Consider the following 105,330-nt stretch of genomic DNA (forward strand, 5'->3'; position numbering starts at 1 on the left):
TGTTCAGCGGGTGACGCGCCGCTCGACGACCTTGGCGGTCTGGTCGCGGAAGCTGCCGCTGAGCCTGCCGAGGCCCTTCTCCTTCGCGGTGGGGGTGTGCCCGTCGGCGAAGGTGGCGTAGCTGAAGACGATGTAGCGGCCCCAGACCAGTCCCGACGCGTAGCCGCCCGCGATGTGCACGCGCTCGGCGCCGGTGCCGGCGGTTCCGCGCAGGGCGCGGAACCACAGGTTCTTGCCGAGGTCCTTGGCCTGGTCGACCTTGACGGCCGCCTCCCGGGTGGGCAGGACCGCGACACCCGTGGTGACTGCGTACCTCTTCTTCTTGTCGACGTAGGTGGCCCGGAGCACGCGGCGGCAGTCGCCGTCCTCCAGCGCGGTGGCGAAGGCGCCCGCCGCGGCCTTGCCGCACTCCTGGGCCAGATGGGTCTTGACCCGGGTGAACGTGGTCCCGGAGACCGTCACCTTCTTGGCGAAGGCCTCGGCCAGGGTCATCTTGCCCGGGTCGGTCAGCTCGGAGTTGAGCACGGTGGCGTCGACGAGCTCCTCGGTCGGGATGTCCACCGGACTCTCCGACGCCGGGACGCTGACCTCCGGCGCGGCCGAGGGCGGGGCCTCGTCGGTGCTGAGCGACCGGTACGCGAAGAAGGCTCCGGCGCCGATGCCGCCCACCACGGCCGCGACCGCGGCCGCCGCCAGGATGATCCTGCCGCGGCCGGGGGCCGCGGCGGCAGGAGCGGGCGCTTCGGTCGTCACGGCCGAGGGCGGCTCGAAGGGCCCCCGCTCCGCCACGGGGCCGGACGGGCGGGCGCCGGACGGGGCCGGAGGGAGCGGGAGCGGCGGGGGCACGACCGGGAACCCTCCCGGAGGGGTCGGCTGGTCGGCGGAGGGGAGCGCGGGCGGCCCCACCGGGAGGGCCGTCGGGAGGGCCGCCGGGGGAGGCGGAGGCGCGGAGGCGGCCGGGGCCGGGGCCGGGGCGGGCGCGGGGGGCTGGGGCGAAGGCAGGCCCGGGGCGGGCGGCTCTCCGGCCCCCTGGGGATGCCCGGCGACCGGGGCGGGCGCAGCGGCCGGTCCGGTCTCGCCCGGGTCCGGGTGCGGCTCCCGGACGGGGTCGTCCGCCCCGGCGGTGGCGCCGGTCACGGGTGCGGTGCCATCAGCCACGGGTGTGGCGCCGTGAGGCGGGGCGGGATGGAGGTCCGGGCGGTCGCCCGGGGCGGCGGGAGCGGATTCCAGCGGATCCGGTGCGGCGGGTACGGCGGAGAAGGACTCCTGCCGGTCCGGCGTGCCGGGGGCGGGGACACGGGTGTCGACGGTGTTCTCCTGGCTCTCGGGGGTGGTGACGTCGTTCTCCTGACTCCCGGGGGCGGGGGCGATGACGTCGGGCTGGCCGGGGCGGATCTCCTCGTCTGCGTCGGGCCAGGACAGCTCCTCCACGGGCTCGCCGGTGGCCGCGGGCCAGACGGGGACGCCGGAGGTGTCCGAGGCGGGGGACGGCCACACCTGTATGCCGGCGGCGGCGGCGGTGAAGGCCGGCGGGGGCTGCCACGCCGGGGCGCTCTGCTCGCCGGGGCCGTCCGGCGAGCCGGAACCGGTTGCGGGCGGCGCGACGGGAGCGGGGACGGCGGGGGTCTCCGGCGCGAGCAGGTCGTAGGGGTCCCGCGGGCCGTACGGCGCCTGCGCGTCGTGGGGGGCCTGCGGGTCGTGGGAGGCGGGGCCGCCGTCCGGAGCCCACGGCCCGGCCGAGGGCTCCTGCCACGCCGCGGGGGCGTGAGGTGGTCCGTCGTCGGTGGGCTCGCTCGCAGGCACGGGCGACGAAGGCACGGGCGACGAGGGGCGCCCGAAGCTCGGCGGCGGCGTCGCCGGTACGGCCGAACCGTCGGTTTCGCGCTCGTGCTCGGATCCGGATTCCTGGCCACGCATACGTCGCAGCGTAGCGACAGCCGGAGATCGGCACGTGGGGTATGGGTGTTCCTGGCCGGATCGCCCGCCGGATTCATGCCCGAAAACACATGAACGGGGTGCTTACTCAGGGGCGCTTGCCGGTCAGGGAACGTGACTCCAGAGCGGGCGTGACGGTCGCGTCGACGACTCCGAACGCGGCCGCGTTGAGCTTCTTCTTCTCGGACGCGTTCGGCATGTGGCCGTCCTTGTACTGGAACCAGACCAGCACGGCGTAGTGGCCGTGCCGCCATCCGCCGACGAACGCCTCGCCGGTGCCGAGGAACTTGGTGACCTTGTCCTTGCCGGGCAGGACCTTGAGGTACTCCTTCGATCCCTTCTTGCCGCCGACGGCCTTGACGACCTTGGCCGCGGCCGCGGACGTCTCCAGGTTGGCCACGCCCACGGTCCCGATGACCTTCCCGGAGGCGTCGCGGAAGCTGGCGCGCAGGAATTGGTTGCACCTGCCCTGGGTGAGGGCCTTCTGGAGAGTGGCGCCGACCGCGGCGTCCTTGCACTTCTTGTCGTGCCGCTGGACCGTCATCGCGTAGTCCTGCCCCTTGACCCGGACCTTCTTGCTCTTGAACAGCTCGTCCAGCGCCAGCTTGTGCGGGTCGGTCTTGCGGGCCTCCGCGAAGCCGAACACGCCCCCGGGGTTGGCGGGGATCGCCGGGTCCGCGGCGGCCGGAGCCGGGACGTCCCCTGCGCCGGGCGGAGAGTCGTCCCCGGAACCGGCGAAGACGGCCAGGCCGACGCCGCCGGCGATGAGCACGCCGACCACGCCGATCGCGACGAAGGTGGGGAGGAGGGCACGAGGCCCCTCCTCGTAGGGGCTCCACGGCTGTTTGGCGGGGCGCGGCGTCCTGTCCGCCTTCTTCGGGCGCCCTGCGCCCCTGGAGGCCCCCGCTTTCCCGGAGGCCCCTGCGCCCCCGGAGGCCCCCGCGCTTCCGGGGTCCTCGAAGGTCCCCGGGCGCCGCGCGGGCTCGCCGGGGTACGGCGGCTCCGGCTGCGGGGCCCGGCGGGGCGCGTCCGCCGGCCCGGGGTCCGGCTGCCGGGGGGCGTGGCCGGGGGAGGGCGCGCCGAACCAGCTCTCGCCCTGTCCGTCCGGCCGGTCGTCCGGCTGTCCGTCCGGCTGTCCGTCCGGTCGTCCGCCCCACGCGGGCGGCCGCTGCGGCGCGCCGGGCGCGAACGGAGGCCGTGAGGGGCCGTCGGGCTGGACGTACGGCTGGCGGCGGGGAGAATCACCGGGGAAACCCATGCGCTGAGACTAGCTCCGTATCAGGGCGGACCCGGTCAGGAGTATCCGAAATCCTGGGTCCACCAGGGGCCGCCGGGTCCGTCCACCACGCCGACCCCGGTGGCCTTCAGCGTGCAGTTGAGGATGTTGCGCCGGTGGCCGGGGTTGGCCATCCAGCCCTCGACGGCCTCCTTGGCCGAGGTGTAGCCGCGGCCGATGTTCTCGGCGCCTCCGTCGGGGTATCCGGCGGCCTCCATCCGCTCCCAGGGGGAGAGGCCTCCGGGGGAGTCGTGCGAGAAATCGTCGTGCAGGGCCATCTCGGCGGAGTGCGCCCGCGCGGACCGCACCAGCCGCTCGTCGATCCGCAGGGGCGGGCAGCCGGCCCTGCGGCGCTCGATGTCGGTGAGCCGGACGACCTCGGTCTCCATCGCGCTCAGCGACCGCGAGAAACCCTCGCCGCCGTCGCCCCGCAGGGGGTAGCGGGAGTCGCCGTCGGTGAAGCCGTCGATGATGTTGCGCGGGCCGCGGGAGGAACGGGGGGCGGGGCTCCGCTTCGGGGTGGCGGCGGGGGTGGCGGACGGGCGGATCACCCGGCGCAGCGGCGCCCGCTGCTCGACGGCCCGGCCCGCCCCTCTGGCCGTGCCGGGCGAGGGGATCGCGGGAGCGGCCTCGTTCAGATAGACCTGGTCGGGCACCTGCTCGTCGCGGGTCTCCCTGCCCAGGACGAATCCGATGAACAGGACGGCCGCCAGGCAGGCGGACAGTCCCACGCGGCGCAAGCCGGTCCGCCGGGTATGCCAGGGGTAAGGGGACTGCCACATACTGCTAGCAACGATAGAGATGTTGAGATAGTTGAAGAAGGGAATGTCGGGAACGAGTTGCAAACGTTCTGCCGACCGCCGTTCCCCGGCCGTCCGGGCATCCCCCCGCGCGCGATAAACTCGCCCGGGGCACCGGTGAGGGCGTTGTTTTGACCCCTGCTCCTCTCCGGATGTATCCTGCTGATTCGTTGTGTGCGAATGGGTCTCTTCTGTAGACCGATACGCGGCGCGTCCGGCGTCATCTCCTTTTGGGAGACGGAAGGTCCGGGCTGTCGTGTGCCCGCACCTACCGACCATGTTGCTGTCATCTCCGACAGCGCCGAAGACGCGAACAAAGAAGGCATACGACCGTGCGCACGTACACACCCAAGCCTGCTGAAGTCGAGCGTCAGTGGTATGTCATCGACGCCACCGATGTCGTGCTCGGCCGGCTGGCCAGCCACGTCGCGACGCTGCTTCGCGGTAAGCACAAGCCGGTCTTCGCGAACCACGTCGACACCGGTGACTTCGTCATCGTCATCAACGCCGACAAGGTCGCGCTGACGGGCAACAAGCTCGAGACGAAGAAGGCCTACCGGCACTCGGGCTACCCTGGCGGTCTGCGTTCCGTGACCTACGCCGAGCTCATGGACAAGCGCCCCGAGCGCGCCGTCGAGAAGGCCGTGAAGGGCATGCTGCCCAAGAACGCCCTCGGCCGGAAGATGATCAAGAAGCTCAAGGTCTACTCCGGCGCCGAGCACCCGCACCAGGCCCAGCAGCCGGTGCCGTTCGAGATCACCCAGATCGCCCAGTAGCCGTACGAGCTGCGCATCGCCAGCAGCGTTGGCCGACGGCCGGCGCCGAGTAGGAAAGTTTGAGGAGAACCGTGGCTGAGCCCACCGGTGTCGAGACGCCCATCGAGGGCGAGCTGGACGACTACAACGCGGAGGAGTTCCCCTCCGAGTACACCACCGAGTCCGCCGCCGGCGGCGAGGCCGTGCGCAAGCCCATCACCCTGGGCAACTCGTACGGCACCGGCCGCCGCAAGGAGGCCGTCGCCCGCGTGCGCATCGTGCCGGGCACCGGCAAGTGGACGATCAACGGCCGTCCGCTCGACGTCTACTTCCCGAACAAGGTCCACCAGCAGATCGTCAACGAGCCCTTCGTGACGCTCGGCGCCGAGGGCCAGTTCGACGTCATCGCCCGCATCGACGGCGGTGGCGTCACCGGCCAGGCCGGTGCCCTGCGCATGGGCCTGTCCCGCGCGCTGGCGATCCTGGACGTCGAGGTCAACCGCCCGCCGCTGAAGAAGGCCGGCTTCCTGACCCGCGACGCCCGCGCCACCGAGCGTAAGAAGTACGGCCTCAAGAAGGCCCGCAAGGCTCCGCAGTACAGCAAGCGTTAAGACCTTGGGGCGCCTTTTCGGCACCGACGGGGTGCGGGGGGTCGCGGGCCGCGACCTCACCGCCGAGCTCGCCATGGACCTGTCCGTGGCGGCGGCTCATGTCCTCGGCGACGCCGGAGCGTTCAGCGCCGACGACGGGCGGTCCGGTTCCTCGCCGGACCGCCCGGTCGCCGTTGTGGGCCGGGATCCCCGGGCTTCAGGTGAATTCCTGGAGGCCGCGGTGGTCGCCGGCCTCGCGTCGTCCGGCATGGACGTGCTCCGGCTCGGCGTGCTGCCGACCCCGGCGGTCGCTTATCTGACGACGGCTCTCAGAGCCGACATGGGCGTGATGATCTCCGCCTCCCACAACCCCGCTCCGGACAACGGGATCAAGTTCCTCACCCGCGGCGGCTTCAAGCTGCCCGACGCGGTGGAGAACGAGATCGAGCAGCGTCTCGGCGAGGAGTGGACCCGCCCGGTCGGCGCCGCGGTCGGCCGGGTGCGCGAGGCGCACGGCGAGACCGACCGCTACGTCTCCCATCTGCTGTCCACGCTCCCCGGCCGCCTCGACGGCCTGAGCGTCGTCATCGACTGCGCCCACGGCGCCGCCCACGAGGTGGCTCCAGAGGCGCTGGTCCGGGCCGGGGCGAAGGTCGAGACCATCGGGGCCCGCCCCGACGGGCTGAACATCAACGCCGGCGTCGGCTCCACCCACCTGGACAAGCTCCGGCAGGTCGTGGTCTCCCGCGGCGCGGACGTCGGGATCGCCTACGACGGCGACGCCGACCGCTGCCTGGCGGTCGCGCACACCGGAGAGGTGGTCGACGGCGACCAGATCATGGCCGTGCTGGCCCTGGCCATGCACGCCGAGGGCCGCCTGGCGGGTGACACCGTGGTCGCCACGGTCATGTCCAACCTGGGCTTCAAGCTGGCGATGCGCGAGGCCGGGATCAACGTGGTCGAGACCGCGGTGGGCGACCGTTACGTCCTGGAGGCCATGCGGGAGGGCGGCTACACCCTCGGCGGCGAGCAGTCCGGGCATGTGATCATGCTCGACCACGCCACCACCGGGGACGGCCTGCTGACCTCGCTCCACCTGCTGGCGGCCGTGGCCCACCAGGGCAGGCCGCTGGCGGAGCTCGCCTCGGTGATGACCCGGCTCCCGCAGGTCCTGGTCAACGTCAAGGGTGTGGACCGGGCGAAGGCCTCGGTGCCGGCGCTGGCCGAGGCCGTCGCGGAGGCGGAGCGCGAGCTGGGGGAGACCGGCCGGGTGCTGATCCGCCCCAGCGGCACCGAGCCGATGATCCGTGTCATGGTCGAGGCTGCCTCCCCGGAGCAGGCCGAGCGGCTCGCGGAGCGGCTGGCGGACGTCGTCCGTGCGGTCTGCGTGTGACCCTCGTCCGCACGGTCTGCGTGTGAGTCTCGTCTGAGCGGTCCGCGCGTGAACCTCGTCTGAGCGGGTCCGGCGCCTCCTGATGGAGGCGCCGGACCCGCTCCGGCGTCTCTCCTTCGAAAATGGCGTCCGGCCTGCGGTTGCGCACGGTGGAGCCCGTTCCGGCGGAGGCCTCCCGAGGGTCCCTCCGCGTGGAACCGCGTTGACGGGCTACCGGAAAGTTCGCCATATTTGCGGACATGTTCTCTTTACGTCCCTTCGCGGGAGTGGCCCTCGCGTCCGCTCTCCTGACCGGCTTCACCGCCGCCCCGGCCTCCGCCGCGACCCCCGCAGCCGCGACGGTCACCAAGGTCGAGGCCGCCGGCACGGTCGAGACCGCGGCGGCCCGTCCCCGTAACGGGAGGATCCTCTACGCCCGCCTCCTCGGCGGCCACGGCACCCTGTCGGTCAAGAACGGCGGCCGGACGGACGCCGTCGTCACCCTCGTCCGGGGCAAGAAGAAGGCGGTCAGCGTCTACGTCCGCGCCAGGTCGACCGCGAAGGTCACCGGCGTCCGGGACGGCACCTACAAGGTCTACTTCACCAGCGGCTACCGGTTCAGCGTCTCGAAGGGCCGGTTCGGCCGGAACGCCGTCTACCAGCGCTTCGACAACCAGCTCCGGTTCACGACGACCTCGACCAGCTCGACCATCTGGAAGCTGACCATCACCCCCGTCAAGGGCGGCAACGCGCGCGCCCGCGGCGTCAACCCGAACGACTTCCCGGCCTGACCCCGCCAGACCCGTACGGCCCGCGCCCGGTGCGCGGGCCGTACCCGTCTCCGGGGCGGGGTCTCACTCGTCGCCGGTCAGGGAGAAGCTCCGCAGGCGCAGTCCCGCCCACACGACGGCGCCCACCGTGACGACCAGCAGCGCCGGCACGGCGAAGCCGAGCGCGATCTCGGTGCGCAGGAAGACCGAGGAGGACACCTGGTCGGCCACCGTCTGGGCCCACTGCTGGATCGAGAAGCGGCGGGCGCCGGGCACGAAGTTGCCCACCACGCCCTCCCAGACCACCGCGTAGGCGATGCCGATCGTGACGGCGTGCCGGGTCAGGACGCCCAGCAGCATGAACACCGCCGCGTAGGCGATGCCCCCGGCCAGGGCGCCCAGGGCGAACCCGGCCGCCACCCCGGCCTCCGCGCCGACCAGCAGGTAGGCGGCGGCGAAGGTCGGCACGGCGGCGAAGACGGCCACGACCGAGGCGGCGACCAGGAACTTGGTCTGCGCGATCACCGGCCGGGAGATCGGCTTGGCCAGCAGATGGAGGACCGTCCCGTCGTCGATCTCCGGGGCGATCACGCCGGTGCCGGCGATCAGGCCGAGCAGCGGCAGCATGATGCCGATGGCGAAGGTCTGCAGGAGGACCACCGTGGCCCGCTCGCCGTCGGCGCCGATCACCCGGAGCAGGGCGGTCAGGCCGAGCAGCACCAGGGGGAGCAGGACGAGCAACCAGACCCTCCGGCGGCCGAGCAGCGCCCGGTAGGAGATGTCGGCGATGACGGCGTTCATGATCTGCCGCTCCTGTCGATCAGGTAGGAGAAGACGCTCTCCAGGTCTTCGTCGGCGGGGGAGACCTGCCAGACCCGCACCCCGGTCTCCCGCGCCAGGCGGGGCAGGAGCCGGGTGAAGCGCCGGAAGTCCAGGGCCTGCACCGCCAGGCCCGTCTCGGTGAGGGAGACCGAGCCGGAGGAGGCGTCGGCGATCAGGGCCGAGGCCAGGCGGCGGTCGTCGCTGGAGCGGATCCGGAACAGGTGCGGCCGGTCGGTCATCCGGCGGCGGATCTCGCGGAAGTCGCCGGAGGCGGCGTGCCGGCCGGCGACCAGGACCTCGATGTGCTGGGCGACGCGCTCCACCTCCTCCAGGATGTGCGAGCTGAACAGGATGGTCCTGCCCTCGGCTCCCATGGAGCGGATCAGGTCCATCAGGTGCAGGCGCTGGCGCGGGTCCATGCCGTTGAACGGCTCGTCCAGCAGCAGCACCGCGGGGTCGTGCACGAGCGCCGCGGCGACCTTGATCCGCTGGCGCATGCCCTTGGAGTAGGTCTCGATCCGCCGGTCGGCGGCGCTCTCCATCTCGACCAGGGCCAGCGCCTTGGCGGTGGCGCCCTCGGGGTCGGGCAGGCGGTGCAGCCGTGCGCCGGAGAGCACGAACCGCCGGCCGGTGAGGAAGCCGTAGACGGCCTCGCGCTCGGGGACCAGGCCGATCGAGCGGTAGATCTCGTGGTTGCGCCAGATGCGGGCGCCGTCGAGGGTCACGGTCCCGCCGGAGGGCGCCAGGAAGCCGGCCATCATGTGCAGCAGCGTGGACTTGCCCGCGCCGTTGGGGCCGAGCAGGCCGGTGACGCCGGGCCCGATGGTCATGGTGACGTCGTTGACGGCCACCACGTTCCCGTACCAGCGGGAGACCTGAGCCAGTTCGATCTTCATCGCGCGGCCGCCTTCCGGTAACGGGCGATCAGGGCGGTCACCGAGAGCGCGACCAGGGCGAGCATGATGGCGATCGCGCCCGCCACGCCGATCCCGGTCGGGTAGGAGCCGGGACCGGACGGTTCGGCGCCGAAGATCCCCACCTGGACGGCCGCGTCCACGAGGAAGAAGGGGTTGATCAGCCAGGCCCAGCCGGCGGCGGTGTAATCGTTGACCGACTCCAGCATCGCGGCCACGGCGGCCGAGACGCCCGAGGAGAGCAGGTAGAGCGCGATGACCGCGGCGACGCCCAGCCCGCGCCGGGGGGTGAACGAGGCGATCGCCACGCCGAGGCAGGACAGCAGCACCGCGTAGCCGGCCGAGCCCGCCATGCTCGTCAGGTACTCGCCGGTGCGCGCGGGCCACGGGGGACCGACGATCAGCTCTCCGGCGAGGAGCACGGTCAGCGGTACGGCCAGCAGCAGGAAGACCGCGGCCGCCATCGCCGCGAGCTTCGCCCCGACGTAGTCCCCGATCGTCACCGGGCGCGACAGGTAGAGCGGCAGCACCTTGAAGCGCAGGTCCGGCGCGACGGTGTACGGCGCCTGCGCGGCGAGGAAGATCGCCAGCACGGTCTGCATGACGACCGCGTACTCGGTGTAGCCCATGACCCGCTGCTGGGCCAAGGCCATGGCCGCGATGGAGACCACGGTGGGGAGCATCATGACTCCCGCGAGCGTGAAGGGGATGATCTTCGCGCGGGCCGTGCGGCCGAGGCCGAAGACACCGCGGAGGCTGTGCCAGGTCAGGGCGGCCGTCGCGTGCCGGCGGCCGAGGCGCGGCCCGTCGTAGTGGCGGTACCCGATGTCGTGGATGACGCCGGTGGCGGCGGTGCCCCCCGCGGAGGTCCCCGCGGAGGTCCCCGCAGGGCTCCCTGCGGGGGTCTCGGGGGTGCCGGCGGCGGAGGTCCCGTCACCGGTGGGGCCGGGGGTCCCGGCGGTGGGGATGGGGTCAGGCATCGGCGGGCTCCCTGAAGACGTCCTCGATGCGCCGGCGGCCCTGCTCCATGCGGATGAGACAGAGGTCGAGGTCGCAGACGGCGTCGCGGAGGGTGTCGTAGGTCTCGGGGGTCCGCACGTCGACCAGGAGCGTGCGGCCTTCGGTGGTGACGGTCTCACCCAGCTCGGCCAGGCGGGCGGCCAGCAGATCCCGGCCCTCCTCGACCTCGACCGTGACGGTCCGGGTCTCCTGGGTGAACTCGGAGATGGCCGAGGAGCGCAGCAGCGTGCCGCCGTCGATCACGATGACGTGGTCGCAGATCCGCTCCAGCTCGCCGAGGAGGTGGGAGGTGACCAGCACGCTGATGCCGAACTCGGTGCCGATCCGGCGGATCAGGGAGAGCATCTCGTCGCGGCCGGCCGGGTCGAGCCCGTTGGTGGGCTCGTCCAGGAAGACCAGCTTCGGGTCGTGGACCAGCGCCTGGGCCAGCTTCACCCGCTGCTTCATCCCGGTGGAGTAGCCGCCCATCGCGCGGTAGCGCTCCTCGTACAGGCCCACGTGGCGCAGCACGTCGGCGGCGCGCTCGCGGGCGGCGGTGCGCGGCAGCCCGGACATCCGGGCCATGTGCACGGTGAACTCGGTGGCGGACAGGTCGGGCGGGAGGCAGTCGTGCTCGGGCATGTAGCCCACGACCCGGCGGATCTCGGCTCCCCGGGTCGTCACGTCCATGCCGAGCACGTGCGCACCCCCGGCGGAGGGCTCGAGCAGGCCCAGCAGGATCTTGATCAACGTGGACTTGCCCGCGCCGTTGGCGCCGACCAGTCCGGTCACGCCGGGTCCGACGGCGACGGTGAGCCGGTCGAGCGCGGTCACCCGGGGAAAGCGCCTGGTGAGTCCCTCGGTGGCGAGGATGGTCATGATCGGACACTACCGGCCCGGAGGCGGGAGCGCCTCGGCCGTCCGGACGATCGGACCCTCGTCCGGAAGTCCGGGAGAACCCTGGGGACGCGGCCCGCGGACCAGGGCCGGGCGGGCGATCGGGCCGGGCGGGCGTGCGGTCGGTCGGGCCGGGCGGGCGTGCGGTCGGGCCGGGTCAGACGCGGCGCAGCCGTACCCGCCGGATCGCGTGGTCGGCGCCCTTGTGCAGCACGAGACCGGCCCGGCCCCGGGTGGGGGCGATGTTCTCGACGAGATTGCGCTCGTTGATGTCGCGCCAGACCTCCTTCGCGAACGCCGTGGCCTCCTCGTGGGACATCTCGGCCAGGTGCCGGAAGTAGGACTTGGGGTCCTCGAAGGCCGTGCGGCGGAGCTTGTGGAAGCGGTCCAGGTACCAGTCGCGGATGTGCTCGGTCTTGGCGTCCACGTAGATCGAGAAGTCGAAGTAGTCGTTGACCGCCAGCGCGGTCGGCGGCGCGGGCTGCAGGACGTTGAGGCCCTCGACGATGAGGATGTCGGGCCGGCGCACGGTCTGCACCGCGCCGGGCACGATGTCGTACTCCAGGTGGCTGTAGACCGGGGCGCTCACCTCCGGCTGCCCCGCCTTGACGGCGGCCACGAACCTGACCAGCGCCCGCCGGTCGTAGCTCTCCGGGAAGCCCTTGCGGTGCATGATGTTCCGCTCGGTGAGGACCCGGTTCGGGTGGAGGAAGCTGTCGGTGGTGATCAGCTCCACCCGGGGGTGCTCGGGCCAGCGGGCCAGCAGGGTGTTCAGCAGCCGCGCCGTGGTCGATTTGCCGACCGCGACGCTCCCGGCGATGCCCAGGATGTACGGGGCGGGCTCCCGGCTGGAGCCGAGGAAGGTGGTGACCGCGGCGCTGCGCTGCCGGGCCCCGGTGAAGTGCAGGTTGAGCAGGCGCGTCAGCGGCAGGTAGACGTCGGTGACCTCGGCCAGGTCGATCGGATCGTCGACTCCGCGCAGCTCCTCCAGTTCGTCCTCGGTGAGCGTGAGCGGCGTGTTCTTGCGGAGCTCGCTCCACTGCTCCCTGCTCAGCTCCACGTACGGCGTCGCCGTGTCCCACCCTGCCATGGCTCGCAAGCCTACTGATCGGTCACCGGGGGCCCCGGACGGGGCTCCCGGTACGGCTCCGCCCGCCGGCGGCCGAGGCGCCGGCCACGACGATCCTTCCCGTCGGAACTCCTTGAAGCGTGGAGACCCCTGCCTTCAGGCGCGGAGAGGAGATCAATCCCCCACCAGCCGGATGGCCGCCGCCGGGCAGACCGCCGCGGCCTCCCGCACCTGCTCGTGGAGCTCGGCGCCGGGCGTCTCGTCCAGCACGACCGCGACGCCGTCCTCGTCCCGCTGGTCGAAGACCTCCGGGGCGACCATGACGCACTGGCCCGCCGCCACGCACTTGGGCTCGTCGAGTTCTACACGCATGAGGTTTCCTCCTTGCTTCTTCGTCTCGGCGGGGGCACCGGTCACCAGGTGACGGGCAGGGAGCGCAGGCTGTAGGCGACGCCCTCGAACGCGAACTCGACCTCGTCGTCCGGGACGGCCAGGCGGAGCGTCGGGACGCGCCGGTAGAGCGTGCCGTAGACGACCTGGAGCTCCACCCGGGCCAGGGACTGGCCGAGGCACTGGTGCGGGCCGTACCCGAACGCCTGGTGCCGGCGGGCGGGCCGGGCCAGGTCGAGCCGCTCGGGCTCGGGGAAGGCGAGCTCGTCCCAGTTCGCGGCGGACAGGTCGAAGATGACGCCGTCCCCGGCGCGGATGACCTGGCCGCCGATCTCGATGTCCTCGGTGGCGATCCGGCGCACGCCGGTGTGCACGATCGTCAGATAGCGCAGGAGCTCCTCGACCGCGCCGGCGACGACCTTCGGGTCGCCGGTCCCGCGCAGCACGGCGAGCTGGCCGGGGTTGCGGAGCAGGGCGAGCGTGCCGAGGGGGATCATGCTCGCGCTGGTCTCGTGCCCGGCGATCAGCACGGCCACGCTCATGGTGACCGCCTCCTCGCCGGTCATCTCGCCGGCCCTCACCCGGGCGGCCAGCTCCGAGATCATGTCGTCGGCGGGCTCCGCCATCTTCTCGGCGAGCAGGCCGCCGAGGTGCACGGCCAGCGCGACGCTCGCCTCCCGGGCCTCCTCCCCCGACGACTCGTGGCTCAGCACGAGGTTGCTGTTGCGCTGGAAGAACCCGTGGTCCTCGTACGGCACGCCCAGCAGCTCGCAGATCACCAGTGTCGGCACCGGCAGGGCCAGGGCGGTGACGAGGTCGACCGGGTTCGGCCCGGCCAGCATGGCGTCGATCCGCTCATCGACGATCTTCTGGATCGCGGGCCGCATGGCCTCGATCCGCTTGACCATGAACGGGCCGTTGACCATCCGGCGGAGCCGGGTGTGCTCGGGCGCGTCGGTGTTGGTGATCAGCTTCGGGGTGGTCTTCGCGACCTCGGCCCGGCCCCGGGTCATGTGCGGGAAGCCGGGCAGCTTCTCGTCGATGCTGAGCCGGGGGTCGGTGAGCAGGGCCCGGTGGTCGGCGTGCCGGGTGACGAGCCAGGGCGTGCTGCCGTCCCAGATCCGCACCCGCGAGACGGGGGCCTCGGCGGTCAGCCGCCGCAGGGGCGCCGGGGGTGGAACGGGCAGCGGGCGTCCCGGGACATCGGATAGCCGGGGACGGGCGACGCCGCTCCGCCGGAGGCGTCGGCCGGCGTGTCGGTCATGTCTGTTCCTCGCTTCGATCTCGGGCCGGACGGCGGCTCGCCGCCTCGCCGATCAATTAGTCGATTACTAGCCGATCGGCAAGTAATTGGCGAGTGACTATGATGCAGGTCACTTGCCGTTCGGCAAGTTGACAGCCTGCCGATCGGCAGGCCGAGCTGCTGCCGCCTGTCCGGGCTGACGAGCTAAAATCAAGGACACCGGAGAAGCCCGGTGCCGTGAGAAGGAGCACATGTGGCCGCCAGAGCCGTCCAGCGAGCATCCAGCGAGACCCACACCCGGCAGCGCCTCGTCGAGGTCGCGGTCCGCCTGTTCTCCCGGCACAGTTTCGCGGGCACCTCGCTCCAGATGATCGCCGACGAGCTCGGGATCACGAAGGCGGCCGTCTACCACCACTTCCGCACCCGCGAGGAGCTGCTCACCGCGGTGGTCGAGCCGGTGCTGAGCCGGATGCGGGCCGTCGTCGAGACCGCCGAGGCGAAGCGCACCCCCCGGGCGCGGGCGGAGCACGTGCTCGCCGGATACGCCGATCTCGCCGTGGAGCACCGGGCCGTGGTCGGCTTCCTCGCCTGCGACGCGGGTGTGATCGAGATGCTGCGCGCCCGGCCCGAGACGTGTGACCTGATCGACCGCCAGCTGGACCTCCTCGCCGCCGTCGTCCCCGGCCCGGCCGGGCGCGTCAACGCCGCCATGGTGCTGGCGGGCATCGCCGCCGCGGTGGGCCCGGCCCGGATCGACCTCGGCGACGACGCGCTGCGCGAGCACCTCCTCGAGGCCGGCCGGCGCACCCTGGGGCTCCGGGCCCCGCGCCGCCCCGCCGTCCCGGCCCCGATGTGACGAACGGCCCTACGGCCTCAGGACGGCCTGCTCTGGCCGCGATCTCCCGCCGGAAGGCACTCTGGAGTCAGAAGACGACATCGGGTGACACCGGGGGATCACACACCATGTGCAACTACTGCGGCTGCCGCGACTTCCCGCTGATCGGACGGCTCTCCGAGGAGCACTGGGAGATCGAGGAGACCGCCGGGACGCTGCGCCGGGCCATCAACGAGGGCCGGTACGGCGACGCGGGCACGCTCCTCGACGAGCTGCTCGCCCAGTTGCTCCCGCACACCGCCACCGAGGAGAGCGGGCTCTTCGCCGAGCTGCGCGCCGAGGGCTCGCTGGCCGAGGAGGTCGACAAGCTCTGCGCCGAGCACGACGACATCCACGGGGTGTTCAGCGGGATCGACCGGGACGACCCCGACTGGCCCGCCGTGCTGGAGGCGATCCGCAAGCTGCACCACCACATCGACCACGAGGAGCACGGCCTCTTCCCCGCCTCGATCATCATGCTGCCGATCGCGGCCTGGGACCGCATCACCCCGGAACAGCCGGTGGGCGGCTGAGTCCTTCCCCGACGCGCTCGTGACGCGCCCGGCCGCCGGGAGGCGTACGGTCCCCGCCCCCGCGGACCGTGCGCCTCCCGGCGGCCGTGTCCGTGGTGTGTCCGTGGTGTGTCCGTGGTGTGTCCGTGGTGTGTCCGTGGCTGTGGCGTGATCGGTGATGACCGGGGCCGACCGGGGCTGACCTGGGGTGACCGGGGCGCCGCTCCGGCCGGGGCCGAAGGGCCCACGGGATCCGGGACCGAAGTCCCCTCCGGGAGTGACCTGCGCCGGTGCCCGCGCGCCGGCGCCGTACCTAGGGTCTGTGACATGACCGATGCGCGACCGCTCCGCCGCCTGGCCGGCTCGCGGTTCGCGGTGCCCATGACCGGCGTCCACGTCCGCCGCGTCTTCGACGAGCGTTGTCCCGCGGTCTGACGCCGCACCCTCCGGCGTCCGCCGCACCCGGGCGCCGGCCGGCCCCTCCCGGCCGGTCGGCGCCGCCTCTCACCGCGACCCCGCCGAGGACGCCCTCCCATGCTCGAAGACCTGCGCGCCGTCTGCCGGCGCGACCCCGCCCTGTACGGAGCACACATGATCGAGGTCGTGCTGTACCCGGGCCTGTGGGCGGTGTGGATCCACCGTCTCTCCCACCGCCTGCACCGCCGCGGCCTGCCCTTCGCGCCGCGCCTGATCTCGCAGCTCGCCCGGGCCCTGACCGGAGTCGAGATCCACCCCGGCGCGCGCATCGGCCGCCGCCTGGTCATCGACCACGGGGCGGGTGTCGTCATCGGCGAGACCGCCGTCATCGGCGACGACGTCACGCTCTACCACCGCGTCACCTTGGGCGGGCGCGGTTTCCGGTCCGACGGCAAGGGCGCCGCCCGCCACCCGGTCATCGGCGACCGGGTGACCGTCGGCGTGGGCGCCTCGATCCTCGGGCGCGTGCACGTCGGGGACGACGCGTCGGTCGGCGCCCACGCCCTCGTCCTGGAGGACGTGCCCGCCGGCGCCCGGGTCTCGGCGCCGCCCTCCACCGTCAGCGCCGCCAACGCTGGCAGCGCCGCCAACGCCGCCAGCGCCGCCGGTGCCGCCGGTGCCGCCGGTGCCGCCGGTGCCGTTCCCCGTCCCGCCCCGCTGCCGCGGGTGACCACCAGGAGATGATCCCCGTGACCGCGATCCACCCCGACGTCCTGTCCCTCATCGGCCGCACCCCGCTGGTACGGCTGGCGCGCTTCGGCGTGGACCTGCCCGGACGCCTCGTCGCCAAGCTGGAGTCCGCCAACCCGGGCGGGAGCGTCAAGGACCGCATCGCCCGGGCGATGATCGAGGCGGCCGAGGACGCCGGCCGTCTCGCCCCCGGAGACCACGTCGTCGAGCCGACCAGTGGCAACACCGGGATCGGCCTGGCCATGGTTGCCGCGGCGAAGGGCTACCGGCTGACGCTGACCATGCCGGAGAGCATGAGCCTCGAGCGCCGGGCCCTGCTGGCGGCCTACGGCGCCGACCTGGTGCTCACCCCGGCCGCCGCGGGCATGAGGGGCGCGGTGGCCGAGGCGTCCCGGCTCGCGGCCGAGCACGGCTGGTTCATGCCCCAGCAGTTCGCCAACCCGGCCAATCCCGACGTGCACCTGCGCACCACCGGGCAGGAGATCTGGGAGGACACCGCCGGCGAGGTCGACGCGCTGGTCGCCGGGGTCGGCACCGGAGGCACGGTCACCGGCGTGGGGCGCTTCCTGAAGGACAAGAAGCCGGGCGTGCGGGTGGTCGCCGTCGAGCCCGCCGAGTCCCCGGTGCTGTCCGGCGGGACGGCGGGCCCGCACGGGATCCAGGGGATCGGCGCCGGGTTCGTGCCCGAGGTGCTGGACACCGGGGTCTACGACGAGGTGCTCCGGGTCTCCGTGGAGGAGGCCCGGGACGACGCCCGCAGGCTCGCCCGCACCGAGGGCATCCTCGCCGGGGTGTCCGGCGGCGCGGCCCTGAGCGCGGCCACGGCCGTCGCCGCGCGCCCGGAGAACGAGGGCCGGCTGATCGTCGTGGTCCTCCCGGACACCGGTGAGCGCTACCTCAGCACCCCCCTGTTCACGGTGTAACGGTGTGGAGCAGTCCACGGTGTGGAGCAGTCCACGGTGTGGAGCAGTCCACGGTGTGGAGCAGTCCACGGTGCGGCGCGTCCGCCCTCACGCCCATCCCCACACCGTCCCCCACCATCCCCGTCCTCATCCCCGTCCTTCTTCCGGGCCTCCCGCCCGAGGGCCCGGGACACCTCCCGGAGCCCGCCCGCCCACCCGGCCCACCGGCCGCAGACGAGAGGAATCCCATGACAGCGCAGGAGACGGAGAACCCGCAGGCCGCCGTCCTGGCCACGATCCGCGCCCACCACGACAAGCTCGGCCGTACGGTGGCCGACCACGCGGTGACCATCGCCCGCTCGGTCGACCGGCTGATGCCGGTGCCCGCCCGGCAGGCGGCGCTGGTCGCCTACTGCACCGAGGAGGTGCTGCCGCACGCGATGGCGGAGGAGGAGACGCTGTACCGCGTGGCGGCGGACCTGCCCGAGACGGAGCTGCTCGCGCGCGCCATGAGCGCCGAGCACACCGTGCTGCGCGACCTCGTCGGGGAGCTGGAGAGGGCGGGCACCCCCGGCGAGGCGGTCAGCGCCGCCGCGGCGCTCAACGCCCTGTTCCAGGCGCACCTGGCGAAGGAGAACGACGTCCTGCTGCCCGCCCTCGCCGACACCGGCGTCGACCTCGCCGCCCTGCTCGACGGGATGCACGAGATCCTCGGGGAGCCCTCCTCCGCGCAGGGGTGCGGGTGCGGCGGCTGCGGCTGCGGCGTCGGAGAGGCCGGAACGCCGGGCCCGTACGTCGCCGGCGAGCTCGACGTGCGCCGCCTGGTCCCCGCCCGGCGACACGAGCAGATCTTCGCCACCTTCGGCGACCTGCCGCCGGGGACGGCGTTCGTGCTCGTCAACGACCACGACCCCAAGCCCCTCTATTACCAGTTCGCCGCCGAGCACCCGGGGGAGTTCACCTGGGAGTACGAGGAGGCCGGGCCGGCCGTGTGGCGGGTGCGCATCGGCCGCTCCTGAGCGCCGCGGCACGGCCGGGGATCCCGGCGCGCGGGCGGCCGTGCCGTGACCGCCCCGGCCGCCCGCGCGGGCCCCGTACCCTGGGGCGGTGATCGTGGGCATCGGTGTGGACGTCGTGGACGTGGCCAGGTTCGCCGCGACGCTGGAGCGCACGCCCGGGCTGCGGGCGCGGCTGTTCACCGAGCGGGAGCGCGGGCTGCGGACGGAGTCCCTGGCCGCGCGGTTCGCGGCCAAGGAGGCCGTCGCCAAGGCGCTCGGGGCCCCGCCCGGGCTGCTCCACGCCGAGGCCGAGGTGGTGACCGGTGAGCACGGCCGCCCGGAGTTGCGGGTGACCGGGCGGGCCGCCGAGGTCGCCGGAGCGCTGGGCGTGGCCCGCTGGCACATCTCACTGACACATGACGGGGGCGTCGCCGTCGCCTATGTGATCGCCGAGGGTTAGATTCGGCAGGGTGCGGACGGCATACACCTCTGACCAGATCAGGGCGGCCGAGGCGGCGCTGATGGCGACGCTGCCCGAGGGCGCGCTCATGGAACGTGCGGCCACCGGGCTCGCGGTGGTCTGCGCCCGGATGCTCGGCCGGGTGTACGGCTCCCGGGTCGTGCTGCTGGCCGGCGGCGGGGACAACGGTGGCGACGCCCTGTACGCCGGAGCCCGCCTGGCGGCCCGCGGGGCGCGGGTGGACGCGGTCCTGGCCGGGACGCGGGTGCACGCGGCAGGTCTGGCGGCACTGCGCCGGGCGGGCGGGCGGGTGCTGGACCTCCGGGACGCCCCGTCCCGGAACGCCCTCTCCTCGGACGTCCTTTCCCCGGGGGGGCCTTCCTCGGACGTCCCTTCCACGGAGGCCCGGTCCCGGAACGGCACGGTGGAAGGCGGGGCGGGCGGCGCGGTGGAAGGCACGGCGGGCGGCACGGCTCCCGCGGAGGGCCACCGGGCCCGTGCCGGGGTGCCCGCCGCGGTCGCCGGGCTGGTCGCCGCCGCCGACCTGGTCGTGGACGGGCTGGTCGGCATCGGCGGGTCGGGCGCCCTGCGCGAGCCGTACGCGGCGCTGGCCCGGATCGCCGGGGAGGCACCCTGCGCCGTCGTCGCGGTGGACGTGCCGAGCGGTGTGGACGCGAGCGACGGGCGGGTCGAGGGCGCGGCGGTCCGCGCGGACGTCACGGTCACCTTCGGGGCGCTCAAGACCGGGCTGCTGGTCGATCCGGGCGCGGAGCGCGCCGGCCGGGTGGAGTTCGTCGACATCGGGCTGGGGCCGTACCTGCCGGACCCCGACGTGGCCGCGCTGACGGACGAGGACGTCGCGCTGCGGCTGCCGCGGCCGGACGCCCGCTCCGACAAGTACCGCCGGGGGGTCGTCGGGATCGTGGCCGGGAGCCGGCGCTACACCGGCGCGGCGGTGCTGTGCGTGGGCGGCGCGGTCCGGGGCGGGGCCGGCATGGTGCGCTACGCGGGGGTCGCCGAGCCGGTGGCCGGGGTGCGGGCCCGCTGGCCGGAGGCGGTGGTCACCGAGCTGGCACCGGGGGAGGGGGCCGGCGAGGTCGGCCGGGTGCAGGCGTGGGTGCTCGGGCCCGGCCTCGGCACCGACGCGGACGCGTTCGCACTGGCCCGCTCGGTGCTGGCGAGCGACCTGCCGGTGCTGGTGGACGCCGACGCGCTGACGCTGGCCGCCGAGGACCGGTCGCTGCTGCGGCGCGCCGCGCCGACGCTGCTCACCCCGCACGCCGGAGAGCTGGCCCGGCTGCTGGGGGTGGGCCGGTCGCGGATCGAGGCGCGCCGGCTGGAGCACGTGCGGCGGGCGGCCCGGGAACTGGGCGCGACGGTGCTGCTGAAGGGCTCGACCACGCTGGTCGCCGAGGCGGGCAGGCCGGTCCGGGTCAACCCCACCGGGAGCCCGTGGCTGGCCACCGGCGGGACCGGCGACGTGCTGGCCGGGTTCGCGGGCGCGCTGCTGGCGGCCGGGCTGAGCTGCTACGACGCGGCCTCGTGCGCGGCCTACCTGCACGGCCTGGCCGGGCATGCGGGCCCGGTCTCCGCGGGGGACGTCGCGGAGGCGCTGCCCGCCGTCGTCAGGGCGGCTGTGAACGGGCCGTCGTCGGGGCGGCTGTGAACGGGCTTCGGCATCAGGATGGAGCTGCCAGACTGGAAAGATGAGTTTCCCGACGACCCCCGCCGAGGTGACGACCCCCGCCGAGGCGCGGGTGGATCTGTCCGCGATCCGGGAGAACGCCGCACTGCTGCGGGAGCGCGCCGCCGGCGCCCTGCTCATGGCCACGGTCAAGGCCGACGGGTACGGGCACGGGATGGTCCCGGTCGCGCGTGCCGCGCTGGAGGGCGGCGCCGACCGGCTGGGCACCGCCTACGTGCGCGAGGCACTGACCCTGCGGGCCGCGGGCGTCACCGCGCCGGTGCTGGCGTGGCTCATCCCGCCGGGCGAGCCGCTCGAGGAGGCCGTCGCGAAGGACGTGGAGCTGGCGGCCGGGGCGCCGTGGCTGGTGGACGAGATCGCGGCGGCGGCGGGCCGGGCGGGGCGGCCGGCCCGGGTGCATCTGAAGATCGACACCGGCAACGGGCGCGGCGGCGCGACCGCCGCGGACTGGCCCGCGCTGCTGGAGCGGGCGCTGGCCCTGCAGGCGGCGGGGACGGTCGAGATCGCCGGCCTCTGGTCGCACCTGGCCTGCGCGGACATCCCCGGGCACCCGTCCGTCGAGGTCCAGCTCGACGCCTTCGACGAGGCGGTGGGGGTCGCGGAGAAGATGGGCGCGGCCGGTCCCGGCGTGCTCCGCCACATCGCCAACTCGGCGGCGACCCTGACGGTCCCGCGGGCCCGCTACGACATGGTCCGGCCGGGCATCGCGCTCTACGGGCTGAGCCCGGTCCCGCAGCTGGGGGACTTCGGGCTGCGCCCGGCGATGACGCTGGTGGCGCGGGTCGCGCTGGCCAAGCGGGTCCCGGCGGGTTCCGGAGTGTCCTATGGGCACCTTTATGTCACAGATTGTGAAACAACGCTTGCTCTTGTCCCTCTCGGGTATGCGGACGGCATCCCCCGGCACGCCACCAACCAGGCGGAGGTGCTGGCGGGAGGCCGCCGGCGGCGCATCGCCGGACGGGTCTGCATGGACCAGTTCGTGATCGACGTGGGGGACGACCCTCTGACGGAGGGAGACGAGGTGATCCTGTTCGGTGAGGGCTCACACAATGAGCCGACCGCACAGGAATGGGCGGATTCCCTCGGCACGATCACGTATGAGATCGTGACCGGGATCGGTTCGCGCGTACCACGCGTTTACCGGTAAAGGGGGTGCGCGATGGCTACTACGACACGACGCAAGGTGGGGATCGCGAGCGCGGTCTTCGGTGCGGCGTCCGCCGGAGTGGCGGCCGCCACCTTCGCCAAGCGGTACGCCGTGGGCCGGATCAGGCTCCGCCCGGACCTGGAGGCCAGTGAGCCGCTGGGCGAGCTGCGCGGCCGGCCGCACACGGTCAGGACCTCGGACGGGGTCTCCCTGCACGTCGAGGTCGACGGTCCCGAGGACGCGGCGCTGACCGTGGTGCTCTGCCACGGTTACACGCTCAACCTGGACTCCTGGCACTACCAGCGGCGTGACCTGCGCGACTCCTACCGCCTGGTGCTGTGGGACCAGCGCTCGCACGGGCGCTCCCAGCGCACCAAGGTCGACGACTCCACGATCGACCGGCTCGGCGAGGACCTGTACGAGGTGCTCCAGGAACTGGCCCCCGGGCCGTGCGTGCTCGTCGGCCACTCCATGGGCGGGATGACGATCATGGCGCTCGCGGACCGGCACCCCGAGCTCTTCGGCGACCGGGTCAAGGGCGTGGCCCTCATCTCCACCTCCGCGGGCAAGCTGGCCGAGGTCTCGCTGGGCCTGCCCGCCCTGCTCTCCAAGGCCGTGCACATGATCACGCCCGGCACGGTGGCCATGCTCGGCCGCCGGGGGGCGCTGGTGGACAAGGGCCGCCAGGCCGGCAGCGACGTGGCCTTCCTGGTCCTGCGCCACCTGGGGTTCGGCGACTCCGAGAACGTCAGCCCCACCGTGGTCGACTTCGTCGAGTCGATGATCCGCTCCACCCCCTTCGAGGTCATCGCGGACTTCTACCCGGCGCTGATGTCGCACGACAAACTGAGCGCGCTGGGCGTGCTGGACGGCGTGCCCACCTCCATCGTCGTCGGCGACGGCGACTGGCTGACCCCCGTCGAGCACAGCAAGGCGATGGCCGCGGCGCTGCCGCGCGCCTGGTACACCGAGGTGCCGGGCAGCTCGCACCTGGTCCAGCTGGAGCGGCCGGGCGCGGTCAACGACGCCCTGCGCGACCTGCTGAAGCGCGTGGCGGCCGACGCCGCCGAGGAGTGAGGGCCCGCGCGGCCGCCGGAGCGCGGCCGGGCGGGCGGTGGGATGCGGAGGCGGCGGACCGCGAGAGCGCGACGACCGCCGGGAGTGGGAGCGAGCGGGCAGTGAGGGTGAGCGGGCAGTGAGAACGGTGGCGACCGCCGAGGAGATGCGGGAGCTGGGCGCCGAGCTGGCCGGGCTGCTGCGCCCGGGTGACCTGGCGGTGCTCTCCGGTCCCCTCGGCGCGGGCAAGACGACCCTGGTCCAGGGCATCGCCGAAGGGCTCAAGGTGCGCGGGCCGATCACCTCGCCGACCTTCGTGATCGCCCGGGTGCACCCCTCGCTGGCGGGCGGTCCCGCGCTGGTGCACGTGGACGCCTACCGGCTCGGCGGCGACCTGGAGGTCGACGACCTGGACCTGGACGCCTCCCTGGAGGAATCGGTCACGCTGGTGGAGTGGGGGGAAGGCCTGGTCGAGGGCCTCGCCGAGGACCGGCTGGAGATCCGCATCGACCGGGGCGAGACGGGCGAGGAGCGCACGGTGCGGCTCCGCGGGGTCGGCGCCCGGTGGCAGGAGATCCCCGCGCACTTGGTATAGATCATCTTTACCGATGATCGACTCCGGCGGCCTTGCCCATGTTTAATGGGGAACAGGCGGGAAGTCGTGTCGGCCGAGGGTCGTCGGTCGGGCTGCGGAGTGGGGTGCGACGGTGCCAAAGGTCATGCGTGTCGCTGCTGTCGGGGCCATCGCCCTGATCGGGATGACCGGCTGCACGGCGGAGCCGGAGGCGGAGAACGCCGCGGCGACCTCCTCTCCGGGCGCGACGGCGCCCGGGCGGGCCGACATCGAGGTCCAGCTCCAGCCCGCCCGGGTGAAGGCCGGGGAGAAGGTCTGGGTGCTGGCCAACTGCCCGATCCCCCAGGGCGGCCCCGAGCACCGGGGCACGGCCTCCTCGGAGGTCTTCCGCACCCCCGTCACGCTCGACCCGATCCTGGCGACGCCCACCCCGGTGCCCTCCGGCACCGCCACGCCCACGCCGCGCCCGTGGGTGCGCGGGCAGGCCACCGTCGCCGGGGGCGTCAAGCCCGGCGTCTACGACATCAACGCCCGCTGCGAGGGCACCAACGACACCGGTACGGCCAGCCTCCGCGTGGTGGCGGACAGCACGCCCAGCGCCCGGCCGACCACGACCCGCACCCCGGTCAGCACCAAGGCCCCGCACACCGGTGGCGGCGGCACCGCGGCCGGCGGTCCCGAGGACGCGGGCACGCCGCTGGGCGCGGCCGGGGTCCTGGTCGCCGCGCTCCTGGCCGGAGGCGTCGGCATCGCGGTCGTACGGCACCGCCGCTCCTAGTCCCCATGGCCGACTCCCCCCGCTGGTCGCGGATCGTCGTGGCCGGAGTGCTCACCGGCGCCGCCATGGTGGCCTTCGGCCGGGGCGACGGCCGGGACGCCGGGCCCGTCCGGCCCGAGGTCGTGCCCGAACGCCTCGAGATCCCGTCGCTGGGCGTGAAGGCGCCGCTGATGAGACTCGGCGTGGACGACGGCGAGGTCGAGCTGCCGCCGTACGAGAAGCCGGGCGTCGCCGGCTGGGTGGAGGACACCGCGGTCCCCGGCGACCCCGGGCCCGCCGTGATCCTGGGACACGTCGACACCAAGGACGCCCCGGCGGTCTTCTACAAGCTCAGGAGCATGCGCGAGGGCCAGGCCATCAAGGTCAGGCGCAGCGACGGCGAGGTCGCCCAGTACCGCGTCGACGCCGTCGAGCAGGTGTCCAAGGACCGTTTCCCCGCGGACAAGGTCTACGTGGAGGACGGCCTGCGCCTGGTCACCTGCGGCGGGCGGTTCGACTGGGACCGGAACCAGTACGACGACAACGTGATCGTCTACGCCACCCTGGTCAAACCCGCCGACTCCCAGGCCTGACCTGGGGAAACCGCGGAAAAACCGCGACGAAATCAGTCGTTTCTAGTCTCACTGCCGTAGATCGAAGAACCGGTCACGGCAGTGAGAGAGAACGGCATGGTAATGCTCGACAGCGGGGAGCGTGCCGAGCGCACGGAGTCACCCGCCAGTCCCGACCAGAGACCCGCGATTGAGATCAGCGGCCTGGTGAAGACCTACGGTGGCCATCTCGCCGTCGACGGTCTGAGCCTGGCCATCGCCCCGGGAGAGGTCTTCGGCCTGCTCGGGCCCAACGGCGCGGGCAAGACGACCACGGTGGAGTGCCTGGTCGGCCTCCGCGAGCCGACCGCGGGCGGCATCACGGTCCTCGGCCTCGACCCGCTGCGCGACCGCGGCGAGTTCGTCCGGCGGGTGAGCGTGCAGCCGCAGGAGGCGTCGCTGTTCCCCACCCTGACGGTGGAGGAGACGCTGCGGCTGTGGGCCTCGCTGTACGCCGAGCCCCGCACCGTCGCCGAGACGCTCCGCCGGATCGGCCTGGAGGAGCAGGCCCGCGTGCGGACCAAGGCCCTGTCCGGCGGGCAGCGCCGGCGTCTCCTCCTCGGGGTCGCGGTCATCGCCGACCCCCGGGTGCTCGTCCTCGACGAGCCCGCCGCCGGGCTGGACCCGCAGGCGCGCCAGCAGCTGTGGGACCTGATCAGGGCCGAGCGCGCCGCGGGGACCACGGTGCTCCTGACCACGCACGACATGACGGAGGCCACCGAGCTCTGCGACCGGGTGGGCATCGTGGTGGGCGGCCGGCTGGTCGCGCTGGGCACCCCCCGCGAGCTGGTCCACCGGCTCGGCGTCGCCCACGAGGTGTGCTTCGAGACCGACGCGGACCTCGCCGAGATCGAGGCCCTGGAGTGCGTGAGCGGCGTCTCCGCGCAGGACGGGCAGGTCACGGTCACGACCGGCGACACCGACGAGGTCGTCCGGGTGGCGGCCCGCCTGGGCGCCCGGCGCATCGAGGTGCGCACGGGCCGGCTGGAGGACGTGTTCCTCAGACTGGCGGCCGAGCGGCCCGGGAGCGCCCCCGCCGAGGGGAACACCGAGCGGAACACCGAGCGGAACGGAGCCGGCCGATGACCGCCCTCACCGCCCCCGCGCCGGGCGGCCGGACGGCGGGCGCGTTCGCCGAGCTGACCAGGGCCAACGCCCGCGAGCTCATCCGGGACCCCCGCAACTTCTTCTTCGTCCTGGTCTTCCCCCTCATCTTCATGGGCCTGTTCATGTTCATGGGCATGCTCAACCCCGGTGGCGGCCCCGGCGGGCCGGGCGGCTTCGACCCCGTGCGCTCGGGCATCCCCGCGGTGCTGCTGATGGCGTTCATGTCGCTGGCCTTCTTCGGCACCGCGACCCCGTTGATCTCGCTGCGGCAGAAGGGGACCCTGCGCATGCTGGGCACGACGCCGCTGAGCCGGACGACCTTCATCCTGGCGCAGGCGCCGGTGCGCTTCGCCATCGCGCTCGGCCAGCTGGCCGCGCTCTCCGCGGTGGCGCTGGCGACCGGTTTCCTGGAGCCCTCGGCGATCGGCCGGCTCCTGGTCACCTGCGCCCTCGGGCTGGCCATGCTCTTCGCGGTCGGCTATCTGGTCGCGGCCCGGATGCGCAACCCCGAGCTCGCCAACGGCCTGCTGGCGCTGGTCATGCCGGTGACGCTGATGCTCTCGGGGGTCTTCCTGCCGATGGAGATCTTCCCCGAGGGGCTGCGCTCCGTCGCCGGGCACCTGCCCACCACCTACTTCGCCGACGCGCTCCGCCAGGACCTGGTCGGCGTGGCCGGCGGCCCGATCGTCACCGCCTGGCTGGTGATGGCGGGGGTGGCGGTCGCCGCCGCCGCCGCGGCCGTCGCCCTGTTCAGCTGGACGGACGGTGAGAAGCGATGACGACCCGGTTCGCGGAATCCCCGGACACGGCTCCGGACACGACCCCGGGCACGGCCTCGGACACGACCCCGGGCACGGACACGGACACGACCCCGGGCACGGCCTCGGACACGACCCCGGGCACGGCCTCGGACACGGCCCCGGACACGGCCCCGGACACGGCCCCGGGCACGGACACGGACCGGCGCGCGTCCCTGGGCGCGCTGGCCGAACTCGACCGCCTGGTCGGCTCCTACGGCATGGCCAGCCGCGTGCAGCAGCTGCCCAACCACCCGGGCGAGCCCAGGTTCGCCATCTTCACCGCCTCGATGGGCGACCTGACCGCGGTCGCGGCCAACATCGCCGAGTCCGCCGCCGGATCCGACATCCGCGGGGGCATGGACGGAGCCGGCGGCGGGCTCGACGCCGAGCGGGCGGCCCGGCTGTGCGTCGCCGAGTCGCTGGAGCGCTACTCCAGCTGCGTCTTCGACGAGTCGGCCCTGCGGTGGGCCACCGCGGAGGAGCTCGGGGACGAGGCGCTGGACCTCGGCACGGTGCCGCGCTGCGCGCCCCGGGAGCTGGCCCACCCCAGGAGCATCGTCACCGCTCCCGACCCGGCCGGCCCGATGCGCTGGGCCCGCGGCTGGTCGCTCACCGGGAACCGGCCGGTCTGGGTGCCGGCGGTCATGGTCTGGATGCACATCAAGGCCAAGTCGGCCGCCGAGCGGTTCACCTCGCCGATCTCGACCGGCTGCGCGGCCCACTCCGACCTCGCCGCCGCGCTCGTCGGGGCGATCTGCGAGGTGGTGGAGCGCGACTCGATCGCCCTGACCTGGCTCCAGCGCATCCCCTGGCCCCGCATCGAGCTGGACGAGATCCCCGAACGGCTCGCGCCCTACGCGGAGCGGCACCGCGCCGGCCACGTGCGGACGCTCTTCTTCGACGCCACGACCGACCTCGGCATCCCGACGGTCTACTCCATCGACCTGACCCCGGACAACGAGGTCCTGGGCCAGCTGGTGATGTGCAACACCGACCTGGACCCGGTCACCTCGATCGGGAAGATCATGCGGGAGTCGGCGTCCTCCAGGATCGCCATGCAGGTCCCCCGGCCCCGGCCGGAGAACCCCGACGACTTCCTCAACGTCTTCCACGGAGCCTCCTACATGGGCGCGCCCGAGCGGGTCGGTGACTTCGCCTTCCTGCTGGACGGCGCGGAACGGCGCCCGCTGTCGGGGATGCCCCGCCTGTCCACCGGGACCGCGGAGGGGGACCTGCGCCTGCTGGTGGACCGGCTCGGGGCGGCCGGCTGCGACGTGGTCGCCGTCGAGCTGACCACCGACGAGGCCAGGGACGTGGGCTTCCGGGTGGTCCGGGTGATCATCCCGCAGCTCATGCCGCTCTCGTTCGTGCACACCGCCCGCTACACCGCCCACCCCCGCCTCTACGAGGCGCCGGCCCGCCTCGGCTACCCGGTGCACGCCGAGGCCGACCTCAACCCGCTGCCCCAGCCCTTCGCCTGAGAGGAGGAGACCACGATGCGCACGCTCCACATGATCACCCTGGGCGCCTTCGGCGCGGCCGTGGCCGAGCGGGTGCGCGAGCGCGCCGCCGACCCCGGCGGCGTGGCCGTCACCCCGGCCGACGAGCACGGCTACCTCGACCCGTCGGTCTGGCCCAACGCCCGCGTCCGCGTGCTCGCCGCCTTCCGGCCCGCGCCGAGGCTGGAGGAGGCCCTCGACGGGGCGTCGTCCGCCTACCGGACGCCCTGGTTCCCGGTCGTCGTGGAACACCCCCGGCTCAGGGTCGGACCGGTCGTCGCCCCGGGGCACGGCGCCTGCGCCCGCTGCTTCCGGACCCGGCGCCGGCAGCACGACGCGGGCCACCGGCTGACCGACCTGCTGGCGGACGCCTACACCGCCGACCCCGCCCTCGGGCCCGGCGGGCACCTGCCCCACCACGTCGAGCTGGCCGCGCTGCTCACCGTGCAGCTCCTGGAGTCGGTCCTCGGCGACGGCGGAGCCGCCGAAGCGGGCCACGTCCGCCACTTCCACCTGCTGGACGGCGGCCTGAGCCGCTCCACGGTCGTCGGGGTGCACGGCTGCCGCCGCTGCCGTACCACGCCCGACCAGCGGGAGTCGACGTGGCGGGACCTCGCGAACGAACTGCCCGGGCTGCTCGCCCCGACCCACGGATAGGACGACCGATGGCTGAACCGAGCCTGATCCCCGCCGAGGCGATGAGCCACGCGGTGGCCTTCGACCCGCAGTTCCGGATGCCGCTCCGCCCCCGCCTCGTCCCCGGCCTGGTGACCCTGCCCCTCCCCGACGGGCTGCTGGTCGAGGGCACCCCCACCCGGCAGGCCCTGCGCGGCACCGCGGCCCGGACGCTGATCCCCCGGCTCCTGCCCGAGCTGGACGGGCGCCGGGAGGCGGCCGAGCTCGCCGCCGACCTGGACCTGCCGCCGGCGCACCTGCACCAGGCTCTGTCCCTGCTCTACACCTGCGGCATGCTGGAGGACGCCGCCGGACCGGGGATGCCGGAGGGCACACCCAAGCCGAGCGCGGTCTTCCTGAGCCGGTCCATCGACTCCAGCCGGGTCAACGTCTCCGGGGGAGAGGCGGCACGCAGGCTCGCCGCGGCCCGGGTCGCGCTGGCCGTGGACGACCCCCGGCTGGCGGACGCCGTACGGCGGGCGCTGCTGGACGGCGGGATCGGCACCGTGATCGACACCGTGACCGGCACGACGGCCGGCACGGTGACCGGCACGACGGCCGGCGCTGTGATCGACACGGTGACCGGCACCGGGCTCGACACGACGGCCCGGGACGGCGGGGCGGCGGGAGCGGACCTGCTCATCCTGTCGGGGGACCACGACGCCGGGCCGGGCGTGCCGATCCTGCCGCTGCGCCTGGACGGCGGCGTCGCCTGGCTGGGACCGTACGTCGACACCTCCTTCACCGCCTGCGCGCGGTGCGTGGCCGTCCAGCGGGACACCGGGGAGGCGCACGAGGTCCCGGAGCGGACGGAGCCGGACCCGGAGCTGGCGGCGGACCTGACCGCGGCGCTCGTCGCGGCGGAGGCGGTCGCGCTGCTGGCCAGGGTCGGGTCCACGCACACGCTGCACGGCCTGGTCCGGGTAGACCTGACCGGCTGGCACCAGCGCTCCTACCCGCTCGCGGGGCTGCCCGGCTGCCCCCGCTGCGGCGACGGCGGCACGCCGGAGCCCGAGGTGCCCGCCGCGCTCGCCTACGAGGAGTCGGTCGCCTTCCCGCCCCGCAGCCTCACCAACCCCCGCGACCACCAGGTGCACTACCGGCCCGGGAACATCGCGCTCCAGGTCGAGTGCAAGCGCTGGCCGTCCGCGCGGTACGTCCCGCTGCCCGACACGCCGGAGCAGGACCGCTCCGGCCCGGTCCCGGCGAGCACGCTGGTCGCCGGGGGCCGGCGCCTGGACGTCGCCTCCCTGGGCGCGCTGCTGCGGCGGGCCGGCGGACTGCGCGACGACGGGACGGGCGAGTCCCGCAAGGTCCAGCGCTGGGCCCCGACCGGGGGCAACCTCGGCTCGGCGCAGCTCCACGTGATCGCCCGCGACGTCGACGGCCTCGACCCCGCGGTGTACGGCTACCGCGTCGACACCCACCGGCTCGCCGACCTGATCTGGGCCGACCCGTACGAGCCGGTCGAGGGAGTGGCCGACGCCGAGGCGGTCATCGTGGTCACCGGCGCCCTGAACCGGGTGGCGTCCAAGTACTCCACCTTCGCCTGGCGGGTCGTCCACCTGGACGGCGGCGTGGCCCTCGCCCAGCTCCGCCTGGTCGCGGCCGAGCGGGGGATCGCCACCCGCGTGGTGCCGCGCTGGGACGACGCGGCGCTCGCCGCGCTCCTGTCCGTCGACCCCGACACAGAACCGATCACCGCGGTCCTCGCGGTCAACCCGAGGACGGAGGAGGCACGATGACCGTCCTGCGCGATCACGTCACGATCTTCACCCGGCTGCGGGAGGAGAGCCGGCTGACGGCCGAGGACGTGCGGAGGGGGCCGGCGGGCGGCACGGCCCGGGTCCGGCCGGTGGGCCCGCGCGGCGCCGGGACGGACCTGGCGCAGGTGCGCCCGGTCGCGGCCCCGCCGTCCGGCAGACCGCTGGAGGACGTCCTCGCCGGCCGCGTCTCGGTCCGCGACTACGCCGACCGGGCGGTCCCGGTCGAGGTGGTCGCGGCGAGCCTCGCCGCGGCGTTCCGGGCGGACCGGGAGGGCTGGCCCGACGACTGCGCGGCCGGGCACGAGCTCGGCGTGCTCGTCGCCGCCCGCGCCGTCGCCGGCCTGGAGCAGGCCGTCTACCGGGCCGACGAGGACGGCGCCCGGCTGGTGCCGCTGGCCGGCCTGGCGGACGGACGGGCGGCGGAGGAGATGGTGCTGCAGATCGAGTACGCCGCCAGCCCCGTCATCCTCGCCGTCACCGGGTCGCTCTCCACCGCGCTGGCCCGGCACGGCTCCCACGGCCACCGGTCGCTGATGGCCAGGGCGTCCGGGCTCGCGTACACGGCCCTGATCCACGCGAGCGCGTACGGGCTGGTGGGCAGCGTCTTCGCGGGCTTCCTCCAGTCGGGCCTGCGCCCGCTGGTGGACCTGGACGGCTACCGGCAGCGGCAGCTGTTCGCCGTCTCCCTCGGCCACCCGCGCCCCTGAGACCTCCGTACGGCGCCCGCCGTACGGGAAACCGAGAAACACACGAGAAAGGAGTGGGCACATGGCCCACAACCCCGAAGAGTCGGTCGACCTCTACGCCGAGGACCTCGCCGAGCTGCAGGCGGACGACCTGCCGGGCGACACCGCCCTGGCCTCCCTCAGCACGGCCTCCTCGACCAGCTCCGCCTCCTGCCCGGTCAGCTCGGCCAGCTCGGCGACCACCGCCAGCAGCTACGGGTGATAGTCCCCGCCTGACCGACTGACCCGCTGAGGAGGTGACGGAAATGGACATGGACCTGTTCGCCGAGGAGATCGGCGACGACGAGCTCTACCTGTACCAGCTCAACGAGACGACGCTGCTGGGCTCCCTGAGCACCGCGAGCACGGCCTGAACACCCTGTTCTGCCATGTCCGTCCGACACTTCCCGGCAGATCAGGAACCCCCTACAGAAAGGACAGCGACATGACCGACAAGAACATCGACCTCTACGCCGAGGAGCCCGCCGACTTCCAGGCGGACGAGCTCAACGAGGTGAACCAGCTCGGCGCGGTCGGCGCCCTCAGCAGCGTCGGCACCGCCGGCTCCGCCTCCTGCCCCGTGTCCAGCGCGTCGAGCGTCTCCTCGCTCGGCTGACCGAACCCTCCGAGAAAGGCACCTGAAGGAAATGGCCGACAACGACCAGAACAAGGACATCGACCTCTACGCCGAGGAGCCGGAGGAGCTCTCCGTGGAGGAGCTCGCCGACACCAACCTGCTCGGCACCTGGAGCAGCGCCGGCTGCGCCGGCACCGCCTCCTGCCCCGCCTCCACCAGCTCCAGCGCCTCCAGCGCCTCGTCTTTCGGCTGAACCGGACAGGAGAGTCAGATGAGCGAGCAGAACCAGACCCCGGACGCCGACCGGATCGACCTGGCCGCCGAGGAGGTGGGCGCCGAGGAGCTCGGTGAGGTCACCTCCGCCGGCTTCACCACCGCCAACACGGCCTTCACCGGCGGCACCGCCAGCTGCCCGGGCTCCTCGGCCAGCACGGCGTCGACCTTCTCCAGCAGCGGCGGCTGACGGTAACCGGAACGCACCCCGCCGGATGCCCCGGGAACGAAGGCAGCGCTCCCGCGGCATCCGGCCCCCGCGACGACCCGATGACGAAAGGAACACGAAGATGAGCGAGCAGAACCGGACCCCGGACGCCGACCGGATCGACCTGGCCGCCGAGGAGGTGGGCGCCGAGGAGCTCGGTGAGGTCACCTCCGCCGGCTTCACCACCGCCAACACGGCCTTCACCGGCGGCAGCGCGAGCTGCCCGGCCTCGTCGGCCAGCACGGCGTCGTCCTTCTCCAGCACCGGCAACTAGCCGGGGCGGGCTCCGGCGCCGGCAGGCGGCCGGAGCGGGCGACACACCGCGGAACACGAAGTGCCGGGACCCGCCACAGGTCCCGGCACTGTCGGCGCAGGCGGCCGGCTCCGACTCCACACGCGCCGAGCGTGAAGGCAGCACGCTCGAGGCGAAGACCAGAAAGGCGCACTATGCGATCCGCCACTCAGCATAACCCCGCCGGAACCGCAGCGCATGGCACGGTCGCTGCGGAAACCGACTGGATGAACACCATCCCCCTCCAGCTCCGGCCGGACGTCGAGGTCATCACCGGTATCGACGACCGGCCGCTGTTGTTCAACGCGGCCACCGGGCGTTACGTCGCCCTCACCCCGGCCGGGGTGCGCATGCTCGACCTGCTCGACGGGAGCAGGACCGGGGCCGCGATCACCGCCCGGCTCGCCGGCGACCGCGAGGACCTGCGCGGGCGCATCGACGCCTTCCTCGGCGACCTCCGCCAGGCGGGCGTGCTCACCGTCGAACCGCAGGAGGCGGACCGCCGCTCCCGGATCCTGCGCTTCTCGCTGCGCGAGCACATGCCCAGGCTCAAGCTGACCGGCCGGATCGAGCACATCATGGAGCCGATCGCCGCGGTGCTGCGCCGGATCCCCCCGCGCGTGCTGACCGGCGCCGTGCTGGCGCTGGTGCTGGCCGGGCTGCTGGTCGGCGGCTACGCGCTCACCCACCCCGAGGGCCGCTCCTACCCGGCGCTGTGGTGGGTGGCCCTGCCGATCCTCATCGTCCAGGTCATCTTCCACGAGGCCGCGCACGCGCTGGCCTGCCAGTACCTACGCGCTCCGATCAGAGAGGCCGGCGTGGGGCTCATGCTCTACTTCATGCCGGTCGCCTACGTCGACAGGACCGACGCCTACCGGATCAGGAGCAGGGCGGGCCGGGTGATGATCGCGCTCGCCGGGCCCTTCAGCGACCAAGTCTGGTTCGGGGTCACGGGAGTGGTCGCGCTGACGGTCGCCGGGCCGGTCGGCGACATCGCCTACGTGCTGCTCGTCTTCCAGGCGCTGCTCACCATCGTCAACCTCAACCCCCTGCTCCCCTCGGACGGCTACCACGCGGTCGCGGCGGCGGTCAGGGCGGTCAACCTGCGCGGCCGGGCGTTCGCCTATCTGGCGCACGTGGTGCTGCGCAGCCCGCTGCCCTCCAGCATGCACGGCCTGGGGGGCTGGAAGCGGGCGGGCTACCTGACTTTCGGAGGCCTGTGCCTGGTGTACGCGGTCGGTCTCGCCGTCCTCGTCGTCAACAACCTGTGGACCATGATCGGAGGGCTGTTCTCGTGACCATGACCCTTCCCGCCTCCACTCCCGCCCCGGCCCCGGCCCCCGCCTCCGCCCCGGCCCCCGCCTCCGCCCGGGCCTCCGTCCCGGCCGGCCTGCGGGTGGACCGGGTCTGCGGGCTCCCGGTCACCGCCGTGGACCTCGGCCTGACCGGGACCGGCGCGCTGCTCGACGAGGTCGCCGGGCACGAGGCGTTCCTCGCCGCGACGGCGGACGAGGTCAGCGACGCCCTGTACCGGCTGGTCCCGCTGCTCGACCACGACCCGGGGCTGCGCCGTACCGTGCTGAAGGTCCGGCGGGCCACCCGCAGCGACAAGCCGCTCCGGGTCGAGGAGGCGGCCCTGGAGCGCATCGCCGCCGCCCTGCCCGGCGGCGGCGCGGACCTGTTCCGCCGGTGGGCGGCCGCCGCGCTGGCCCGCGACCGCCTGCTCGACCGGCTGCCCGCCGTCTACGGGCGGGAGACGCACGAGGCCGGGCGGCGGCTGCGCGACCTGCTGTCCGCCCCCGCGCTCTCGACCGGCATCGCCCACGCCAGCGCCGACCTGCTCAGGCACGTCGACGTCGAGGCGTTCCACCCCGGCAGCAAGACCTCGCGCTCGGTGCTCTCCTACGCGGTCCGGGCGGCGCGCAAGACCAGCCCCTTCTCCACCTTCACCGGCGTCGGCCTGTACGGCAGGCCCAGCGGGGGCCGCAGCAACACCGCGCTCTCCCAGACGCACGTCTTCGCCTGGCTCCACGCGCTGGTCAGGGACGAGCGGCTGGTGACCGCCTTCGAACTGGAGCCGATCGACGCGGTGCGGACGATCGACGGCGAGCCGAAGGCTCTGGTGTCGGCGTACCGGATCGGGGACGCCTTCGCCTGGCGCACCGACGAGATGACCGACATCGCCGTCTACCGGAAGGTCGTGCAGTCGCTGGCCGGGATCGGCCGCGCGGGAGCCGCCGAGTACATGATCCGGCTGGGCGGCGCCGACCCCTTCGCCGCGCTGCAGCGGCTGCTGGACGCCGGGATGCTCCGCGTGGTGGCGCCGTGGCGGCGCGGGGACCCCGCCCCGCTGCTCGCCGTCGCCGACACCGTGCAGCGGGTCGGCACCGAGTACGCCGCGGCCACGGCCCGGATGCTCCGCCGGCTCCACGCCGACGCGTCGGGACTCGCCGACCACGACGGGCCGCGGCGGGTGGAGACGCTGGAGGCGATGGCCGAGCGGGCACGCGAGGAGATGGGGCGCCTCGGCGTCGCCGCGGACCGCACCGGCTTCGCCGTCTACGACGACGCCGAGGCGGTCGTGGAGGTCCCCCCGCTCGGTGACGCGGTCGAGGCCGACCTGCGCGAGCTGGCCGGGCGCATGCGGCCGACGATCTTCCGCAGCCACATGTACGACATGCTGGTCGAGATCTTCGTCGAGCGGTACGGCGCCGGCGGGCGCTGCCCGGACGCCCTGCGCTTCTGCATGGAGGTCTCCGACACCCCCGACCTCACCCGCCGGCTCTACGCGGCCGTCCGCGCCGACGCGCAGACCCGGGGCCGCGCCACCGAGCGCGCGTGGCTGCCGGTGGGGCCGAGCTCGGCGCCGCCCACCGCGGCCGTCGCCTACCAGGTCGTGGCGGAGTCCGAGGAGGCGCTGCGCCGCGGAGAGCACCGCCTGGTGGTCAACCAGTTCAACGCCGGCTCCGGCGGCCTGGTGGCGCGCTTCCGCACCGTGCTCGGCGGCCCGGACGGGCTGGCCGGCCGGCTGCGCGCCTGGACGGGCGAGAACTTCCCGGAGGCCCAGCCGCGCGAGCTGGTGATCTCCGCGGACGTCAACGGCCTGCAGTACGCCTGCTGCGGCACGATCCCGGCGCTCACCTGGCCCAGCGAGCTGCCGCTCGCCGACGGCGGCGACGCGCTCGCGGTCAGCGAGCTGTCCGTCGTCCACGACGCCGCGACGGACACGCTCACCCTGCTCGACCCGCACGGCGCTCCCGTGGCCCCGGTCTACATGGGGGTCGTGCCGCAGCACATGGTCCTGGGCCCGGCCCGCTATCTGATGGTGATCGGGGACCCGTGGGTGCTGGGCAGCCGGCTCTCCTGCGCGCGCGCCCCGTCCGAGCGGGTGAGCGAGCCCGCCGGCGAGGTGGAGACGGCCGCCCGCCAGGGGTTCGGGCGGGTCGTGACCAAGCGGGCGACCTGGCGGGTCCGCCCCGCCGACTTCCCCCGCCCGGAGCGCGGGGAGGACGCGGCCGGCTACTTCCTCCGGGCCGACCGGTGGCGGCGGCGGCTCGGCGTCCCCGACGAGGTCTTCCTCTCGCTGGAGACGCCGGGGATCTCGCTGGAGCACGGCAAGCGCAAGCCCGTGCTGCTGGACTTCCGCAGCCCGCACTCGCTGCACGCCGCCGCGAGCCTGGCCGTCGACGGGGTGGTGGCGATGTCGCTGGCCGAGTCGCTGCCGGGCCCGGACGGCTACTGGCTGCGGGGCCCGGACGGCGGCCGGCACGCGGTGGAGCACGTGTCGTACCTGCGCTGGGACCGCCCCCGGCCGGAAGCGGGCCGGGGATGACACTCGACACGCCCGAGTGGTGGTTCGTCCGGCTGTACACGGGCGGCTTCGCGGCCAGCGACCTGCTGGTCACCGAGGTGCTGCCGCCCCTGGTGGCGGAGGCGCGGGCGCACGGCGCCGTCCGCTGGTTCTTCATCCGGTACACCGACCCGTCCGGGCCCCACCTGCGGGTGCGGGTCTTCGGCCCCCGGGAGACCGTCGACCGGATGCACCGGTCGCTGGCCCGGGTGCAGCGCCACGCCGACGCCGTGCTGGCCGAGGTGGTGGAGGAGGCCGCCTGGCTGACGTCGATCCCCATGCGCCGCATGCTCGGCGACTCCGGCACCGGCCTGGCCTCGGGGCTGTACGAGCCCGAGTACGGCAAGTACGGCGGGCCGCAGGGCGTCGAGCTCGCCGAGCGGGTCTTCGAGTTCTCCAGCGACCTGGCGATCTGGGCCACGACCCGGTTCCGCAAGATCCCGGAGCGGGCCTCGTTCGCCGTGCTCCTGCTCCAGGAGGCCGTGCGGGCGCTGATCGAGGGCCGTCCCGGGGACCTCAGCCCGGAGCCGGTGCTGCCGCCCGCCGACCGGCGGAGGCAACTGGTGGGCTGGGAGCGCTACTGGGAGCGCCACCTCGCCTGGTGGACGGCCGACCTGGCGCGGCACGCCCCCGAGCTCCAGGCGGAGCTGCGGCGCCATGCCGAGCAGGACGCGCACGGCGTGCGCGCGTTCGCGGGCGCGCTGCGCGCCGACAGCGCGGTGGACCCGTGGCTGCGCCGCTGGGGCCAGGTGATCGACGACTCGCTGGTGCGGGCCCACCGGATGCACGTCGGGCTGACACCTCAGCACTTGGTATTCCACCAGTCGCACATGATGATGAACCGGTTGGGTTTCCTGCCCAGGGAGGAGGCTCTGCTCGGCATCATCGCGGCCGGTCGAGAAGTGAAGGCGAAGGAACGCATCGGATGAACCAAGGAGAGACGATGACCACCTCGACAGAGACGACCACCGCCGCGGTCCGCCGCGGTCTGCTCCTGGCGGCCGCGGGCGCGCTCGTGCTCGGGTGCGGGCTCACCGTCGTCGCGCACGCCGCGTGGATCTGGGGCGTCGGGCTGGCGCTGCTGATCGTCGGCTCGGTCCAGGCGGCGCTGGCCGTCCGGAAGGCGGGACGGCGGGCCGAGCTCCCGGTCAAGTACGCCGGAGGGGCCGCCGCGGTGTTCTTCGCCGTCATGTTCGGCGCCGTGCGGCTCCAGGAGGCCGGCCACACGTGGGCGTGGGCGGCTGCCGGCGCCCTGGTGGCGCTCGTCCTGCTGGTCGCGGCGGTGCGGCAGGGGCGCGGCTGACCGGCCCGGACGACCGGAGGAGAGGCTCCCGCCGACGGCGGGGGCCTCTTCGGTTTTCCGGGCCCGCAGAGCATGAAAATAGCGGAGAAATCGCTCGCCCCTACCGTGGGTCTCGTCCACCGCGGAACGCACAACGGATAAGAGGAGACCCCGTGCTTCGTAAGGTTCAGGTGCTGCTGGCCGCCATCGCTTGTGGAGCCCTCTTCGGGGCCGCCGGGATCGACGCGCCCGCGGCGGGCGCCTCCGCGGTGTGCAAGTCAGTGCCGGGCTTCTGCGACAAGCAGCCGCCCGGCGACCGCACGAACGACGACGACTGGATCTGATCCGGCGAAGTCGCCGACCTGTAGCCCCGGGCCGAGCCCGGGGCTTTCCGCTTCTCCGGGGTCCCGTCAGCGCCGGTTGCTTCTCCGGGTCCCGTCAGCGCCGGTTCAGAGCCGTTCGAGGGCGGCCCGCGCGCGCTTCTCCCACAGCGGCGCGGTCCCGTTCCCCGCGGCCACGGCCTCCTGGAAGAGCGCCCTCGCCTCGGCGGGATCGCCGTCGGCGGCCAAGGCCCGGCCCAGGGAGTAGCAGGCCCGGGCGCACACGACCGACTGCCCGGTGTCCAGGGCGAGCCGCCGGGCCTGGGTGAGCGTCTGCCGGGCCTCGCCGAACCGCCTCTGCGAGATCCGGGCCTCGCCCAGCCCGCACAGGACGTACGCCTCGCCGAGGCGGTCGCGCAGATGGCGCACCGGTTCCAGGGCCGCGGTGAACCGCTCCGCGGCCAGGTCGGGCTCGTCGCGGTGCAGGTGCAGCTCGCCGAGGCGCCACAGGGCCTGCGCCTGGCCGCGCTGGTGGCCGATCTCCTCGCAGATGGCCAGGGCCTGCCGGAGCCGGGCGTCCGCGGTCCCGAAGTCCTCGTGGATGACCGCGATCTGCGCCATGCAGCCGAGGAGATGGGCCTCCGTGGAGCGGTCCCCGGCCCGGCGCAGCCCGGGCAGCGCGGCCTCGTAGCGCAGCAGCGCCGCCTCGTGCCGGCCCGCGAAGTGGTCGACGAGGCCGAGGTTGCGCAGGGTCAGCGCGCGGCCGTGGGCGTGGCCGAGCTCCTCGAACAGCGTGAGCGCCCTGCCGAGCAGGTCGGACGACTCGCTCCCGTACGACTCCAGCCCGCCCAGCCCGTACAGTATGACCGCCTCGCCCAGCCGGTTGCCCGCGCGGCGGACCGCCTCCAGCGCCGTCTGGTGGATGGTGCGCCGCTCGTCCCCGTAGCTGCGGGTCTCGTGGAGGATGATCCCGGCGTGGGCGAGCTCCCAGGCGAGCTCGTCGAGCCCGGCCTCGGCCGCCTGGCCCACCCCCGCGGCCAGGGTGCGCCGCTCGCTCTCCAGCCAGTCCAGCGGAACGGCGAGCAGCTCGTCGACCGGGAGGCCCGGCGCCGTCCAGCTCTCCGTCGAGCCGCGGACGATGGCGAAGTCCCCGCCCCGTTCGCGGCGGTTGGCCTCCTGGACGAGGGTCAGCAGGCACCGGAGCACCCGGGAGAGCGTCTCCCCCCTGCGCTCCTGCGGCTCCTCGGCCAGCGCGCGCTCCCGGGCGTAGAGCCGGACCAGGTCGTGCATGCGGTGCCGGAGCTGGCCGGCGGGGTCCTGGCCCACGGTGTGCACGAGCTGCGCGTCGAGGAGTTCCTCCAGGTGCTCCTGGGCCCGGGCCAGGCCGGTGTCCAGGAGCGCGGCGACGACCCAGTCGGTGAAGTCCGGCGCGTCGAGCAGTCCCAGCAGCCGGAACAGCTCCGCCGCGGGCGGGCTCAGCTCCCGGTAGCTGAGCGAGAAGTTGGCCCGCAGCCCGACCTCGCCGTGGCTGAACTCGGCGAGCCTGCGCTGCTCGTCGCCGAGCCGGGCGGCCAGGCCGGCCGGGGTCCAGTGCGGGCGGGCCAGCAGACGGGCGCCCGCGATGCGCAGGGCGAGCGGCAGCCCGTCGCAGAGCTCGATGATCCTGGCCGTCGCCTCCCGGTCGCGGCCCATCCGGTCCGCCCCCACGATGGTGTCCAGGAGCGCCGCCGACTCCTCCACGGTCAGGGTGGGCAGCCGCAGCGGGCGGGCGCCCTGCCGTACCACGAGGTCGGTGAGCTGGTCGCGGGTGGTGACGACGACCGCGCAGTCGGGGTTGCCCGGCAGCAGCGGGCGCACCTGCGCGGAGGTGCGCGCGTTGTCGAGGACGAACAGCACCCGCCGGCCGGCCAGGATGCTGCGCAGCAGCGTCTCCCGGTCGTTCAGGGTCGCGGGCACCCGCTCCCCGGGGACGCCGAGCGCGCGCAGGAACCGGTCGAGCGCGGCCTCCGGGGTCAGCGGGCTGGCCTGTTCGGTGTAGCCGTGCAGGTCGATGAAGAGCTGCCCGTCGGGGAAGTGCTCGGCCACCCGGCGGGCCCAGCGCACCGCCAGGCCCGTCTTGCCCACCCCGCCCATGCTGGTCACCACGATGCAGGTCGGCACTCCGGCGGCCCGGCACTCGGCGAAGATCCGGTTCATCTCGGCCAGTTCCCGCGTCCGGGCGACGAAGCCGGCGATGTTGGACGGGAGCTGGGCGGCGGCCACGGGGGCGGACGGGCGCGGCGGGGGAGGGGGAGCGGGGGAGGACGCGGGGAGGGCGCCCTGGAGGATGGCGTCGTGGGTGGACCGGAGCTCCGGCCCGGGGTCGACGCCCAGCTCGTCGGCGAGGACCGCGCGGCCCTCGCGGTAGACCTCCAGCGCCTCGGCCTGGCGGCCCACGCTGTACAGGGCCCGCATGAGCGCGGCCCGCAGCCTCTCCCTGAAGGGGTGCACGCCGACCAGCGTGGTGAGCTCGGTGATCACTTCCGAGCCCAGCCCTAGGGCCAGCTTCAGGTCGAGGTACTCCTCGGTGACGGTGAGGCGCCACTCCTCGAGCTTGGCCGCCTCGGCGTCCATCACCTCGCTGCCGAGCCCGCTCAGGGTCTCCCCCCGCCACAGGTCGAGGGCCGCGCGCAGGCGCTCGGCCGCGTCCGCCGTGTCGCCTCTCTCCTTGGCCGCGCGTCCCGTCCTGACGAGCTCCTCGGCGGTCCGCAGGTCGACGGCGGCCGCGTCCGGCTGGAGCTGATAGCCCGGAGGGACGGCCGTGATGAGGTCCCCGTCGGAGCCGTGCAGGGCCCGGCGGAGCTGTGTCACGCAGATCGCTATCTGGTTTCGGGCGGAGGCGGGAGGATCGTCGCCCCACACGGCGTCGATGATCCGGTCGAGGGGGACCACGCGGCCCGCGTTCAGGGCGAGGACGGCCAGGACGATGCGCTGACGACGGCCGGGGATCGTCACGGGTGCGCTGTTCACGTCGACCTCGACCGGTCCGAGGATCCGCACGTCACGACAGGTCCCCAAGCGGCCTCCCGAGGTGTGATCAGGTCGTGACTGAGTTTTATACAGCTATGTCTGATTACCTGGCAATCACCACTGGTCAATCTCTTATTTGACAATTCTGATAAGAATTCCGTTATCCTCCAGTTAGTGTAAATTTCACATAATTATTGGATTTGCAGTCAATTGCAGAGTGAGCGGGGCCGGGCGCTCGGGGACGGCCCGGACCGTCCGACGGACTAGGCTTGACGACCGTGCTGGTCCTGGCCTTTGACACCGCCACCCCCGCCGTCACCGCAGCGCTGCACGACGGCACGAGGGTCCTCGCCGAGTCGACCACCGTGGACGCGCGCCGCCACGGAGAGCTGCTCGTGCCCGCGATCGAGCGCGTCACGGCGGAAGCGGGGGTCTCGCTGCCGGACGTCACCGTGATCGTCGCGGGCGCGGGCCCCGGCCCCTACACCGGCCTGCGGGTCGGCCTGGTGACCGCGCAGGCCCTGGCGACCACCCTGGGCGTGCCCGCGTACGGCGTCTGCACGCTCGACGCCCTCGCCTACGGCAGCGGCCTGGCGGAGCCGTTCCTGGTCGCCACCGACGCCCGGCGCAAGGAGGTCTTCTGGGGCCACTACGCCGACGCGCGGACCCGGCTGTCCGGTCCCGCGGTGGACAAGCCCCAGGAGCTCCCCGGCGACCTGCCGGTCGTCGGGGCGGGCGGGCGGATGTACGCCGAGACCGTCGGGGCCTCCCGGCTGGTGGAAGCGCCGGAGCTGCCGAGCGCGGGGGCGCTGGCCGCGCTGGCCGTCGAGCAGCTCGCGGGGCTCGCGCCCGAGGACGTGGCGGAGGTGGTGGCGAGCGGCACGCATCCCGTGCTGAGCCCGCCCCGTCCCGTCTACCTGCGGCGCCCCGACGCCCAGGTGCCCTCCGCGCCGAAGAAGGTCACCAGGTGAGCGGGGGGACCGGGGACCGGGCGGACGGCGGGCGGGGCGCCCGGGACGCCGTGCTGCGCCTGATGACCGCCGACGACCTGCCCGCGGTGATGGAGCTGGAGCGGGCGACCTTCCCCGCCGACGCGTGGAGCGAGGCGATGCTCCGCGGCGAGCTGGACGACCAGCCCCGGACCCGCCACTACGTGGTGGCGGAGGCGGACGGCCGGATCGTCGGCTACGCGGGCCTGGCCGCGGCGGGAGACCAGGCCGACGTGCAGACCATCGCCGTGGCGGCGGGCCACCGCCGCGCCGGGATCGGCGGCGCCATGCTCTCGGAACTGCTGGCCGAGGCGGTACGGCGGGGCGCCCGGTCGGTCTTCCTGGAGGTCCGGGCCGACAACCCGGGCGCCCAGGCGGTCTACGACCGGTTCGGGTTCGAGCGCATCGGCCTGCGCCGGGGCTACTACGCCGACGGCATCGACGCGATCATGATGAAGAAGGATCTCAATGCGTGACGAACCGCTGGTCCTGGGGATCGAGACCTCCTGCGACGAGACGGGGGTCGGCATCGTCCGGGGCCACACCCTGCTGGCCAACACGATCGCGTCCAGCGTCGAGGAGCACGCCCGGTTCGGCGGGGTCGTGCCCGAGGTGGCCTCCCGGGCCCACCTGGAGGCGATGGCGCCGACCGTCGAGCGCGCGCTGGAGCAGGCGGGCCTGCGCCTGTCCGACATCGACGCGGTCGCGGTGACCGCCGGCCCCGGCCTTGCCGGGGCGCTGCTGGTGGGCGTGGCCGCAGCCAAGGCCTACGCGCTGGGCCTGGGGGTGCCGCTGTACGGGGTCAACCACCTGGCCGCCCACGTGGCCGTGGACCAGCTCGAGCACGGAGCCCTGCCCAAGCCGTGCATCGCCATGCTCGTCTCGGGCGGCCACTCCTCGCTGCTGCTGGTGCCGGACGTGGCCCGCGAGGTCGTCCCGCTCGGCTCCACGGTCGACGACGCGGCCGGCGAGGCGTTCGACAAGGTGGCCCGGGTGCTCGGCCTGCCGTTCCCGGGCGGCCCGCACATCGACCGGGTCGCCGCGGAGGGCTCCGGCGACGCCATCGCCTTCCCGCGGGGCAAGTACGACGACGGGACGCTGGACTTCTCCTTCTCCGGCCTGAAGACGGCCGTCGCCCGGTGGATCGAGGCCAGGGAGCGGGCGGGGGAGACGATCCACGTGCCCGACGTGGCCGCCTCGTTCCAGGAGGCCGTGGTCGACGTGCTGACCCGCAAGGCCCTGGCGGCCTGCCGGGAGCACGGGGTCTCCGACCTGCTGATCGGCGGCGGCGTGGCCGCCAACTCCCGGCTGCGGGCGCTGGCCGCCGAGCGCTGCGAGGCGGCCGGGGTCCGCCTGCGCGTCCCCCGGCCGGGCCTGTGCACCGACAACGGCGCGATGGTCGCGGCGCTCGGCTCCGACCTGGTCGCCGCGGGGGTGGCCCCGTCCCCGCTGGAGCTCCCGGCCGACTCCTCGCTGCCCATCACGACCGTCCACGTGTGAGCCGCGTCCCGCCGGGCCTCCCGCTCCGCCGGGTCCCGCTCCGCGCCCGGGCCCCCGTGCGCGGCCGGGCGTGGAGAGGACACGGGACGGGGGCGGGCACGGCGGCCGCGGCTCAGGCGGACTCCGCCGGGACCCGGGCGGGCTCGGCGGCGGGGTGCAGGGAGAGCGCCGGATAGTCGGTGTAGCCGCGGTGGTCTCCGCCGAAGGCCGTGCCGAAGTCGGGCTCGTTGAGCGGCGCGCCGAGGCGGAGCCGGAGCGGCAGGTCGGGATTGGCCAGGAAGTACTTGCCCAGCGCGACCAGGTCGGCGCCCCGGTCCAGCCACGGCCCCAGGGCCTCGTCGGGGTGGCCTGCCGACGGGTCGTTGACGATGAGCGCGCCCGGCCACAGGTCCCGGATCCGCTTGTCGAGCTCGGCGGAGCCGCCCGCCACGAAGTGCACGTAGGCGAGGCCGAGCTCGGCGAGGGCGGACAGCAGCGCCGGGTAGAGCTCGTCCGCGTCGTCCTCGAGGAGGTCCTGGGCGCCGGTGGCGGGGGAGATGCGGATGCCGACGCGGTCGGCGCCGATCGCCTCCGCGGTCGCCCGGGCGGTCTCCACCGCGAAGCGGATCCTGCCCTCGACGGACCCGCCGTAGCGGTCGCCGCGCAGGTTGGCGTTGTGCGACAGGAACTGGTGGATGAGGTAGCCGTTCGCGCCGTGCAGCTCGACGCCGTCGAAACCGGCCTCCACGGCCCGCCGGGCGGCGTCCGCGAAGTCCCGGACGGTCGCCTCGACCTCGGCGGTGGACAGCTCCACCGGGACGGGGACGTCCTGCGGGCCGCTCGGGGTGAAAATCTGCGCCGCCGGCCGTACGGCCGAGGGGGCGACGGGGGTCAGCCCGGTGTTGTCCGGGTGGCCGATCCGCCCGGCGTGCATGATCTGGGCGAAGATCCGGCCGCCCGCCGCGTGGACGGCGTCGGTCACCTCGCGCCAGCCGGCGACCTGCTCGGCGGTGTGCAGCCCCGGCGTGTCCATGTAGCCCTTGCCCGCGGGGCCGGGCTGGATCCCCTCGCTGACGATCAGCCCGGCGGAGGCGCGCTGGGCGTAGTAGAGGGCGGTCAGGGAGGAGGGGATCCCGTCCACGTAGGCGCGCGACCGGGTCATGGGGGCCATCACGAGCCGGTTGGGCAGGTGCAGCCGACCGAGCTCGAACGGGGTGAACGGCATGGCGCGTCTCCTTTCTTGGGCAGCCAACTTGGCCGACCAATGTTGCTAGTTCTACAACTTGGTCGGCCAATATGCAAGCGGTAGGCTGGCTCCGGAGAGGGAGGCATGACATGGCGGAGCCGGTGACGGGGGAGAGGACGGCCTGGGCGCACGCGTGCGGAGTGGAGGGCCCCGACGGGCTGAGCTGCCTGATGGCCCAGACCGCGCGCGGACACCGGGTCCTGCTCGCCTCCCTCCTGGCGGAGATCGACCTCTATCCGGGGCAGGACCGCGCGCTGCACGCCCTGTGGGACAACGGGCCGCAGTCGCAGAACGCCCTGGCCAGGATCCTCGGCATCGACGTGTCCACGATGACCAAGATGCTCCAGCGCCTGGAGCGGAGCGGGTTCGTCAGCCGCAGCCCGTCCCCCGCCAACCGGCGCGTCAGCATCGTGAGCACGACACCGGAGGGCGACGCCCTCCGCCCCGCGCTGGACCGGGTGGAGGCGGAGCTGCTCGCCCGGATGACCCGGGGGCTGACCCCCGGGCAGATCGGGACGCTCGTCTCCCTGCTGGCGGTGGTGCGGGACAACCTCTGCCCCGAGGCGGCCTCCGGCGCCGACTCCTGCTCATGCTGAGGACCCGGGGCCCGCAGGGCGGGTCCCGGGTCCTCGGTGAGTTCTGTCAGCCATCAGCCATCAGTCGTCAGTCGTCAGCCGTCAGCCGTCAGCCGTCAGCCGTCAGTTCGTCGGTCCGTTGGTCCGTCGGTCCGTTGGTCCGTCAGTCCTTCGTGCGCGTGGGGCGCAGGAGGGCCTCGGCGAGGGCGAGCATGGTCTCCTCCAGCGCGCCGAGACGGCGGGTCAGGTCGGTGCGGACGGGGTCCACGACCTCGCCGAGGGCCTCGGCGAGCTGCTCGCGGTCGGGCTGGGCGCGGAGCATGTCGGCCAGCGGGGCGAGGGCGGTCTCGGCCCGGGCGAGGCGCTCGTCCAGGCTGTCGAAGCGCTTGTTCCGGTCGTCGGCCTGCCCGGCGAGGAGCTCGCCGACCCGCTGGTGCACCTCGCCGATCTTGAGGGTGGCGGGGAGCTGCCCGACGCGCTGGTTGACGGCCTCGACGTGGTCGTCGACGGCGTCGAGCCGCTCGGTGGTCTTCTCCGCCCGGCTGTCCAGCGCGCACAGCCGGGCGTCGATGACGTCGACGCGGGTCGTGACCCGGCCCTCGATGTCGTCGAGCCGCTCGTCCAGGCCGTCGAAACGGCCGTCCTGGCGGGCGGCGACGTCGCCGATGCGGGTGTTCAGGCCGCCGATGCGGGCGTCCACGCCGCCCAGGCGGGTCTCGACGCCGCTCATCCGGCTGTCGATGTCGGCCAGGCAGCCGTCGGCGGTCTCGATGCGGCCGTCCACCGAGGCCAGGTGGGTGTTGACGCCGGCCAGGTGGGCGTCCACCCGGTCGAGGCGGCTCTCCACGCCGTCGACGCGGTCGTCCATCCGGGCCACCACCTGGTCGGTCTTCTCGCTCACCTGCCCGACGGCGGCGAGCAGCAGGTCGGCCGCGGTGTCCACGGCCTCCCGCACGCTCGCGGGCAGCGACTCCAGGCCGTTCTCCAGGCGCTCGGTGCGCTGGGAGAGCTCGGTCAGGGCCTTGTCCAGACGGGTGAAGCGGCCGGCCGCGGCCTCCATGCCCTCCTGGAACTGGGTGAGGCACCGGGCGAACTCGTCCATCCGCTCGCCGATGCCCCGGGTGCCGTCGGCCAGCGACTGGAGGCGGGTGAGCGCCTCGTCCATGTTCTCGCCGACGGTGCCGAGGTCGGCCCAGAGGCTCGGCAGCTCGCCGATGGGGGTGACCCGCTCGCCGACGGTGTCGATGCGCCGGCCCACCGAGTCGACGCGCTGGCCCACCGAGCCGATGTGCTCGCCGACGGCGTCGACGTGCTCGCGTACGGCCTCGACGTGCTGGGCGAGGCCCTCGGCCCAGGACGGGGCACGGACGGCGATGTCGTCCAGGCGGCCGTGGACGGACTCCAGCGTGCCGCTCAGCCCGCCGAGCTCGCGCTCCCTGACCTCCCGGAGCAGCCATTCCATCCCCTCGAGCCGCTGGCGGATCTCGTCCAGCACGGCGCCCTGGGAGCGCTGCTCGTAGACATGGTCCTGGGCGGCGCGGGCGAGGAGCTCCCGCATCCGGTCGGAGATGGCGGTCTGGCCGCCGGGCTGCAGCAGGGTCTGATTGGAGTGGTCCACCGAAAAGCTCCTTCACTCGCCGACGGTCCGCCGCGCGGTGGGATTGGTCCGGTATTGCTGATGAACGCGGTTGAACCGCAGACGGGAACGACTCCCGGGCGGCAACCATAGCGGCCGGACCAATGCCTTCAGAATCCGGAATTGAAAAGATCGCGATTGGCGACGGATTTCCAGAATCGGCGGTTAGGGCAGATCAGCACGGGTCGCAAATGAGGACAAACGGCCTGTCGATGACCCGGGTGAGAATAACCGTTGTGGATTTCTTTCCAGAGAGGCGAAGGTCTTTCCGGAGCCGCTCGACGTCGACCGCGGAGCCGCGTTTCTTGATCGTCACGTTCCCCGTGTCGCGCTCGCGGAGCGCCGCCCGCAGCCGCTTGAGCGAGAACGGCAGCACCTCGTGCACCTCGTAGCACGCCGCCCAGGGGGTCCGCGCCGGGGTGTCGGAGGTGATGTAGGCGATGTGCGGGTCGATCAGGCGCCCGCCGACCAGCGCGGCGACGTCCGCGACCAGGTGCGCCCGGATCGCCGCGCCGTCCGGCTCGTGGACGTAGCGGCCGACGGGACCCGTCTCCGCCTGGCCGGGACCGGGGCCGGGCGTCAGCGTCAGGCCCGACGGCAGCATCGTGGCCCGCCGCTCCACCCCGCCGGTCAGCGCGCCCGCCCAGATCACCGCCTCCTTGACCTCGCCCCGGAACGAGACCCACTCGGCCTCGGCCCCGGCGGGGATGAACTCGTACGGGATACCGGGCGCGACCTTCAGGCAGGCGGCCCGGGCCCGGCCCACCATGTCCAGCACCTCGGGCCAGGCGGGCGAGTACGCCAGCGGGTCGAAGGTCCTGCCGCGCGCCGTACGGCGGGCGGGATCGGCGAAGAGCACGTCGAAGGCGGCCGGGTCCACGGTGCCGGCGTCCGCGGCGCGGACCGTTACGCGGTCGCCGAAGCCGAGCGCCTCGGCGTTGGCGCGGGCGACGGCGGCGGTGAGCGGGTCGGCGTCCACCGCCTCCACGGTGCAGCCGGCCCTGGCCAGGGCGAGCAGGTCCCCGCCGATGCCGCAGCAGACGTCGGCGACGCGGGAGCCCGCGGGGATGCGCCGGGCGCGGTGGTCGGCGACCTCGCGGCGGGTGGCCTGCTCCAGGCCGTGCGGGGTGAAGTACATCAGGTCGGCGTCGGCGCCGAACTTCTCCCGGGCGCGCCGCCGGAGCCCGGCCTGGGTGAGCGCGGCCGAGGTGAGGGAGGCGTCGTAGGTCTTCCTGAGCCGGGTCACCGCCGCCACGGGATCGTCCGCGGCCAGCTCCGCCGCCGCGGCGAGGGCCTCCTGTCCGCGCGGCGTCAGCAGTTCCCGGAATGCGTCGAGGTCCACGCCGCCCGACGCTACCGCCTGACGCCGGCCCGGACGGACCCGCCGGTCACCGGGCGGCGCCACCCCGGCTCAGCAGGTCGTTCAGATCGATCTCGACGGGGAACGGCACATCGACGGAGATCCGCCCGTGGTGGATGCCGGTGGGAGCGTACGACCGGGTGGCGGGGTCGAGCTCGTACACGTACACGACGGGCTTGTCCCCCTCCGCCTCGATACGCCAGAAGTGGATGAGACCTGCCGACGCGTAGCGCTCGGGCTTGACCTTGCGGTCGCGGAACTTCGACTCGGGTGAGACCACCTCCACCACCAGGTGGACCTCGGCGGGGGCATAGGAGGTCCGGCTGTTGTCGTCCGCGACGTCTGCGTCGATGACCAGGACGTCCGGGCAGGGTCGCTGGAACTTGTCGATCCTGATGTCCATCTGACTGACGGCGGCCAGATGCTCGGGGGCCTGGTCGTCGAGGCGGTCCGTGAGCCCGCGGATCAGCCGTTCGTGGAAACGCGTCTGGGGGGACATGAAGATGAGGGCTCCGTCGAGGAGTTCGATGCGCTTGAAGAAGTCCGGCTCGCCGTTGGGCCCGTCCTGGGGGAGCAGATCGAGGTCGTCGGCCGTCCACCCGCCGGGCGGGGGGTAGGGCCAGTCGGCGAGCGGGTCGCGGTCCCCGGGGGAGGCGGTCCTCTCGCTCATCGTGCTGGTCATGTCGCCCACCGTAGCGTCTTCCCCGTCACCGTTCGTGGTCATCGGATCACATTCCTGCTCGATGTCCGGCCGTCTTCCCCTATGTTCCCTCCCGCCGGTGCGGAGCGCGGCGGACCGGAGGCGGATCCGGGACAGGGCCTGCGGCCGCTCGTGCGATCCGTGGGCGGCCGGTGGCCGGGCGGAACAGGAGGGGGACGTTTCCGCGGTCGCGGTGACCGGTTCTCCGTGCCTTCGGATGTTCTCGCATATCAGGTGGCCGCCTTGAATCTCTTTGCCTTGCCCAGGGGGACGGCATGCCCCGTCATGGGGATGGCGTCCACCGGTGACGCATTCGGAATCGGATCGCCGGAGAACCGTCGTCATGTTTTTACGGACCGTCTACCACCGGAAAGCCTCCGACTGACCGGGCGGATCGCGTGGTTTTCCGTTTCCCGTGCTCCGGAGGCGGTCTTTCCTGGACGGTTTCCGTTCCGGGCGCGGTCTTTCCCGGACGGTTTCCGGGTGGGGTCGCCGTGTCCGGGACGGGTTCGGGACGCGGCGGCCCGCCGTACCCGGGAGGGAGCGGTCCGGGACGCTCACGGGTGGCTCCGGGGCGGAGCGCGCGGGGCGTCCCGGAGACCGGGGCGTGGAGGCCGCCCCGGCCCCGGGGCGGCGCCGCGGCGCGCGGGGCGGTCCTCGCCGCGGTGCACCTGACGTGCGCCTGACGTGCGCGGAGTTCGCTGGAAGCGCAGAAGAGGCGGTTCGTGTTGACTGTCAAGCCCTCCTTGCATACTGTTCCGTATTGGCACTCTCCCGGTGAGAGTGCCAATACACGCGATCAGGTCTGGCACCCGCGACGGCAGACCGCTGGTCGCCTCTTCTAGATCATTCAAATCAGAAGGGGAGGTCCGACGTGACGACCGCCACCAAGGTTCCCGTTAAGCCGCTCGGCGACCGCATCGTGGTCCAGCCGCTCGAGGCGGAGCAGACCACCGCTTCCGGTCTGGTCATCCCGGACACCGCCAAGGAGAAGCCGCAGGAGGGCAAGGTCCTCGCGGTGGGTCCCGGCAACTGGGACGAGGACGGCAAGAAGCGCATCCCGCTGGACGTCAACGAGGGCGACGTCGTCCTCTACAGCAAGTACGGCGGCACCGAGGTGAAGTACGGCGGCGAGGAGTACCTCGTGCTCTCCGCCCGCGACGTGCTCGCGATCATCGAGAAGTAGTCATCGCTTCACCGAAGATGTGACGTGTCGAGCCCCGGGCAGCGTGTCTGCGCCCGGGGCTCTGATGCGCCGACGTGCTTTTGAGAGAGGACTGTCATGCCCAAGATCCTGTCCTTCGAGGAGGACGCGCGCCGCGCCCTCGAGCGTGGGGTGAACGCCCTCGCGGACGCCGTGAAGGTGACCCTCGGCCCGCGGGGCCGCAACGTCGTCATCGACAAGAAGTTCGGCGCGCCGACCATCACCAACGACGGTGTCACCATCGCGCGTGAGATCGAGCTGGAGGGCGCCTACGAGAACCTCGGCGCCCAGCTGGCCAAGGAAGTCGCCACCAAGACCAACGACGTCGCCGGTGACGGCACGACCACCGCGACGGTCCTCGCCCAGGCGATGGTCCGCGAGGGCCTGCGCAACGTCGTGGCCGGCGCCCAGCCGCTCGCGCTCAAGCGCGGCATCGACCTGGCCGCCAAGGCGGTCAGCGACAAGCTGCTGGAGTCCGCCCGCCCGGTCGCGGACAAGCAGGAGATCGCGCACGTCGCGACGATCTCCGCGCAGGACTCCAGGATCGGCGAGCTGATCGCCGAGGCGTTCGACAAGGTGGGCAAGGACGGTGTCATCACCGTCGAGGAGTCCAACTCCATGGGCATGGAGCTGGAGTTCACCGAGGGTCTCCAGTTCGACAAGGGCTACCTGTCGCCCTACATGGTGACCGACCAGGACCGGATGGAAGCGGTCCTGGAGGACCCCTACATCCTGATCAACCAGTCCAAGGTCTCCTCCGTGGCGGACTTCCTGCCGCTGCTGGAGAAGGTCGCCCAGACCAAGAAGCCGCTGCTGGTCATCGCCGAGGACGTCGAGGGCGAGGCCCTCGCGGTCCTGGTCACGAACAAGATCCGCGGCACCTTCACCTCCGTCGCCGTCAAGGCCCCGGGCTTCGGCGACCGCCGCAAGGCGATGCTGCAGGACATGGCCATCCTCACCGGCGGCCAGGTCGTCAGCGAGGAGGTCGGCCTCAAGCTCGAGCACGTCGGCCTCGAGGTGCTCGGCACGGCCCGCCGCGTCGTGATCACCAAGGACACCACCACGATCGTGGACGGCGCCGGCGACGCCCAGGCGATCGCGGACCGGGTCAAGGAGATCAAGCTCGCCATCGAGCAGTCCGACTCCGACTGGGACCGCGAGAAGCTCCAGGAGCGCCTGGCCAAGCTCTCCGGCGGGGTGTGCGTGCTGCGGGTCGGCGCGGCCACCGAGGTGGAGCTCAAGGAGAAGAAGCACCGTCTCGAGGACGCCATCTCCGCCACCCGCGCCGCGATCGAGGAGGGCATCGTCTCCGGCGGTGGCTCCGCGCTCGTGCACGTCTCCAAGGTCCTGGGCGACCTGGAGCTCTCCGGCGACGAGGCGACCGGTGTCGCGGTGGTCCGCAAGGCGCTCGTCGAGCCGGCCCGCTGGATCGCCGAGAACGCCGGCCTCGAGGGCTACGTCGTGACCTCCAAGGTCACCGACCTGCCCGTCGGCCACGGCCTCAACGCCGCCACCGGCGAGTACGGCGACCTGATCGCCCAGGGCGTCATCGACCCGGTCAAGGTCACCCGCTCCGCGGTGCAGAACGCCGCCTCCATCGCCGGCATGCTGCTGACGACCGAGGCCCTCGTGGTGGACAAGCCCGAGGAGGAGGCCCCGGCCGCCGGCGGTCACGGTCACGGCCACGGCCACGGCCACTGATCTCCACCCGCATCCGGTACGGCTCGCACCCCGTGGGGGTGCGAGCCGTACTTTTTGGAGGAATTGTGAAATAAGCCGCAAATGGGCATAGGTCGCCCAGGTGCCGTGGATGCGGTTTATCACGAATAGGGGAACGCATTCCGCAATTGCGCGAAATATCAGACGGCTCGGGAAATCCGAGCGTCATCATCTGATTACGCTCCGCCGATCCCGTCTCAATGTGACCAATCCGTAGCCGTTTGCCATGACGACAGGCCCGATCGGTGCGGGCATCATGCCTACGTGACCGAGGGATGCGTCGCCGACGCCAAAAGTGGGGTAAGGCTTGCGACGAGATCTGACGGGATCGTCCACAAGGACGATCTCAAGGATCTGACAAGCCTCGCCGTTCAGGGGGATCGCAGCGCGATCGAATCCTTGCTCGCGCAGTTGCGTCCGATGGTGGTGCGCTATTGCCGGGCCCGCCTCGGCCGGGTTTCCGGCCAATATCACATTGCGGACGATGTGGCACAGGAAGTATGCATCGCGGTTCTGGCGGCACTGCCCCGTTACCGGGACATGGGGCGCCCGTTCGCGTCATTCGTCTTCGGCATCGCGTCCCACAAGGTGGCCGACGCGCTGCGCAGTTCCGTGCGCTCCGCCGTGCCGACCCAGGACCTGCCGGACGGGCCCGACGAGGGTCCCGGGCCGGAGGAGACGGTGGTGCGCTACGTCGAGGCCGAGCACGCGCGCCGGCTGCTCTCCCGCCTTCCCGACACCCAGCGTGAACTGCTGATGCTCAGAGTGGTGTCGGGGCTGTCGGCGGAGGAGACGGGTAATGTACTCGGTATGTCACCAGGTGCGGTTCGCGTCGCACAGCATCGGGCGCTCGCCAGGCTGCGGGCGCTGGCGGAGCTGGAGTCGATAGCTTGACGGCGCTTCATCCGCGGTGCCCGGCCCGGCCGCGCGGCCCGGAGAGGGATCCGTCCGTGGCCGAGACCGAGGCCGTGCTGCAGGCGCTCTCCCGCAGGGAGACCGTCTCCGAGCCGGACCACGTGGTCCGGCTGCTGACGGCACTGATCGAGGACGTCGATCAGTGCCTGTCCTCGGTGTCGATCACACCGTCCGCGTAGCCCTGCGCGTAGTCCCAGCTCACGTAGTCCGCGGGGTCGGGCTGGTAGGCGGGCTCGTGCACCTGGGGCCGGCCGTCGTCGATCATCTGGCGGAGGTTGCCGCGGAGCAGCTCCCAGTTGAAATAGTGCTGCTCGCCGCACTCCGGGCAGTCGAGGACCAGGCCGGAGACCCCCTGGGGCTCGAGCAGGGAGCGGAAGACCTCCACGTCGGCGAGGTCGGTGATGGCCTCGTCACGCTCGGCGGGCGTCAGAGGCTCGGGATCGTCGACACCGCCCAGCGCCGCGGCCGGGTCGTCGGGGTCGTCCGCGAACGGATCGCGGGGGACGTCTTCCAGCACGATTCCACTTTATGGCCTCGGCACGGGGCGCAGAGGGCGAACCCCGGCGTTACGCGAGCCGTCCCCGGCGTTACGCGAGCCGTCCCCGGCGTTACGCGAGCCATCCCCGGCGCGCCGCCTCCACCCCCGCCTGGAACCGGGAGTGCGCGCCGAGCGCGGCCATCGCCTCGGCGAAGCGGGCGCGGACCGTCCGGACCGAGACGCCGAGCTGCCGGGCGATCGCCTCGTCGGACATGCCCTGGGAGGAGAGCCGGAGCACCTGGACCACGCCGTCGCCGGAACGCGCCCACGGCAGCGGGGCGGCCCGCGCCCACAGCTCCTCGAAGAGCGTGCGCAGCGCCGCCGCCACGACGCCGGCCCGGACCAGGTTGAACCGGTAGGCGTTCTCCGCCAGGGCGCCGCCCCACTGCACGGGCAGGCCCGCGACCTCGCTCCCGGCGACGAGGAACCAGCTCGGCGCCGACCTGACGGTGCGGACCCGCCCCCCGGCCCGTTCGAGGCGGACGAGCGTGTCCTTCAGGCCGGGCAGCCGGAGCAGGTCCACCGGGATGACGGTCCGGCAGGAGAGCAGGCCGCGGTGCTGGGCGTCGATCCACGGGCCGGCGTGGCGCTCGGTGAAGTCGCTCATCGTCCGCTGGTCGGGGACGACCGTGAGCAGTTCCAGCGGCGGCGCCTGCACCGCCAGGCCGATCACGCTCCCGTACAGCTCGCCGGCCCCGGCGACCGGCTCGACCGGGAACTGCCCGGCCCGGTGGCCCGCGCCGGCGTCGTACTGGTGGATGAGGTGGCGGATGGAACCGAGGACCCGGTCGATCCTGCGGCTCTCCTCGGCGAGGTGGTCCAGCCGGGCGGCGATCAGGTGGCCGAGCGCGGCGGCGGGGTGCCGCGCGAGGTACTCCCCGGCCTGCTCGTCGACGACCCCCAGGCGGACCAGGGTCTCCAGTTCGCGGGCGAGCAGCTCGGGCGTGTCGCCGGTGGCCTCGGCCAGGCTGGCGCAGGTGGCCCGGTGCAGGCGGAGCACCGCGGTGTAGAGGGAGGTCTGGGCGGGGGTCAGGCCCAGGGCGGAGAGCGGATCGGAGGTGTCGGCAGGCATCGACGGGGGCTTCCGGGGCAGGCGGGATGTGACGTGAGGATAGCCCGCGGTGATGTCCCTGTCCGGAGCTTGGCGTGACCGGCGGAGCCCCGGTGCAACTTCGTGCAGTTGCAGGTTCGGCCATTGCGCGTCGCCGAGCGTGAGGCCACGATGACAGGGCGTCGGTATCTCACGGGAAGAGCGCCGCCGTTCGGACGCGGAGGGGGGTCCGGCGGCACCAGGCGCCTCGTGGCGCTGCCGGTGACGGGAGGCCGAGCGGGTCACCGACCGCTCGGCCTCCCGCGGCTTCGCGCGTCCCCGCCCCGCCCGGTGCTCCGGGGATCGGACGAGGACCCTGCCGTCCATCGGGGGAAGGCCCAGACTCTAAACTGTGCGGGGGCCGGCGCCTTTCCCCACCCAGAGCGCGCCGTGGCAGGAGGTTGCACACAATGGCCAAGTTCACCGAGCCGGGGCTGACGTTCGACGACGTGCTCCTCGTTCCGGCCTACTCGGATCTGCAGCCCGGTGAGGCCGACACCACCACCCGGCTCTCCCGCGGGATCACGCTGCGCATCCCGCTCGTCTCCGCGGCGATGGACACGGTCACCGAGGCGCGGATGGCGGTGGCCATGGCCCGCCAGGGCGGTATCGGCATCCTGCACCGCAACCTCTCCGCCGAGGACCAGGCCGAGCAGGTCGACCTCGTCAAGCGCTCCGAGGCCGGGATGGTCACCAACCCCGTCACCTGCTCGCCGGAGGCCACCCTGGCCGACGTCGAGCGCCTGTGCGCGACCTACCGGATCTCCGGCGTCCCGGTGACCGACGCGGACGGCGTGCTGGTCGGCATCGTCACCAACCGCGACATGCGCTTCGAGACCGACCAGAGCCGGCCCGTGCGCGAGGTCATGACCCCGATGCCGCTGGTCACCGCGCCGGTGGGGGTCTCCAAGGACGACGCGTTCGCGCTGCTGAGGAAGAACAAGATCGAGAAGCTCCCGCTGGTCGACGCGGCCGGGCGGCTCCACGGCCTGATCACGGTCAAGGACTTCACCAAGAGCGAGCAGTACCCGCTCGCCACCAAGGACGCCGACGGCCGGCTCGTCGTGGGGGCGGCCATCGGCGTCGGCGGTGACGCCGAGCAGCGGGCGGCGGCCCTGATCGAGGCCGGGGTCGACGCGATCATCGTGGACGTGGCGCACGGCCACTCCAAGGGCCTCGCCGACATGATCGCGAAGATCAAGGCCAACAGCCGGGTCGACGTGATCGGCGGGAACATCGCCACCCGGGCGGGCGCCCAGATGCTGGTCGACGCGGGCGCCGACGCGGTCAAGGTGGGCGTGGGCCCCGGCTCCATCTGCACCACCCGCGTGGTCGCCGGCGTCGGCGCCCCGCAGGTGACCGCCATCCACGAGGCCTCGCTGGCGTGCGGCCCCGCCGGGATCCCGGTGATCGGCGACGGCGGCCTGCAGTACTCCGGCGACATCGTCAAGGCGATCGCGGCCGGGGCGGACACGGTGATGCTGGGCTCGCTGCTGGCCGGCTGCGAGGAGTCCCCGGGCGAGCTCATCTTCATCAACGGCAAGCAGTTCAAGTCCTACCGCGGCATGGGCTCGCTCGGCGCGGTCCGCAACCGCGAGCGCGGCGGGGCCTCCTTCAGCAAGGACCGCTACGCCCAGGCCGACGTCGGCGGCGAGGACAAGTACATCCCCGAGGGCATCGAGGGCCAGGTGCCCTACCGCGGCCCGGTCGCCGCGGTGGCCCACCAGCTCGTCGGCGGCCTCCGCCAGGGCATGTGGTACTCCGGGTGCCGCACGATCGCCGAGATGCACGAGCGGTGCGAGCTCATGCCGATCACCGCCGCGGGCCTGAAGGAGAGCCACCCGCACGACATCCAGATGACGGTCGAGGCGCCGAACTACCACCGCCGCTGACACCGGACCGTGCGGACCGATCGGACACAGGTACGGCCCGCGCCACCAGGCGCGGGCCGTACGCACGTGAGATGGGAAAGACATAACACATGACTCAGGTGGAGATCGGCCGCGGCAAGAACGGACGCCGTGCCTACGCGCTGGACGAGATCGGCATCGTCCCCTCCCGGCGGACCCGTGACCCGGAGGAGGTCTCGATCTCCTGGCAGATCGACGCCTACCGGTTCGACCTGCCCCTCGTGGTGAGCCCCATGGACAGCGTGGTCTCGCCGAAGACCGCGATCGAGGTCGGCAGGCTCGGCGGTCTGGCGGTGCTGGACCTGGAGGGGCTGTGGACGCGCTACGAGGACCCGGAGCCGCTCCTGGCCGAGGTGGCCGAGCTGCACGGTGAGGCGGCCACCAAGCGGCTCCAGCAGATCTACGCCCAGCCGATCAAGGATGAGCTGATCGGCCGGCGGATCGAGGAGATCCGCGAGGCCGGGGTCACCACGGCGGTCCGGCTCTCCCCGCAGCGCACCGTCCAGCACCACAAGGCCGTCATCGACGCCGGCGTGGACATCTTCGTGATCCGCGGCACCACGGTCTCCGCCGAGCACGTCTCGGGCCGGGCCGAGCCGCTCAACCTCAAGCAGTTCATCTACGAGCTGGACGTCCCGGTGATCGTCGGCGGCTGCGCCACCTACACCGCGGCGCTGCACCTGATGCGGACCGGCGCGGCGGGCGTGCTCGTCGGCTTCGGCGGCGGCGCCTCGCACACCACCCGCACGGTGCTGGGCGTGGCGGTGCCGATGGCCACCGCGATCTCCGACGTGGCCGCGGCGCGCCGCGACTACATGGACGAGTCCGGCGGCCGGTACGTGCACGTCATCGCCGACGGCGGCATGGGCACCTCCGGTGACATCGCCAAGGCCATCGCCTGCGGCGCCGACGCGGTCATGGTCGGCTCGCCGCTGGCCCGTGCGAGCGAGGCGCCCGGCCGGGGCTTCCACTGGGGCTCGGAGGCCCAGCACCCCGAGCTGCCGCGCGGCAAGCGGGTGCACTTCGGCACGATCGGCACGCTGGAGCAGATCCTGCACGGCCCGTCCTCGGTCGCCGACGGCTCGATGAACCTCATGGGCGCGCTCAAGCGCACGATGGCCACGGCGGGCTACTCCGACCTGAAGGAGTTCCAGCGGGTCGAGGTCGTCGTCGCCCCGCAGCACTCCTGACCCGGCGGGCCCNNNNGGCCCGCCGGATCAGCCCCGGAGCACGCCGAGCAGGCGGGCGACCTCGGCGGCGACGGCGTCACGGCCCGCCTTCACGTACCCGCGGGGGTCGACGGCCCGCTCGTCGGCGGCCAGGCGGTCGCGGATCGCCCGGGTGAACACCCTGTTCAGGTGCGTGGCGATGTTGATCTTCTTCATGCCGTGCCGTACGGCGGCGCGCAGGGTGTCGTCCGGCACGCCGGAGGAGCCGTGCAGCACGAGCGGCACGGGCACCGCCCCGCGCAGCTCGGCGATCAGGGCGAGATCGAGCACGGCGTCGCGCGTCGTCATGGCGTGGGAGCTGCCGACGGCGACGGCGAGGGCGTCGACGCCGGTGCGGGCCACGTAGCCGGCGGCCTCGTGCGGTCTGGTCCGCACCCCGGGCGCGTGCACGCCGTCCTTCCCGCCGATCTCGCCGAGTTCGGCCTCCACCCACACCCCCCGCCCGTGGCACCAGGCGGTGACCTCGGCGGTGAGCGCCGCGTTCTCCTCGTCGGGCAGCGCGGAGGCGTCGAACATGACCGAGCCGATCCCCAGCGCCACGGCCTCCTCGACGAGCGCGCGGTCGCGGGCGTGGTCTAGGTGGACGGCCACGTCCGCCGAGGAGGCCCGGGCGACGGCGAGCGAGGCGGCGGCCACGGGGGCGAGCGCGCCGTGGTAGCGCACGCAGTTCTCGCTGATCTGCAGCACGACCGGGGCGCCCGCGGCCTCCGCCCCGGCGACGATCGCCTCGGCGTGCTCCAGGTGGATGACGTTGAAGGCGCCGACGCCCGCGGTGGCGCCGCGGACGATGTCGCCGGTTCCGACGAGGGGCATGACGGGGGCCTTTCGGGTGGTGGGGGTGTGCCGCGGCGGTCGCGGCGGGGGTTCACGGGGCCGCGGGCTCGACCCTGATCCGGGGACGGACGGCCCGGAGCACCTCGGGATCGACGTCTCCGGCGACCGGTACGGCCACCGCCGCGGCGCCCAGCGCCGCCGCGAGACGGAGCCGCTCCGGCCAGGGCGTGCCCTCCACCAGGCCCAGGGCCAGCCCGGCGACCAGCGCGTCCCCGGCTCCGGTCGGGTTGCCCTCCACCCGGTACGGCATGGCGGCCCGCCAGGAGCCCTCGGCGGTCGCGGCCAGCAGCCCGCCGGCGCCGAGCGAGACGACGACCGCTCCGGCCCCGGCCCGCCGGAGCTCCTCGGCGCCGCGGAGCGCGGCCTGGTGAGCGTCCTCCTCCCGGTGGGGGTCGCGCACGGCCTGCCCGTCATGCGCGATATGTCCGTCACGCATGGTCTGCCTGTCATGTGCGGTATATCCGTCGCGCACGGTCCGCCTGTCATGTGCGGCTCGTCCGCCGCGCACGGTCCATCCGGGGGCGGCGGGCGCCGCGGAGCCGCTCCCCGCGCCGGCCAGGGCCCGGGCGAGCTCCTCGGCGTTGGGCTTGACGATCGCCGGCCGGCCGGCCGGGGCGTTCCGGAGCGCCTCGCCGTCGGCGTCCACGATCACCGGGACGCCCCGGTCGCGGGCCCGGGCGGCGAGGACGGCGTAGAAGCCGGCGGGGACGCCGGGCGGCAGGCTCCCGGAGACCACCACGGCCGCGGCCGAGCCGAGCCGGGTGTCGAAGCCGTCGAGGAACGCGGCCAGTTCTCCGGCGGAGACGACCGGACCCGGCTCGTTGAACAGGGCGGTCCTGGAAGCGGAGACGCGCCCGTGCGGCGGGGGCGCGCCGGGTTCGCCGTACGGGGCGGTCCGGGGTCCGGCCGGGGCGAGGTCGCGGACGGCGAGGGTGGTGCGGGACTCCCCGGCGATCCGGGTGAGCGCGGCGGGCAGCCCGGCCGCGGCGAGGTCGGCCTCGGCGGCCAGACCGGTCGCGCCGCCGGACAGACCGGTGACGAGGACGTCACGGCCGAGCCGGGCGAGCACCCGGGCGACGTTGACGCCCTTTCCCCCCGCCCTGCGGTGCACGGCCCGGACCCGGTTGACGCCGTCCCAGTCGACGCCGTCGGCGGTGTAGGTGACGTCCAGGGCGAGGTTGAGCGTGACGGTCAGGATCGTGCCGCGGGGGGAGGGGGGTGGGGTCATCTTCTAGGGTTCCGTGATCCAGTTTCCGTGTCTCATGACGCCGGCGACCTCCAGGTCGTCGCTGAGGACCACCAGGTCGGCCCGCTTGCCGGCCGCGACGGAGCCGAGGTGGCCGTCGAGGCCGAGCAGCCGGGCGGGGGTGAGCGAGGTGATCTCGGCGGCCTCGGGCAGGGAGAGGCCGAGCTCGCGGACGGCACGCCGGAAGGCGGCGTCCATGGTCAGGGTGGAGCCGGCGATGGAGCCGAGCCGCCCGTCCTCACCGGCCAGCCGGGCGACGCCGCCGGTCACGTCCACCTTCAGCGCGCCGAGGTCGTATCTCCCGTCGCCCGCCCCGGCCGCCGCCATCGCGTCGGTGACGAGCGCCGTACGGCCGGGCCCGGCGGCGCGGTAGGCGAGGCGGAGCATCGCCGGGTGGACGTGCACGCCGTCGTTGACCAGCTCCACGGTGACGCGCTCGTCCTCCAGCAGCGCCGCGACCGGGCCGGGGTCGCGGTGGCCGAGCTGCGGCATCGCGTTGTAGAGGTGGGTGGCGACGCTGGCGCCCGCCTCGATGCCCTCGATCGTCCGCTCGTAGCCGGCCTCGCTGTGCCCGAGCGCGGCGAGCACGCCGCTCGCGACGGCCTCCCGGACGGTGTCCAGGGCGCCCGGCAGCTCGGGGGCGATGGTGAGCATCCGCACCTGCCCGCGCCCGGCCTTCACCAGCCGGGCGAGCTCCTGCGGGGAGGGCTCGCGGAGCAGGGCGGGGTCGTGCGCGCCGCAGCGGGAGGCGGCGATGTAGGGGCCCTCCAGGTGGATCCCGGCGAGCAGGCCGTCCTCGCACAGGTCGGCGAGGGCGGAGGCGGCCCTGGCGAGGTCCTCCAGCGGGGCGGTGACCAGGCTGGCCATGAGCGTGGTGGTGCCGTGCCGGGCGTGCAGGGCCGCGGCCCGGCGCGCCTGCTCCGGGTCGCCGGTGGGGAAGGAGGCGCCCGCCCCGCCGTGGTTGTGGACGTCGACGAAGCCGGGCACGACGTACCGGCCGCCGAGGCCGAGGCCCGGTCCCGGCGCGGTCCCCCGCCCGACGTGGGTGATGCGGCCGTCTTCGATGGTCAGCCAGCCGTCGTGGACACCGCCGGGGGTGACGACGCGGGCGTCGGCGAGTGTGATGCTCATGGCCTCATCCTCTCCCGCCCGCTCCGGGGGCCCGATCATCGGGTTTCCGGGGCGGGGAGGATCACCGAGCGGGTCAGGTGGAGCGGGCGGTCCGGGTCGAGGCCCCGGGCCAGGGCCCTGGCCACCGCCACCCGCTGGACGCGCACCAGCTCGGCCATCGGGTCCAGGCCGCCGGCCAGGAACGTGCCGCCGGTGGCCTCCACCTCCTCGCGCAGCCTCTCGGGGGCCTCGCCGAGCATCCAGGTGACGCGGCCGGGCCCGGCGATGCTGATCGGGCCGTGCCGGTACTCCATCGCGGGGTAGGCCTCGGTCCAGGCGCGGCAGGCCTCGCGCATCTTCAGCGCGGCCTCCAGGGCCAGGCCGCAGGTCCAGCCGCGGCCCAGGAACGTGAGCTGCTCGGCGGCGAGCGGCTCGGGGGCGAGCGGCTCGGCGAGCGCGCGTTCGGCGTCGGCGATCGCGGCGGTCAGGTCCTCGCCGAGGTGGGCGCGGAGCAGGGCGAGCTGGGTGGTGGCGAAGCGGGTCTGCACGACCGAGGCCTCGTCGGCGAAGTCGAGGACGACGGTCCGGCCGGCCAGGGTCGTCACCGGGGTGTCCGGGTCCGCGGTGATCGCGGTGCTCCGGGCGCCGGTGCTCTTCAGCAGCTCCAGCACCTCGGTGGTGGTGCCGGAGCGGGTCAGCGCGAGGATCCGGTCGTAGGAGCGGCCGGTGGGCGCCTCGGAGGCGGCGAAGGCGTCGGTCTCGCCGTGCCCGGCGCGCTCGCGCAGCGCGGCGTAGGCCTGGGCGACGAACCAGGAGGTGCCGCAGCCGACCACGGCCACCCGTTCGCCCGGCTGTGGGAGGGCGTCCACCGGGACCTCGCCGACGGCGCGGCGCCAGCACTCCGGCTGGGAGGCGATCTCTGCTTCGGTGTGGGTGGTCACGACAGGCCTCCGCTTCGGTCCATTTGTGAGTGTTTTATAGCAGAAATGAGCAAGATTGTGCAGAGGTGGGTTTTGATCCGGCGGTGTGGCAGTCTGGGGCCGTGAGCGAGCGAACGGCGGGCGGGGCGGCCCTGCTCGTGCGGCCGGTGGAGGAGGCCGCGTGAGCAGATACGAGCGCTGGAACGCGATCCTGGAGCTGCTCGCGCGCGAGGGCCGCCTGAGCGTCGAGCAGGCCGCCGAGGCGCTGGACGTCTCCAGCGCGACGATCCGGCGCGACTTCGACCAGCTGGCCCAGCAGCAGATGCTCATGCGCACGCGGGGCGGGGCGGTCGCGCAGAGCGTGAGCTACGACCTGCCGCTGCGTTACAAGACCGCGCGCCACGCCGGCCAGAAGCAGCGCATCGCCGAGGCCGCCGCCGCGCTGGTGGCGCCGGGGGCGGTCGTCGGGATGAACGGCGGCACGACCACCTCGGAGGTCGCCCGGGCCCTGGCGGTCCGGGCCGACCCGGAGATCGGCTTCACCATCGTCACCAACGCCCTGAACATCGCGGCCGAGCTGACCGTGCGCCAGAACGTCAAGATCGTCGTGACGGGCGGGGTGGCGCGGCCGCAGTCCTACGAGCTGATCGGCCCGCTGGCCTCGGAGGTGCTGGAGCGGATCACGCTGGACATCGCGTTCCTGGGCGTGGACGCCATCGACGCCGGCGGCGCCTTCGCCCACCACGAGGGCGAGGCGAGCGTCAACGACCTGCTGATCGGCCGGGCGGCCGAGGTGGTCGTGGTCGCGGACGCCTCCAAGGTCGGCCGGCGGGCCTTCGCCCGGATCTGCACGCTGGACGCCGTCGGCACCCTGATCACCGACGAGAGCCTCTCCGACGAGGACGCGGCGCGCTTCACCGACGCGGGCGTCAAGGTCGTCCGCGCCTGACCGGATCCGCCGTGGCGCGAATCACCATGGGCCTGACTACCCGCCGGTAGTGATACACAGGGCGCAGGGGTACATATCCCGGGCAAGACGAAGGTTCGCGTACCCCCGGGGGGAAGTGCAGCATGACGGCGCGCATGGGCACCGCACGGCTCGGCCCGGCCGAGAGGTCCGCCGCACTCGCGGAGATGGCGGCCGCCGAGCTCGACGTGGTGGTGATCGGCGGCGGGGTCGTCGGCGCCGGGGTCGCGCTCGACGCGACGACCCGCGGGCTCAGCGTCGGGCTCCTGGAGGCCCGCGACTTCGCCTCCGGGACCTCGTCCCGGTCCTCCAAGCTGATCCACGGCGGCCTGCGCTATCTGGAGCAGCTCAACTTCGACCTGGTGCGGGAGGCGCTGCAGGAGCGCGCGCTGCTGCTGCAGCGGATCGCCCCGCACCTGGTGCGGCCGGTGCCGTTCCTGTTCCCGCTGACCCACTTCGGCTGGGAGCGGCCGTACGTCGGCACCGGGCTGGTGATGTACGACACGCTGGGCTACTCCGCCGGCCTGACCCGCGGTGTGCCCGGCCACCGCCACCTGTCGCGCAGGCGGGCGCTCCGCCTGGCCCCCGCGCTGCGCCGTACCGCCTTCTCCGGCGCGGTGCAGTACTGGGACGCCCAGGTGGACGACGCCCGCTACGTGATGACCATGCTGCGGACGGCCTCCGGGTACGGCGCGCACGTCGCCTCCCGGGCGCAGGTGACGGGTTTCCTGCGGGAGGGGGAGCGGGTCACCGGGGTCCGGGTGCGCGACCTGGAGAGCGGGACCGACCTGCAGGTGCGGGCCCGGCAGGTGGTCAACGCCACCGGCGTGTGGACCGACGAGATCCAGGAGCTGGTGGGCGGGCGCGGGCAGATCCACGTGCGCGCCTCCAAGGGCGTGCACCTGGTCGTGCCGCGCGACCGGATCCACTCGCTCACCGGGATCATCCTGCGGACCGAGAAGTCGGTGCTGTTCGTGATCCCCTGGGGCCGGCACTGGATCATCGGCACCACCGACACCCGCTGGGACCTGGACAAGGCCCACCCGGCGGCCTCCCGCTCCGACATCGACTACGTCCTGGAGCACGTCAACGCGGTGCTCTCGGTCCCGCTCACCCGCGACGACGTCGAGGGCGTCTACGCGGGCCTGCGCCCGCTGCTGTCGGGGGAGTCGGAGGAGACCTCCAAGCTCTCCCGCGAGCACGTGGTGGCCCACCCGGTGCCCGGGCTGGTCATGGTGGCCGGCGGGAAGTACACCACCTACCGGGTCATGGCGAAGGACGCGGTGGACGCGGTCGCGCACGGCCTGCACCAGCGGGTCCCGCCCTCCTGCACCGACCGTGTGCCGCTGGCCGGCGCGGAGGGCTACCAGGCCCTGTGGAACTCCCGCGAGCGGCTGGCCCGCTCCTCCGGGCTGCACGTGGCGCGGATCGAGCACCTGCTCCAGCGGTACGGTTCCATGATCGACGAGGTGCTGGCGCTGATCGAGCGGGATCCGGCGCTCGGCCACCCGCTGACCGGGGCGGACGACTACCTCCGGGCCGAGGTCGTCTACGCCGCCACCCACGAGGGTGCCCGGCATCTGAACGACGTGCTGACCCGGCGCACCCACATCTCGATGGAGACCTTCCACCGCGGCCTGGCCGTGGCCGAGGAGGCCGCCGGGCTGCTCGCCGGTCCGCTGGGGTGGGACGACGAGCAGGTCAAGCGGGAGATCGAGCACTACACCAAGCGCGTGGAGGCGGAGCGGCTCTCCCAGGAGCAGGACACCGACCACGAGGCCGACGCCATCCGCCTCGGCGCCCCCGACATCGTCCCCGTCGCGGCCCCGGAGACCAGCACGGCGTGAGGCGCGGTGTTCAGGCGGTGGTCGGCCGGTAGGTGAGGACGACGACGCCGGAGTCGAAGGTGGTGCTGTCGGCCAGTTCGACGCCGGTGACGCCGGCGGGGCGGAACAGCGGTTCCCCCTCGCCCTTGAGGACGGGGTAGATCCACACCTTGTACTCGTCCAGCAGGCCGTGCCGGGCGAGGTCGTCGGTGAGCCGTCCGTTGCCCCAGATCAGGATGTCCTTGCCGTCCTGCTCCTTGAGCTTGGCGACCTGTGCGGCCAGGTCGTCGCCGGGGATGACGACGGTGGGGTCCCAGGCGCCCGTGTCGACCGGCTGGGAGGCGACGACGTACTTGGTCATGGCGTTGACGTGGTCGGCGTAGGGGTTGCCGCCCATGTTCGGCCAGGCCTGGGCCATGCCCTCGTAGGTGACGCGGCCCAGCAGCAGGGCGTCGCAGCCGGTGGTCATGGCGAAGGCGTAGGCCATCGCGTCCTGGCTGTTGTGCTGCATGGACCACAGGTGCGGGTTGTCGATGAAGCCGTCGAGGGTGCTGTAGGTGGAGGCGATGATCTTCCGCATGTCGGGGTCCTTCCCTGGGCCGGTGGCGATCCGTTGATGAGGACGATATAGTCATGATTATTGATAGTCAAGATTCTTGATTGAATTTCCGGGAGCCGACATGCGAAGCGAGAACCCACCGCCCGACCTGGGCATGCTGATCGGCCGGCTGATGCGTGCGATCCAGGAGGAGCTGTTCGAACGCCTCGCCGAGCAGGGGCACCCCGATGTCCGGCCCCGGCACGGTTCGGTCCTGGCCCATCTCGGCCCGTACGGAGCGCGCGCCACCGACCTGGCCGAACGCTCCGGCCAGCACAAGCAGATCGTCGGCACGATCGTCGACGAGCTCGTCCGGCTCGGCTACGTCCGCCGCGAGCCCGACCCCGCGGACCGGCGCGCCAAACTCGTCGTCCTCACCGACCACGGCCGCGACGAGGTCGCCAGGGCGCGCGCCATCCTCGCCGCGATGGAGCGCCGCCACGAGCAGGCCCTCGGCGGCGCCGCGTACGTGGACTTCAAGGAGATGCTCCAGCAGGTCACCGAGCGTCAGCGCGCCTGGCGGGACCACGGTGACCACCCCCGCGCCGCACCGGACTAGAGCCTCCGGCGGGTGATCGGGCTCCGTCGCGGGTCCCCGAGGGTCCGCCGGAGGTCCGCCGTGGGTCCGCCGGAGGTCCGTCACGGGGCCAGAGTGGCCGTCACCTCGAGTCCGCCCTCCGGGAGGGGACGTGTCTCCAAGGTGCCGTGGTGGGCCTCGACGATGGCGGCGACGATCGACAGGCCCAGCCCGAGGCCGTCGCCGACGGCCTTCCTGCCGCTCTCCAGGCGCTGGAAGGGCTGCAGGAGCAGGGCGACCCGGTCGGGCGGGATCACCGGGCCGCTGTTGGAGACGGTGACGGCCGGACGGCCGGAGCGCACGGCGGTCGCCACCCTGACCCAGCCCCCGGGCACGTTGTGGCGCAGGGCGTTGTCCAGCAGGTTGGCGACCAGGCGTTCGACGAGTGCGCGGTCGCCGGAGGCGGGCGCCGGGCGGAGCGCGGACTCGACGCGGAGCCCCGGACCGGGATGCTGGGCGAGGGCCCGTCCGGCGATCTCGGCCAGATCGAAGGGCTCCCGGCGGTCCAGGCCCTGCTGGCCGCGGGCCAGGGTGAGCAGTGCCTCGATGAGCCGTTCCTGGTGCCGCCCCGCGGCCAGCACGCGTTCCAGCACGGCCCGCAGCGCCTCGGCGCCGGCCTCCGGGTCGGCGAGCGCGACCTCCGCCATGGCCTGCTGCAACGTCAGCGGGGTCCGTAGTTCGTGGGAGGCGTTGGCCACGAACCGCCGCTGCGCGGTGAACGAGGCCTCCAGCCGGTCGAGCAGCTCGTCGAAGGTGTCGGCCAGCTCCTTCAGCTCGTCGTCCGGCCCGGACACGGCCAGCCGGCGGTCCAGCCGGTCGGCCGTGATGCGCCGGACGGTGGCCGTGATGTCGCCCAGGGGACGCAGCACCCGTCCGGCCGCGAACCAGCCCAGCAGCATCGACGCGAACGCCATGAAGGCCAGTGCGATCAGGGAGTTGACCAGGAGCCGGCGCGCGTTCCCGGCCTGCTGCCCGGCCCCCGGGAGGGCCCGGGGCTCCAGGGGCTCCAGGGGCTCCGGAGCGGGCGGTGCGGGTCCCGCCGACGGTGCGGGTCCCGCCGGTGGTTCGAGGAAGGCGGGCGGTGCGGGGACGGCGGGCGGTGTGGGGGCCTCCGGTGGTCCGGGGAAGGGGGAGTACTGGACGAGGAGGTAGATGAGGGCGACCAGCAGCACCCCGGCCGCCAGGAACAGACCGCTGTAGAGCAGGGTCAGTCGGAGCCGTATCGTCCGCCTCGCCCCGATGACCGGGAACGGGCGCGCCGCCCGCCTCAAATCCGGTACCCGGCCTGCGGGACCGTCTCGATCAGCGGCGGATCGCCGAGCTTGCGGCGGAGCCGGCTGACCGTCACCTTCACGGTCTGCGTGAACGGGTCGGCGAACTCGTCCCAGCACCGCTCCAGCAGTTCCTCGGCGGAGACCACGGCGCCTCCGGCGGCCAGCAGCAGCTCCAGCACGGCGAACTCCTTGGGGCTCAGCGACAGCCGCAGCCCGGCCCGGGTGGCGACCCGGGAGGCGGGGTCGAGGCGCAGGTCGCCGTGGACGAGCACCGGCGGCAGGGCCGGGTGCGCCCGCCTGGTCAGCGCCCGGATCCGGGCGACGAGCTCGGCGAAGGCGAACGGTTTGGGAAGGTAGTCGTCGGCTCCGATGCCCAGCCCGCTCACCCGGTCGTCGATCGTCCCGGCGGCGGTGAGCATCAGCACCCGCGCCGGGTCGCCGGTGCGGACCAGCGTCCTGCACACCTCGTCACCGTGCAGGCCGGGCAGGTCCCGGTCGAGGACGACGACGTCGTAGCGGTTGACGGAGGCGCGATCGAGCGCGGTCTCGCCGTCCAGCGCCACGTCGACGGCCATGCCCTCGCGGCGCAGTCCCGTGGCCACCGTGTGGGCCAGCTCTTCGTGGTCCTCGACCACCAGCACTCTCATGATCTTCCCAGGATGCCCTCCATGTGGTTACAGCCGGGTAACCGTCCGCCGTTCCCGGCCGGTAACCGACCACCGGCTTCCCTTGGTCGTGTCGACGGCAACGAAGGGAACCACCATGAGCAGTTCGGCGATCACAAGAGTGACCCTCGCGGCGGCGGTCCTCGTCCTGTGCCTGGGCCACGCCGTCGGGACGATCGGCGCGGCCGGGCCGCCCGAGCCCCCGGGGCCGCCGGCGGCCCCGGGGGCGGCCGCGTTGCCCGGGCCGCCTCCGTTCCCTGCGCCTGCGGGACCGGTCACCCACCCGGCTCCGCCCGCGCCCCCGGCTCCGCCCGTGCCCCCGAGGCCGTTCTGAGCGGCTCCGGCACCGTTCTCATCGGCTCCCGCCGGGCACGCCGTACGGCTCCCGCCCGGAGGCGGGAGCCGTACGCGACGCGCGTCAGCGGGCGTCAGCGGGCGCCAGTGGGGGTCAACGGGGGTCAGCGGGCGTCAGCGGGCGTCAGCGGGTGTCAGCGGGTGAAGGCCTGGAACTCGGCGGCGCGCACCTGGTCGCGGGCGGGGCTCGCGGTGGCGCAGTCGGTGGCCGAGCGCGGGTCGGCGTCCTGCTCGCCGGCGTAGCGCGGGTTGCCGGTGCACTGGGTGGAGACGGCGCGCAGGGCCAGATGGGTGGCCTTCGTCGCCGGGATCCTGAAGGACTCGATCAGCAGGTCGGCGCCCCGGGGACGGGGGAGCCGGGTGTCGAACGCGTCGGCCGGGCTGGTGTAGACGACCGAGAAGGACTCCGGCTTCGAGCAGTCCTTCCTGGTGGCGTCGCAGGCCAGGACCTCGAAGGCGCGCAGGGCGCTGAAGCGGTTCTGGCCGCCCGGGTCGGCGGGGTCGTTCACGTTGGGCCGGAGCATGGCGCTGATCTGGACCCGGCGGACCTTGACCGGCTCGGATCCGGCCAGGTCCACGGTCACGGTCCTCCCCGCGACCGGCCCGGTCAGCGAGGCCCAGTTCGTGCTCTCGGTCTCGTCGATCAGCTTGTCGTGGTTGACGCCGTCGCCCGCGGCCGTGGCGCCCCGCGCCGCCGAGGCGACGTTCTCCGCGGGGGCGAGCGGGAGCGGGAGCGTCACCCCGGGCAGCACCGCGAACCTCACCCGGGTGTGGCCGTGGCCGGCGCCGACGACCAGGAAGTCGTAGGCGCCCGGGGTCATCTCCACGGTGTCGCCGAGCTCGGTGGCCGGGTCGGTGTCGGCGACCGGCACGGCGCGGCCCTCGTAGTCGCCGACGTAGAGCCGGAGCGCGGCCTTCTTCGCCCCGCCGAGCGGCGCGAGCCTGAGCTTGCCGTTCCTGCCGACCGGGTCGGCGAAGCCGGGCGTCGGGTCGGGATCGTTCTGGTTCAGGCTGGCCGCGCCCTCGCCGAGGCCGTGCCGGGCGAACGCCCGCCACATGATGTCCTGGTTCTTCCCGCCGAAGCGGATGGCGTCGGCGGCGAGCAGCGCGTCGCGGTGGTCGACGTAGCTGACCGCGCCGGAGGCCATCAGCAGCAGCGCGTCGAAGGACAGCTGCGCCCAGCGGCGGTTGCCGGGGCACCTGTCCACCGGGGTCCTCCCGTCGGCGCAGGCGCGCTGGACGGCGGGGGTGCCCTTGCCGTACCGCTTGAGGAAGGCCTCGCGCACGGAGAACTGGGTGGCGCTCCAGATCTCGCCGTCGGCGTGGACCTGCTGCCCGACGAGGTCGTAGCCGATGTCGCTGTAGTTCAGCGGGGACTTCGACATGTCGTGGTTGCGGATGCCGGCCTTCTTGTCGCCGGTGACGTAGCCGCCGGTCACGTACGGCGTCTCGCCCGCGGGGCGGAAGCCGTACTCGTAGAGGTACTCCATGGCCAGCAGGTCGGAGGTGCTCTCGTTCATCGCGCCGGGCTGGGCGCCGCTCCACCCGGCGTTCGGGCCGGCGACCATGCGGCCGGAGATGGCGTGGCCGTACTCGTGGCCGATCACCGACATGTCGTAGTCGCCGTCCACGCAGGGCGAGTAGAACGAGCCCGCGACCGGCTGCCACAGGTACATGTTGGTGATCGGGGCGACGCCGTCGGGGCCGGTGATCTGGTTGGCGTTGTCGCGCACGTCGGCGTGGCGCGCCCCGGCCTGGGCGTTGCCCTGCTCGGGGTCGCCGCCGAGGCCGCCGCGCTCGCCGTTGTCGGCCTGCATGTTCCAGGCGGTCTCGGTGAAGCCGAGCCGGTAGGACCAGTCGTGCATGCGGTTGTGCATGACGTGCAGGTTGGCGATCGCCGCCTCCAGGTCGGCCTCGCCCGGCTGGTCGAGGACGGCGGGGTCGCACCTGGCGGCGTACCAGGCGTTGGTCCAGGGGTAGGCGTAGTTCCGGGACGGGGTGGCGACGTTGCCCCGGGTGCCGACCGAGTAGGGGTTGGCGCTCTCGCGGTTCTCCACGGTCCTGGCCGCGTTGCCGGTGCTGGTGCCGGTGGACGCGTCCGTGGCGTGGTCGGCGTCCCAGGCCTTCCCGGTGGCCGGGTCGCCGCCCGCCACGTGGTCGCAGCCCGGTCCGGAGGCCAGGCACCACCGGGAGCGGGTGTCGGTGGAGGAGTAGTCGGCGGGCGGGTTGGCCGGGAAGGCCTCCCACTGCGGGTTGTCCGGCTCGAAGTGGTGGTCCACGAGGTTCTCGCGGGTCAGGATCTCGCCGCTGACCGCGTCCACATGGGTGGTGTAGGCGGCGGGCTCGCCCTCGCCGCCGCCGATCAGCACCACCTGGTAGGCGCGGTGCGTGCCGTCGGGCGCGGGCACGGCGACCGGGGTGGCCTGCTTGACGGTCGCGGTGGCCAGGTCGATCCCGCCGTCGCGGGCCGCGGCCTGAAGCGCCTGCTGCCCGGTGAGCGCGGCGGCGGGGGGAGCCGCGGTGGAGCGGGAGAGCGTCGAGGTGACGTGGTGGACCCTGCCGCCGTTCACACCGACCACGACCTGGCCGTCCACGCCCGCGGGCAGGTCGCCGAAGCGCTGCCGGAGCAGTACGGCGTGGCCGTCCCCGATCGGGTTGACCGCGACCTTCTCCAGCGCGTCCACGGCCTCGGGGGGCAGGCCGAAGAGGCTCTCGTTGGCCTTCAGGTAGGCGCGGGCGGCCTGTTCGGGGTCGTCGCCGAGCCCTTCGGCCAGCGGCGCGGAGCCGGTGACGACGGCCGGGGTGCCGAGGGCGTTCCAGCGGACCGTCGTGGCGCCGGTCTTCTTGGCGAGCGCGGCGGCCGGGGGCTCGACGGCGCCGCGCCGGTTGTCGACGTCGGGCTTCCCGTGCTGCTCGGCCTGGAAGTCGAGCAGGCCGGCGGCGGGGTCGGCGGAGCGGCTCTGGGCTGCCCCGGGGAGGGGGAGGACGAGGGAGGGGAGTGCGAGGGACGCCGTCGCGGCGGCGACGACGGTCAGACGTGACCAGGACCTTCTCGGCACAGGGGGATTGCTCGACACCGGGCCTCCTGCGAGGGGCGGCCGTCATTGGCCGTGCCACGTGTGGATCACGTGCGCTGCACACGAGGCAACACCGGTTCACAGTCTCTGACAAGATCTTGTAAAGGCTGATATATCGGTGTTATACAGGTTTCCTGTGTGTGGTGCCGGGTGGTACCCGGGTGCGGCGCGGTCCCCCGTTCTCAGGCGGGGCCGCGCCGTACGGCCGGACCGGAGACCCGGTCGCGCCGTACGGCCGGACCGGAGATCCGGCCGCGCCGTACGGCCGGGCAAGCGGGCCGGGTCGTACGGCCGTGCCCGCGCCGTACGGCACGCCGGGAGGGGAAAGGTCAGTCGAACGGGATCCAGGCCCGCTCCGCCAGGCCGTCCAGGGTGTGGACCGCCAGGCCGAGGTCGGAGACCGTCCAGAGGTCGTCGCCGATCACGACCGAGCGGCGGATGCCCGGGTCGTGGGGGGCGAAGCGGGTGCTGTCCACCGGCTTCGGCTCGGGGTGGACGACCGTGCCGGCCTTCGTGACGGCGGAGTCGCCGACCTTCAGCACCAGCGCGGCCCCGGTGGTCTGCCCGGCGCCGTTCCAGGAGCTCAGCGGCAGCACGGCCGTGCCCGCCGGCGCCCAGTAGAGGAAGGCGTGCGGGTCCCACTCGGCCTCGGAGCCGGAGTCCTTCTGGAAGAACTGCGCCAGCCGGCGCGGGGCGGCCGGGTCGGAGACGTCGAAGAGGGAGACCTGGGTGCCGAGCGTGCGGCCCTGCTCGCTCGCCTCCTGGCCGATGCCGATCAGCCGCCCGTCGCCCGCCGGGTGCAGGTAGGCCGAGTAGCCGGTGATCTTCAGCTCGCCGGTCTTCTTCGGGGCGTCCGGATCGCGCAGGTCGAGCACGTAGAGCGGGTCCACCTGCCGGAACGTCACCACGTAGCCGACGGGGCCGATGAAGCGGACCGAGTAGATGCGCTCGCCCTCGCCCAGGCCGCCGACCTCGCCGGCCTTCGCCAGGGTGTCGGCGCGCAGCACGTAGACGGCGCTGGAGCTGCTCTTGGCGGTCTCCGAGGTGGTCGCGACCCGCAGGTGCCCCTCGTGCTCGGAGAGCGAGTACTGGTTGAGCAGCCGGCCCGGGACCTTGCCCGAGGCGACGTAGCGGGGCGCGCCCGGCGCGGTGACGTCGAACCGGTGGACCTCGGTCTCCTCCGGGGGCGGGGCCGGGGCGGCGGGCGTCTCGGACGCGGCGGGCGTCTCGGACGCGGCGGGCGGCTCGGTGGCGGGCGGGACGGCCGTCGGGGTGGCGGGCGCTCCGGTGGGTGCTCCGGTGGCCGACGCGGCGGGGGCGGGGGGCGCGGCGGTCGTGGTGGCGGGGGCCGGGGCGGTCGTGGTGGCGGGCGGCGGGTCGGCCGGGAACGGGACGGTCTCCTCGGCCGGGGTCGGCTCCTCCTTCGGCGCGACCGCCCGCCCGGGCCGGGGCTCGGGGTTCTCCTCGATGATCACGTCGGTCGGCATGACCGACCACCAGTGCGGGTTGCTGGTCACGTACAGGCTGGAGCCGGTGCCGTAGACGGTGTCGCCGTCGGCGACCAGGCCGATCGGAGCGCTCTCGTCCAGGGCCCGCGCCCCGGCGTCCAGGTCGAGGCTGTGCACGGTCAGCAGCGAGGTCCCGGTGTACTCCTCGGGGTGGCTGACCTGCCCGCAGCCGACCGTGCGCTTCTCCGTCCGGCCGTCCGCCCCCGTCACCTCGTACGTCGGCAGCCACGCCTCGATGGGGGCCTTCCGCACGGCCTCGGCGTTCCTGCGGGTCCGCTCGGCCTCGGTGGCGTCGGGACCGGCGTCGGGGAAGGTGATCGCGGGCTGGCTGCGGACCACGAGCCGGACCGTCGAGCCGACCATGCGCGCGTCCACGTGCGCCCCGTCCGGGGTGATCGAGCCGACCACCTCCGGCTTCCCGGACAGGTCGACGAGCACGTAGCGCGGGCCCGGGCTCGGGGCGATCTTGGCGGTCGCGCCGTACGGGAGGATCCCGCCGCCGGAGAAGAGCACCAGGGCGCGGTCCCCGCTGACCAGCAGGTCGGCCGGGGCCCAGGCGTGCTCCTCGCCGGTCAGGCGCAGGGTGCCGGTCACCTTCCGGGTGGCGGTGTCCACCACGCGCAGCACGCCCCGGCTCACCGTGATCATCCGTCTGCCGTCGGTCTTCACCAGGTCGGGCTCGTCGACCCCGGCCTCGTGGGTGTTGGTGGTGGAGTGCGCGGGCGCGCCCTGCTTGGCGGAGGTGGCGGCGCTGCTGTCGGCTCGCGCCTCGGCCATGCCGAACGGGATCGGCCCGCCCAGTCCCCACGGCCCGACGCGCTCGGCCGCCGCGGCGCGCAGCCCGGCGAGCATGTCGTCGCAGCCGCTGTAGGCGACCAGCCGCACGTCGCCCAGATCCACCGGGGCCGTACGGCCCGCGCCGGAGCCCGCCGGGGTCCCGGTGCAGGCCGTGGCGAGCAGCAGGACGGCGGCCACGCCGGCGGCCGTACGGCCGCCCCCGCGGATGGCCGTACGGATGGCCGTGCGGGTGGACGTGCGGGCGGTCACCGCGGCGCCGGCCGTGCGAATCGATGTCCTCATGCCCTCCACGACGGATCCATGACCTGCCCGGTTCAACGATCTACCGACCAGTAGCCGTAAACGGTTCTACCGAATACCCTTCGGCCATGGCTGCCACTCTCGGAGCGACCCGGACGCTCGACCCCCGGATGATCGAACGCGTCGTCCGCCAGGTGACCTCCGGCGGGAAGACGCAGGAGATCACCGCCCCCTTCACCGGCGAGCCCCTCGCCGAGCTGCCGATCTCGTCCGCCGAGGACGTCCGCGCCGCCCACGCCCGGGCCCGCGAGGCGCAGCGGTCCTGGGCCGGGCTGCCCGCCCGGGAGCGGGCCCGGCCCTTCCTCGCGCTGCACGACGCGATCCTGGACCGGCGCGAGGAGATCCTCGACATCGTCCAGTGGGAGACCGGCAAGGCCCGCAGGCACGCCTTCGAGGAGGTCTGCGACGTCGCGGGCTGCACCCTCTACTACGCGCGGCGCGCCCCCGGCCTGCTGGAGACGAAGCGGCGCTCCGGCCTGTTCCCGCTGGCCACCAAGGTCGCCGAGACCCGCCACCCCAAGGGGGTCGTGGCGCTGATCTCGCCCTGGAACTACCCGCTCTCGCTCGGCGTGACCGACGTCGTCCCCGCCCTGCTCGCCGGGAACGCCGTCGTCCACAAGCCCGACACCCAGACGGCCCTGTCCGCCCTGTGGACGATCGACCTGCTGGCCGAGCTCGGCATGCCCCGCGACATCTGGCAGGTCGTGCTCGGCGACCCCGCCGAGCTCGGCGACCCGCTGCTCGACGGCGCCGACTACGTGGCCTTCACCGGCTCCACCCGGACCGGCCGGAGGATCGCCGAGGAGGCCGCCAAGCGGCTCATCGGATGCTCCCTGGAGCTCGGCGGGAAGAACCCGATGATCGTCCTCGACGACGCCGACCTCGACGTGGCGGCCCAGGGGGCGCTGCGCGCCTGCTTCAGCAACGCCGGGCAGCTGTGCATCTCCATCGAGCGGCTCTACGTCCACGACCGCGTGTACGACGCGTTCACCGAGAAGTTCGTCCGGCTGGTGAAGAACATGAAGCTCGGCGCGGGCCTCGACTGGGACGCGCAGATGGGCTCGCTCACCTCCCGTCGCCAGCTGGAGGCCGTCACCGCCCACGTGGACGACGCCGTCGCCAAGGGCGCCCGGGTGCTGGCCGGCGGCCGGCCCCGCCCCGAGGCCGGCCCGCTCTTCTACGAGCCCACGGTCCTGGCCGGCGTGGACGAGAGCATGGACCTGTGCCGGGAGGAGACCTTCGGGCCGGTCGTCTCGCTCTACCGCTTCTCGACCGAGGACGAGGCGGTCGAGCGGGCCAACGACACCGTCTACGGCCTCAACGCCTCGGTCTGGACGCGGAACCCGGCGCGCGGCCGGGCGCTGGCGGCCAGGATCAAGGCCGGGACCGTCAACGTCAACGAGGGGTACGGCGCCGCCTTCGCCTCCTACGACGCGCCCATGGGCGGCATGAAGTCCTCCGGCCTGGGCCGCCGGCACGGCGCCGAGGGGCTGCTGAAGTACACCGAGGCGCAGACCGTCGCCGTCCAGGCCACCTGGCTGGGCCTCGAACCGCTGCCCGGGATGACCTACGACAGGTACGCCGAGGTGGTCACGACGCTGCTGAGGACGTTGAAGCGGCTCCACCTCAAGTGAAGGGAGTCCCCGGGGTGTTCGACTACGACGTGCTGGTGATCGGGTCGGGGTTCGGCGGGAGCGTCACCGCGCTCCGCCTGACGGAGAAGGGCTACCGGGTCGGCGTCCTGGAGGCCGGGCGGCGCTTCGACGAGCGCACCCTGCCGAAGACCTCCTGGCGGGTCCGCGACTTCCTGTGGGCGCCCGCCCTCGGCTGCAAGGGCATCCAGCGCATCCACGTGCTCCGTGGCGCGCGCGGCAGCCGGGGCTCCGGCGTCATGGTGCTGGCCGGCGCCGGGGTCGGCGGCGGCTCCCTCGTCTACGCCAACACCCTCTACGAGCCGCTGGACCCGTTCTTCGCCGACCCCCAGTGGGCGGGCATCACCGACTGGAAGGCCGAGCTGGCGCCGTACTACGACCAGGCCAAGCGCATGCTCGGCGTGGTGGTCAACCCGACCCTCACCCGCGCCGACGAGATCATGCGGAAGGTCGCCGACCGGATGGGCGTGGGCGGGACCTTCCACCGGGCCCCGGTCGGCGTCTTCTTCGGCACGCCCGGCCAGGAGGCCGACGACCCGTACTTCGGCGGCGCCGGGCCGCGCCGCAGGGGCTGCACCGAGTGCGGCGAGTGCATGACCGGCTGCCGGCACGGCGCCAAGAACATGCTGACCAAGAACTACCTCTACCTCGCCGAGAAGGCCGGGGCCAGGGTCCACCCGGAGACCACGGTCGCCGCGGTCCGCCCCCTCGGGGAGGGGAAGGGCTACGCGGTCGAGGTGCGGAAGACGGGCGCGCCCTGGAGGCGCCGCACGCTCACCGCCGAGCAGGTGGTCGTCGCCGCCGGCACGTACGGCACGCAGCGCCTGCTCCACCGCATGCGGGTCACCGGCATGCTGCCCCGCCTCTCGGCCCGGCTCGGCACGCTGACCAGGACCAACTCCGAGGCGCTGCTCGGCTTCGAACGGCTGGGCGTCAAGGGCGAGAAGCTCAACCACGGCGTGGCGATCACCTCCTCCATCCACCCCGACGCGCACACGCACATCGAGCCCGTCCGCTACGGCGACGGCTCCAACGCGATGGGCATGCTCCGCACCCTGCTGATCGACGGCGGCGGGGCGCCGCGCTGGCTGAAGTTCCTCGGCGAGGCCGCCAGGCGCCCCCACCTGCTCCCGCGCCTGTTCGACCACCGCCGGTGGTCCGAACGCACGATCATCGCCCTGGTCATGCAGGCCAAGGACAACTCCATCACCCTGTCGGCCCGCAGGGGCCCGCTCGGCGGCTGGAGGCTGCGCTCCCGGCCCGGCCACGGCGAGCCCAACCCCACCTGGATCCCGGCCGGGCACACCTTCGTCCGGCACGCCGCCGAGGAGATCGGCGGCATGCCCGGCGGCTCCTGGCTCGACCTGTTCGACATCCCCGCCACCGCGCACTTCCTGGGCGGCTGCGCCATCGGCGACTCGCCGGAGAACGGGGTGATCGACCCCTACCACCGCGTCTACGGCCACGAGGGCCTGCACGTCGTCGACGGCTCGGCGATCTCCGCCAACCCGGGCGTCAACCCCTCGCTGACCATCACCGCCCAGGCCGAGCGCGCCATGGCCCTGTGGCCGAACCGCGGCGAGGCCGACCCCCGCCCGGCCCTCGGCTCCCCCTACGCGCGGCTGGAGCCCGTCGCCCCGAAGAACCCCGTCGTGCCCGCCGCCGCCCCCGCGGCCCTGCGCCTGCCGATCGTCGGCATCAGCTGACGTCCCGGCGGGGCCGTACGGCGCGGGCGCCCGGATTGCGCCCTGGGCGCCCGCGCCGTCCCGGCTCCGCCACGCCTCGCTCCCGCCGGGGGCCGGCGGCCGGTCCCCGCACCCCGGCGCGGGGACCGCCCGGCGCTCAGGGACAATCCCGATGTGACCTGGAACGTCGAGGAGTTCACCCGGGCAGCGGCGGCCACCGCCGAGCAACTGGCCGCCTACGTGGACGAGAGCCAGTGCGGCCTGCCACCCGTCATCCGCCGCCGCCCACCGGGCGAGCTGTCCGAGCGGCTCGGCCTCGCCCGGTGGATCCGCGAGGGCGGGATGACGCCGCGGACCCACGCGGACTTCCTGGCCGCCTACCTGGAGGAGGGGACCCGGATGCACCACCCCGCCTCTCTCGGCCACCAGATCGCCCCGCCCGACTTCCCCGCCGCGCTCGCCGACCTCGTGCACGGCGCCGCCAACAACCCGATGGCGGTCTACGAGATGGGCGCCGCCGCCGCGACCGTCGAGCGGGAGGTCGTGCGCTGGATGCTGGAGAAGGCCGGGTACGGCGCGGCGGGCGGCGGCGTGCTCACCCACGGCGGCTCCCTGGCCAACCTCACCGTGCTGCTCGCCGCGCGGGCGGCCGCCGCGCCGGACGCCTGGAGCGACGGCGTGCCCGGCGACCTCGCCCTGCTCGCCCCCGCCTCGGCGCACTACTCGCTCGCCCGCGCCGCCGCCATCCTCGGCCTCGGCGAGCGGGCCGTCGTGCCGCTGGCGACCGACCCGCTCGGCCGGATCGACCCCGCGGCCCTGCCGGAGGCCCTGGACCGGGTGCGCCGGGCCGGTCGGCGGCCGATGGCCCTGGTGGCGAACGCCTGCGCGACCGCGACCGGCCTCCACGACGACCTGCGCGCGGTCGGGGAGTTCTGCGCCGCCCACGGCGTCTGGTTCCACGTGGACGGCGCCCACGGAGCCTCGGCGCTGCTCAGCCCGGAGCACCGGCACCGGCTCGACGGGGTGGAGCTGGCCGACTCGCTGATCTGGGACGCGCACAAGATGCTGCGCACGTCCAGCCTGGCCGCCGCCGTACTGACCCGGCGGGCGGACGATCTGGACGCGGCCTTCCGCCAGGAGGCGAGCTACCTCTTCTACGGCGACCGGGGTTTCCACGGCGACCGGGGTTTCCACGGCGACCGGGGTTTCCACGGCGACCGGGGCTTCCACGGCGACCGGGGTCCGGACGCGCACGAGGGCCACTCCGGCTCCGGACCCGGCTCCGGACCCGGCTCCGGACCCGGCGCCGCCCCGGGCGTCGACTCGATCGGCAGGACCGTGGAGTGCAGCAAGGCCGAGCTGGGCCTGAAGATCTTCCTCAACCTCGCCTGGCGGGGCGAGCGCGGCCTGGGCGAGTACGTGGCCCGGCAGTACGCCGCCGCGCACCGCCTCTGGGAGCTGGGCCGCGACCGGCCGGGCTTCGCCTTCCCCTACGAGCCGGAGAGCAACATCGTCTGCTTCCGGTACGGCACGGGCGACCAGCTGGCCATCCGCGAGCGGCTGATGGCCGACGGCGCCTTCCACCTGACCTCGGCCGAGATCGGCGGAGTCCGCCACCTGCGCGCCACCGTCATGGCCCCGGCCACCGACGACAAGACCCTGGCGGCCCTGCTCGACCGCATCGCCGGTAGCGCGGGCTGACCCCTCCGCCGGGGCCTCACCCGCTCCGCCGCCCGGCACGGTGACCGGCCCGGCTCCGGATTCGGGCCGGGAGCAGGACATCGAGTCCGTTCCCGGCCCGGCTCGGTGCCGGGACCGGTCCCGGGGTCCGGGCGGTGCTCAGGTCAGCGGGTGCCGTACCCAGACGTTGGGCTCGACGTAGACGGCGTGGTCCTGGGCGGGGTCGCAGTGGACCGGGGTCAGGGCGCCGGGCACCTCCACCGGGCCGGGCGCGTCGAACGGCAGGCCGGTCCACTGCCGCCACTCGGCGAGCGTGCCGGAGACCGTCATCGACCGGGGCGCGACCTTGACGATCTCGCCGCCCGCCCGGACGTGCACCCGCAGCCACGGGTCGGCCGGGAGCCCGTCGGGGCGGGTGCGCGAGGCGTACTCCGCCATCGGGGCGCGCGGCTCCAGGTGCTTGGCGTTGGGCCGCACCGGGGCGAGCAGTTCGGTGAAGCCGAGACGGGCGGCGTTCTCCCGGAGCGCGCCCAGCAGGATCGGGGAGAGCCCGGTGCCGAGCAGGTCGGTCCTGACGGCGATCTCCAGCGCGGTGACCGCATCCGGCTTCTCACCGGTCCGCCGGGTGCGCCAGGCCCGCAGGATCGCGGTGTCCCACCCGCCGTCCGGCAGCTCCTCGCGATCCCAGGTGAACGGCACGCTGAACGCCCTGGCCACCAGCCGCCCCGGCTCGGCGCCGTCCTCGGCCACCAGCACGAACTCCGGGTAGGCGCTCACGCAGACGTCGTAGTAGAGGGCGGCCACCGGGTCGTGCATCATGAACGCGGGCCAGGGGTTGTCCATCGCCCAGATCGCGTCGGCGAGCTCCGGCCGCTCGGCGAGGGTGCTGATACGCAGGGTCACCCGGACATCCTCCCCGCCCGGACCTCCACGTTTCGACCGGTTTTTCCGGTGTCGTCCGGGCCGGAAGGCACGATCAGCGACGCTGGTAGCCGTCCGCGCGCCGTACACGCCCGAGAGCGGCTCGTGGAGCTCCTTGCCGAGTCACGGCGCCGTCAGGGTGAAGGGGGCGGTGGCGCGGACCGCGCCGTTGACGACGATCTCCAGGACGCGGGGGCCGGGCGGCTCGACCCTGGTGGTGACCGGCCGGAACGAGTGGGACTTGGCCACCGTGACGACCTGCCCCGGAGCGGAGACCAGCCGCTCGCCGAGGTGGAAGACGCGGCGCGAGCCGTCGCGCCGGACCGCGTACCGGAGCACGAGCGGACCGGGGGAGTCCGCCGAGACCGTGACCGTGAAGCGGAGCAGGTCGCCGACGGCCACCCGGTCGGCCTCCAGCGCCAGCGCCTCGACCGCGCCGCCGCCGGGAGCGGCGCCCATCAGCTCCAGCGCGCCGGGGTGCCCGGCGCGCAGCAGGCCGCGCACCGCGTGGCGCAGCACCCGCTCGACGTGCGAGCCGCCCTCGGAGCGCCAGCGGGCCAGCAGCTCCACCGCCGCCTCGGGGTGGTCCTTGGCGATGTCGTTGACGTGGTTGGCCACCGAGCGGCGGACGTACTCGCTGGGGTCGTCGCGGAGCCGGTCGAGGATCGGCAGGGCGGGCCCGGGCTCCATCAGCCACCGCACCCGCGACCCCCACGGCAGCCGGGGCCGCGAGCCCTCCGAGGCCAGCCGGCGCAGGTGCTCGTCGTCCGACTCCGCCCAGCCGTGCATGATCTTCATGGCGTCGTCCCGGTAGCGGTCCAGGAAGGGGCGGACGGCGAACTCCCCCGTGGCGTACGGCGTGAGCACGGCGAGCGTCTCCATGGCCTCGTCCAGGTGGTCGAGGCCGCGCGCCGCGACGTACTCGGTGGCGGGCCAGCCGCTCCACATGTCGAGCCGGACGCGGGCCGTCGCCTGGCGGAGGATCTCCGCGGCGCGGGGGAAATCGGGCGGCAGCGCGGCGGCGAGCGCCCGCGCGGCGTGCCGGACCCGGTCCTTGAGCTCCAGTCCGTCCAGCCCGTCGAGGGCCTCCGCGACGAACCGGTCCCGGGGGAACGCGCTCCAGGCCGCGGCCACGCCGTCGGCGAGCGACCCGACGGAGGCGGGGTTGACCATCTCTTTGAAGGGCTGCGCCATGGCCGGTACGGTGCCACGGCCCACCGACATTTCCGCCGGCGGCGGACCCGTTCCGGTGCGCGGATCGCGGTCCTGATCACCGGGACCGGAGTGGGATAGCGTCGGCCCCATGAGCGAACTCGACTCCCGCCTGCGGGCGGTGTGCGACCTTTCCGTCGCCGGTGTCCGGGAGATGGCCGGCCGGCACGAGTACGACGGGCGGATCCAGGACCTGTCGCCCGAGGGCGTGCGCGCCGGGCTGGCCGCGCTGGGGCAGGGTCCGCTCCCGGACGACTCCTACGACGCCGCCCACCTGGAGATCTTCGAGGAGCACGCCCGGGTCGTCTTCGGGGAGCTGGAGCTGTACCGGCGCAGCCCGATGGAGCACCTGGAGAACCTGGATCTGGCCTGCTACGACCGGGAGTACGCCCCGGAGGCGGAGCGGGCCGCGGCCCGGCGGGCCCACCTGGCTTGCTGGCCCGAGGCCGTGGACAACGCGGTCGCCGCGCTCGACCGGCTGAGCGCGCCGGTCGCCACCGCGCTGCTCGGCACCGTCCGGGGCCTGGCCGCCGGGATCCCCTCGGACGCCGACGACACCACGCGGGAGGCGGCGCTGAAGGCGCACGCCCGCCTGGTCGAGCACGTCGAGCGGGCCGCGCGCTCCGGCGACCCGGACGCCTCTCTCGGCGCCGAGGGGCTGGCCCGGCTGATGGGCGCGGGCGAAGGGCTCCCGGTGGACCTGGGCAGGCTGGCCGAGCGGGCCGACGCCGAGCGCGACCGGCTCACGGCCCGGCTGACCGAGGCGTGCGCGCGGCTGGGCCACGCGGGCCGGCCGCCGCTGGACGTCGCGCGCGAACTGGTCCGCGACCACCCCGGCATCGACGGGGTGCTCGACGCGGCCCGCGAGGGCACCGAGCGGGCCATCGCCTTCACCCGGGAGAAGGACCTCGTCCCCTACCACGACGGCGAGTGCCGGGTGGGTCTCGCGCCCGAGTCGCGCCGCTGGGCCATGGCGATGATCAGCTGGGCCGCGCCGGGCGAGCCCGAGGGCCCGTCGTGGTACTACATCACCCCGCCCGAGCCCGCCTGGCCGGAGCAGGAGATCGAGGAGTGGCTGGAGGTCTTCAGCGCCACCACGCTGCCCGCGATCAACGTGCACGAGGTCGCCCCCGGGCACTTCTCGCACAGCCGCGCCCTGCGCCACGCGCCGTCGGCGGTGCGCCGGACGCTGATGTCGATGGCGTTCGCCGAGGGCTGGGCGCACTACGCCGAGGAGCTCTGCGTCGAGGAGGGCTTCGCCCCCGGCGACCCCCGCTTCGAGATCGGCGTCTGGCTGGAGGCGCTGATCCGGGTGACCCGGCTGGCCTGCGCGATCGGCGTGCACACCGGGGCGATGACGGTCGAGGAGGGCGCGCGCCGCTTCGAGGCCGACACCCATCTCGCCGGTCCGGCCGCGCTCTCGGAGGCCCGGCGGGCCACCTTCGACCCGACCTACGGCCGCTACACCTGGGGCAAGCTGGAGATCCTCGACCTGCGCGAGCGGGCCAGGGCCGAGTGGGGCGCGGGCTTCACGCTCAAGCGCTTCCACACCGCCATGCTCGACCTCGGCTCCCCGCCCCTGGGCCTGCTCGGCCGGGCGCTGTAGCCCACCGCGGACCCCGGCGCCGTACGGGATCGGGTGCTGTAGCCCACCGTGGCCCGCGGCGCCGCCGGGCCCGTGCGGTCCGGTGGCGGCGCCGCGGCTGTCAGCTCTCGCGTACCAGCGTGGCGACCAGGGCGCGTGAGGTGGCGTCGGCCTGGTGGGCCACGGCGGTGGCCAGGGCCGCGGCGCTGTCGGCGTCCCCGGCGTTGGCGACCCGCTCCAGGGCGGTGCAGGTCTCCGAGAGCCGCCGCCCGGCGAAGGCGGCGCTGCTGCCCCGCAGCTTGTGGGCGAGCCGGGCCAGTTCCTCCAGATCCCGGCGCTCGGCCGCGGCCATGATCGCGATGGTGGCCGTCGAGGCGTTGTGCAGGTAGGACGGCAGGAACTTCTCGGTGAGCTTGGGACCGATGTCGCGCAGCTCGTCGAGCACGTCCGGGTCGAGCAGCCCCTCGGCGTCGGCGCCGGTGCCGGCGGCCACCGGTTCCGGGCTCTCCTGCCCGCCGCCCCCGGTGCGGTCCGCCGCCGCGGCCGGTGCCGCCCGGCCCTCACCGGCGTCGCCGGCGCGGCCGGCCAGGGCCGTGCGCAGGGTGGCGTCGAGCTGCTGCTTGCGCAGCGGCTTGGGGAGGAACGCGTCCATCCCGGCCGCCCGGCAGCGCTGCTCGTCGGAGGCGAGAGCGGAGGCGGTCAGCGCGACCACCGGGATGGCGCTCACCGGCCCCGGCATCCGCCTGATCTGCTCGGTGGCCTGGTAGCCGTCGAGGCGCGGCATCTGGCAGTCCATGAGCACGAGGTCGTACCGGTCCGTCCGCAGCAGCCGCAGCGCCTCCTCGCCGTCACCGGCGACGTCGGCGGCGTAGCCGAGACCCGCGAGCATCTCGACGACGACCTGCTGGTTGACCTCGTTGTCCTCGGCCACCAGGATCCGGACGCCGTCCGTGTCCCGGCCGCCCGGCGCGGACGGCACCGGGGCCGGGGCCGCCGGCGGCACGGCCGTGCCCGCCGTACGGGCGGTGTCGGCGGACGCGCGGCCGAGCAGCCGCAGCAGCCCGTCGCGCAGCTGGGAGGCGCGCACCGGCTTGGTCAGGTAGACCTCGATACCGCACTCCCGGGCGGTCTGCGCCTCGCCGGCGTGGTTGGTGGAGGTCAGCATGGCCAGCCGGGTGCCGGACAGAGCAGGGTCGGCGACGACGGCCCGGGCCAGCTGCAGGCCGTCGAGATCGGGCATGTGCATGTCGAGCAGGGCGAGGGTGAACGGGTCGCCCACCGCGGCGGACTCGCGCAGGAGGTCCAGGGCGCTGAGGCCGTCCGGCGCGGTGAGCGCCCGCATGCCCCAGCCGGTGAGCAGGTCCCGGACCACCGTGCGGTTGGTCCGGTTGTCGTCGACCACCAGCACGCGGACCCCCGCCAGGTCCGTGGACTGGCACGGCGGCGCGGCCGGCGGCGCGGCCGCGCCGGGCAGCGGCAGGGTGAAGTGGAAGCGGCTGCCCACGCCGACCGTGCTGGTCACCCCCATCGTGCCGGTCATCAGCTCGACGAGCTGGCGGCTGATGGTCAGCCCCAGGCCGGTTCCGCCGTAGCGGCGGGTGGTCGAGGCGTCGGCCTGGGTGAAGGCGTCGAACAGGCTCTCCTGCCGGTCGGCGGGGATGCCGATCCCGGTGTCGGTGACGGAGAAGAGCACCTGCCGGAGCCCGGAGTCGCCCTCGGCGGGGCCGACCGCGACCTCGACGACGACCTCGCCCCGCTCGGTGAACTTGACGGCGTTGGAGACGAGGTTGGTCAGCACCTGGCGGATGCGGTGCACGTCGCCGTGGAGCGCCGGCGGGATGGCCGGGTTCACCACCGCGGCGATCTCCAGCCCCTTGGCCTGCGCGGTGGCCGCCATCAGGCTCACCACGTCCTCGACCAGCACCCGCACGTCGAAGTCGACGGGGTCGATGTCGAGCTTGCCCGCCTCGATCTTGGAGAAGTCGAGGATGTCGTTGATCACGGTGAGCAGCGCGTCGGCGGAGTTCTGCACCGTGGTCAGGTAGCCGCGCTGCCGGGCGTCGAGCTCGGTGTCCAGCAGCAGGGTGGTCATGCCGATGACGCCGTTCAGCGGGGTGCGGATCTCGTGGCTCATGTTGGCCACGAACTCCGACTTCATCCGCGAGGCCGCCAGCGCCTCGTCGCGGGCGGCGGCCAGCTCGGCGTCGGCGCGCTTGCGCGCGGTGACGTCGCGGATGAACGTGTTGAAGGTCGTGCCGTCGGCCGTCGAGGACGACCACACGGTCATCTCGGCGGGGAAGACCGTGCCGTCGTGGCGGAGGGCCTCGATCTCCAGGTAGCTGCCCGACGTGGGCAGCGCGCCCCTGGAGAGCGCCCGCTGGAGGTTCGCGGCGTGGAACGCGCGCTGCTCCTCGGGGATTATCAGCTCGACCGGGTTCCTGCCCATGGCCTCCTCGGCCGACCAGCCGAAGGTCGCCTCCGCCTGGGAGTTCCAGCGGATGATCCGGCTGTGCCGGTCGACGGCGATGAACGCCTCGCCGGCCGCCTCGATGATGGCTCCGACCTGCTCCTCCCGGTGGATCAGGTCCTCCTCGGCGAACTGCCGGCGCCGCTCGGCGCACGAGATCATCACCAGTCCGCCCATCAGGAGCTGCGTCAGCGCCAGCGCGGCCGCCGTCACCCGGCCGGTGAAGGCGTCGGCGGGGGCGAACGCCACGCTGGTCGGGATCTCGGCGACGACCGCCCAGCCCAGCTCGGGGACGGGCCGGTAGGCCACCTCGTGGCTGTACCCGTCCTCCAGGCTCCGGCCGGTCCCGCTGCCTCCGGCCAGCGCGGCCCAGACGTGCTCGTCGCGGGTCCCCGTGAGCGGTCCGGAGCGGTCGTCGCCGCCGGACAGCAGCGTGCCCTTCTGGTCGGCCAGCGTCAGCCGCACCCCCTGCATGCCGGAGAGCCGGTCGGTGAACGCCGTCAGGGCCTCCACCGGGTAGCCCGCGGCGACGAGGCCGGTGATGCGGCCTTCGCCGTCCGTCACCGGCGCGGCGACCGCGACCACGCGGCGGCCTTCCACGATCACGGTGGAGAACGCCTCCGACACGTACGGCTTCCCGGTCCGCAGCACGCCCTGGAAGTAGTCGCGGCCGGAGAAGTCCTCGCCGACGACCTCGGGATGGGAGGGGCTGATCGCCAGCACCCTGCCGGACTTGTCCATCGCCCACGCGGCGAACAGGGACGGGTCGTGCGCCCGCAGCTCCGCCAGGTGCCGGTCGACGTCCCCGCCGCCGGAGGCCAGGGCACGGCGCACCGACGGGCGCTGGGCGTAGGAGGTGACCAGCTCCCGTGCGGCGTCCACCTGGTTGCCGATGTAGTCGGCGCTGACGTCGGCGCTGGTCGTCAGCCGCCGCTCGACGTCGGCGCGGGCCCCGCCGGTGTTCTCCTGCACCGCCAGGTACGCCAGCCCGGCGATCGGCAGCACCCCCAGCACCACGGCCCCGGCGGTCAGCCCCAGGACGTAGTTCCGCAGCGACCTGCGGGACTGGGGGCATCTGAGGATGCGCCTGCCCGTGGCCACGATGTGCACCAGCGCGAGCACGGTCAGCACGAGTGAGGCCACGGCGACCGGCAGCAGGTGGTCGGAGGAGGACTGCACCGCCCGCACCACGGGCAGCGTCCCCAGCGCGGCCAGAACAAGGATCAGCGGCAGTCGGAGAAAACGCTTCACCGGCCAGTGCCCCCTGAGTTCGTCGGCTGTCATCGCGCCCCCATCGGCGGGTACCGGCAGCTCCTGAGGAAGGCCCCGAGGACAAGGAGCAGGTATTACTGTCCTGCTCCTTTTCATACCCGTTTGTCCGCTGTTCACCGGGAGACTGGAGCGTCCTGCCGGTGCAGGCCGTGCGGCCGAGCCGATCGCCGGAGCGGACCTCGGCGGGCGGTACCGGACGACGCCGATAGACTGGGCGCACCGCGGTGGTTTCCTTTGGGGGGTCTTGGTGTCAGAGTTCGGCCCGTCGTTCGACACTGTCCTGGTCGTCGACTTCGGCGCGCAGTACGCGCAGCTGATCGCGCGACGGGTGCGTGAGTGCCACGTCTACTCCGAGATCGTCCCCTCGACGATGCCGGTGGAGGAGATGATGGCCAAGAACCCCAAGGCCATCATCCTGTCCGGCGGCCCCTCCTCTGTTTACGCCGAGGGCGCCCCCGCCGTCCCGCACGGCCTGTTCGAGACCGGCGTGCCGACCTTCGGCATCTGCTACGGCTTCCAGGCCATGGCCCGGGAGCTCGGCGGCACGGTGGCGCGCACCGGCGTCGCCGAGTACGGCGGGACCCCGCTCGAGGTGGTCCGGGAGGGCGTGCTCTTCGCGGGCCTGCCGGGGCGGCAGTCGGTCTGGATGTCCCACGGCGACAGCGTCGCCGCGGCCCCCGAGGGCTTCGAGGTCACCGCCTCCACTCCCGAGACCCCCGTCGCCGCCTTCGAGCACCCCGCCCGCGGCCTGTACGGCGTGCAGTTCCATCCCGAGGTGCTCCACTCCGAGCACGGGCAGACCGTGCTCAAGCACTTCCTCGACGCCGCGGGCTGCCGCCCCTCCTGGACGATGCTCAACATCGTCGAGGACGCCGTGGAGGCGGTCCGCGCCCAGATCGGCCCCGAGGGCCGCGCCATCTGCGGCCTGTCCGGCGGCGTGGACTCCGCGGTCGCCGCGGCCATCGTGCAGCGGGCCATCGGCGACCGCCTGACCTGCGTCTTCGTCGACCACGGCCTGCTGCGCAAGGGCGAGGCCGAGCAGGTCGAGCGCGACTTCGTCGCCGCCACCGGTGTCAAGCTCCGCGTGGTCGACGCCGCCGAGCGCTTCCTCAAGGCGCTCGACGGGGTCACCGACCCCGAGGAGAAGCGGAAGATCATCGGCCGGGAGTTCATCCGGGTCTTCGAGGACGAGCAGCGGGCCGTCATCGCCGACGGCCCCGTCGACTTCCTCGTCCAGGGCACCCTCTACCCGGACGTGGTCGAGTCCGGCGGCGGCACCGGCACCGCCAACATCAAGTCCCACCACAACGTCGGCGGCCTCCCCGACGACCTGCAGTTCCAGCTGGTCGAGCCGCTCCGCACGCTCTTCAAGGACGAGGTCCGCCGGGCGGGCGAGGAGCTCGGGCTGCCCGCCGCCATGGTCTGGCGCCAGCCGTTCCCCGGGCCGGGGCTGGGCATCCGCATCGTCGGCGCGGTCACCCGCGAGCGCCTGGAGATCCTGCGCGAGGCCGACGCCATCGCCCGCGAGGAGCTCACCCGCGCCGGGCTCGACCGGGACATCTGGCAGTGCCCGGTCGTGCTCCTCGCCGACGTGCGCTCGGTGGGCGTGCAGGGCGACGGCCGCACCTACGGGCACCCGGTCGTGCTCCGCCCGGTCTCCAGCGAGGACGCGATGACCGCCGACTGGTCGCGCGTGCCGTACGACGTGCTGGCCCGCATCTCCACCCGCATCACCAACGAGGTCCGCGAGGTCAACCGCGTGGTGCTGGACGTGACGAGCAAGCCGCCGGGCACCATCGAGTGGGAGTAGGCGCCCGGCGCCGACGGCCCCGGGAGGGGCCGTCACTACCGGTGAGTGGGTACCCATCACCAAATGGGGCGATACTTCCTGTTAGCTGAGGCAGTGACCGGTAAGTTGGGGCGGGTGTCAACGACCCTCACCGGCACCCGGCCCGCCCGCTCCGCGGCTCCCGCCCGCCTCGCCTGGCTGGACGCGCTGCGCGGCCTCGGCGCGACGGCGGTGCTGCTGGAGCACGCGCTGCCATGGTTCATGCCGGAGCTGCGGCCGTACTGGTTCAACCTCGGCATGTACGGGGTCCTGGTGTTCTTCCTGGTCAGCGGGTACATCATCCCCGTCTCGCTGGAGGGGCGCGGGGACGTGCGGGCCTTCTGGACCAGCAGGGTCTTCCGGCTGTACCCGATCTATCTGCTGGTCGCGGCCGCGGTCCTGGCGATGGCCTTCTGGTTGCCGGTGCGGCAGGAGGTGCCGCGCGACCCCGCCTCGGTCTCCGCCCACCTGACGATGCTGCTCGACGTCGTCCACCTGGGCGGCCTGGCCGACACCATGTGGACGCTCTCCTACGAGATGGTCTTCTACCTGGTGGTCACCGCGCTCTTCGTGGCCGGGCTGCACCTGCGGAGCGGGACGTTCGCGGTCGGCTCCGGCGCCGTCGCGGTCGGGGCCGGGCTGGTGCTCACGGGGCCGCTGCTGACCGGCTTCTGGCCCGCCTACGTCTCGGGCGCGCTGTTCGCCGCCGGCATGGCCTGCCTGCTGACCGGGCGGCTGCGCCGTACGGCCGCCTACACGCTCGGCGCGATGGCCCTGGTGCTGCTGCTGTTCGGCGGCTACGTGCCGTGGTTCGGGGCGGCGATCCTCGCGGTGATGTTCACCGGGACCGCGATCCGCCGCTGGGAGCAGGGCGCCGGCACCCTCCGGCCGGTGGCCGCCACCGCGGTCCTGGTGGCGCTGGCCCCGGTCTGGGCGCCCCAGGCGGGCTGGTGGTGGGTCCAGCCGGACGTGTGGATCACCACGATGGCCCTGGCCGGGGCGACGTTCGCCGCGATGATGGCCCTGCGCGGCCGCCGCTTCCCCCGCGCCCTGGTCTGGCTCGGCCTGATCAGCTACTCGGTCTACCTGTTCCACCACCCGCTGCTACGGGCCGTGCACGCTGCGGTGGGGGACACGCGCTCCCTGCCGGCGGCGGCCCAGGCGGTGCTCCTGGCCGCCTTCACCGCGGGGACGCTGGGCCTGAGCTGGCTCACCTACCGCTGGGTCGAGCTGCCGATGCAGAACCTGGGCAGGCGGATCGCCCGGAGAACTCCGGCGGTGGAGAAGTCTCGCCGGGCGACTGCGCGGGCATGCCTTGCGGAAGGCGAAGAAGCCGGGGCTCGCCAGCGGCCCTAGGAGGGGAAGACCCAGCGGTCGAGTGCGACGTACCGGAGGACGGTGAGCCCGCCACAGGTCGCGAGCAGAGTGGTGACCTCGATCCACGGTACGTGAGGGAAGAGGGCATGACCGGCCTCGATCATCGCTGTGGTGGTGCCGTAGTAGATGACGAAGATCACCGCGGCGCGGAGGTGCTGACGGGTCCGTGAGCCCTTGGCCCGGACGAAGGTCCACCGCCGGTTCGCTTCCGTGTTGATCAGCGCGGTGCCGATCAGCGCGACCAGGTTGGCCCACATCGGGCTCCACATCTGCCGCAGCAGCGCGTACAGCCCGACGTAGAGCAGCGTGGAGACACCGCCGATCATCAGGAAGAGGAGCAGCTTCAGCGGGGTCCGGCGATCCTGGAACGGGGGTTCGGGAGCGGGGAGGACCCGGGGGAGGGACTCAGCGACCTGAGACAAGGACCCTGGTCCTCTCGAACACGCCCCACTGGGAGATCCCGGCTTTGACCGACGTCTCGACCGGGCGGAAGGACTTGGGGAAGTCGCGCAGGTAGGTGAGGTGGCTGTGCGGGCTGGTGCGTCGCTGGTTGAGGCCGGCCCGCTCCATGAGCTTGCAGAGCCAGTCCATGTGCGGGACCGGCGTGGTGACCAGCAGCTTTCCGCCGGGACGGAGCAGTGCGTGGACGGCGTCGAAGAAGTCGCCGTGCTCCACCACCTCGAACGCGATGACGGCGTCGAACGACTCGGCTTCCAGCCCCAGTGACTTCCACTGGTTGATGTCGCCGAGGACGAACTCGTGGCCTGGAGGAGTCGGCGGCGGCACGATGTCGATGCCGACGAAGTCGGTCCATCCGTTCGCGATGGCGTACCGTCCCACCCAGCCGTCCGCGCAGCCGATCTCCAGGATCCGGGCGGAGCGGTCGATGTGGGAGAAGAAGTACTGCAGTTTCCTACGGCGGGCGTACTGACTGAGCGGTGCGGTCACCGGTGACTCCTGTGTGGACGCCGTCATGATCAGGGAATCACTGTGGCGCAACCATGGTTCCGGCGTGCCCGCTTGACCATGGTGATCCGTACTCTTGGCCCACGCTGTACCCATGGTTGGGTCAAGTGCTGCGGGCGATCTCCCATCGTGTCTGAGGATTGGCTCCGGTCCCTCCTCTTCGCGGATTCGAACACTCTGGGAGCATGCACGATGGCGGTCGAGACGGTTGCGCCGGACGCAGCGAGCGGGCGACAGGAAGAGGGAGGTGAGGCGAGCAGGACCGGGTCGGTTCGTATGTTCGGTCTGGTCTGTTACATGCTGGGCCAGGTGATCCTGCTCTGCTGGTGGGCCGCACTGTATCCCGGCCTCATGAGCAACGACTCCCGCCGTCAGATGCAGAACGTCACCGTCGGTCCATGGGGCAGCCACCACTCGGTGGCCTACGACCTCATCCTGGGATTCTCCTACCACGTCACGGAAGACATAGCGCTGGTGACGTTGCTCCAAAGCGTGGGCATGGCCATCGCGCTGAGCTACCTGGCGTGCGGACTCCTGCCGCTGGGGATCCATCGCCGCTGGCTGCTCGCCGCGGTGGGCTGTGTGGTCCTGCTGCCCTCGCTCGCCTCGTTCACCCTGACGATCTGGAAGGACGTGCCGTTCACCATCTGCGGCGTGCTCCTGGCCGGAACGTCGGTGCGGGTCGCACTCCAATCGAGGTCCGGTCGGTACCGGTTCGACTCCCGTGTCCTCCTGCTCGGAGGTGAACTGCTCCTCCTGGGGCTGTTTCGCAACAACGGGTTCCTGATGGCGTTGCTCGCCGGCGCGGTGCTCGTGCTCGTGGTGCGGGGAGCGCGTAGGTGGATCGCGGGGGTGACGGTCGTGGCGGTGATGGTTCCGCCTCTTCTGACCGGCTTCGTGTATACGAGGTTCGGGCTCGTACCGCCACTGCGCAGTTTCGCCTTCCAGACGGTCTTCAGTGATCTCGCGGTGGCGTATGTCCAGAAGCCCCGCGTGCTGATGCCCGAGGAGCAGAAGCTGCTGGAGAAGGTGGCGTCACCTCAGGCGTGGAAGGACGGAGCCTCCTGTTACACCATGGGCTTCATCGTGGCCCATCCCGGTTTCGATCCGAGTAAGGCCGAACCGCGCATGGATCGGATCATGAAGCTGTGGGGGACTCTGATCTGGCGCGCGCCCGATGTAATCTTCGACGCGCGAATCTGCCGGGCGGCGCTGGCCTGGAAGATCGATTCAACAGCCGAGAGGTACGGTGGTGAGCTGTACATGGCCACCTTCCGTGAGCCTTCGCCTCTTCCCCAGTGGTCCGGCACTCCTCTGGCCACGGCGTTCACCCATCGGCCCCTGATAGAGGGGGGCTGGGACGCCGCGCGTTTCCTGATCAAGACCACGATGGTCAGCCACCTGGAATGGCTGCTGTGGCGGGCTCCGCTGTGGTGCTACCTGAGTTACGTCGCGGCGGCACTGTTGTGGTGGCGTACGGGGAACAGAGCGGGACTGGCTCTGGTCGCCGTGGTCGTCGGTCAGCAACTCGGCGTGATCCTCACCAACACCGCCCAGCAGGCCCGGTTCATGATGACGCCCATCTTCATCGGCATGGTGCTGCTGCCGTTCGTGATGCGGCAGTTCAGGATGCTTCTACCGCCTCGGAATCCGGAGGCGGGTCACTCCCGTGTCCGAAGCTGACCGGATACGCGAAAGGCCCTGCCCGGTTAACCGGGCAGGGCCTTTCGCGTATCCGGTCAGCGGCCCGACGAGGCGAAGACGGGTGCGGCGCGCCCGGTGCCGGAACCCGACACCCGCCGTTCCTCGTGATATTCAGACTCGACGTTCACCTCCCAGATGTCATGGCCGGCGCCCTCGGCGATGTTCTCCGCGGCCAGCATCGCGGTGAGCATGGAGTGGTCCTGGTTGTTGTAGCGGTGCATGCCGTTGCGGCCGACCGGGTGGATCTCCGGCCATTCCGCGTCGAGGTACTTCCTGATCGTCTCGACGCTGTCGGCGTAGTCGGCGTCGTATACGGGATATGCCTTCGGCATCCGCACGACGTAGCCCTGCTGCGCCGCCCCTGGGGTGACCAGGCCCAGCTTCTCCAGCTCCGCGGTGCCAAAGCGCACCAAGTCCTCGTCACTGCGCTCCCACAGGTCGTCACCCTCGTTGACGAAGTACTCCAGGCCCAGGCAGGTCCGGCCCTCCTGGACGAGGAACGGGGACCACGAACCGTAGTTCTGCACGCGGCCCAGCCGTACCTCGGGTGAGTGGATGTAGATCCAGTTGTCGGGGAAGGAGAACCTCTCCGGGACGACCAGCGCGACGGTCAGGAAGTCGCGATACTTCAGCTTCGCAGCGGCCTCGATCACGATGCCGGGCACGCCTGGGCCGAGCGCCTGGATGAGGGCGTTCATCGGCATGGAGGAGATGAGGTCATGGCACCGGATCTCGCGGGTGCCATCGGAGGAACGGACCGTGACCACCAGCGTGCCGCTGTCACGGCGGATGTGTTCGACCCGGGTGCTGAGGTGGAGAGGGACGCCCTGCTCTCCGATCTTGGCCGCGCAGGCCTCCCACATCATGCCCGGCCCCAGCTTGGGGTAGCGGAACTCCTCGATGAGGCTGGTGATCTCTTTCTGGTTCCGGTTGGGCAGCAGCGCGTTGATGATGGCCTTGCCGAGTGACAGGTTCTTGATGCGCTGGGCTGCCCAGTCGGCCTGGATCTCCGTGGCGGGCACTCCCCAGACCTTCTCAGTGTAGGTCTTGAAGAAGATGCCGTAGAGACGCCATCCGAATCGGGCCGCGACCCACCCTTCGAAGGTGGACTGGTCGGCGGGGGGACGGATGCGGGTCCACGCGTAGGAGCCGACGCAGCGCAGTGATTCGACCAGACCTAGGTTCTTCAGCGCGTTGGACGCCTTGAGTGGATAGTCGAAGAACCGGCCGTTGTAGTAGATCCGGCTCATCCGTGGACGGAGGAGGAAGTCCTCCTCTCCGAGGACCTCGTCCCAGAACCTCTCCACGCGGGGAACTTTCGTGAAGAATCGGTGCCCGCCGATGTCGAAGCGCCAGCCTTCACGTTCTTCGGTCCTGCTGATTCCCCCGACCACTCCGTCGGCTTCGAAGATTTCACAGGAGAGTCCTCTGCGGGTCAGTTCGTAGGCCGCGGTGAGCCCGGCGGGCCCCGCTCCCACGATGACGGTCGAATGCACCTGATTCTCCCCGTTCGCGTTCGGCTGAGGATGCCGCTTTCCACGGCCCCAAGCGATGCTGCCGATACGGCCGGATGCCCTGGAGTGCCATTGCGAGCTGTTTGGTGAAATATTCCAATCTTTTAAAGACGTCATTCTCCTGGTCAGTGCCCTGTGTCTGTCGGCAAATCCTCTGGCCAAGGGCTGGGGCAGGCTGTTCCCCTCACAGTCTCCCCGGAGGGGGAGAGGTGAACGGGGGCGTTCTCTCTACCGTTTCGAGTGGTATACCGAAGATGTCCGGCTATGTGGAGCGGAGGGGTGTTCTGCAGTTCGCTGGCATTGCCAAAGAAAGGCAAAGTATCGGCATAGGGTCGGGTGTGCGGTAAGCGCGTCGCCATACTTGCGCGCATGACCGCATTCCCGCCTGTCGACGGTTCCGTATCCGGTTTACCCCTTTCTCCGGAGAGCCCCGGACCAGACGGACATGCTCGGTGCGCCGCGCCTCGTACTCCGCCGCTGGGACGTGCATGCCGGTCGATCTGGCACTGGCTTCCGACGGTGTTCGCGGCCGCTCTCATCGTGGTGGTGCTGAGGTCGTACGACGTTCCGCTCCGGGAGACCGCGCTTTTCTGCACCTACCTGGTCTTGGGCGTGGTGCTGCCGGGTCTGCTGGTGGTCCGTGCCCTGTGGGGTGGCAGGATGGCGCTTGCGGAGGAGATCGCGCTTGGCCTGGCGCTGGGGTACACGGTGGAGACGCTCGTCTACATCGTGGGCCGCTCCGCCGGGATTCCACTGGCCGTGCTGGCCTGGCCGGTCGGTACGTACCTGGTCTTCTGTGCGGCCCCCCGGCTGAGAAGACACTGGAGGGGGACAGCGCAGCCGAAGACCCCCCTGTGGTGGTCGTGGTCCGTCGCGCTGATCCTCTCCTACTTGACCGTGGTGTTCGCAGCGGCATTTTTCAAGGTGTACGACATCGTCCAGCCGGGAGTCTGGGCGACCTCCACCGACATGCCGTACCACCTGTCGATGATCGGAGAGCTGAGGCACCATATGCCTCCCGACGTTCCCACGGTCGCGGGTGAGCCACTGCTCTACCACTGGTTCGTTTACGCGCACTTCGCGGCGGCGAGCTGGGTGACCGGCCTGGAACCGCTGGTGCTGCTCTTCCGCCTGGGGACGCTTCCCATGCTCATCGCCCTGCTGGTCCTGGTGGGGATGACGGGGCGGCGCATCACCGGTTCGTGGCTGGGCGGTCTGCTGTGTGTCGCGTGTACGGTCTTCTTGAGAGCCCCCAACCTTCATCAGGGGGCGAACAAGACGTTCGCCCACGGCGGCGTGCAAGACGCCGCCTGGATCAGTCCCACCCAGGTCATGGGCGCTCTGCTGTTCGCTCCGGTGGTCCTGCTCCTGCTGGAACTGCTGCGGAGCAGACGACATGAGGTCGGGCGGTGGCTGCTGCTTGGAATCTTCTCGATAGGGGTTATGGGGGGCAAAGCCACATACCTGCCCATGCTGGGAGTGGGGCTGCTACTGGTGATCCTGGTGGAGGCCGTCCGGCGTCGCCGGATCCCCTGGGCGGCGCTCGCGGCGCTTGGTGTGACCGGGGCCTGCTTCCTCTTCGCACAGCTCGTGCTTTTCGGTGGCGCGCAACTGGGCATGGTCTTCGACCCTCTGCACATCATCCGTATCGGTTGGATGCGGCTGACTGAAGGACCGGACGGTTCGGAGGCTCCCTCTCAGGCCACGATCCTCGGCTTCGCGGCTCTGTATGTGCTGAGCTGGGCCGTGGCGTGGTCCGGGATATTCGGACTGCTAAGCCGGCCGCGGTTGCTGATGCGACCGGGAGTGCTGCTCATGCTTGGAATCGGTGCATCCGGCCTCGGCGTGATGCTCTTGTTCGGCCATCCGGGGTTCAGCCAGCTGTTCTTTCTGATAAGCGCCCTGCCGTATCTGTCGATCGTCGCGGTGTATGGGCTTCTCATCCTCGTGCGCAGAGCACGGGTACCTGCCAGAGCCACGGTCGCGGCAGCCGGTACTGGAGCGGCTGCGGCTTTCCTGCTCCCTTCGTGGGGTGTGAGGCTTCCGCTAGGGCCGGAAGGGGAGGTGTCCTCCCTCTATCCGCCGTACGTTGCCCTAGCGGTCATCGCGGGAGTAGTGCTCACCGTGCTCGCCGTCAGGCTGGGGAACCGCCGGGCGTGGGCATTCGGGGGTGTCGCCCTCATGGCGCTCAGCATGCCTGGCCTCGCGTACGAGCAACTCGGCCGGGTGGAGCCGTCCACGCTGCTGGCCAAGCCCGTGAGGTCGGTCAAACCAGCGGTGCCGAAGAGCGCGTTTACCGCGCTGCGGTGGCTGCGTACTCACTCGGACCCGGACGAGCTGGTCGCCACGAACGTGCACTGCCGCTGGGACGCGAGGTTCCCCTGTCATGCTCTCCGGCTCTGGGTGAGTGCCTTCAGCCAACGACGCGTACTGCTCGAAGGCTGGGCCTTCACTCAGAAGAACCTGAAGAACTGGCGTCCGGGCCCGTCATCCCGCTCATCGCTTCAGTACCCGTTCTGGGATCAGAAGCGTTTCGATGCGAACAGGGCGGCCTTCGAGAACCCCTCGGCGGTCAGCATCCGAAGACTTCGGGAGCGATACGGGGTGAGCTGGCTCTTCGTTGACGAGCGGCGAGTCGTACCGGCCTCCGGCCTGAGAAACTTGCTGGAGCCGCGCTTCAGGTCAGGGCACTACTCCCTCTACTGGATAGCGGACGGCGCCAGGCCGGCCGGTGATCTGTGATTCACCGCTGATGCGGCACCGCGAAGAGGCTGCCGCCGAGCGTGCTCCCGGTCTCCCGGTGCAGGGGTCGGGAGCACGGCAATTCAGCTGTCGTCGGCGGGGGACTCGGCGAAGTCGTCCGGGTCGCCGGTGGGGGAGTCGGTGGAGAGGTCCTTGTCCGCGGCGGCGCTCACCGGGAAGACCTCGGCCGGCTTGAGGGCCTTCGCGCCGGGCAGCGAGGAGACCGCCACGAGGTGGTAGCCCTGCTTCTTCAGCTCCGTCAGGAGCTTCGGCATCACCGTGACGGTCTGCGCCACCCAGTCGTGCATGAGGATGACCCCGTCACGCTTGGCGTTCTTGAGCACCTCGTCGTAGATGGCCTTCTCGTTCCTGGTCGCCCAGTCGCGGGAACCGCCGTTCCACAGGATGATCGGCATCTTCATCTCGGCGGCGACCGTCTTGGTGTCGTCGTCGAGCAGGCCGTACGGCGGGCGGATCGTCGTCGGGTACCTGCCGGTGACCTTCTTGACGATGTCCTGGGTCTTCTGGAGCTCCTCGCGGATCTCGTCGATGGAGGTCTCGGTGAACTTCGGGTGGCTGTAGCTGTGGTTGCCGATGTCGTGGCCCGCGTCGACGATCTGCTTGGCGAGCTTGGGGCGCGACTTCACGTACTGACCCTCGAGGAAGAACGTGGCCTTGGCGTCGTGCTTCTTCAGGGTGGCCAGCAGCTTGTCGGCGTACTTGCCGGGGCCGTCGTCGAAGGTGAGGGCGATGCACTTGACCTTCGTGCAGTCCACCGGCTTGGGCTTGGCGGTCGGCTTCGCCGTGGGCTTGGCGGTGGCGGCCGGCTTGGGAGCGGCCGCCGCGGGCTGCTCGGCCCACGCGGCGGCCGGCGCCGACAGCAGGCCCAGGGCGCAGCCGCCCGCGAGGACGATTCGGATGGGGGACTTCATGAGGGGAGGCTCCGGGGCAGGACGACATCGGTCGAGGGGCCATCCTACAGAGGTGATTGATGCCTGTTGAGGCCGAAGTATCACGATGTTCTGTGAGAAGCGGCGGCCCAGAGGGCGGCTGCAGACCTCCCCGCGGCGGCCTCGGCGTCGAGGGCCAGGCGGTCCTGCGGTCGTTGTGCGTTCAGAGGCGTCAATGGAACGGTAAACAATTGTCGATGCCGGGTGCGAGGGGAAAGCCGTCGCTGTTCGCTGCGGGCATGAGCGTAAAGAATCTTCAGGCGATTCCCTTTAATCACCCATATATCTCGCAGAATGAGCTCAAATACCTCACAGAGGCGCTGAACGGAAGGGGAACCTCAGGGGACGGTCCGTTCACCCACCGGGCGAGCGAACTGCTGGAGAGGATGACAGGTGCGAACAGGGCCCTGCTGACCACCTCATGCACCCACGCATTGGAGATGGCGGCGCTTCTGCTCGATCTCCGGCCCGGCGACGAGGTGATCATGCCCTCCTTCACCTTCGTCTCGACGGCGAACGCGTTCGCCCTGCGCGGGGCGGTCCCGGTCTTCCTCGACTGCAGGCCCGACACGCTGAACCTGGACGAGCGGCTGGTCGAAGCCGCGATCACTCGCCGGACGAAGGCCGTCGTGGTCGTCCACTACGCCGGCGTCGCCTGTGAGATGGACAGGATCGGCGCGATCGCGCGCCGCCATGGTCTCGCCGTGGTCGAGGACAACGCCCACGGTCTGGGCGGGTCCTACCGCGGCCGGCCGCTCGGGTCGTTCGGCGACATGGCGGCGCAGAGCTTCCACGCGACGAAGAACGTCCAGTGCGGTGAGGGCGGTGCACTGCTCCTGAACGATCCCGGCCTCGTCGCCCGCGCCGAGGTGATCCGGGAGAAGGGCACCAACCGCAGTCAGTTCTTCCGAGGGCAGGTCGACAAGTACCGGTGGGTCGACATCGGCTCCAGCTACCTGCCCTCCGACCTCCTCGCCGCGCAGCTGACGGCGCAGCTGGAGTCGTTCGACGTGATCCAGGCGCGCCGGCTCGCGGTGTGGAACGCCTACCACGCGGAACTCGCGGACTGGGCGGCGGCCAACGAGGTCGCGCAGCCGGTGGTCCCCGACGGCTGCGTCCACCCCGCGCACCTGTACTACCTGCTCCTGCCCGACCTGGCGAACCGGCAGGCGCTGATCGCGCACCTCTCGGAGCGGGGCGTGCAGGCCACGTTCCACTACCAGTCGCTGCACACCGCCCCCGCCGGGATGCGGTACGGGCGGGTGGCGGCGGGAGGCTGCCCGGTCACGGAGCAGGCCGCGGACCGGCTGGTGCGCCTGCCGCTCTTCGCGGATCTGGACGGGGAGGGCACGGCACGGGTGATCGACGCCGTCCGCTCCTACGGGGTGGTCTGATGGGACGGCACGGTGCGGCGGAGCTGCGGGCGGAGGCGTCGCCGCTGGAGTCGGCGAGGTTCGGCTGCTCGGTGGCGAGGCTGACCGTCCCGGCCGGGCACGGTTCCCTCGCGCCGGTCCGGGAGGCGCTGCTCGCCTCGGACGCCGACGTCGTCGTGCTGCGCTACCCGGCGGAGAACGTCGGCTGGTTCGCGCATCTGGCATCAGACGGCCGCGTGCCGCTGTTCGCGGGCTCCCTGGTGTACTGGAGTCTGCCCGCGGGCCGGGGACGCCGCCCGGCGCCGGCCGGCGGGCTCCGCACGGCGGCACTGGAGGAGCCGGAGACGGTCTCCGCCCTGGTCGCCGGGATATTCGCCGAGTACGGAAACCACTACGCGGCCAACCCGCTCTTCGACGGGGCCGCGGCGCTCTCGGGCTACCGGGAGTGGGCGGCCGGGGCGGCCGAGCAGGGCCGCTGCCTGGCGCTGTGGGCCGAGGGGGGCGCGGAATCGGGCGCCGCCGCAGGTGCGGCGGGTGGTGGGCGTGGGGAGGTCCTGGGACTGGCCACGGTGGCCGACGACGGCCCGCGCACGGAGATCCTCCTCGCGGGCATGGTCCCGGCGGCGCGCGGGCGTGGTCTCTACGCGCACCTGCTGCGCGCCGTCGAGGACAGGGCGCTCGGCAGGGGCGCGGCGGAGGTGGTCATCTCCACCCAGGAGCACAACACGCGGGTGCAGCGGGCGTGGGCACGCTACGGCTTCCGCCCGTCCCACGCCGTGCTCACGGTTCATATGGTCCGGAGTGGACTGCTGTGTACGCCAGGCCGCCCTGCTGCACGGGAAGGCTGACGGAGGCGGGCGGCCCGGTGCGCTCGCGCACCACGTACGTGGGCCGTCCCAGCCCGCCGCCGTGGATGCGGCCGATGTACTCGCCCAGCACCCCGATGGAGATCAGCTGGGCGGAGGAGAAGATCGCGACCATCGAGGCGACCGTGGTGAAGCCGGCCACGGTCGTGTCGCCCACGGCGAAGTTCCACAGGACCACGGCTCCCAGCACCAGCCCGATCAGGCCGGTGGCGAAGCCCAGGTAGTTCGCCACCCGCAGGGGCGCGCTGCTGTAGCCGAGCATCATGTTGACCGCGTGCCGCAGGAGCAGCCTCGGCGTGTAGTTGGACCGGCCGTGCGCGCGCTCGTCCATGTGCACCTTGACCGCACCGATCTTGGTGGTGCTCCAGGACAGCGCCACGTCGACGGAGGCGTGCGGCCCGGAGAGCGCCTCGAAGCCGTCGCGCAGGCAGGTCCGGAACGCCCGGAAGGCGCTGATCTTCTGCGCGTTGCGGACTCCCAGGACGGCGGCCATGCCGGTCTTGACCGAACGGGACGCGAGGCTGCGCAGGAGTCCGTGCTCCTCCTCGTGCGGGACGCCGTACACCAGGTCCAGCCGGTCGCCCTCGAGCGCGGCCAGCAGCAGCGGGATCTGCTCCGGGGGGTGCTGCAGGTCGTCGTCCATCGTGACGACCACGTCGAACCGCGCCTCCCTGATGCCTGCGACCAGTGCGTTGTGCTGGCCGTAGTTCCGGGACAGGCGGATCGCGCGGACGGCGTCGACCCGGCGGGCCAGGGAACGCGCCACGTCCCACGTGTCGTCGGGGCTGCCGTCGACGACGAGCACCACCTCGTGCCGTATCCCGGCCTCACGTAAAACGGGAACGATCCTGTCCACCAGGGCCGGCAATGTTTTCGCCGATCGGTAACACGGAACGACCACCGAAACTGACACTTGATTCTCCTGACTGTCGGTCGCGCTGTGACCATGGCCCGTTCCGATTTCCCGGACTTCGCCGGACGGCCATCAGGAAACCATTCAACGGAGGTTTCGCCGAATGACTCAGCTGGATGTTCGGACCTTTTCCACTGACAGATCGGATCTGCGAACGCATGCTCTGACATCGGTTCTTCGTGGACAGCGCACCACATATTTGATCGGAGGTGCCGTGACGGTCGCGGTCTATTCCGGTCTTCTTGCCCTGGGCTTACTGATCCTTGAAGGCAGGGTCCCCTACCTTTTTCTGGTGGCGGTCAGCCATCTGCTGGCCGTGATCATCGTCTATCCCTGGTACCGCCTGGTGGTGTTCCGGACGTCCCGCGACCCGTGGATCAGGGGATGCCTGCGCTTCTACGCCGTGGGCCTGAGCTTCCTGCTCGCCTCCCTGGCGGGGCTCCCGCTCCTCGTGGAGCTCGCCGGACTCCCCGTCCTCCTCGCTCAGCTCCTCGTCCTCCCGGCGAGCACCGCGCTGAGCTATGCGATCAACCGATCCTGGGCCTTCCGTGACCGGACACGGGCAAAGCGTTGGTAAAGGCCGGGGTGCCGGGACGCAAAAGCAGGGGATGAAGCGGATTCGGCCCTTCCACACTCGGTACGGCAAAGGCCGCCGCGGCCGGTCGTGCTCACCGGAGCCCCGCCGGAGCCGCCTTACCGGAGCCAAAGGGAGCTGAGAAGGGTGAAAGCGCTCGTCCTGGCGGGTGGCAGGGGCACGCGGCTGCGTCCGCTGACCCACACCTCCGCCAAACAACTGGTCCCCGTCGCCAACAAACCGGTGCTCTACTACGGGCTGGAGGCGATCCGGGACGCGGGCGTCACCAGCGTCGGGATCATCACCGGCGACACCGGAGCCGAAGTCCGGGAAGCGGTGGGCGACGGCTCGCGGTTCGGCCTCGACGTCACCTACATTCCTCAGGACGCTCCGCTCGGCCTCGCGCACTGCGTGCTGATCGCGCGGGAGTTCCTCGCCGACGACCCCTTCGTGATGTACCTCGGGGACAACTTCCTCGTCGGCGGGATCTCCGACCTGGTCGACGCGTTCCGCCGCGGTTCGTACGACGCGCAGATCCTGCTGACGAAGGTCGCGGAGCCCCAGTTCTACGGGGTCGCCGAGCTCGGCCCCGCGGGCGAGATCGTCGCGCTGCAGGAGAAACCGGCGGCCCCGCGCAGCGACCTGGCCATCGTGGGGGTCTACTCCTTCTCGCCGGCCATCCACGAGGCGGTCCGTGCGATCAGGCCGTCCGCGCGGGGCGAACTGGAGATCACGGACGCGATCCAGTGGCTGATCGGGCAGGGCCGCTCCGTCCAGTCGCACATGGTCTCCGGCTACTGGAAGGACACCGGGCGGCTCCAGGACCTGCTGGAGTGCAACCGCATGGTCCTGGAGAGCGTCGAGCCCGCCAACCGGGGAACCGTCGACGGACTGAGCGAGATCACCGGCCGGGTCGTCATCGAGCCCGGCGCGGTCGTGGAGGACTCCGTGCTCCGCGGGCCGATCGTGGTCGGCGCCGACGCGAAGATCCAGTCCTCCTACATCGGTCCCTTCACCTCGATCGGGCCGCGCTGCGTCGTGCAGGACGCCGAGGTCGAGTACTCGATCGTGCTCGACGACTCCTCCGTCCACGGCGTCTCCCGGCTCGCCCACTCGCTCATCGGCCGGAACGTCGAGGTGAGCCGCGCGGAGGGCACGCCCAACACGTACGGGCTCATGGTCGGCGACCACAGCAGGATCCAGGTGCGCGCATGAGAGTCCTCGTCACCGGCGGAGCCGGATTCATCGGCTCCCATTACGTGCGGTCGCTGCTGGGCGGCGCCTACCCGGGCTGGGAGGGGGCCCGGGTGACGGTCCTCGACAAGCTCACCTACGCGGGGAACCTCGCCAACCTCGCCCCCGTGGCCGACCACCGGGGTCACACCTTCGTCCGGGGGGACATCGCCGACGCGCGCCTCCTCGCGGAGGTCGTCCCCGGCCACGACGTGGTCGTGAACTTCGCCGCGGAGTCGCACGTCGACCGGTCCATCGCCGACGCGGGCGACTTCGTGACGACGAACGTGCTCGGCACGCAGCGGCTGCTGCAGGCGGCGCTGGAGGCCGGAGTGCGCACGTTCGTCCAGGTCTCCACGGACGAGGTGTACGGCTCGATCGCCGAGGGCTCCTGGGACGAGGACGCGCCGCTGCTCCCCAACTCGCCCTACTCGGCGGCCAAGGCCTCCGGCGACCTGCTGTGCCGGGCGTACGCCCGCACCCACGGGCTCGACGTCCGCGTCACCCGCTGCTCCAACAACTACGGCCCGTACCAGTACCCCGAGAAGGTCGTCCCGCTCTTCGTGACCAACCTGATCGACGGCCGCCCCGTCCCCCTCTACGGGGACGGCCGGAACGTCCGCGAGTGGCTGCACGTCGACGACCACTGCCGGGGCGTCCAACTCGTGCTGGAGAAGGGCTCCCCCGGGGAGGTCTACAACATCGGAGGCGGCGTCGAACTCACCAACCTGGAGCTCACCGAGCGGCTGCTCTCGATCTCCGGCGCGGGCTGGGACATGGTCGTGCGCGTCCCCGACCGGCCCGGGCACGACCTGCGGTACTCCGTGGACAGCGGCAAGATCCGGTCGCTCGGCTACGAGCCCCGCGTGGACTTCGGCGAAGGGCTGGCCGAGGTCGTGCAGTGGTACCGCGACCACCAGGAGTGGTGGCGCCCGGCCCGGCGGGCCGCATCCGTGTCATCCGTACCCGAGTCCGAGCAGGGGGAGCCGTGGACGCATCCGACATTCAGGTGACCACCGCGGTGGAGGACCGCCACTGGTGGTACAGGGAGCGCCGCGCCATCCTCGCCCGGCAGCTCCGGAGACTCGGCCGGCCCGGCAGGGCGGTGGACGTCGGCGCCGCCGGCGGCGGCAACACCAGGGTGCTGGTGGAGAAGGGCTGGGACGCGCTCGCGGTGGACTACTCCGAGACGGGCGTCGAGATCGCCCGCGCCAGAGGGCTGAACGCGATCAGGGCCGACGCGCGGGACCTCCCGCTCGACTCGGGCGTGTGCGACCTCGCCGTCGCCTTCGACATGCTGGAGCACATCGACGAGGACCACCTCGCCGCGGCGGAGATCGCCCGGGTGCTCCGGTCCGGCGGCACCGCGCTGATCGCGGTCCCCTGCGACATGGCCCTCTGGTCCGCCCACGACGAGGCGAGCGGCCACTACCGCCGCTACGACCGGCGGACCCTGACCGAGCTCATGGAGAAGGCCGGCCTCGTCGTCGACGAGCTCTGGAGCTGGAACGTCCTGCTCCGGCCCGTCGTCGCGCTGCGGCGGCGGAGCTCGACCGGATGCGATGTGACCGACATGCCGCCGCTGGTCAACGCGGCGCTGACCGCGGTCATCAGGGCCGAGCGCCACCTGCCGGTGCGGTCGCTGCCCGGCGTGTCGCTGATGCTCCGGGCGCACCGGCCTTGAGCAGGACAGAGAGGCTTCTCCGTACGATGCTTGTTCCGGACCGGGGTGATGCTGCCAGGATCCGAGCTTTGGCAGATGAGACATCTGGAACGGTGCTGAGAAACCGCCTGATCTGCCCGCAGGCGTCCCTGGCGCTCGTCGCGATCGGCTACGCCGCTGCGCAGTTCCTTCTCCTCACCCCGGATATGGGCCTCGGGCATGATGAGGCCGTCTACGCCAGCCAGTTCTCCAACAATGACAAACCAGCTGCTTACCATGCCTCCCGTGGTTGGGGCACTCCACTCCTCATCGCTCCGGTCGTCATGGTCACCGACTCGATCGTGGTTCTCCGGGGATATTTGACGGTTGTCTCCGCGCTGCTATTGTTCGGCGCGTTCCGTATCTGGTTCCCGGTACGGCCCGGCTATACAGTTCCCGCGGCGGCAGCGCTCTTCGCCGGCTGCTGGACGACCGTGCTCTATGGACACGCGGTCATGCCCAATCTCTACACAGCCTTCGGTGCCGTCGCGCTCACAGGTCTGGCACTCCGAGTCGCACTGGTAGACAAACCAGTCCGGAAGGCGGACCTGGTCATGACGGCGATCGTTGCCGCAGTCCTGCCGCTCTTCCGCCCGTCTGATGCGATGGTCATCACGGTGTCCATCGCCGGGGCGATGGCCGTCCTACTGTTTTCCTCGCGGCGTCGTGCGGTCCTCCGTGGACTGCTGGCGTTGAGCGTGGGCTCCGCAGCCGGGTTCGGTCAGTGGACTTTAGAGGCGATGTCGAGGTTCGACAATCCCATCAAGCGACTCGAAGCGGCCACCAAGAGTTTCGGAACTCCTCAATGGCTTGTGGAGCACCATGTCAGGGCGCTGGATGGACCGACGGCGTGCGGCACCGCACAGAGCGCCTGTGGCGTGGTACCCGCGGGAGGGGTCATATGGCTGATGATCGCTGCGTTGCTGGTGGCGGTCGGGGTCTTGGCCACCTGGCGATCTGGTCGAGCAGTCATCCTCGTCCCACTTGTCGTCGGATGCGGCATCGCAGTGGCCTACTTGTACTACCCGGGAATGATCGCTCCTCGATATCTGCTCCCCGGCTGGGGGCTGTGGGCGATACCGGCGGGAGAGGGGGTCGTACGGCTCGCCACTGCGTTCCAGCAGCGGATCCGGCTTGCGTACGCGGTGGCCTGCGTGTGTCTTCTACTGGGCGGCCATCTGTACCTGAACCACGGTTACACAGTGCTCAACGACAGGTTTTTGGATCTCAGTACTCGTCATGTGAAGGTGCTGGCGAAGAAAATCCGCAAGCTGGGGTTCCGGAAGCCCTGCGTCATTTACGGATGGCGGGCGGTCCAGCTCGCTCACCATCTCGACTGTGATCCTGGTGCATCTTTCTCTGGGCTCCCTCTCCCTCCGGTAACCCCGAAACCCGTTCTCGCAAAAATGAAAGCGGGTTACCATGTCATTGCAATCTACCGGGGTGACTCGGATAGGTATGTCACGGATATCACCTCCTGGCCGGAGTATCA

At 72.7% G+C, this 105,330-nt stretch carries 94 protein-coding genes; 60 read left to right on the plus strand and 34 right to left on the minus strand.

Going from position 1 to position 105,330, the window contains the following annotated elements:
* Positions 1-3: 3 nt before the first annotated feature.
* The 3 genes from ACFOWE_RS05530 to ACFOWE_RS05540 all read right to left on the minus strand — a co-directional run bounded on the left by ACFOWE_RS05530 (position 4) and on the right by ACFOWE_RS05540 (position 3,942).
* Positions 4-1,803 (minus strand): hypothetical protein, encoded by a 1,800-nt coding sequence (locus ACFOWE_RS05530; protein WP_377285825.1) that lies wholly within the window; start codon positions 1,801-1,803, stop codon positions 4-6.
* 220 nt (positions 1,804-2,023) lie between these two features.
* Positions 2,024-3,193, minus strand: a complete 1,170-nt coding sequence (locus ACFOWE_RS05535) for a hypothetical protein (protein WP_377285826.1) — start codon at positions 3,191-3,193, stop codon at positions 2,024-2,026.
* Positions 3,194-3,228: 35 nt separating this feature from the next.
* Positions 3,229-3,942: a CAP domain-containing protein gene (locus ACFOWE_RS05540; RefSeq protein WP_377285828.1), complete on the minus strand. Its 714-nt coding sequence runs from the start codon at positions 3,940-3,942 to the stop codon at positions 3,229-3,231.
* A 401-nt stretch (positions 3,943-4,343) separates the two neighbouring features.
* Here ACFOWE_RS05540 and rplM point away from each other — a divergent pair, with 401 nt between their 5' ends.
* From rplM to ACFOWE_RS05560, 4 genes are all read left to right on the plus strand, one after another.
* Positions 4,344-4,787, plus strand: a complete 444-nt coding sequence (gene rplM, locus ACFOWE_RS05545; RefSeq protein ID WP_377285829.1) for a 50S ribosomal protein L13 — start codon at positions 4,344-4,346, stop codon at positions 4,785-4,787.
* Between the two features lie 71 nt (positions 4,788-4,858).
* Positions 4,859-5,377, plus strand: coding sequence for a 30S ribosomal protein S9 (gene rpsI / locus ACFOWE_RS05550; protein ID WP_377285830.1), 519 nt, complete (start codon positions 4,859-4,861; stop codon positions 5,375-5,377).
* 4 nt (positions 5,378-5,381) lie between these two features.
* The gene (glmM, locus tag ACFOWE_RS05555) at positions 5,382-6,749 is read left to right on the plus strand and encodes a phosphoglucosamine mutase (RefSeq protein WP_377285832.1); all 1,368 of its coding nucleotides are present in this window, start codon (positions 5,382-5,384) and stop codon (positions 6,747-6,749) included.
* A 239-nt stretch (positions 6,750-6,988) separates the two neighbouring features.
* Positions 6,989-7,519, plus strand: coding sequence for a hypothetical protein (locus ACFOWE_RS05560; protein WP_377285833.1), 531 nt, complete (start codon positions 6,989-6,991; stop codon positions 7,517-7,519).
* 63 nt (positions 7,520-7,582) lie between these two features.
* Here the strand turns inward: ACFOWE_RS05560 and ACFOWE_RS05565 are convergent, their stop codons facing one another.
* The 7 genes from ACFOWE_RS05565 to ACFOWE_RS05595 form a co-directional block, all read right to left on the minus strand.
* Positions 7,583-8,299: an ABC transporter permease subunit gene (locus ACFOWE_RS05565; protein WP_377285834.1), complete on the minus strand. Its 717-nt coding sequence runs from the start codon at positions 8,297-8,299 to the stop codon at positions 7,583-7,585.
* A complete protein-coding gene (locus ACFOWE_RS05570) occupies positions 8,296-9,216 on the minus strand; it encodes an ABC transporter ATP-binding protein (RefSeq protein WP_377285835.1) in 921 nt (306 codons plus the stop codon). The genes ACFOWE_RS05565 and ACFOWE_RS05570 overlap by 4 nt, the downstream gene beginning before the upstream one ends.
* A complete protein-coding gene (locus tag ACFOWE_RS05575) occupies positions 9,213-10,214 on the minus strand; it encodes an ABC transporter permease (RefSeq protein ID WP_377285836.1) in 1,002 nt (333 codons plus the stop codon). Before ACFOWE_RS05575 ends, ACFOWE_RS05570 begins: the two co-directional genes overlap by 4 nt.
* Complete coding sequence (locus ACFOWE_RS05580) at positions 10,207-11,112, minus strand: ABC transporter ATP-binding protein (protein ID WP_377285837.1); 906 nt, start codon at positions 11,110-11,112, stop codon at positions 10,207-10,209. The genes ACFOWE_RS05575 and ACFOWE_RS05580 overlap by 8 nt, the downstream gene beginning before the upstream one ends.
* Before the next feature lie 175 nt (positions 11,113-11,287).
* Positions 11,288-12,220 (minus strand): type I pantothenate kinase, encoded by a 933-nt coding sequence (gene coaA, locus ACFOWE_RS05585; RefSeq protein WP_377285839.1) that lies wholly within the window; start codon positions 12,218-12,220, stop codon positions 11,288-11,290.
* A gap of 153 nt (positions 12,221-12,373) precedes the next feature.
* Positions 12,374-12,571 (minus strand): ferredoxin, encoded by a 198-nt coding sequence (locus ACFOWE_RS05590; protein ID WP_377285841.1) that lies wholly within the window; start codon positions 12,569-12,571, stop codon positions 12,374-12,376.
* Between the two features lie 41 nt (positions 12,572-12,612).
* The gene (locus tag ACFOWE_RS05595; protein WP_377285842.1) at positions 12,613-13,716 is read right to left on the minus strand and encodes a cytochrome P450; all 1,104 of its coding nucleotides are present in this window, start codon (positions 13,714-13,716) and stop codon (positions 12,613-12,615) included.
* Positions 13,717-14,085: 369 nt separating this feature from the next.
* On the opposite strand from ACFOWE_RS05595, the gene ACFOWE_RS05600 reads away from it, so the two are divergent.
* The 28 genes from ACFOWE_RS05600 to ACFOWE_RS05735 all read left to right on the plus strand — a co-directional run bounded on the left by ACFOWE_RS05600 (position 14,086) and on the right by ACFOWE_RS05735 (position 37,993).
* Complete coding sequence (locus ACFOWE_RS05600) at positions 14,086-14,688, plus strand: TetR/AcrR family transcriptional regulator (RefSeq protein ID WP_377285843.1); 603 nt, start codon at positions 14,086-14,088, stop codon at positions 14,686-14,688.
* 107 nt (positions 14,689-14,795) lie between these two features.
* Positions 14,796-15,239, plus strand: a complete 444-nt coding sequence (locus ACFOWE_RS05605) for a hemerythrin domain-containing protein (RefSeq protein ID WP_377285845.1) — start codon at positions 14,796-14,798, stop codon at positions 15,237-15,239.
* A 513-nt stretch (positions 15,240-15,752) separates the two neighbouring features.
* Positions 15,753-16,379 (plus strand): serine O-acetyltransferase EpsC, encoded by a 627-nt coding sequence (gene epsC / locus ACFOWE_RS05610; protein ID WP_377285846.1) that lies wholly within the window; start codon positions 15,753-15,755, stop codon positions 16,377-16,379.
* Complete coding sequence (cysK, locus tag ACFOWE_RS05615; RefSeq protein ID WP_449301202.1) at positions 16,376-17,308, plus strand: cysteine synthase A; 933 nt, start codon at positions 16,376-16,378, stop codon at positions 17,306-17,308. Before epsC ends, cysK begins: the two co-directional genes overlap by 4 nt.
* Positions 17,309-17,535: 227 nt before the next feature.
* A complete protein-coding gene (locus ACFOWE_RS05620; RefSeq protein WP_377285847.1) occupies positions 17,536-18,306 on the plus strand; it encodes a DUF2249 domain-containing protein in 771 nt (256 codons plus the stop codon).
* Positions 18,307-18,394: 88 nt separating this feature from the next.
* Positions 18,395-18,745 (plus strand): holo-ACP synthase, encoded by a 351-nt coding sequence (locus ACFOWE_RS05625; RefSeq protein WP_377285848.1) that lies wholly within the window; start codon positions 18,395-18,397, stop codon positions 18,743-18,745.
* A 61-nt stretch (positions 18,746-18,806) separates the two neighbouring features.
* Positions 18,807-20,411, plus strand: coding sequence for an NAD(P)H-hydrate dehydratase (locus ACFOWE_RS05630; protein ID WP_377286448.1), 1,605 nt, complete (start codon positions 18,807-18,809; stop codon positions 20,409-20,411).
* 40 nt (positions 20,412-20,451) lie between these two features.
* Entirely contained in the window at positions 20,452-21,597 is a 1,146-nt protein-coding gene (alr, locus tag ACFOWE_RS05635) for an alanine racemase (RefSeq protein WP_377285849.1), read from the plus strand.
* Positions 21,598-21,609: 12 nt separating this feature from the next.
* Positions 21,610-22,674: an alpha/beta fold hydrolase gene (locus ACFOWE_RS05640; protein WP_377285850.1), complete on the plus strand. Its 1,065-nt coding sequence runs from the start codon at positions 21,610-21,612 to the stop codon at positions 22,672-22,674.
* A gap of 118 nt (positions 22,675-22,792) precedes the next feature.
* A complete protein-coding gene (gene tsaE, locus ACFOWE_RS05645) occupies positions 22,793-23,248 on the plus strand; it encodes a tRNA (adenosine(37)-N6)-threonylcarbamoyltransferase complex ATPase subunit type 1 TsaE (RefSeq protein ID WP_377285852.1) in 456 nt (151 codons plus the stop codon).
* Between the two features lie 124 nt (positions 23,249-23,372).
* Positions 23,373-24,005 carry a hypothetical protein gene (locus ACFOWE_RS05650; RefSeq protein WP_377285853.1) on the plus strand — a complete coding sequence of 211 codons (633 nt, stop codon included), beginning with the start codon at positions 23,373-23,375 and terminating at the stop codon, positions 24,003-24,005.
* A 5-nt stretch (positions 24,006-24,010) separates the two neighbouring features.
* Positions 24,011-24,577, plus strand: a complete 567-nt coding sequence (locus ACFOWE_RS05655; protein WP_377285855.1) for a class F sortase — start codon at positions 24,011-24,013, stop codon at positions 24,575-24,577.
* A 96-nt stretch (positions 24,578-24,673) separates the two neighbouring features.
* Complete coding sequence (locus ACFOWE_RS05660) at positions 24,674-25,681, plus strand: ABC transporter ATP-binding protein (protein WP_377285856.1); 1,008 nt, start codon at positions 24,674-24,676, stop codon at positions 25,679-25,681.
* Positions 25,678-26,481, plus strand: a complete 804-nt coding sequence (locus ACFOWE_RS05665) for an ABC transporter permease (protein WP_377285857.1) — start codon at positions 25,678-25,680, stop codon at positions 26,479-26,481. The genes ACFOWE_RS05660 and ACFOWE_RS05665 overlap by 4 nt, the downstream gene beginning before the upstream one ends.
* Positions 26,478-27,983 carry a YcaO-like family protein gene (locus tag ACFOWE_RS05670; protein WP_377285858.1) on the plus strand — a complete coding sequence of 502 codons (1,506 nt, stop codon included), beginning with the start codon at positions 26,478-26,480 and terminating at the stop codon, positions 27,981-27,983. Before ACFOWE_RS05665 ends, ACFOWE_RS05670 begins: the two co-directional genes overlap by 4 nt.
* A 15-nt stretch (positions 27,984-27,998) precedes the next feature.
* Complete coding sequence (locus tag ACFOWE_RS05675) at positions 27,999-28,658, plus strand: TOMM precursor leader peptide-binding protein (protein ID WP_377285860.1); 660 nt, start codon at positions 27,999-28,001, stop codon at positions 28,656-28,658.
* An 8-nt stretch (positions 28,659-28,666) separates the two neighbouring features.
* Positions 28,667-30,421 carry a TOMM precursor leader peptide-binding protein gene (locus ACFOWE_RS05680; protein ID WP_377285861.1) on the plus strand — a complete coding sequence of 585 codons (1,755 nt, stop codon included), beginning with the start codon at positions 28,667-28,669 and terminating at the stop codon, positions 30,419-30,421.
* Positions 30,418-31,149, plus strand: a complete 732-nt coding sequence (locus ACFOWE_RS05685) for a hypothetical protein (protein WP_377285862.1) — start codon at positions 30,418-30,420, stop codon at positions 31,147-31,149. Before ACFOWE_RS05680 ends, ACFOWE_RS05685 begins: the two co-directional genes overlap by 4 nt.
* A gap of 61 nt (positions 31,150-31,210) precedes the next feature.
* Entirely contained in the window at positions 31,211-31,390 is a 180-nt protein-coding gene (locus tag ACFOWE_RS05690) for a thiocillin family RiPP (protein ID WP_377285863.1), read from the plus strand.
* 222 nt (positions 31,391-31,612) lie between these two features.
* Positions 31,613-31,783 (plus strand): thiocillin family RiPP, encoded by a 171-nt coding sequence (locus ACFOWE_RS05695; RefSeq protein ID WP_377285864.1) that lies wholly within the window; start codon positions 31,613-31,615, stop codon positions 31,781-31,783.
* 31 nt (positions 31,784-31,814) lie between these two features.
* Complete coding sequence (locus ACFOWE_RS05700) at positions 31,815-31,997, plus strand: thiocillin family RiPP (RefSeq protein WP_377285865.1); 183 nt, start codon at positions 31,815-31,817, stop codon at positions 31,995-31,997.
* 18 nt (positions 31,998-32,015) lie between these two features.
* The gene (locus ACFOWE_RS05705; RefSeq protein WP_377285866.1) at positions 32,016-32,207 is read left to right on the plus strand and encodes a thiocillin family RiPP; all 192 of its coding nucleotides are present in this window, start codon (positions 32,016-32,018) and stop codon (positions 32,205-32,207) included.
* Positions 32,208-32,307: 100 nt separating this feature from the next.
* Positions 32,308-32,499: a thiocillin family RiPP gene (locus ACFOWE_RS05710; RefSeq protein ID WP_377285867.1), complete on the plus strand. Its 192-nt coding sequence runs from the start codon at positions 32,308-32,310 to the stop codon at positions 32,497-32,499.
* Positions 32,500-32,744: 245 nt separating this feature from the next.
* A complete protein-coding gene (locus tag ACFOWE_RS05715; protein ID WP_377285869.1) occupies positions 32,745-33,815 on the plus strand; it encodes a PqqD family peptide modification chaperone in 1,071 nt (356 codons plus the stop codon).
* Between the two features lie 2 nt (positions 33,816-33,817).
* Positions 33,818-36,349 carry a hypothetical protein gene (locus tag ACFOWE_RS05720; protein WP_377285870.1) on the plus strand — a complete coding sequence of 844 codons (2,532 nt, stop codon included), beginning with the start codon at positions 33,818-33,820 and terminating at the stop codon, positions 36,347-36,349.
* Positions 36,346-37,296, plus strand: a complete 951-nt coding sequence (locus ACFOWE_RS05725; RefSeq protein ID WP_377285871.1) for a thiopeptide-type bacteriocin biosynthesis protein — start codon at positions 36,346-36,348, stop codon at positions 37,294-37,296. The genes ACFOWE_RS05720 and ACFOWE_RS05725 overlap by 4 nt, the downstream gene beginning before the upstream one ends.
* Before the next feature lie 14 nt (positions 37,297-37,310).
* The gene (locus ACFOWE_RS05730; protein WP_377285873.1) at positions 37,311-37,670 is read left to right on the plus strand and encodes a hypothetical protein; all 360 of its coding nucleotides are present in this window, start codon (positions 37,311-37,313) and stop codon (positions 37,668-37,670) included.
* 152 nt (positions 37,671-37,822) lie between these two features.
* On the plus strand, positions 37,823-37,993 hold the full coding sequence (locus ACFOWE_RS05735; protein WP_377285875.1) for a hypothetical protein: 171 nt from the start codon (positions 37,823-37,825) through the stop codon (positions 37,991-37,993).
* 105 nt (positions 37,994-38,098) lie between these two features.
* Here the strand turns inward: ACFOWE_RS05735 and ACFOWE_RS05740 are convergent, their stop codons facing one another.
* On the minus strand, positions 38,099-41,026 hold the full coding sequence (locus ACFOWE_RS05740; RefSeq protein ID WP_377285876.1) for an AfsR/SARP family transcriptional regulator: 2,928 nt from the start codon (positions 41,024-41,026) through the stop codon (positions 38,099-38,101).
* 230 nt (positions 41,027-41,256) lie between these two features.
* Between ACFOWE_RS05740 and tsaB the strand changes: the two genes are divergently transcribed.
* The 3 genes from tsaB to tsaD all read left to right on the plus strand — a co-directional run bounded on the left by tsaB (position 41,257) and on the right by tsaD (position 43,467).
* Positions 41,257-41,949 carry a tRNA (adenosine(37)-N6)-threonylcarbamoyltransferase complex dimerization subunit type 1 TsaB gene (gene tsaB / locus ACFOWE_RS05745; protein ID WP_377286450.1) on the plus strand — a complete coding sequence of 231 codons (693 nt, stop codon included), beginning with the start codon at positions 41,257-41,259 and terminating at the stop codon, positions 41,947-41,949.
* A gap of 62 nt (positions 41,950-42,011) precedes the next feature.
* On the plus strand, positions 42,012-42,443 hold the full coding sequence (gene rimI, locus ACFOWE_RS05750; protein WP_377286452.1) for a ribosomal protein S18-alanine N-acetyltransferase: 432 nt from the start codon (positions 42,012-42,014) through the stop codon (positions 42,441-42,443).
* Positions 42,436-43,467 (plus strand): tRNA (adenosine(37)-N6)-threonylcarbamoyltransferase complex transferase subunit TsaD, encoded by a 1,032-nt coding sequence (gene tsaD, locus ACFOWE_RS05755; protein ID WP_377285878.1) that lies wholly within the window; start codon positions 42,436-42,438, stop codon positions 43,465-43,467. The genes rimI and tsaD overlap by 8 nt, the downstream gene beginning before the upstream one ends.
* A 112-nt stretch (positions 43,468-43,579) precedes the next feature.
* Here the strand turns inward: tsaD and ACFOWE_RS05760 are convergent, their stop codons facing one another.
* The gene (locus tag ACFOWE_RS05760; protein ID WP_377285880.1) at positions 43,580-44,671 is read right to left on the minus strand and encodes an alkene reductase; all 1,092 of its coding nucleotides are present in this window, start codon (positions 44,669-44,671) and stop codon (positions 43,580-43,582) included.
* Positions 44,672-44,781: 110 nt separating this feature from the next.
* Between ACFOWE_RS05760 and ACFOWE_RS05765 the strand changes: the two genes are divergently transcribed.
* Positions 44,782-45,288: a MarR family winged helix-turn-helix transcriptional regulator gene (locus ACFOWE_RS05765; RefSeq protein WP_377285881.1), complete on the plus strand. Its 507-nt coding sequence runs from the start codon at positions 44,782-44,784 to the stop codon at positions 45,286-45,288.
* A 142-nt stretch (positions 45,289-45,430) separates the two neighbouring features.
* Here the strand turns inward: ACFOWE_RS05765 and ACFOWE_RS05770 are convergent, their stop codons facing one another.
* The 3 genes from ACFOWE_RS05770 to ACFOWE_RS05780 all read right to left on the minus strand — a co-directional run bounded on the left by ACFOWE_RS05770 (position 45,431) and on the right by ACFOWE_RS05780 (position 48,945).
* A complete protein-coding gene (locus tag ACFOWE_RS05770) occupies positions 45,431-46,885 on the minus strand; it encodes a hypothetical protein (protein WP_377285883.1) in 1,455 nt (484 codons plus the stop codon).
* 193 nt (positions 46,886-47,078) lie between these two features.
* The gene (locus tag ACFOWE_RS05775) at positions 47,079-48,245 is read right to left on the minus strand and encodes a class I SAM-dependent methyltransferase (RefSeq protein WP_377285884.1); all 1,167 of its coding nucleotides are present in this window, start codon (positions 48,243-48,245) and stop codon (positions 47,079-47,081) included.
* A gap of 46 nt (positions 48,246-48,291) precedes the next feature.
* The gene (locus ACFOWE_RS05780) at positions 48,292-48,945 is read right to left on the minus strand and encodes a Uma2 family endonuclease (protein WP_377285885.1); all 654 of its coding nucleotides are present in this window, start codon (positions 48,943-48,945) and stop codon (positions 48,292-48,294) included.
* Between the two features lie 892 nt (positions 48,946-49,837).
* On the opposite strand from ACFOWE_RS05780, the gene groES reads away from it, so the two are divergent.
* From groES to ACFOWE_RS05800, 4 genes are all read left to right on the plus strand, one after another.
* Positions 49,838-50,149, plus strand: coding sequence for a co-chaperone GroES (gene groES / locus ACFOWE_RS05785; protein WP_377285886.1), 312 nt, complete (start codon positions 49,838-49,840; stop codon positions 50,147-50,149).
* 96 nt (positions 50,150-50,245) lie between these two features.
* On the plus strand, positions 50,246-51,868 hold the full coding sequence (gene groL, locus ACFOWE_RS05790) for a chaperonin GroEL (RefSeq protein WP_377285887.1): 1,623 nt from the start codon (positions 50,246-50,248) through the stop codon (positions 51,866-51,868).
* 345 nt (positions 51,869-52,213) lie between these two features.
* Positions 52,214-52,780, plus strand: a complete 567-nt coding sequence (locus ACFOWE_RS05795; protein ID WP_377286453.1) for a sigma-70 family RNA polymerase sigma factor — start codon at positions 52,214-52,216, stop codon at positions 52,778-52,780.
* A 56-nt stretch (positions 52,781-52,836) separates the two neighbouring features.
* Entirely contained in the window at positions 52,837-52,980 is a 144-nt protein-coding gene (locus ACFOWE_RS05800) for a hypothetical protein (RefSeq protein WP_377285888.1), read from the plus strand.
* Here the strand turns inward: ACFOWE_RS05800 and ACFOWE_RS05805 are convergent.
* Both ACFOWE_RS05805 and ACFOWE_RS05810 read right to left on the minus strand, forming a co-directional pair.
* Positions 52,941-53,318: a DUF5319 family protein gene (locus ACFOWE_RS05805; RefSeq protein ID WP_377285889.1), complete on the minus strand. Its 378-nt coding sequence runs from the start codon at positions 53,316-53,318 to the stop codon at positions 52,941-52,943. The genes ACFOWE_RS05800 and ACFOWE_RS05805 overlap by 40 nt on opposite strands.
* A 91-nt stretch (positions 53,319-53,409) precedes the next feature.
* On the minus strand, positions 53,410-54,411 hold the full coding sequence (locus ACFOWE_RS05810; RefSeq protein ID WP_377285891.1) for a helix-turn-helix transcriptional regulator: 1,002 nt from the start codon (positions 54,409-54,411) through the stop codon (positions 53,410-53,412).
* Positions 54,412-54,839: 428 nt separating this feature from the next.
* Between ACFOWE_RS05810 and guaB the strand changes: the two genes are divergently transcribed.
* Together guaB and ACFOWE_RS05820 are read left to right on the plus strand one after the other, a co-directional pair.
* Positions 54,840-56,321, plus strand: a complete 1,482-nt coding sequence (guaB, locus tag ACFOWE_RS05815; protein WP_377285892.1) for an IMP dehydrogenase — start codon at positions 54,840-54,842, stop codon at positions 56,319-56,321.
* A 98-nt stretch (positions 56,322-56,419) separates the two neighbouring features.
* A complete protein-coding gene (locus ACFOWE_RS05820; protein ID WP_377286455.1) occupies positions 56,420-57,529 on the plus strand; it encodes a GuaB3 family IMP dehydrogenase-related protein in 1,110 nt (369 codons plus the stop codon).
* Positions 57,530-57,556: 27 nt separating this feature from the next.
* On the opposite strand, the gene ACFOWE_RS05825 is transcribed toward ACFOWE_RS05820, so the two are convergent.
* From ACFOWE_RS05825 to ACFOWE_RS05840, 4 genes are read right to left on the minus strand one after another with little or no spacing between them, the layout of a single operon-like run.
* The gene (locus tag ACFOWE_RS05825) at positions 57,557-58,381 is read right to left on the minus strand and encodes a class II fructose-bisphosphate aldolase (RefSeq protein ID WP_377285894.1); all 825 of its coding nucleotides are present in this window, start codon (positions 58,379-58,381) and stop codon (positions 57,557-57,559) included.
* Positions 58,382-58,433: 52 nt separating this feature from the next.
* On the minus strand, positions 58,434-59,630 hold the full coding sequence (locus ACFOWE_RS05830; RefSeq protein ID WP_377285895.1) for a 1-phosphofructokinase family hexose kinase: 1,197 nt from the start codon (positions 59,628-59,630) through the stop codon (positions 58,434-58,436).
* A gap of 3 nt (positions 59,631-59,633) precedes the next feature.
* Positions 59,634-60,779 (minus strand): N-acetylglucosamine-6-phosphate deacetylase, encoded by a 1,146-nt coding sequence (nagA, locus tag ACFOWE_RS05835; protein WP_377285896.1) that lies wholly within the window; start codon positions 60,777-60,779, stop codon positions 59,634-59,636.
* A 35-nt stretch (positions 60,780-60,814) separates the two neighbouring features.
* On the minus strand, positions 60,815-61,699 hold the full coding sequence (locus ACFOWE_RS05840; RefSeq protein ID WP_377285898.1) for an SIS domain-containing protein: 885 nt from the start codon (positions 61,697-61,699) through the stop codon (positions 60,815-60,817).
* A gap of 160 nt (positions 61,700-61,859) precedes the next feature.
* Between ACFOWE_RS05840 and ACFOWE_RS05845 the strand changes: the two genes are divergently transcribed.
* Together ACFOWE_RS05845 and ACFOWE_RS05850 are read left to right on the plus strand one after the other, a co-directional pair.
* On the plus strand, positions 61,860-62,627 hold the full coding sequence (locus tag ACFOWE_RS05845; protein WP_377285899.1) for a DeoR/GlpR family DNA-binding transcription regulator: 768 nt from the start codon (positions 61,860-61,862) through the stop codon (positions 62,625-62,627).
* A 122-nt stretch (positions 62,628-62,749) separates the two neighbouring features.
* Entirely contained in the window at positions 62,750-64,492 is a 1,743-nt protein-coding gene (locus ACFOWE_RS05850; protein WP_377285900.1) for a glycerol-3-phosphate dehydrogenase/oxidase, read from the plus strand.
* Between the two features lie 10 nt (positions 64,493-64,502).
* Here ACFOWE_RS05850 and ACFOWE_RS05855 read toward each other — a convergent pair whose 3' ends face one another.
* The gene (locus tag ACFOWE_RS05855; RefSeq protein WP_377285901.1) at positions 64,503-65,051 is read right to left on the minus strand and encodes a dihydrofolate reductase family protein; all 549 of its coding nucleotides are present in this window, start codon (positions 65,049-65,051) and stop codon (positions 64,503-64,505) included.
* 100 nt (positions 65,052-65,151) lie between these two features.
* Between ACFOWE_RS05855 and ACFOWE_RS05860 the strand changes: the two genes are divergently transcribed.
* Positions 65,152-65,628, plus strand: a complete 477-nt coding sequence (locus ACFOWE_RS05860; RefSeq protein ID WP_377285902.1) for a MarR family winged helix-turn-helix transcriptional regulator — start codon at positions 65,152-65,154, stop codon at positions 65,626-65,628.
* Between the two features lie 80 nt (positions 65,629-65,708).
* On the opposite strand, the gene ACFOWE_RS05865 is transcribed toward ACFOWE_RS05860, so the two are convergent.
* The 4 genes from ACFOWE_RS05865 to ACFOWE_RS05880 form a co-directional block, all read right to left on the minus strand.
* Entirely contained in the window at positions 65,709-66,917 is a 1,209-nt protein-coding gene (locus ACFOWE_RS05865; protein WP_377285903.1) for a sensor histidine kinase, read from the minus strand.
* Entirely contained in the window at positions 66,914-67,567 is a 654-nt protein-coding gene (locus ACFOWE_RS05870) for a response regulator transcription factor (RefSeq protein ID WP_377285905.1), read from the minus strand. Before ACFOWE_RS05870 ends, ACFOWE_RS05865 begins: the two co-directional genes overlap by 4 nt.
* A gap of 506 nt (positions 67,568-68,073) precedes the next feature.
* The gene (locus ACFOWE_RS05875; RefSeq protein ID WP_377285906.1) at positions 68,074-71,016 is read right to left on the minus strand and encodes a M36 family metallopeptidase; all 2,943 of its coding nucleotides are present in this window, start codon (positions 71,014-71,016) and stop codon (positions 68,074-68,076) included.
* Between the two features lie 329 nt (positions 71,017-71,345).
* Positions 71,346-73,604, minus strand: a complete 2,259-nt coding sequence (locus ACFOWE_RS05880; RefSeq protein ID WP_377285907.1) for a beta-propeller domain-containing protein — start codon at positions 73,602-73,604, stop codon at positions 71,346-71,348.
* 86 nt (positions 73,605-73,690) lie between these two features.
* Here ACFOWE_RS05880 and ACFOWE_RS05885 point away from each other — a divergent pair, with 86 nt between their 5' ends.
* The 3 genes from ACFOWE_RS05885 to ACFOWE_RS05895 all read left to right on the plus strand — a co-directional run bounded on the left by ACFOWE_RS05885 (position 73,691) and on the right by ACFOWE_RS05895 (position 78,660).
* Complete coding sequence (locus tag ACFOWE_RS05885) at positions 73,691-75,256, plus strand: succinic semialdehyde dehydrogenase (RefSeq protein WP_377285908.1); 1,566 nt, start codon at positions 73,691-73,693, stop codon at positions 75,254-75,256.
* Between the two features lie 14 nt (positions 75,257-75,270).
* Positions 75,271-76,980 carry a GMC oxidoreductase gene (locus ACFOWE_RS05890; RefSeq protein WP_377285909.1) on the plus strand — a complete coding sequence of 570 codons (1,710 nt, stop codon included), beginning with the start codon at positions 75,271-75,273 and terminating at the stop codon, positions 76,978-76,980.
* Between the two features lie 153 nt (positions 76,981-77,133).
* Complete coding sequence (locus tag ACFOWE_RS05895) at positions 77,134-78,660, plus strand: pyridoxal phosphate-dependent decarboxylase family protein (protein WP_377285911.1); 1,527 nt, start codon at positions 77,134-77,136, stop codon at positions 78,658-78,660.
* A 138-nt stretch (positions 78,661-78,798) separates the two neighbouring features.
* On the opposite strand, the gene ACFOWE_RS05900 is transcribed toward ACFOWE_RS05895, so the two are convergent.
* Both ACFOWE_RS05900 and ACFOWE_RS05905 read right to left on the minus strand, forming a co-directional pair.
* Positions 78,799-79,542 (minus strand): N-acetyltransferase, encoded by a 744-nt coding sequence (locus ACFOWE_RS05900; RefSeq protein WP_377285913.1) that lies wholly within the window; start codon positions 79,540-79,542, stop codon positions 78,799-78,801.
* A gap of 141 nt (positions 79,543-79,683) precedes the next feature.
* A complete protein-coding gene (locus ACFOWE_RS05905; RefSeq protein ID WP_377285914.1) occupies positions 79,684-80,754 on the minus strand; it encodes a DNA alkylation repair protein in 1,071 nt (356 codons plus the stop codon).
* 109 nt (positions 80,755-80,863) lie between these two features.
* Between ACFOWE_RS05905 and ACFOWE_RS05910 the strand changes: the two genes are divergently transcribed.
* Positions 80,864-82,378, plus strand: coding sequence for a DUF885 family protein (locus ACFOWE_RS05910; protein WP_377285915.1), 1,515 nt, complete (start codon positions 80,864-80,866; stop codon positions 82,376-82,378).
* A 100-nt stretch (positions 82,379-82,478) separates the two neighbouring features.
* Here the strand turns inward: ACFOWE_RS05910 and ACFOWE_RS05915 are convergent, their stop codons facing one another.
* Entirely contained in the window at positions 82,479-86,108 is a 3,630-nt protein-coding gene (locus tag ACFOWE_RS05915; protein WP_377285916.1) for a response regulator, read from the minus strand.
* 232 nt (positions 86,109-86,340) lie between these two features.
* On the opposite strand from ACFOWE_RS05915, the gene guaA reads away from it, so the two are divergent.
* Positions 86,341-87,906 carry a glutamine-hydrolyzing GMP synthase gene (guaA, locus tag ACFOWE_RS05920; protein WP_377285918.1) on the plus strand — a complete coding sequence of 522 codons (1,566 nt, stop codon included), beginning with the start codon at positions 86,341-86,343 and terminating at the stop codon, positions 87,904-87,906.
* Between the two features lie 114 nt (positions 87,907-88,020).
* Positions 88,021-89,280, plus strand: coding sequence for an acyltransferase family protein (locus tag ACFOWE_RS05925; RefSeq protein WP_377285919.1), 1,260 nt, complete (start codon positions 88,021-88,023; stop codon positions 89,278-89,280).
* On the opposite strand, the gene ACFOWE_RS05930 is transcribed toward ACFOWE_RS05925, so the two are convergent.
* Positions 89,277-89,723: a GtrA family protein gene (locus ACFOWE_RS05930; RefSeq protein ID WP_377285920.1), complete on the minus strand. Its 447-nt coding sequence runs from the start codon at positions 89,721-89,723 to the stop codon at positions 89,277-89,279. The genes ACFOWE_RS05925 and ACFOWE_RS05930 overlap by 4 nt on opposite strands.
* Positions 89,707-90,249: a class I SAM-dependent methyltransferase gene (locus ACFOWE_RS05935; RefSeq protein ID WP_377285922.1), complete on the minus strand. Its 543-nt coding sequence runs from the start codon at positions 90,247-90,249 to the stop codon at positions 89,707-89,709. The genes ACFOWE_RS05930 and ACFOWE_RS05935 overlap by 17 nt, the downstream gene beginning before the upstream one ends.
* 210 nt (positions 90,250-90,459) lie before the next feature.
* On the opposite strand from ACFOWE_RS05935, the gene ACFOWE_RS05940 reads away from it, so the two are divergent.
* Positions 90,460-91,950: a hypothetical protein gene (locus ACFOWE_RS05940; RefSeq protein ID WP_377285924.1), complete on the plus strand. Its 1,491-nt coding sequence runs from the start codon at positions 90,460-90,462 to the stop codon at positions 91,948-91,950.
* 56 nt (positions 91,951-92,006) lie between these two features.
* Here the strand turns inward: ACFOWE_RS05940 and ACFOWE_RS05945 are convergent, their stop codons facing one another.
* Positions 92,007-93,467, minus strand: coding sequence for an NAD(P)/FAD-dependent oxidoreductase (locus ACFOWE_RS05945; protein WP_377285925.1), 1,461 nt, complete (start codon positions 93,465-93,467; stop codon positions 92,007-92,009).
* 537 nt (positions 93,468-94,004) lie between these two features.
* On the opposite strand from ACFOWE_RS05945, the gene ACFOWE_RS05950 reads away from it, so the two are divergent.
* Positions 94,005-96,227: a hypothetical protein gene (locus ACFOWE_RS05950; RefSeq protein ID WP_377285926.1), complete on the plus strand. Its 2,223-nt coding sequence runs from the start codon at positions 94,005-94,007 to the stop codon at positions 96,225-96,227.
* 83 nt (positions 96,228-96,310) lie between these two features.
* Here ACFOWE_RS05950 and ACFOWE_RS05955 read toward each other — a convergent pair whose 3' ends face one another.
* Positions 96,311-97,159, minus strand: a complete 849-nt coding sequence (locus tag ACFOWE_RS05955) for a polysaccharide deacetylase family protein (RefSeq protein WP_377285927.1) — start codon at positions 97,157-97,159, stop codon at positions 96,311-96,313.
* Positions 97,160-97,416: 257 nt separating this feature from the next.
* On the opposite strand from ACFOWE_RS05955, the gene rffA reads away from it, so the two are divergent.
* Together rffA and ACFOWE_RS05965 are read left to right on the plus strand one after the other, a co-directional pair.
* Entirely contained in the window at positions 97,417-98,571 is a 1,155-nt protein-coding gene (gene rffA, locus ACFOWE_RS05960) for a dTDP-4-amino-4,6-dideoxygalactose transaminase (RefSeq protein ID WP_377285928.1), read from the plus strand.
* Positions 98,571-99,398, plus strand: a complete 828-nt coding sequence (locus ACFOWE_RS05965; protein ID WP_377285930.1) for a GNAT family N-acetyltransferase — start codon at positions 98,571-98,573, stop codon at positions 99,396-99,398. The genes rffA and ACFOWE_RS05965 overlap by 1 nt, the downstream gene beginning before the upstream one ends.
* On the opposite strand, the gene ACFOWE_RS05970 is transcribed toward ACFOWE_RS05965, so the two are convergent.
* Positions 99,331-100,329, minus strand: coding sequence for a glycosyltransferase family 2 protein (locus ACFOWE_RS05970; protein WP_377285931.1), 999 nt, complete (start codon positions 100,327-100,329; stop codon positions 99,331-99,333). The genes ACFOWE_RS05965 and ACFOWE_RS05970 overlap by 68 nt on opposite strands.
* A 103-nt stretch (positions 100,330-100,432) precedes the next feature.
* Here ACFOWE_RS05970 and ACFOWE_RS05975 point away from each other — a divergent pair, with 103 nt between their 5' ends.
* The 5 genes from ACFOWE_RS05975 to ACFOWE_RS05995 all read left to right on the plus strand — a co-directional run.
* A complete protein-coding gene (locus ACFOWE_RS05975; protein WP_377285932.1) occupies positions 100,433-100,906 on the plus strand; it encodes a GtrA family protein in 474 nt (157 codons plus the stop codon).
* A gap of 144 nt (positions 100,907-101,050) precedes the next feature.
* Positions 101,051-102,118 carry a glucose-1-phosphate thymidylyltransferase gene (locus tag ACFOWE_RS05980; RefSeq protein ID WP_377285933.1) on the plus strand — a complete coding sequence of 356 codons (1,068 nt, stop codon included), beginning with the start codon at positions 101,051-101,053 and terminating at the stop codon, positions 102,116-102,118.
* Positions 102,115-103,149 (plus strand): dTDP-glucose 4,6-dehydratase, encoded by a 1,035-nt coding sequence (gene rfbB, locus ACFOWE_RS05985; RefSeq protein WP_377285934.1) that lies wholly within the window; start codon positions 102,115-102,117, stop codon positions 103,147-103,149. The genes ACFOWE_RS05980 and rfbB overlap by 4 nt, the downstream gene beginning before the upstream one ends.
* Positions 103,125-103,820: a class I SAM-dependent methyltransferase gene (locus ACFOWE_RS05990; protein WP_377285935.1), complete on the plus strand. Its 696-nt coding sequence runs from the start codon at positions 103,125-103,127 to the stop codon at positions 103,818-103,820. Before rfbB ends, ACFOWE_RS05990 begins: the two co-directional genes overlap by 25 nt.
* Positions 103,821-103,888: 68 nt before the next feature.
* On the plus strand, positions 103,889-105,330 hold a 1,442-nt coding region (locus tag ACFOWE_RS05995), incomplete at its 3' end, for a hypothetical protein (RefSeq protein WP_377285936.1).

Source organism: Planomonospora corallina (genome assembly GCF_042650625.1).
Taxonomy (GTDB): domain Bacteria; phylum Actinomycetota; class Actinomycetes; order Streptosporangiales; family Streptosporangiaceae; genus Planomonospora_B; species Planomonospora_B corallina.

Coding starts and splice junctions, on each gene's coding strand:
- ACFOWE_RS05535 (WP_377285826.1), bottom strand. CDS start 3,193: ATGGGTTTCCCCGGTGATTCTCCCCGCCGCCAGCCGTACGTCCAGCCC.
- ACFOWE_RS05560 (WP_377285833.1), top strand. CDS start 6,989: ATGTTCTCTTTACGTCCCTTCGCGGGAGTGGCCCTCGCGTCCGCTCTC.
- ACFOWE_RS05565 (WP_377285834.1), bottom strand. CDS start 8,299: ATGAACGCCGTCATCGCCGACATCTCCTACCGGGCGCTGCTCGGCCGC.
- ACFOWE_RS05570 (WP_377285835.1), bottom strand. CDS start 9,216: ATGAAGATCGAACTGGCTCAGGTCTCCCGCTGGTACGGGAACGTGGTG.
- ACFOWE_RS05575 (WP_377285836.1), bottom strand. CDS start 10,214: ATGCCTGACCCCATCCCCACCGCCGGGACCCCCGGCCCCACCGGTGAC.
- ACFOWE_RS05580 (WP_377285837.1), bottom strand. CDS start 11,112: ATGACCATCCTCGCCACCGAGGGACTCACCAGGCGCTTTCCCCGGGTG.
- coaA (WP_377285839.1), bottom strand. CDS start 12,220: ATGGCAGGGTGGGACACGGCGACGCCGTACGTGGAGCTGAGCAGGGAG.
- ACFOWE_RS05590 (WP_377285841.1), bottom strand. CDS start 12,571: ATGCGTGTAGAACTCGACGAGCCCAAGTGCGTGGCGGCGGGCCAGTGC.
- ACFOWE_RS05605 (WP_377285845.1), top strand. CDS start 14,796: ATGTGCAACTACTGCGGCTGCCGCGACTTCCCGCTGATCGGACGGCTC.
- epsC (WP_377285846.1), top strand. CDS start 15,753: ATGCTCGAAGACCTGCGCGCCGTCTGCCGGCGCGACCCCGCCCTGTAC.
- cysK (WP_449301202.1), top strand. CDS start 16,376: ATGATCCCCGTGACCGCGATCCACCCCGACGTCCTGTCCCTCATCGGC.
- ACFOWE_RS05620 (WP_377285847.1), top strand. CDS start 17,536: ATGACAGCGCAGGAGACGGAGAACCCGCAGGCCGCCGTCCTGGCCACG.
- ACFOWE_RS05630 (WP_377286448.1), top strand. CDS start 18,807: ATGGCGACGCTGCCCGAGGGCGCGCTCATGGAACGTGCGGCCACCGGG.
- alr (WP_377285849.1), top strand. CDS start 20,452: ATGAGTTTCCCGACGACCCCCGCCGAGGTGACGACCCCCGCCGAGGCG.
- ACFOWE_RS05640 (WP_377285850.1), top strand. CDS start 21,610: ATGGCTACTACGACACGACGCAAGGTGGGGATCGCGAGCGCGGTCTTC.
- ACFOWE_RS05650 (WP_377285853.1), top strand. CDS start 23,373: ATGCGTGTCGCTGCTGTCGGGGCCATCGCCCTGATCGGGATGACCGGC.
- ACFOWE_RS05655 (WP_377285855.1), top strand. CDS start 24,011: ATGGCCGACTCCCCCCGCTGGTCGCGGATCGTCGTGGCCGGAGTGCTC.
- ACFOWE_RS05660 (WP_377285856.1), top strand. CDS start 24,674: ATGGTAATGCTCGACAGCGGGGAGCGTGCCGAGCGCACGGAGTCACCC.
- ACFOWE_RS05665 (WP_377285857.1), top strand. CDS start 25,678: ATGACCGCCCTCACCGCCCCCGCGCCGGGCGGCCGGACGGCGGGCGCG.
- ACFOWE_RS05670 (WP_377285858.1), top strand. CDS start 26,478: ATGACGACCCGGTTCGCGGAATCCCCGGACACGGCTCCGGACACGACC.
- ACFOWE_RS05675 (WP_377285860.1), top strand. CDS start 27,999: ATGCGCACGCTCCACATGATCACCCTGGGCGCCTTCGGCGCGGCCGTG.
- ACFOWE_RS05680 (WP_377285861.1), top strand. CDS start 28,667: ATGGCTGAACCGAGCCTGATCCCCGCCGAGGCGATGAGCCACGCGGTG.
- ACFOWE_RS05685 (WP_377285862.1), top strand. CDS start 30,418: ATGACCGTCCTGCGCGATCACGTCACGATCTTCACCCGGCTGCGGGAG.
- ACFOWE_RS05690 (WP_377285863.1), top strand. CDS start 31,211: ATGGCCCACAACCCCGAAGAGTCGGTCGACCTCTACGCCGAGGACCTC.
- ACFOWE_RS05695 (WP_377285864.1), top strand. CDS start 31,613: ATGACCGACAAGAACATCGACCTCTACGCCGAGGAGCCCGCCGACTTC.
- ACFOWE_RS05700 (WP_377285865.1), top strand. CDS start 31,815: ATGGCCGACAACGACCAGAACAAGGACATCGACCTCTACGCCGAGGAG.
- ACFOWE_RS05705 (WP_377285866.1), top strand. CDS start 32,016: ATGAGCGAGCAGAACCAGACCCCGGACGCCGACCGGATCGACCTGGCC.
- ACFOWE_RS05710 (WP_377285867.1), top strand. CDS start 32,308: ATGAGCGAGCAGAACCGGACCCCGGACGCCGACCGGATCGACCTGGCC.
- ACFOWE_RS05715 (WP_377285869.1), top strand. CDS start 32,745: ATGAACACCATCCCCCTCCAGCTCCGGCCGGACGTCGAGGTCATCACC.
- ACFOWE_RS05720 (WP_377285870.1), top strand. CDS start 33,818: ATGACCCTTCCCGCCTCCACTCCCGCCCCGGCCCCGGCCCCCGCCTCC.
- ACFOWE_RS05725 (WP_377285871.1), top strand. CDS start 36,346: ATGACACTCGACACGCCCGAGTGGTGGTTCGTCCGGCTGTACACGGGC.
- ACFOWE_RS05730 (WP_377285873.1), top strand. CDS start 37,311: ATGACCACCTCGACAGAGACGACCACCGCCGCGGTCCGCCGCGGTCTG.
- rimI (WP_377286452.1), top strand. CDS start 42,012: ATGACCGCCGACGACCTGCCCGCGGTGATGGAGCTGGAGCGGGCGACC.
- tsaD (WP_377285878.1), top strand. CDS start 42,436: ATGCGTGACGAACCGCTGGTCCTGGGGATCGAGACCTCCTGCGACGAG.
- ACFOWE_RS05760 (WP_377285880.1), bottom strand. CDS start 44,671: ATGCCGTTCACCCCGTTCGAGCTCGGTCGGCTGCACCTGCCCAACCGG.
- ACFOWE_RS05765 (WP_377285881.1), top strand. CDS start 44,782: ATGGCGGAGCCGGTGACGGGGGAGAGGACGGCCTGGGCGCACGCGTGC.
- ACFOWE_RS05780 (WP_377285885.1), bottom strand. CDS start 48,945: ATGACCAGCACGATGAGCGAGAGGACCGCCTCCCCCGGGGACCGCGAC.
- groL (WP_377285887.1), top strand. CDS start 50,246: ATGCCCAAGATCCTGTCCTTCGAGGAGGACGCGCGCCGCGCCCTCGAG.
- ACFOWE_RS05810 (WP_377285891.1), bottom strand. CDS start 54,411: ATGCCTGCCGACACCTCCGATCCGCTCTCCGCCCTGGGCCTGACCCCC.
- guaB (WP_377285892.1), top strand. CDS start 54,840: ATGGCCAAGTTCACCGAGCCGGGGCTGACGTTCGACGACGTGCTCCTC.
- ACFOWE_RS05825 (WP_377285894.1), bottom strand. CDS start 58,381: ATGCCCCTCGTCGGAACCGGCGACATCGTCCGCGGCGCCACCGCGGGC.
- ACFOWE_RS05830 (WP_377285895.1), bottom strand. CDS start 59,630: ATGACCCCACCCCCCTCCCCCCGCGGCACGATCCTGACCGTCACGCTC.
- nagA (WP_377285896.1), bottom strand. CDS start 60,779: ATGAGCATCACACTCGCCGACGCCCGCGTCGTCACCCCCGGCGGTGTC.
- ACFOWE_RS05850 (WP_377285900.1), top strand. CDS start 62,750: ATGACGGCGCGCATGGGCACCGCACGGCTCGGCCCGGCCGAGAGGTCC.
- ACFOWE_RS05855 (WP_377285901.1), bottom strand. CDS start 65,051: ATGCGGAAGATCATCGCCTCCACCTACAGCACCCTCGACGGCTTCATC.
- ACFOWE_RS05860 (WP_377285902.1), top strand. CDS start 65,152: ATGCGAAGCGAGAACCCACCGCCCGACCTGGGCATGCTGATCGGCCGG.
- ACFOWE_RS05870 (WP_377285905.1), bottom strand. CDS start 67,567: ATGAGAGTGCTGGTGGTCGAGGACCACGAAGAGCTGGCCCACACGGTG.
- ACFOWE_RS05880 (WP_377285907.1), bottom strand. CDS start 73,604: ATGAGGACATCGATTCGCACGGCCGGCGCCGCGGTGACCGCCCGCACG.
- ACFOWE_RS05885 (WP_377285908.1), top strand. CDS start 73,691: ATGGCTGCCACTCTCGGAGCGACCCGGACGCTCGACCCCCGGATGATC.
- ACFOWE_RS05905 (WP_377285914.1), bottom strand. CDS start 80,754: ATGGCGCAGCCCTTCAAAGAGATGGTCAACCCCGCCTCCGTCGGGTCG.
- ACFOWE_RS05910 (WP_377285915.1), top strand. CDS start 80,864: ATGAGCGAACTCGACTCCCGCCTGCGGGCGGTGTGCGACCTTTCCGTC.
- ACFOWE_RS05915 (WP_377285916.1), bottom strand. CDS start 86,108: ATGACAGCCGACGAACTCAGGGGGCACTGGCCGGTGAAGCGTTTTCTC.
- ACFOWE_RS05940 (WP_377285924.1), top strand. CDS start 90,460: ATGGCGGTCGAGACGGTTGCGCCGGACGCAGCGAGCGGGCGACAGGAA.
- ACFOWE_RS05955 (WP_377285927.1), bottom strand. CDS start 97,159: ATGAAGTCCCCCATCCGAATCGTCCTCGCGGGCGGCTGCGCCCTGGGC.
- rffA (WP_377285928.1), top strand. CDS start 97,417: ATGAGCGTAAAGAATCTTCAGGCGATTCCCTTTAATCACCCATATATC.
- ACFOWE_RS05965 (WP_377285930.1), top strand. CDS start 98,571: ATGGGACGGCACGGTGCGGCGGAGCTGCGGGCGGAGGCGTCGCCGCTG.
- ACFOWE_RS05975 (WP_377285932.1), top strand. CDS start 100,433: ATGACTCAGCTGGATGTTCGGACCTTTTCCACTGACAGATCGGATCTG.
- rfbB (WP_377285934.1), top strand. CDS start 102,115: ATGAGAGTCCTCGTCACCGGCGGAGCCGGATTCATCGGCTCCCATTAC.